This is a genomic window from Streptomyces sp. RB17 (assembly GCF_009604455.1).
Taxonomy (GTDB): Bacteria; Actinomycetota; Actinomycetes; order Streptomycetales; family Streptomycetaceae; genus Streptomyces.
The window spans coordinates 283,790-398,487 of record NZ_WEGL01000002.1 but is presented as its reverse complement, the minus strand read 5'-3'; the positions used below and the strand labels follow the sequence as shown (position 1 = coordinate 398,487).

92 protein-coding genes, 3 pseudogenes and 2 riboswitches (1 of these 97 cut by a window edge) are annotated in these 114,698 nt (G+C 72.8%); of the genes and pseudogenes, 37 read left to right on the top strand and 58 right to left on the bottom strand.

The features are described 5' to 3' along the window. The first annotated feature begins 24 nt into the window (after positions 1–24). Positions 25–699 carry a hypothetical protein gene (locus SRB17_RS08725; protein ID WP_153536470.1) on the top strand — a complete coding sequence of 225 codons (675 nt, stop codon included), beginning with the start codon at positions 25–27 and terminating at the stop codon, positions 697–699. Positions 700–1,023: 324 nt separating this feature from the next. Here SRB17_RS08725 and SRB17_RS08720 read toward each other — a convergent pair whose 3' ends face one another. Together SRB17_RS08720 and SRB17_RS08715 are read right to left on the bottom strand one after the other, a co-directional pair. Next, positions 1,024–1,758, bottom strand: a complete 735-nt coding sequence (locus SRB17_RS08720; protein ID WP_153536468.1) for an LmeA family phospholipid-binding protein — start codon at positions 1,756–1,758, stop codon at positions 1,024–1,026. A gap of 35 nt (positions 1,759–1,793) precedes the next feature. Beyond that, the gene (locus tag SRB17_RS08715) at positions 1,794–4,001 is read right to left on the bottom strand and encodes an MMPL family transporter (protein WP_153536466.1); all 2,208 of its coding nucleotides are present in this window, start codon (positions 3,999–4,001) and stop codon (positions 1,794–1,796) included. 156 nt (positions 4,002–4,157) lie between these two features. Between SRB17_RS08715 and SRB17_RS08710 the strand changes: the two genes are divergently transcribed. Beyond that, positions 4,158–4,781, top strand: a complete 624-nt coding sequence (locus SRB17_RS08710) for a TetR/AcrR family transcriptional regulator (protein WP_153536464.1) — start codon at positions 4,158–4,160, stop codon at positions 4,779–4,781. A gap of 106 nt (positions 4,782–4,887) precedes the next feature. On the opposite strand, the gene SRB17_RS08705 is transcribed toward SRB17_RS08710, so the two are convergent. After that, positions 4,888–5,808, bottom strand: a complete 921-nt coding sequence (locus SRB17_RS08705; RefSeq protein ID WP_228395927.1) for an MBL fold metallo-hydrolase — start codon at positions 5,806–5,808, stop codon at positions 4,888–4,890. A 233-nt stretch (positions 5,809–6,041) separates the two neighbouring features. On the opposite strand from SRB17_RS08705, the gene SRB17_RS08700 reads away from it, so the two are divergent. From SRB17_RS08700 to SRB17_RS08670, 7 genes are all read left to right on the top strand, one after another. Beyond that, a complete protein-coding gene (locus tag SRB17_RS08700) occupies positions 6,042–7,121 on the top strand; it encodes a GlxA family transcriptional regulator (RefSeq protein WP_323375201.1) in 1,080 nt (359 codons plus the stop codon). Continuing rightward, entirely contained in the window at positions 7,118–8,878 is a 1,761-nt protein-coding gene (locus SRB17_RS08695) for a thiamine pyrophosphate-binding protein (RefSeq protein WP_153536462.1), read from the top strand. The genes SRB17_RS08700 and SRB17_RS08695 overlap by 4 nt, the downstream gene beginning before the upstream one ends. Beyond that, a complete protein-coding gene (locus SRB17_RS08690; RefSeq protein WP_153536460.1) occupies positions 8,850–9,503 on the top strand; it encodes an SRPBCC family protein in 654 nt (217 codons plus the stop codon). The genes SRB17_RS08695 and SRB17_RS08690 overlap by 29 nt, the downstream gene beginning before the upstream one ends. Next, the gene (locus tag SRB17_RS08685; protein WP_323375200.1) at positions 9,500–10,519 is read left to right on the top strand and encodes a ketoacyl-ACP synthase III family protein; all 1,020 of its coding nucleotides are present in this window, start codon (positions 9,500–9,502) and stop codon (positions 10,517–10,519) included. Before SRB17_RS08690 ends, SRB17_RS08685 begins: the two co-directional genes overlap by 4 nt. Before the next feature lie 3 nt (positions 10,520–10,522). Beyond that, on the top strand, positions 10,523–11,542 hold the full coding sequence (locus tag SRB17_RS08680) for a histidinol-phosphate transaminase (protein WP_153536458.1): 1,020 nt from the start codon (positions 10,523–10,525) through the stop codon (positions 11,540–11,542). A 180-nt stretch (positions 11,543–11,722) separates the two neighbouring features. After that, entirely contained in the window at positions 11,723–12,742 is a 1,020-nt protein-coding gene (locus SRB17_RS08675) for a GlxA family transcriptional regulator (RefSeq protein ID WP_153536456.1), read from the top strand. Between the two features lie 349 nt (positions 12,743–13,091). Continuing rightward, the gene (locus tag SRB17_RS08670) at positions 13,092–15,827 is read left to right on the top strand and encodes a multifunctional oxoglutarate decarboxylase/oxoglutarate dehydrogenase thiamine pyrophosphate-binding subunit/dihydrolipoyllysine-residue succinyltransferase subunit (RefSeq protein ID WP_153536454.1); all 2,736 of its coding nucleotides are present in this window, start codon (positions 13,092–13,094) and stop codon (positions 15,825–15,827) included. Between the two features lie 1,222 nt (positions 15,828–17,049). On the opposite strand, the gene SRB17_RS08665 is transcribed toward SRB17_RS08670, so the two are convergent. After that, entirely contained in the window at positions 17,050–18,450 is a 1,401-nt protein-coding gene (locus tag SRB17_RS08665; protein WP_194293948.1) for a carboxypeptidase regulatory-like domain-containing protein, read from the bottom strand. 278 nt (positions 18,451–18,728) lie between these two features. Between SRB17_RS08665 and SRB17_RS08660 the strand changes: the two genes are divergently transcribed. Together SRB17_RS08660 and SRB17_RS08655 are read left to right on the top strand one after the other, a co-directional pair. Further along, positions 18,729–20,108, top strand: a complete 1,380-nt coding sequence (locus SRB17_RS08660; RefSeq protein ID WP_153536452.1) for an MFS transporter — start codon at positions 18,729–18,731, stop codon at positions 20,106–20,108. A gap of 471 nt (positions 20,109–20,579) precedes the next feature. Then, positions 20,580–22,532: a helix-turn-helix domain-containing protein gene (locus tag SRB17_RS08655; protein WP_153536450.1), complete on the top strand. Its 1,953-nt coding sequence runs from the start codon at positions 20,580–20,582 to the stop codon at positions 22,530–22,532. 86 nt (positions 22,533–22,618) lie between these two features. Here SRB17_RS08655 and SRB17_RS08650 read toward each other — a convergent pair whose 3' ends face one another. Genes SRB17_RS08650 through SRB17_RS08625 form a run of 6 tightly spaced genes read right to left on the bottom strand, consistent with a single transcriptional unit; the run spans position 22,619 to position 28,483 of the window. Further along, positions 22,619–23,587 carry an alpha/beta hydrolase gene (locus SRB17_RS08650; RefSeq protein WP_153536448.1) on the bottom strand — a complete coding sequence of 323 codons (969 nt, stop codon included), beginning with the start codon at positions 23,585–23,587 and terminating at the stop codon, positions 22,619–22,621. Beyond that, positions 23,584–24,717 (bottom strand): branched-chain amino acid ABC transporter permease, encoded by a 1,134-nt coding sequence (locus SRB17_RS08645; RefSeq protein ID WP_153536446.1) that lies wholly within the window; start codon positions 24,715–24,717, stop codon positions 23,584–23,586. The genes SRB17_RS08650 and SRB17_RS08645 overlap by 4 nt, the downstream gene beginning before the upstream one ends. Continuing rightward, complete coding sequence (locus tag SRB17_RS08640) at positions 24,714–25,601, bottom strand: branched-chain amino acid ABC transporter permease (protein ID WP_153536444.1); 888 nt, start codon at positions 25,599–25,601, stop codon at positions 24,714–24,716. The genes SRB17_RS08645 and SRB17_RS08640 overlap by 4 nt, the downstream gene beginning before the upstream one ends. Continuing rightward, entirely contained in the window at positions 25,601–26,434 is an 834-nt protein-coding gene (locus SRB17_RS08635; RefSeq protein ID WP_323375198.1) for an ABC transporter ATP-binding protein, read from the bottom strand. Before SRB17_RS08635 ends, SRB17_RS08640 begins: the two co-directional genes overlap by 1 nt. Then, positions 26,431–27,243, bottom strand: coding sequence for an ABC transporter ATP-binding protein (locus SRB17_RS08630; RefSeq protein ID WP_153536442.1), 813 nt, complete (start codon positions 27,241–27,243; stop codon positions 26,431–26,433). The genes SRB17_RS08635 and SRB17_RS08630 overlap by 4 nt, the downstream gene beginning before the upstream one ends. Positions 27,244–27,247: 4 nt before the next feature. Beyond that, positions 27,248–28,483, bottom strand: a complete 1,236-nt coding sequence (locus SRB17_RS08625; protein ID WP_153536440.1) for a substrate-binding domain-containing protein — start codon at positions 28,481–28,483, stop codon at positions 27,248–27,250. Between the two features lie 187 nt (positions 28,484–28,670). Between SRB17_RS08625 and SRB17_RS08620 the strand changes: the two genes are divergently transcribed. Next, complete coding sequence (locus SRB17_RS08620) at positions 28,671–29,471, top strand: CoA transferase subunit A (RefSeq protein ID WP_153536438.1); 801 nt, start codon at positions 28,671–28,673, stop codon at positions 29,469–29,471. A 2-nt stretch (positions 29,472–29,473) separates the two neighbouring features. Further along, positions 29,474–30,133 (top strand): CoA transferase subunit B, encoded by a 660-nt coding sequence (locus SRB17_RS08615; RefSeq protein WP_153536436.1) that lies wholly within the window; start codon positions 29,474–29,476, stop codon positions 30,131–30,133. A 309-nt stretch (positions 30,134–30,442) separates the two neighbouring features. On the opposite strand, the gene SRB17_RS08610 is transcribed toward SRB17_RS08615, so the two are convergent. Both SRB17_RS08610 and SRB17_RS08605 read right to left on the bottom strand, forming a co-directional pair. Beyond that, positions 30,443–32,512: a SpoIIE family protein phosphatase gene (locus SRB17_RS08610; protein ID WP_153536434.1), complete on the bottom strand. Its 2,070-nt coding sequence runs from the start codon at positions 32,510–32,512 to the stop codon at positions 30,443–30,445. 380 nt (positions 32,513–32,892) lie between these two features. Beyond that, the gene (locus SRB17_RS08605) at positions 32,893–33,228 is read right to left on the bottom strand and encodes a hypothetical protein (protein WP_153536432.1); all 336 of its coding nucleotides are present in this window, start codon (positions 33,226–33,228) and stop codon (positions 32,893–32,895) included. A 272-nt stretch (positions 33,229–33,500) separates the two neighbouring features. Between SRB17_RS08605 and SRB17_RS08600 the strand changes: the two genes are divergently transcribed. Further along, the gene (locus tag SRB17_RS08600; protein ID WP_153536430.1) at positions 33,501–35,339 is read left to right on the top strand and encodes a glycoside hydrolase family 15 protein; all 1,839 of its coding nucleotides are present in this window, start codon (positions 33,501–33,503) and stop codon (positions 35,337–35,339) included. A gap of 12 nt (positions 35,340–35,351) precedes the next feature. Here SRB17_RS08600 and SRB17_RS08595 read toward each other — a convergent pair whose 3' ends face one another. From SRB17_RS08595 to SRB17_RS08570, 6 genes and pseudogenes are all read right to left on the bottom strand, one after another. After that, entirely contained in the window at positions 35,352–37,115 is a 1,764-nt protein-coding gene (locus tag SRB17_RS08595; protein WP_323375197.1) for a cation:proton antiporter, read from the bottom strand. Between the two features lie 47 nt (positions 37,116–37,162). Then, on the bottom strand, positions 37,163–38,203 hold the full coding sequence (locus SRB17_RS08590; RefSeq protein ID WP_323375196.1) for a cytochrome d ubiquinol oxidase subunit II: 1,041 nt from the start codon (positions 38,201–38,203) through the stop codon (positions 37,163–37,165). Beyond that, positions 38,200–39,615: a cytochrome ubiquinol oxidase subunit I gene (locus SRB17_RS08585; RefSeq protein ID WP_228395926.1), complete on the bottom strand. Its 1,416-nt coding sequence runs from the start codon at positions 39,613–39,615 to the stop codon at positions 38,200–38,202. The genes SRB17_RS08590 and SRB17_RS08585 overlap by 4 nt, the downstream gene beginning before the upstream one ends. A gap of 48 nt (positions 39,616–39,663) precedes the next feature. After that, positions 39,664–40,503 carry an SDR family oxidoreductase gene (locus SRB17_RS08580; protein ID WP_323375195.1) on the bottom strand — a complete coding sequence of 280 codons (840 nt, stop codon included), beginning with the start codon at positions 40,501–40,503 and terminating at the stop codon, positions 39,664–39,666. Positions 40,504–40,668: 165 nt separating this feature from the next. Then, positions 40,669–42,257: pseudogene (locus tag SRB17_RS08575) on the bottom strand (GMC oxidoreductase). A gap of 91 nt (positions 42,258–42,348) precedes the next feature. Further along, a complete protein-coding gene (locus tag SRB17_RS08570) occupies positions 42,349–42,615 on the bottom strand; it encodes a hypothetical protein (RefSeq protein ID WP_194293947.1) in 267 nt (88 codons plus the stop codon). A gap of 9 nt (positions 42,616–42,624) precedes the next feature. On the opposite strand from SRB17_RS08570, the gene SRB17_RS08565 reads away from it, so the two are divergent. Then, the gene (locus tag SRB17_RS08565; RefSeq protein ID WP_153536424.1) at positions 42,625–43,641 is read left to right on the top strand and encodes a DUF4185 domain-containing protein; all 1,017 of its coding nucleotides are present in this window, start codon (positions 42,625–42,627) and stop codon (positions 43,639–43,641) included. A gap of 64 nt (positions 43,642–43,705) precedes the next feature. Further along, complete coding sequence (locus tag SRB17_RS08560; RefSeq protein ID WP_153538074.1) at positions 43,706–44,287, top strand: histidine phosphatase family protein; 582 nt, start codon at positions 43,706–43,708, stop codon at positions 44,285–44,287. Positions 44,288–44,350: 63 nt separating this feature from the next. Here SRB17_RS08560 and SRB17_RS08555 read toward each other — a convergent pair whose 3' ends face one another. From SRB17_RS08555 to SRB17_RS08500, 12 genes are all read right to left on the bottom strand, one after another. Beyond that, a complete protein-coding gene (locus tag SRB17_RS08555) occupies positions 44,351–45,103 on the bottom strand; it encodes a CbtA family protein (protein WP_153536422.1) in 753 nt (250 codons plus the stop codon). A gap of 21 nt (positions 45,104–45,124) precedes the next feature. Then, complete coding sequence (locus SRB17_RS08550) at positions 45,125–45,346, bottom strand: CbtB domain-containing protein (protein ID WP_153536420.1); 222 nt, start codon at positions 45,344–45,346, stop codon at positions 45,125–45,127. Between the two features lie 36 nt (positions 45,347–45,382). Next, a riboswitch (cobalamin riboswitch) is annotated at positions 45,383–45,523 on the bottom strand. 285 nt (positions 45,524–45,808) lie between these two features. After that, positions 45,809–46,993, bottom strand: a complete 1,185-nt coding sequence (locus SRB17_RS08545) for a sensor histidine kinase (RefSeq protein ID WP_153536418.1) — start codon at positions 46,991–46,993, stop codon at positions 45,809–45,811. A 717-nt stretch (positions 46,994–47,710) separates the two neighbouring features. Further along, positions 47,711–49,447, bottom strand: coding sequence for a cation acetate symporter (locus SRB17_RS08540; RefSeq protein WP_194293946.1), 1,737 nt, complete (start codon positions 49,445–49,447; stop codon positions 47,711–47,713). A gap of 31 nt (positions 49,448–49,478) precedes the next feature. Further along, on the bottom strand, positions 49,479–49,850 hold the full coding sequence (locus SRB17_RS08535) for a hypothetical protein (RefSeq protein ID WP_153536416.1): 372 nt from the start codon (positions 49,848–49,850) through the stop codon (positions 49,479–49,481). Between the two features lie 125 nt (positions 49,851–49,975). Further along, positions 49,976–50,791 carry a LytR/AlgR family response regulator transcription factor gene (locus tag SRB17_RS08530; protein ID WP_153536414.1) on the bottom strand — a complete coding sequence of 272 codons (816 nt, stop codon included), beginning with the start codon at positions 50,789–50,791 and terminating at the stop codon, positions 49,976–49,978. A 116-nt stretch (positions 50,792–50,907) separates the two neighbouring features. Next, a complete protein-coding gene (locus tag SRB17_RS08525) occupies positions 50,908–53,277 on the bottom strand; it encodes a glycoside hydrolase family 65 protein (protein WP_323375194.1) in 2,370 nt (789 codons plus the stop codon). Further along, on the bottom strand, positions 53,274–55,535 hold the full coding sequence (locus SRB17_RS08520) for a xanthine dehydrogenase family protein molybdopterin-binding subunit (protein ID WP_323375193.1): 2,262 nt from the start codon (positions 55,533–55,535) through the stop codon (positions 53,274–53,276). The genes SRB17_RS08525 and SRB17_RS08520 overlap by 4 nt, the downstream gene beginning before the upstream one ends. A 353-nt stretch (positions 55,536–55,888) precedes the next feature. After that, the gene (locus tag SRB17_RS08515; RefSeq protein WP_323375192.1) at positions 55,889–56,884 is read right to left on the bottom strand and encodes a xanthine dehydrogenase family protein subunit M; all 996 of its coding nucleotides are present in this window, start codon (positions 56,882–56,884) and stop codon (positions 55,889–55,891) included. Then, positions 56,881–57,420, bottom strand: a complete 540-nt coding sequence (locus SRB17_RS08510; RefSeq protein WP_153536412.1) for a (2Fe-2S)-binding protein — start codon at positions 57,418–57,420, stop codon at positions 56,881–56,883. Before SRB17_RS08510 ends, SRB17_RS08515 begins: the two co-directional genes overlap by 4 nt. A gap of 93 nt (positions 57,421–57,513) precedes the next feature. Beyond that, entirely contained in the window at positions 57,514–59,727 is a 2,214-nt protein-coding gene (locus SRB17_RS08505) for an RICIN domain-containing protein (RefSeq protein WP_323375191.1), read from the bottom strand. Between the two features lie 18 nt (positions 59,728–59,745). Next, positions 59,746–61,104, bottom strand: coding sequence for a lectin (locus SRB17_RS08500; protein WP_153536410.1), 1,359 nt, complete (start codon positions 61,102–61,104; stop codon positions 59,746–59,748). A 175-nt stretch (positions 61,105–61,279) separates the two neighbouring features. Between SRB17_RS08500 and SRB17_RS08495 the strand changes: the two are divergent. After that, positions 61,280–62,028: pseudogene (locus tag SRB17_RS08495) on the top strand (class I SAM-dependent methyltransferase). 584 nt (positions 62,029–62,612) lie between these two features. Here the strand turns inward: SRB17_RS08495 and SRB17_RS08490 are convergent. Further along, positions 62,613–64,529, bottom strand: coding sequence for an ABC transporter ATP-binding protein (locus SRB17_RS08490; protein WP_153538062.1), 1,917 nt, complete (start codon positions 64,527–64,529; stop codon positions 62,613–62,615). Between the two features lie 96 nt (positions 64,530–64,625). On the opposite strand from SRB17_RS08490, the gene SRB17_RS08485 reads away from it, so the two are divergent. Continuing rightward, entirely contained in the window at positions 64,626–65,600 is a 975-nt protein-coding gene (locus SRB17_RS08485) for a lysylphosphatidylglycerol synthase transmembrane domain-containing protein (protein WP_323375189.1), read from the top strand. A 39-nt stretch (positions 65,601–65,639) separates the two neighbouring features. After that, positions 65,640–66,404 carry a crotonase/enoyl-CoA hydratase family protein gene (locus tag SRB17_RS08480; protein ID WP_153536408.1) on the top strand — a complete coding sequence of 255 codons (765 nt, stop codon included), beginning with the start codon at positions 65,640–65,642 and terminating at the stop codon, positions 66,402–66,404. Between the two features lie 11 nt (positions 66,405–66,415). On the opposite strand, the gene SRB17_RS08475 is transcribed toward SRB17_RS08480, so the two are convergent. The 4 genes and pseudogenes from SRB17_RS08475 to SRB17_RS08460 all read right to left on the bottom strand — a co-directional run bounded on the left by SRB17_RS08475 (position 66,416) and on the right by SRB17_RS08460 (position 71,520). After that, positions 66,416–66,577 (bottom strand): hypothetical protein, encoded by a 162-nt coding sequence (locus SRB17_RS08475; RefSeq protein ID WP_153536406.1) that lies wholly within the window; start codon positions 66,575–66,577, stop codon positions 66,416–66,418. A gap of 273 nt (positions 66,578–66,850) precedes the next feature. Next, a complete protein-coding gene (locus SRB17_RS08470; protein WP_153538058.1) occupies positions 66,851–68,152 on the bottom strand; it encodes an NAD(P)/FAD-dependent oxidoreductase in 1,302 nt (433 codons plus the stop codon). A 552-nt stretch (positions 68,153–68,704) separates the two neighbouring features. Beyond that, positions 68,705–70,093: pseudogene (locus SRB17_RS08465) on the bottom strand (FAD-dependent oxidoreductase); the annotation flags it as partial. After that, entirely contained in the window at positions 70,090–71,520 is a 1,431-nt protein-coding gene (locus SRB17_RS08460; protein WP_153536404.1) for an FGGY family carbohydrate kinase, read from the bottom strand. The pseudogene SRB17_RS08465 and the gene SRB17_RS08460, both read right to left, overlap by 4 nt. Positions 71,521–71,771: 251 nt before the next feature. Here SRB17_RS08460 and SRB17_RS08455 point away from each other — a divergent pair, with 251 nt between their 5' ends. The 3 genes from SRB17_RS08455 to SRB17_RS08445 all read left to right on the top strand — a co-directional run bounded on the left by SRB17_RS08455 (position 71,772) and on the right by SRB17_RS08445 (position 75,610). Further along, positions 71,772–72,758 (top strand): hypothetical protein, encoded by a 987-nt coding sequence (locus SRB17_RS08455; RefSeq protein ID WP_153536402.1) that lies wholly within the window; start codon positions 71,772–71,774, stop codon positions 72,756–72,758. A gap of 44 nt (positions 72,759–72,802) precedes the next feature. Beyond that, the gene (locus SRB17_RS08450; RefSeq protein ID WP_153536400.1) at positions 72,803–74,335 is read left to right on the top strand and encodes an amino acid permease; all 1,533 of its coding nucleotides are present in this window, start codon (positions 72,803–72,805) and stop codon (positions 74,333–74,335) included. A 183-nt stretch (positions 74,336–74,518) separates the two neighbouring features. Continuing rightward, on the top strand, positions 74,519–75,610 hold the full coding sequence (locus SRB17_RS08445; RefSeq protein WP_323375188.1) for a mechanosensitive ion channel family protein: 1,092 nt from the start codon (positions 74,519–74,521) through the stop codon (positions 75,608–75,610). A gap of 85 nt (positions 75,611–75,695) precedes the next feature. On the opposite strand, the gene SRB17_RS08440 is transcribed toward SRB17_RS08445, so the two are convergent. The 8 genes from SRB17_RS08440 to SRB17_RS08405 all read right to left on the bottom strand — a co-directional run bounded on the left by SRB17_RS08440 (position 75,696) and on the right by SRB17_RS08405 (position 84,308). Continuing rightward, on the bottom strand, positions 75,696–76,127 hold the full coding sequence (locus SRB17_RS08440; RefSeq protein ID WP_153536398.1) for a hypothetical protein: 432 nt from the start codon (positions 76,125–76,127) through the stop codon (positions 75,696–75,698). A gap of 41 nt (positions 76,128–76,168) precedes the next feature. Then, positions 76,169–76,630 carry an SHOCT domain-containing protein gene (locus SRB17_RS08435; protein ID WP_153536396.1) on the bottom strand — a complete coding sequence of 154 codons (462 nt, stop codon included), beginning with the start codon at positions 76,628–76,630 and terminating at the stop codon, positions 76,169–76,171. Positions 76,631–76,749: 119 nt separating this feature from the next. Further along, the gene (locus SRB17_RS08430; protein WP_153536395.1) at positions 76,750–77,397 is read right to left on the bottom strand and encodes an HdeD family acid-resistance protein; all 648 of its coding nucleotides are present in this window, start codon (positions 77,395–77,397) and stop codon (positions 76,750–76,752) included. 406 nt (positions 77,398–77,803) lie between these two features. Continuing rightward, a complete protein-coding gene (locus SRB17_RS08425; RefSeq protein ID WP_153536393.1) occupies positions 77,804–78,001 on the bottom strand; it encodes a hypothetical protein in 198 nt (65 codons plus the stop codon). 269 nt (positions 78,002–78,270) lie between these two features. Beyond that, complete coding sequence (locus SRB17_RS08420; protein ID WP_153536391.1) at positions 78,271–78,426, bottom strand: hypothetical protein; 156 nt, start codon at positions 78,424–78,426, stop codon at positions 78,271–78,273. An 85-nt stretch (positions 78,427–78,511) separates the two neighbouring features. After that, on the bottom strand, positions 78,512–81,178 hold the full coding sequence (locus SRB17_RS08415) for a LuxR C-terminal-related transcriptional regulator (RefSeq protein ID WP_323375187.1): 2,667 nt from the start codon (positions 81,176–81,178) through the stop codon (positions 78,512–78,514). Between the two features lie 278 nt (positions 81,179–81,456). Continuing rightward, positions 81,457–82,761, bottom strand: coding sequence for a hypothetical protein (locus SRB17_RS08410; protein WP_323375186.1), 1,305 nt, complete (start codon positions 82,759–82,761; stop codon positions 81,457–81,459). 638 nt (positions 82,762–83,399) lie between these two features. Next, the gene (locus SRB17_RS08405; protein ID WP_323375185.1) at positions 83,400–84,308 is read right to left on the bottom strand and encodes a YhjD/YihY/BrkB family envelope integrity protein; all 909 of its coding nucleotides are present in this window, start codon (positions 84,306–84,308) and stop codon (positions 83,400–83,402) included. A 285-nt stretch (positions 84,309–84,593) separates the two neighbouring features. Between SRB17_RS08405 and SRB17_RS08400 the strand changes: the two genes are divergently transcribed. From SRB17_RS08400 to SRB17_RS08385, 4 genes are all read left to right on the top strand, one after another. After that, the gene (locus tag SRB17_RS08400; protein ID WP_228395925.1) at positions 84,594–85,052 is read left to right on the top strand and encodes a DUF6325 family protein; all 459 of its coding nucleotides are present in this window, start codon (positions 84,594–84,596) and stop codon (positions 85,050–85,052) included. A 51-nt stretch (positions 85,053–85,103) separates the two neighbouring features. After that, positions 85,104–85,445 carry an SHOCT domain-containing protein gene (locus SRB17_RS08395; RefSeq protein ID WP_153536389.1) on the top strand — a complete coding sequence of 114 codons (342 nt, stop codon included), beginning with the start codon at positions 85,104–85,106 and terminating at the stop codon, positions 85,443–85,445. A gap of 32 nt (positions 85,446–85,477) precedes the next feature. Next, the gene (locus SRB17_RS08390) at positions 85,478–85,882 is read left to right on the top strand and encodes a DUF4186 domain-containing protein (protein WP_153536387.1); all 405 of its coding nucleotides are present in this window, start codon (positions 85,478–85,480) and stop codon (positions 85,880–85,882) included. 147 nt (positions 85,883–86,029) lie between these two features. Further along, the gene (locus tag SRB17_RS08385) at positions 86,030–88,249 is read left to right on the top strand and encodes an NADP-dependent isocitrate dehydrogenase (protein ID WP_323375184.1); all 2,220 of its coding nucleotides are present in this window, start codon (positions 86,030–86,032) and stop codon (positions 88,247–88,249) included. A gap of 111 nt (positions 88,250–88,360) precedes the next feature. On the opposite strand, the gene SRB17_RS08380 is transcribed toward SRB17_RS08385, so the two are convergent. Then, on the bottom strand, positions 88,361–88,702 hold the full coding sequence (locus tag SRB17_RS08380) for a DUF5713 family protein (protein WP_153536385.1): 342 nt from the start codon (positions 88,700–88,702) through the stop codon (positions 88,361–88,363). A 42-nt stretch (positions 88,703–88,744) separates the two neighbouring features. Here SRB17_RS08380 and SRB17_RS08375 point away from each other — a divergent pair, with 42 nt between their 5' ends. Together SRB17_RS08375 and SRB17_RS08370 are read left to right on the top strand one after the other, a co-directional pair. After that, on the top strand, positions 88,745–89,563 hold the full coding sequence (locus tag SRB17_RS08375) for an N-formylglutamate amidohydrolase (protein ID WP_323375409.1): 819 nt from the start codon (positions 88,745–88,747) through the stop codon (positions 89,561–89,563). A 177-nt stretch (positions 89,564–89,740) separates the two neighbouring features. Next, positions 89,741–90,964 carry a cytochrome P450 gene (locus tag SRB17_RS08370; protein ID WP_153538041.1) on the top strand — a complete coding sequence of 408 codons (1,224 nt, stop codon included), beginning with the start codon at positions 89,741–89,743 and terminating at the stop codon, positions 90,962–90,964. A gap of 14 nt (positions 90,965–90,978) precedes the next feature. On the opposite strand, the gene SRB17_RS08365 is transcribed toward SRB17_RS08370, so the two are convergent. From SRB17_RS08365 to SRB17_RS08355, 3 genes are read right to left on the bottom strand one after another with little or no spacing between them, the layout of a single operon-like run. Then, entirely contained in the window at positions 90,979–91,458 is a 480-nt protein-coding gene (locus SRB17_RS08365) for a hypothetical protein (RefSeq protein ID WP_323375183.1), read from the bottom strand. Then, positions 91,455–92,093, bottom strand: a complete 639-nt coding sequence (locus SRB17_RS08360) for an RNA polymerase sigma factor (protein ID WP_153536383.1) — start codon at positions 92,091–92,093, stop codon at positions 91,455–91,457. Before SRB17_RS08360 ends, SRB17_RS08365 begins: the two co-directional genes overlap by 4 nt. Then, positions 92,090–93,526 (bottom strand): S8 family peptidase, encoded by a 1,437-nt coding sequence (locus SRB17_RS08355; RefSeq protein WP_153536381.1) that lies wholly within the window; start codon positions 93,524–93,526, stop codon positions 92,090–92,092. Before SRB17_RS08355 ends, SRB17_RS08360 begins: the two co-directional genes overlap by 4 nt. Before the next feature lie 85 nt (positions 93,527–93,611). On the opposite strand from SRB17_RS08355, the gene SRB17_RS08350 reads away from it, so the two are divergent. After that, positions 93,612–96,215 (top strand): CHAT domain-containing protein, encoded by a 2,604-nt coding sequence (locus SRB17_RS08350; RefSeq protein ID WP_323375182.1) that lies wholly within the window; start codon positions 93,612–93,614, stop codon positions 96,213–96,215. Between the two features lie 4 nt (positions 96,216–96,219). On the opposite strand, the gene SRB17_RS08345 is transcribed toward SRB17_RS08350, so the two are convergent. Continuing rightward, a complete protein-coding gene (locus SRB17_RS08345; RefSeq protein WP_323375181.1) occupies positions 96,220–97,932 on the bottom strand; it encodes a helix-turn-helix transcriptional regulator in 1,713 nt (570 codons plus the stop codon). A gap of 94 nt (positions 97,933–98,026) precedes the next feature. On the opposite strand from SRB17_RS08345, the gene SRB17_RS08340 reads away from it, so the two are divergent. Then, the gene (locus SRB17_RS08340; RefSeq protein ID WP_153536375.1) at positions 98,027–99,118 is read left to right on the top strand and encodes a M12 family metallopeptidase; all 1,092 of its coding nucleotides are present in this window, start codon (positions 98,027–98,029) and stop codon (positions 99,116–99,118) included. A 111-nt stretch (positions 99,119–99,229) separates the two neighbouring features. Here SRB17_RS08340 and SRB17_RS08335 read toward each other — a convergent pair whose 3' ends face one another. The 9 genes from SRB17_RS08335 to SRB17_RS47525 form a co-directional block, all read right to left on the bottom strand. Next, entirely contained in the window at positions 99,230–100,612 is a 1,383-nt protein-coding gene (locus SRB17_RS08335; RefSeq protein WP_153536373.1) for an NtaA/DmoA family FMN-dependent monooxygenase, read from the bottom strand. Positions 100,613–100,637: 25 nt separating this feature from the next. Then, complete coding sequence (locus tag SRB17_RS08330; protein ID WP_323375180.1) at positions 100,638–101,849, bottom strand: LLM class flavin-dependent oxidoreductase; 1,212 nt, start codon at positions 101,847–101,849, stop codon at positions 100,638–100,640. A 289-nt stretch (positions 101,850–102,138) separates the two neighbouring features. After that, positions 102,139–102,717: a hypothetical protein gene (locus SRB17_RS08325; RefSeq protein WP_194293945.1), complete on the bottom strand. Its 579-nt coding sequence runs from the start codon at positions 102,715–102,717 to the stop codon at positions 102,139–102,141. 28 nt (positions 102,718–102,745) lie between these two features. Beyond that, entirely contained in the window at positions 102,746–103,771 is a 1,026-nt protein-coding gene (locus tag SRB17_RS08320) for an ABC transporter substrate-binding protein (RefSeq protein WP_153536369.1), read from the bottom strand. Between the two features lie 51 nt (positions 103,772–103,822). Continuing rightward, positions 103,823–104,614: an amino acid ABC transporter ATP-binding protein gene (locus SRB17_RS08315; protein WP_153536367.1), complete on the bottom strand. Its 792-nt coding sequence runs from the start codon at positions 104,612–104,614 to the stop codon at positions 103,823–103,825. Further along, positions 104,611–105,591 (bottom strand): amino acid ABC transporter permease, encoded by a 981-nt coding sequence (locus tag SRB17_RS08310; RefSeq protein WP_153536365.1) that lies wholly within the window; start codon positions 105,589–105,591, stop codon positions 104,611–104,613. The genes SRB17_RS08315 and SRB17_RS08310 overlap by 4 nt, the downstream gene beginning before the upstream one ends. A gap of 192 nt (positions 105,592–105,783) precedes the next feature. Then, complete coding sequence (locus SRB17_RS08305; RefSeq protein ID WP_153536363.1) at positions 105,784–105,933, bottom strand: hypothetical protein; 150 nt, start codon at positions 105,931–105,933, stop codon at positions 105,784–105,786. Between the two features lie 33 nt (positions 105,934–105,966). Further along, positions 105,967–106,078: riboswitch (SAM riboswitch) on the bottom strand. Positions 106,079–106,156: 78 nt separating this feature from the next. Then, a complete protein-coding gene (locus SRB17_RS08300) occupies positions 106,157–107,044 on the bottom strand; it encodes a glutathione S-transferase C-terminal domain-containing protein (RefSeq protein ID WP_153536361.1) in 888 nt (295 codons plus the stop codon). Between the two features lie 59 nt (positions 107,045–107,103). Next, positions 107,104–107,226 carry a putative leader peptide gene (locus tag SRB17_RS47525; RefSeq protein ID WP_267133416.1) on the bottom strand — a complete coding sequence of 41 codons (123 nt, stop codon included), beginning with the start codon at positions 107,224–107,226 and terminating at the stop codon, positions 107,104–107,106. Between the two features lie 162 nt (positions 107,227–107,388). Here SRB17_RS47525 and SRB17_RS08295 point away from each other — a divergent pair, with 162 nt between their 5' ends. The 6 genes from SRB17_RS08295 to SRB17_RS08270 are packed head-to-tail and all read left to right on the top strand — an operon-like array spanning position 107,389 to position 112,944. Then, complete coding sequence (locus SRB17_RS08295; protein WP_323375179.1) at positions 107,389–108,558, top strand: FAD-binding oxidoreductase; 1,170 nt, start codon at positions 107,389–107,391, stop codon at positions 108,556–108,558. After that, positions 108,555–108,857, top strand: coding sequence for a (2Fe-2S)-binding protein (locus SRB17_RS08290; protein WP_153536359.1), 303 nt, complete (start codon positions 108,555–108,557; stop codon positions 108,855–108,857). Before SRB17_RS08295 ends, SRB17_RS08290 begins: the two co-directional genes overlap by 4 nt. Beyond that, complete coding sequence (locus tag SRB17_RS08285) at positions 108,850–110,259, top strand: FAD-dependent oxidoreductase (RefSeq protein ID WP_153536356.1); 1,410 nt, start codon at positions 108,850–108,852, stop codon at positions 110,257–110,259. Before SRB17_RS08290 ends, SRB17_RS08285 begins: the two co-directional genes overlap by 8 nt. A gap of 42 nt (positions 110,260–110,301) precedes the next feature. After that, a complete protein-coding gene (locus tag SRB17_RS08280; RefSeq protein WP_153536354.1) occupies positions 110,302–111,198 on the top strand; it encodes a dihydrodipicolinate synthase family protein in 897 nt (298 codons plus the stop codon). A 21-nt stretch (positions 111,199–111,219) separates the two neighbouring features. After that, positions 111,220–112,221 (top strand): proline racemase family protein, encoded by a 1,002-nt coding sequence (locus tag SRB17_RS08275; protein WP_153536352.1) that lies wholly within the window; start codon positions 111,220–111,222, stop codon positions 112,219–112,221. Positions 112,222–112,254: 33 nt separating this feature from the next. Next, positions 112,255–112,944 carry a GntR family transcriptional regulator gene (locus SRB17_RS08270; RefSeq protein ID WP_228395923.1) on the top strand — a complete coding sequence of 230 codons (690 nt, stop codon included), beginning with the start codon at positions 112,255–112,257 and terminating at the stop codon, positions 112,942–112,944. Here SRB17_RS08270 and SRB17_RS08265 read toward each other — a convergent pair. Then, positions 112,941–113,423, bottom strand: coding sequence for a hypothetical protein (locus SRB17_RS08265; RefSeq protein ID WP_153536348.1), 483 nt, complete (start codon positions 113,421–113,423; stop codon positions 112,941–112,943). The two genes, SRB17_RS08270 and SRB17_RS08265, sit on opposite strands and share 4 nt — an antisense overlap. A 217-nt stretch (positions 113,424–113,640) precedes the next feature. Between SRB17_RS08265 and SRB17_RS08260 the strand changes: the two genes are divergently transcribed. After that, positions 113,641–114,698: the 5' portion of an amino acid permease gene (locus SRB17_RS08260; protein WP_153536346.1), read on the top strand. The gene runs 364 nt beyond the window's last position; the window shows 1,058 of its 1,422 coding nt (coding positions 1–1,058); the start codon lies at positions 113,641–113,643; its stop codon lies off the right edge, out of view.

The following is a 114,698-nucleotide window of genomic DNA, read 5'->3' as shown; positions in this document are numbered from 1 at the left end:
TCATGCACAGCGAAAGGCACATGTATGGCGAACAACCGCAGGATGCGCTACGGCGGACGGATGCTGGCGCTCTCAGCGGCTGCCCTGGGCGCGGTCGCGTCGATGGCCCTTCCGGCCTCGGCCGATGACCAGCCCACCCGGGTACAGCTCATGACCGACTGCGACTCGGGCGAAGGGAAGTGCACCTTCAACGACCCGCAGTTGGGTCAGGCGTATCTCGGGGACTTCCACCGGGTCTCCGACTCGCTCTACAACTGCAGCACCTCGCCTGCCACCCAGTCGATGACCTGGTCCGACACGGTCGGTTCCACGGACTCGGCGGGCGTGTCCGTGACCGCCGGCGGCAAGATAGCCGGAATCATCGACCTCAGCGTGACAGCGACGTACAGCCACACCTGGTCGAGCACGCACTCGGAGTCCAGCTCCGTCAACATGACGGTGAAACCCGGTGAGGTCGGCTGGATCTCCCGTGCGCAGGTGATGCAGACCGTCGCCGGCACATGGCAGACCCATTACGACGACCGGAAGTGGGGCCACTACTTCTGGTTCGTCCCCGACGTCGTCACCGGCCCCGCCCCGAACGGGACGGACGGCCAGAGCAACGCGGTGGTCGTCAAGTCCAGGAAGATGACCGCCGAGGAGAAGCGGTCCTGCTCCGGCCGCTCCGGTAAGGCCACGACGTTCGTCGTCCACGGCTGATCCCCCGATCGCGCGCCTGGCTGCCTCGCGGTCCGTACACCCGCGAGGCAGCCGGGGACGGCTCAGCAGGGCCGTCGGCACGAGGAGGCTGTGCACCGCCGTCACGACGAGAGTGCCAGGTCCCGGCGAATGCCGGCTCGCTCGGCGATGACGAAGGCGTCCGCGCCCCTGCGGCTGGTCGCCGCCCGAGCAACCAGCGACGCCGAGGAACGCAGTGCAGGTGAAACCGGGAAACGCGCCGTGACCCCCGTACGCGCGGCCGCCTGCCCGGCACGTGCCGACGCCGGCTCCCGGGCACTGCCACCGGGGGCGCGGCCCGGACCGTCAGACGGCTCCCCCGGCCGCCGTCGGCGTCGGACCGGCCGCGATCGAGAAGGCGAGGACGAGGCCGTGGTCGGTGGCGTGTGCCGAGGTCAGCGTGACGCCGCGGGGCAGACCGGTGACGGCCAGGGTCCGGGGCGCGAGTTCGTCCCGCAGCCGGGAGGCCCCAGGACGGGCCGCGAGGTCGGGGACCGCCACCCTGCGGCCGAGAACGCTGACGGTCGTGGGCGTGATGGTGAGCGCGTCCGCGGTCGTGGACACCTCGGCCCGCACGACGACCGGCAGCCCGAGGCGGCCTGCGCTCCCGCTCAGGAGCAGGGCGCCGGCCTGACCGCCGGCTGTCAGGCCGTCGTCGCCCAGTGCCCGCAGGCGCCGGGTCACCTGGTCGTATCCGACGGTGGCGGTCCCGGTGCCGCCGGCGCTGTCGCCGCCCGTGGTGACGTCCCTCAGGCGGACGGACACGTCCATGACGGTGTGCTGACGGCGTACGCCCTCGGCGCTGACCGCGATGTCGCCGATGTCCCCGGCGAAGGTCCGAAGTCCCGCCAGCGGCGTGGTGAGATCGGCGTGCACGGGCCCGTCCGGTTTCAGCCGGCCGGCTGCCCGGGCGGCGATGCGCCCCTCGGTGCTGTGCTCGACGAGAAGATCGGCCGCACAGACGAGGGCGGCCGGTATCGCGGTGATCGCGACAAGGATGCGGATCCTGCTCCGACGGTTGCCGGTCACGTGGTCACTCACTCCGAAACGGTCGGCTGGGCGGGCGGATGAGGCGGTCACGCGGACAGCTTCGGGAGAATCCGGTCGAGTCGACGGGGGATCCACCAGTTCGCCTTGCCCATGAGGAACATGGCGGACGGCACCAGGACGAGGCGGACCACGGTGGCGTCGACGATCACGCTGATCGCCAGTCCCAGGGCGAGCATCTTCACGACCACGGTCGGCGAGGCGGTGAAGGAGAGGAACACCGCGGTCATGATGAAGGCCGCGGCGGAGATGACCCGCGCCGTCGCGGACAGCCCCTCGCCCACGGCAAGCCGGTTGTCACCGGTGCGCTGCCAGGTTTCGGCGATCCGGGACAGCAGGAAGATCTCGTAGTCCATGGACAGCCCGAAGACGATCGCGAACATCATCATCGGGACGTACGACTCGATGGGCACCGGCTCCGACACCCCCAGCAGCGAGTCGCCCCAGCCCCACTGGAAGACCGCGACGAGCACGCCGTAGGACGCGGCTGTGGTGAACAGATTGAGGACGACGGCCTTCAGGGGGATCACCACGCTGCGGAAGACGGTCATGAGCAGCAGGAAGGCGAGGACCAGGACGATGCCGATGACGATCGGCAGCCGCTCGCCGACCGTGTCGCGGAAGTCGGCCCGACCGGCCACGCTGCCGGTGAGCCAGGCCCGGGCGCCGGTGCCGTCGAGGGCCTGCGACAGCGTCTGCCCGGAGAGGGTGTCGAGAAGGGCGTCGGTCGCGGCGTCCTGCGGGCCCGTGGTCGGGGTGACCGTGGTGACGAGGACCTTCCCGTCGGCGCTCGCCTTGACGGGGGTGAAGGAAGCCACGCCGTGGGTGTCCCGGAGAGCGTCGGTGACGTCGCCGGAGATCCGGGTGACCGGGGTCTTCGCCCTGCGCACGTCGATGACGACGAGGATCGGGCCGTTCGCCCCGTTTCCGAAGCCCTGCCCGTCGGCGTTCGCTATCCAGTCGTAGGCGGTGCGGGTACTGCTGCCGGGCCGGTCGGCGCCGGCGTCGACGTGGCCCAGGCGCATCGACAGCAGCGGGACGGAGCACATGCCGAGGACGGCGAGGCCGACGGCCAGGAACGTCCAGGGGCGTCGCGAGACGAGCCCGGCGTAGCGGTGCCAGCCGTCGTGCGCCCCTGCGCTCTCGGCGACGGGGCGGCGCAGCCGGAGCCGGTCGATGCGCCTGCCGACCAGGCCCAGGGCCGCCGGAACCAGGGTGAGGGCGGCACCGGCGGTGACGACGACGGCCAGGGTGGCCGCCAGGCCGATCTTGCCGATGAAGCTCAGCCCGCACGCGTACAGGCTGAGCATGGCGACGGCGACCGTCAGGGCGGCGATGAGGACGGCGCGTCCGCTGGTGCGTGCCGTGCGGGCCGCGGCCTCGACCGGATCGCGACCGTCGATGAGGTCCTGGCGGAAGCGCGTGGTCAGGAACAGGGCGTAGTCGATGCCCACGCCCAGGCCGATCATGCCCGCGAGGGTCGTGGCGGACGTCGCGAAGGACACGGTGGCGGCGACGATGCCCACGATGCCGAGGCCGACTCCGACGCTGATCAGCGCCGTGACCAGCGGCAGCAGCGCGGCGAGGACGCTGCCGAAGGCCAGCAGCAGGATGACGAGGGCGGTGGCGACGCCCACGCCTTCGCTCAGCTTGTCGTCGGCGGGTTCCCTGACGACCTGTTCGAGGTCGCCGCCGTAGGCCACGCCGAGCCCGGCCGACCTGGCGGGCTCCGTCGCCGTGTCGAGACGCGCGGTGTAGTCGTGGCCGAGATTCTTCAGCTGCTCGTCGAAGGAGACGGTGGTGTACGCGGTACGCCCGTCGGCGCTGGTCACAAGCGTGGAGGCGGCGGTGACGTGCGGGAGGTCGCGCAGGTCGGCCAGCGTTCGGTCGAGTGCGGACCGCCGCTCGGCCACGGTGCCGGAGTCGACGTGGAAGACCACTTTGCCGCTGGGCCGGCCCGCTTGGGGCATGGAGGTGGCAAGGAGGCCGGCGCCGGTGTGGGAGGCGGTGCCGGGCAGGCTGACCTCGTCGCTGAAGGTGGGTGCGGCGATGTGCCGCCCGGCCAGGGCCGCCACGAGGACGAGCAGCCAGGCGGCGATGACCGCCGCCGGATGCCGGGCGCAGAAGCCGCCCAGGCGGCCGAGTCCACCGCGCGTCGGGGCGGGGTCCGCCGAAGGTGGGGCGTCGGCGTGCGCTTCGTCCTGCGCCAGGAGGTGCTGCGACGGTCGGGGCACCATGGCCTCCCAAGAAAAGTGTCACGAGTGACACGCACTCTAGAGAGAAGTGGCATGAATGACAATTGGCACTCATGCCAGTTTGCAGATGCGGCGCTCTCGTCGCGTGACATGCGTGCCAATTGACAGTCGCGACACCAAGGGCGGAGGCTTCGACACATGCCGAGTGAGATCGCCCCCGCCGGACTGCGCGAACGCAAGAAGGAGGAGACGCGGCGCCTGCTGCTGGAAGGGGCCGCGCGCCTGTTCAAGGAGCGCGGCTTCGAGGCCACCACCGTCGCGGACATCGCCGCATACGCGAACGTCTCCGTGCGCACCTTCTTCCGCTACTTCGACGGCAAGGAAGCGCTGCTGCTGCCGGACGGCGTCGAGGTCTTCGCCTACGTCGAGAACGCCCTGTCGCGGCGTCCGGCCGACGAGGAGCCCCTGGACGCGGTGTGCAACGCCCTGCTGGCCGCGGCCGAACCGTTCTCGGCCTCCACCCTGACCGCCCTCGGCCATCCGCTCGAGGACATCGAGAACGTCGTCACGGCCCGCCTCGTGCAGGCGTTCTCCGACTTCGAGGAGCGGCTGACCGCGCTGGTGCACCACAGGCTGCCCCCGGACACGCCCGACGCGGACCTCAAAGCGGCCGTGATCGCCTGCGCGGCCCTCTCCGCCGTGCGTGCCGTGCTGAGGACGCGCCGGGCGCGCCGGGCGTCCGGCATCACGGACACGGGCCCGGCGCCCCTGCTGCGGGCCTTCGGAATCCTGCGCGAGATCGGCTCCCCTCAACATCCATGACGGTGGCCGGTGTTGACGTGGACGTGTGCCCTGCGGGCGACTCCGCGGATGTGCCGCCCCCGCTCCGGGCGCGCACCGGCGCCTCGACGAGCACACCCGCGCGCCGTCACGCCAGGTCGGCGAGAGGGGCGCCCGGTTGCCACGCGACGGGGAGTACGACGTCGACAGCGTCGCGGCGGGCCAGGGGCAGCAGTCGGCTCATCGTGACGTCGATGTCGTCCAGGAAGTTGGGCATGGGCCTCAGGGGCCGGTGCAGACCGACGAAGAAGTCGTCCCAGTGCACCAGGACGACCCGGCGGGCCCCGGTCGCGGCCACGACCTCGTCCCAGTACGCGCGCAGGAACTCGGTCGGCTGCTTGCCCAGATTGCCGATGCCGAGATAGACGACGTCGGCGGACCGGCCGCGCAGGGCGCCGGGACGGAAGTTGGCGCTGGCGTGCAGCAGGATGCGGCCCGTCGGATGAGTGACGAGCACGCTGTAGGCGGTGCCGGTCTTCCACTCGCCGACCCGGGCGGGCGGCACCAGAGGCTCGTCCACGGTGCCGGGAAAGTGGTCACCGGGGCTGTGCACGGAGTCCAGGAAGGTGAGGTCGAAGCGGCCGTAGGACACGGTCTCCCCGTCCGCGACCACGCGCAAGGACGACTCCGGCACTCCCAGGCCACGGCCGATGTTTGCGGTGGAGGGTGATCCGACCAGCTCCGCGCCGGTCTCCAGTGCCCACACCGGCGCGTCGAGGGCGTGATCGTAATGGGAGTGGGCGCACACCACCGCGGCCAGACTCCTCACCCGCAGTCGCTCGATCGTGGCGCGCACAAGAGAGCGGTCGGGCGCGATCCTGCCCAGGGCGACACGAAACTTCCCCGGCCGGGTGACGAACCCGTCGCTGAGCACGGAGGTCTCCCCGTCCGACAGCAGAACGGAACTGGTGCCGAGGAAATGGGCGACCACCCCATGGTCGTTCGTCATCGGGCGCTGTCGGTACGGCAGATAGGGGCGCAGGCTCGGATGACCGAGAGGCATTCTCATGTCTGCATCCTCACTTGTTCAGCGGCTCCAGCCGGTCACTTGCGACACGCCCGGAGAGAGAGGTTCGAAGCGCCGGCGGCACCGGAAGGCCCGAAGCGGAGGTGGTCCGGAGGTGAGGGCGTCGGTGCGGCGCGCGGTCGTACCGACGGCCTGTGAGCTGCCTCACCCATCGCTGTCCGCCCCGTGCGCGAAGTGCCTGACCAGCTCCCTTCCCGACCGTCCGGTGCCGCGTGGTGGCCGGATACGTCAGTAATCTGTCATTGCAGCCAGTGCGACGTCCGATACAGGCTGTGACCGTGTTGGAGCGACGTGTTGTTGTGGTGGTGTACGCGGGCGCGATGGCCCTGGACATCACCGGACCGATTGAAGTGTTCGATACCGCGAACCGGCTCCTGGGTCCCTCGGGCACCCCCTACCGGACCGACTTCGTCTCCGTCGACGCGCCACTGGTGCGCATGAGTTCGGGGGTGGTGGTGGAGGCCTCGCCCCTGGAAGCAGGGCAGGGCCCGATCGACACACTCCTCGTGCCGGGCGGATGGAGTCTGGGCAACGCGCTCGAGAACCAGGCGCTCGTGTCCTGGATCGGCAGGGCGGCGGCCCGGTCGCGCAGAGTCGCCTCGGTATGCGGCGGATCCTTTCTGCTGGCCGAGGCGGGGCTCCTCGACGGCAGACGCGCCACCACGCACTGGGCGTACAGCGAGGCGATGGCGTGCCGCTATCCGGAGGTGACGGTGGACGCCGAGCCGATCTTCGTCTGGGACGGCCCCTTTGTGACCTCCGCGGGCGTGTCGACGGGTATCGACATGGCGCTGGCTCTGGTGGAGGCCGATCACGGGTCGGCGCTCGCGCTGGAGACGGCACGGTTTCTGGTGCTGTTCCTCAAGCGGCACGGCGGACAGTCCCAGTACAGCGCCGTCCTCGACGCCCAGTTGACCGATCATCCGCCGATCAGGGCAGCGCAGGAGTGGATCCTGGACAACCTGGACGGTCCGTTACCCGTGGCCGAGATCGCGCGGCAGGCCAACATGAGTCAGCGCAACTTCGCCCGGGTCTTCCGGCGCGAGCTGGGCACGACGCCCGGCCAGTACGTCGAGCGGACGCGCATCGCCCGCGCACGCGAACTGCTGGAGACCACGGACCTGTCGATCAGCCAGATAGCCGGCCGTTGCGGATTCGCCGCCACCGAGACGTTCTTCCGCTCCTTCGGACGAACCCTGGGCCTCACCCCCAGGGAGTACCGGCTTCGCTTCCAGGTGATCTCGCCGTGCGGCTTCATCGACCGGCACCACGAGAGGGAAGGGAGCCCCGCATGACGACCGAGACCTCGGGATCGCGCGAGGTGGAAACGGTACGGCTGGTCGACCATCTGGCCGGGGAACTCGCCAGGGCCGGCGTCACCCACGTGTTCGGTGTCGGCGGCGCGAACATCGAGGACCTGTATGACGCGGTGCACCGCCGTGGCGGCGTCCGCGGCGTCGTCGCCAAACACGAGTTCTCCGCCGTCACCATGGCCGACGGATACGCACGGACCACCAGGCGCCTCGGCGTCGTGGCGGCCACCTCGGGCGGCGGGGCGATGAATCTCGTACCGGGCCTCGCGGAGGCGTACGCCTCCCGGGTGCCCGTGCTGGCCCTGGTGGGCCAGCCACCGACCGGTCAGGAGGGGCACGGGGCGTTCCAGGACTCCAGCGGCAAGGCCGGTTCCTTCGACGCGCGGGAGGTGTTCGCACCCGTCTCCCGGTTCTGCGCCCGGGTCGAAGACGCGGACTCGCTCACGGAGTTGCTGCCCCGGGCCGTCGCGGCGGCGCAGGCCGATCCACGCGGTCCGGCCGTGCTGTTGCTCCCCAAGGACGTGCAGCAGGCGCGGATCCGGGTGCCCGCCCGCGACGCGGCTCCCGCACCGGGCGGCCCCGCGCCGGCGTCCGCGCAGCGGCCCGACACGGCCGCCGTCAGCGCCGTGTCGGACGCCCTTCGCGGGGCCCGTCGCGTCCTCGTCGTCGCCGGTGAGGATGTCGCCGCCGCAGACGCGCGGGGGGATCTGGCCGAACTGGCCCGGCGCCTCGGGGCGTGGGTGGCGGTCACTCCGGACGCCAAGGACGTCTTCGACAACCGTGATCCACGGTTCGCGGGTGTGGCCGGGGTGATGGGCCACGCCAACGTCGAGGACTGTCTGCGCCGGGCCGACCTGTGCGTGCTGGTCGGTACCCGGCTGCCGGTCCTGGCACGCGGCGGCCTCGACCGGGCCCTGGCCGGCACCGACGTCGTGTCCCTCGGCCCCGAACCGCCGTTCGTGGCAGGCACCGTACTGGGTGGGAGCCTGCGGGACGCGCTGCGAGCGGTGACCGCCCGACTGCCGTCGCACCCACGTCCCTGCCCGCCGCACGCCGGCCCCCTTCCCGCCCCGGTGCCGGGCCCGCGCTTTCCGGCCCGGGAGCGAACCGTCCCCCATGCCCAGGCGGTCGCCGCGGTGGAGGCGGCACTCCCCCAGGACGCTCACGTCTTCGTGGACGCCGGCAACGCGGGGGCCAGCGCGGTCCATCTCCTCCCGGCACCGCGCCACGGCCGCTTCGTGGTGGCGGTCGGCATGGGCGGCATGGGCTACACCTTCGGGGCCGGCATCGGTGCCGCACTCGCCACCGGCCGACGCACCTACGTCCTCGCCGGCGACGGGGCCTTCTTCATGCACGGGATGGAAGTGCACACCGCCGTGGAGTACGACGCACCCGTGACGTTCGTGATCTTCAACAACAACGCCCACGCCATGTGCGCGCTGCGGGAGGAGTTCCTCCAGGGCGGCGTCCGCAGCGACGACCTGTTCGCCCGGACCGACCTCGCCGCCGGAGTGGCCGCCGCCTTCCCGTCCCTGCCCGCCACGGGGGCCACGGACGCCGCGCACCTGCGCACGGCACTGCTGCGCAGCAACGCGCACGGCGGTCCGGCGTTCGTCGCCGTGGCCTGTGACCCACGGGAGATCCCCCCGTTCCTTCCCTTCCAGTCCTTCACCGAAGCCACCAACGACACCGAGAGCAAGGAGGGTTCAGATGAGCGAGGAGTCGTCCACGTTGGCTGACATCCCCGGTCTGGTCCGGATCGAGAACACCGGCAAGGAGGAACTGACCGCCCACTGCATGGAACTCACCCACGCGGTCTACCCCCACCATCAGGTCTACGGGCAGTACTGCACCATCCACGAGTACGTCGACTGCCCCCCGGAGCAGGCCTACGACTATCTGCGCCAGGGGCACCATCTGGAGGAGTGGACCTGCAGTCTGCGCGACTTCGCGCCCACCGGCACACCGGGACTGTGGGTCGGTCACGACCGGCTGGAGGAGGACACCAGGATCTACTGCAAGGTGCTCGCCAGCCCCGAGGCCATGACCGTGGACTACCACTGTTCCTGGGACCAGGGCGAGAAGCTGTGGATGATCTACCTGATGCGGGTCGTCCCGGCCCGGCTCGTACTCGACGAGCCCGGTTCGGTGATCACCTGGACCAACTGCAGGCACCGCTACTACGACGACAACCCGCACCCCGATCTGGCTCCGCGCCCGGACCGGCCGTGGGTGGGCGACTACTGGGACCTCTTCTACGCAGGGCACACCCTGGAGATGCGCAACCTCAAGGCCATCCTGGAACACCGTCACCGGGGCGGCCTGCCGGTCGTTTCGGCTCCGGCGAGGGCGGTGGCACAGTGACCACGGTCAGTCTCACCGACGTCGCGAGCTACCTGCCCGGCGAACCGGTCCCCGCGGAGTTCTACACGGACTTCCCCGGAGCCGAGGACAAGCTCCGCAACCACCCCATGTTCAAGGTCCCGCCGTTACGGCACCACGTGGCCAGGGACGAGACCAACGCGGACATGGTCGAGCGCGCCGTGCAGCCCCTGATCGAACGGCACGGCGCGGCGGAGATCCGAGGCGTCGACGTGCTGTTGGTGCACAGCCAGTTGCCGGACCTGCCGTTCGTGGGTGCCGGAACCGAGGTGGCCCGTCGGCTGGGCCTGAACCCGGAGTGGCTCGTCGACGTGGCCAACGCGGGCTGCGCGTCCTTCGTGTACATGCTGAAGCTGGCCCGGCAGATCCTCACCAGCACCGACGCGAGGACCGCGCTGATATGCAACGCGCAAAGCGCCGCTGGGCAGTGGTTCACCCAGTCCGAGGTGCGCAGACTCGCCCAGGCGGCGATCCCGGGCGACGGGTGCGGTGTGGGGTACGTGACGACGTCGGCACAGTCGCCGGTCCTCGACCTGGTGACCCGTCACATCGGCGAGTACGCGGGCGACATGACCGTGGCGGTCGACGACGGCCGCAAGTACTGGGAGCCGGGCGAGTCCCAGCTGCGGATCGGGTTCACCGACGCCAGTGTCGCCAAGGTCCTGGCACGCGGGAACCGCCTCGTCCCCGAGGTCGTCACGGACCTGTGCCGGCGGCTCGGCATGGCGAGCACCGACATCGACGTCCTCATCACCAACCAGCCCAACCGCACCTTCCTGCGGAACTGGCGAGAGGCGCTGCAACTGGCGGCCGAACGGCACCTGAACACCTTCGACGACTACGGGAATCTGTTCGGAGCGGCGATCCCGATCACCTTGGACCGCGCGATCCGCTCCCGCCAGGTGGAGGACGGCGACCTGTTGGTGCTCGGGGGATTCGCCCACGCGGGCGACTTCGCCGGTGCCGTCGCCGTCCGCTGGCACGGCGGGCGGGACTGAACCATGGACATCCCCGTCCTGCACCGACTTGCCCTGAACGAGAGCCCGTATCCCCCACTGCCCTCGGTACGCGAGGCGATGCGGCGGGCCGTGGAACAGGCCCACCGCTACCCGCAGTTCCACCCGGACGACCTCACCGAGCGGATCGCCGCGTGGTGCCGGGTGGCGCCCGACCGCGTCACGGTCGGCAGCGGATCGGTCGGCGTGGCCCTGCAGTTGCTCCGGGCGGTCGTCCAGCCCGGCGACACGATGGCCTACGCCTGGCGCACGTTCGACGCCTACCCCCTCCTGGCCGCCATGGTCGGCGCTCGGCCCGTCCCCGTGCCCCTGTCGCCGGACGGGCACCAGGATCTGGGCGCGCTGCTCGCGGCGCTCGACCACCGTACCCGCGTCGTGGTGCTGTGCAATCCCCACAACCCCACCGGAACCCTCGTCACGGCCGACGCGCTGTCGGCGTTCCTGCGTCAGGTCCCCCGGCATGTCACCGTGCTCCTCGACGAGGCGTACGTGGAGTTCGCCCGCGACACCGACCTGCCGGATACACCGGCGCTCCTCGACGCACACCCCAACCTGCTGGTCCTGCGCACCTTCTCCAAGGCCTACGGCCTCGCCGCGCTGCGCGTCGGCTACGGACTCGGCTCCTCCGACCTGGTGGGGCGGATCCGTCGGCAGCAGCTGCCCTTCGGGATCAACGCGGTGGCGACAGCCGCGGTGCAGGCCTCGCTGCGGGCCGAAAGCGAGCTGCGCCGACGCGTGGACACCGTCGTCGCCGAACGCGAACGGCTCCGGCGTGAACTCGCGTCCCTCGGCTGGCGTGTACGCCCCGGGCACGCCAATTCCATCTGGCTCGCCGCACCCGATCCGATCGACGACGGCGCCGCAGCACTCACCGAAGCCGGTGTCCAGGCGCGACACCACCCCGGGGAAGGACTCCGGCTCACCGTCGGCAATCGGCTTGCCAACGACACGGTGCTGTCCGCGCTGGCGGCAGCGCGCGCGCACCACAGTGCGTCGCGGATGTGAAGGCTCAGGCGGCCCGTCCAAGAGCGGACTGGGAGGCTTTGCCTACCAGCAGGGAGGAAACCGGTCGTGGTCGCGGTGCTGGTCGAGGGCGCACGATGGGTACAGGGGAATCCGAGGAACGGCGGCCCGGGGTCTGCTGTGATCGGCTCCCTGGCACCGCACACGGCCCGGAGGCATCCGATGAACCACGAGCGCCCCGGAAGGGGCCCGATCACCGTGACAGTGTTCGTCTTCCCCGGGGTGCGGCTGCTGGACGTGACCGGTCCCATCGAGGTCTTCGCTTCGGCGAACGAGTTCGGCGGTCGGTATCAGGTGCGGATTGCGTCCGCGGACGGTAAGGGCGTGATCACTTCCGCCGGAACCCGTCTCAGCGCGGATGTGCGGGTCGATGATGTGCGGGAGCCGTGCGACGTCCTGCTGATCCCGGGGGGTCCCGAATGGGAAGTGCTGATCAAGGACGACGATCTCCTGGATGTCGTCCGGCGACTGCATGAGAAGGCCCGCCGCACGGCATCGGTGTGCACGGGAGCGTTTCTGCTGGCGGCGGCCGGACTCCTGGACGGCCGCCGCGCCACGACGCACTGGCGGCACACGCGGCACCTGGCCCTGCGTTTCCCGTCCGTGCGGGTCGAACCGGACGCCATCTTCGTGCGGGACGGGAGCATGATGACGTCGGCGGGCGTCAGCGCCGGCATCGACCTGTCCCTGGCCCTCGTCGAAGAGCACTGCGGTGCGGGGGTTGCCCGAGCGGTCGCCAAGGACATGGTCGTCTTCATGCAACGACCGGGCGGCCAGTCCCAGTTCAGCGTCCGCTCCCAGGTCCCGCACTCCCGCCACGAGACACTCCGCCGGGTGCTGGACGAGGTCGCAGAGAACCCCGGGGCCAATCACACCGTGTCGGCCATATCACGGAGGTCGGGCATCAGCGCCCGTCACGTGACCCGGCTCTTCCACGAAGAGGTGGGAACCACTCCGGCCCGGTATGTGGAGCAGGTCCGGCTGGAAGCCGCCCGGGTGCTGCTGGAGACGGGCGACGACGCCATGGCGGTAGTGGCGCGGCGCACCGGGTTCGGCTCACCCGAGTCGATGCGCAGGGCCTTTGTTCGGCACCTGCGTGTGACACCCGGTGCCTACCGGACCAGCTTTCGCACGACCGGCACGGGCACGAGGGGTTCGGTGTCCGAAACACTCGCGTCGTAGTCGCGGCGCAACGGGCCGAGACAGTGGGTCGGCGGCCTGGACCTGCTGCAGAAGCCGTGTCTCCAAGCGCTCGGATCAGGACACGGCATCATTCGCCCGTGGCCCGGCCGCGCGGCGACGGCAGGAAGCGGGCGACTGCCCGGCCGATGTCCTGATGTGAGGCCGTTGTGGCCCGACCGGCCGTCCGTCTCCGCGTTCCCGGCGTCGTAGCGTCGTAGGCGACGCGGTCAAACGGGTTGGTCTCCGCAACGGATGCGAAGTCCGCGCACACGGGACACGCGGGCGGACGACCGCCCCGGGCGCGTCGGGCATCCGGGGGCTTCGGACAGGGAAGGAGGCGTTCTGCGCCATGGCGTCGCAATCAGACACCGCTCGAGCGGTGCGTCACGGGCTGGATTTCGGGCTCAACGAATGGGTCGTGGACGAGCAGCGGGAGCGTTACCTGCACGACCCCAGCTCAGTGGATCAGACGTGGAGGGACTTCTTCGCGGCGCCGGTGTCCCCGGCCGTCGTGGCCTCCTCCGCCGCCCCGGAGCGGAGCGAGCAGGCGGCGCTCAAGGCCGTCCGGGTCGCGGCGCTGATCCACGCGTATCGCGTGCGTGGCCATCTGATGGCCGGCACGGACCCGCTCATGTCGCGGCTCGCCGCCGCACACCCGGAACTCGACATCGCCGCGTTCGGACTCCACGACGCGGACCGGGCGGAGAACTTCGTCGTGGACGGGTTCGCGGGGCACGCCACGATGACCCTCGACGAAGTGCTCGGCGCCCTGCGGGAGTTCTACTGCGGCACCGCCGGGTTCGAGTACATGCACATCCAGGACTCCCACGAACGCCGCTGGATCCAGCAGCGCGTGGAGGGGCCGCGGCGCCGGCCGGACCGTGCGGAACAGCTGCGGATCCTCTACCGGCTGGGAGCCGCGGAGGCCTTCGAGACGTTCCTGCAGACCAAGTACGTGGGTCAGAAGCGGTACTCGCTCGAAGGCGGCGAGTCGGCCATCGTGCTGCTCGACGCGCTGCTGCTCCGCGCCATCGAAGACCGTGTCGGCGAAGCCGTCATCGGGATGGCACACCGCGGCCGGCTCAACGTCCTGGCCAACATCATCGGCAAGTCCTACGCCCAGATCTTCGACGAGTTCGAGGACGCGGTGGACATCCGGTCGGTCCAGGGCTCGGGTGATGTGAAGTACCACCTCGGCGCGGAGGGCACCTACCGTGCCCTGGACGGCGGCACGATCGCCGTCTCGGTCGTGGCGAACCCCTCGCACCTGGAGATCGTGGGGCCGGTGGCCCAGGGAGTGGTGCGCGCCAAGCAGGACCTGGCCGCGGACCGCGGCGAGCCCCGCGCCGTACTGCCGGTCCTCGTCCACGGCGACGCGGCCTTCGCCGGCCAGGGCGTGGTCGCCGAGACCCTGAACATGTCGCAGCTGGCGGGCTACCGCACGGACGGCACGGTCCATGTGGTCGTCAACAATCAGGTCGGCTTCACCACCCTGCCCGCCAACGGCCGTTCAAGCACGTACGCCACCGATGTGGCGCGGATGGTGGAGGCTCCGATCTTCCACGTCAACGGAGACGACCCCGAGGCCGTCGACCGCGTCGCGCGGCTGGCCTTCGACTACCGCCGGACGTTCCACAAGGACGTCGTGGTCGATCTGGTCTGTTACCGGCGCCACGGCCACAGCGAGGTCGACGACCCTTCCATCACGCAGCCGCTGATGTACGAACGCATCGCCGCCAAGGCTTCGGTGCGCACGCAGTACGCCGAGGCCCTGGTACACCGCGGGGACATCGACGAGCGGCAGGTGGCGGGGGCCCGCCGCAACTACCGGGATCACCTCGAACGGGCCTTCGCCGAGACCCGGACGCTACCCGCTCCCCGCCCCGCCGAAGACGTTCCTGACACCGACGCCGGACAGGGAGCTGCCCGGCTCGTGGCGACCGCGATCGACGAGGCGACCGCCCGCCAGGTCATCGCATCGCAGACCGACCTGCCGCGGGGCTTCACCGTGCACCCGCGCGTCCTGCCGCAGCTCCACCGGCGTACGGCGACGCTCGACACGGGCACGATCGACTGGGCCACCGCGGAGACACTGGCGATCGGTTCGCTGCTGCTGGAGGGCGTCCCGGTGCGGCTGGCCGGGCAGGACTCGCGGCGCGGCACCTTCGGCCAGCGCCACGCCGTACTGACCGACCGGCGCACCGGCGCGGAGCACACGCCGCTGAACTCCCTCGGCCCGCGGTCCGCGAGCTTCGCACCGTTCGACTCGATGCTGTCCGAACTGGCCGCGTTGGCCTTCGAATACGGCTACGCGCTGGCCCGGCCCGAGGCTCTGGTGCTGTGGGAGGCCCAGTTCGGGGACTTCGTCAACGGGGCGCAGACGGTCATCGACGAGTACATCGCGTCGTCCGAGCAGAAGTGGGGCCGGCGCTCCGCGGTGACGCTGCTGCTGCCCCACGGCCTGGAGGGGCAGGGTCCGGACCACTCCTCCGCCCGGATCGAGCGCTTCCTGCAACTGTGCGCGCAGGGCAACATGACCGTGGCGCTGCCCTCCCTGCCGGGCAACTACTTCCATCTGCTCAGGCAGCAGGCGCTGGACGGCCGCGGGCGGCCGCTGGTGGTCTTCACCCCGAAGTCGATGCTGCGGTCGAAGGCGGCCACCTCGGCCCTGGCCGAGTTCACCCGGGGCGGCTTCCGCCCGATCCTGCCGGATGACACGGTGGACCCCGTCCGGGTCGAGCGCGTACTGCTGTGCTCGGGCAAGGTCTTCCACGACCTCGACGCCCACCGACACGACTCGGGTTCGGCGGACACGGCGATCGTCCGCGTGGAGCGTCTCTACCCGTTCCCTGAAGGGGAGCTCGCGGCGGAACTCGCCCGCTTCCCCGCGGCCGCGGACGTGCGGTGGGTGCAGGAGGAGCCCGAGAACCAGGGTGCCTGGTCCTTCGTCGCGCCGCGTCTGTACCGGCTGGCAGGCCGCCCTGTGGCATGCGTCAGCCGACCCGAGGCGCCGGCCCCCGCGGTCGGCTCCGCCCGCCGGCACGCCCTGGAGCAGACGGCCCTCGTGACCTCGGCCTTCCAGTGAGCATGGGCTGCCGTTGCTCGTCCTCGACGCTGCGTCGAGGACGAGCAACGGCATGACCCTGCGGGCACCCGTCAACCGGCCCGCGGACCTGAGGAGTCTGAGCCATGCGCAGCTGGTCCGGCTCGCCGGGGGGATCCACGGCTTCCTGATCCGACGTGCCGCGGCACCGCGCCTTCGAGTCCCCGCACGACCGGCTGGTGGGGGACCTCGGGCTCCGCGTCGGCGGCTCTGTCGGATGCCGGCGGCCGGCCAAGGCCGGACAGCTCGCGGCGGAGACGAACCGGCGCGTCGTCCCCGTCGCCGGCGACGGAGCGCGCACCGGAGGGCCGGCCCGGTAGGCCCTCAACACCATCGCGGCGGCGCCCGACCTGCTCATGGTGATCGTCGTCAACGACAACAGACGTGCGGAGGCACCGCCCGTGAGCCGACTCGCGCAGCACTGGCCTGGCTGCGCCATACGCGTCGGCCACGGGCGTCCGGCCGACCGGCCGGGGCGAGCCGCCCTCGGCGGCGCCGGAACGCCGGGGCGGGTCCCGCCGCACCCTGCACGCGGCCGGGGAAGGATCAGGGAAGGCATCAAGGAGGGCCTGAGGGGGGGTATCGGGGAGGGCCACGCGGGAGCCTTCGTGCGGCAGCCGCTCTTCTCCGGTCTCGGCCCGAAGTACCCAGGTCCGTCGACGGCCCCGACATCCCAGCCCTGGAAGCGGCCCCGGAACAGGCCGGGACCCGCGGCGGACCGGTCGTCGTCCGCTGCGTCACGCGCAAGGGGCTCGGATCCGCGCATGCCGAACAGGACGAGGGGGATCATGCGCTGCGTCGGCATCGGCCCGCGGACGGGCCGCCCGCCGCGGTCCGCCGGTCTCCGGAGCCCGACGCCGATCCATACGGTGGGCACCACCGCACCGCTGGAGCGGGTCATGAGGCACGCGGCGGCCGTACACCATGGCAGGCGGCGGATGCCCGGGCGGTGCCCGCGGGACGAGTACCGCGCGGTCACGGCGGAGACCATCGGCGGCACCTCATGCCGGTCACGTCGTCGGCCGGGCCACTCCTGGTGGTCCACCCGGACCCGGCGTCGCGGAGCCCGACGGCATCGTGCTGTTGAGCCTGGTCGGCTTTGCTCACACGCCGCACACCGACCTGGACGCCGTGACCGCCCGATGCACCGCCGAGTGCGCCCCGGACGACGCAGGGCGCGGGCCCGTCGGCGACACGGAGTTGGTCAGCTCTCCTCGTGGGTCAGCGTCAGATCGAAGGCGTCGGGGCCGCTGCCGTCGAGGGTGAGGCGGGTCGACCGGGGCGGGTAGCCCGCGGCTACGACGGTGTACTGGTCGCGTTCGAGATCGGTGAAGGCGTAGGAGCCGTCCTCGGCGGTGAGTGTGTCGCCGACGACGACGCCCGCCGGGTCCAGGAGGGTGATCCGAGCCTGGGAGATCGGGCGGCCACCTGCAATGGTGCGGACGGTGCCCTTGAGCACGGCCCGACCGTCCGGCCGCCCCGTCGGCTCGACGGTCCGCCGGTGCGCGTGTCCGCGGTCGGACCGGCGCCGCATGTGCCCGGCGGCATGGCCCAGGGAGCGACCGGCCACCACCGCCCAGGCGATGCCGAGCACCCCGTACAACACCACGGCGGTCCAGGCGAACATGTCCGAACCGGTCCGCGCTGCAAGGGTGCCGGTGGCCGTCACGCAGGCGCCGAGCGGGAAGATGAAGGACCACCAGGTGGGTGCGAAAGGCAGCCCGGCCCGGATCGTCCGTACCGTCAGCCCCGTGGCCAGCACCAGCCACAGCATGGCGAAGCCCCACACCACGATCCCGCCCAGCAGCGCGAACACCTCGGTGCCCCGCGCGTAGGGCGCAGGCAGCACGCTCGGCGCTGCCGTGGCCAGCGCGCCGAGCGCCGTCACCGACTGGCCCAACGCCCCCGCTCCGATCCACACGGTGGGCACCACCGCGCCGGTGGGGGCCTCATGGTGCACCAGGCGGCCGTACATCATGGCCAGCACCAGCAGTGCCGCGACCAGGCCGAGCCCGAGCATCGCGTAGCAGCCCAGCAGCAGGGCGAGCCGCAACTGCCCCGCCGGGGTGTGAGGGACGAGCAGCGCACCCGTCGCAGCCGAGACCATCGGCGGCACCACCGGCATCAGCCAGCCCCCGAACGCGGCGTCCGGCGCGAAGCGGTGCCGGGTGATCATCAGATAGGGCACCACGCAGGCAGCGACGAGACCGAGCACCGTACCGAGCGACCACAGCACCCAGTCCACATCCAGCGCCGCCGCGCTTCCGATCAGCCGGCGGCCGAGCAGCAACGCCCCGGAGCCCACCGTGAGCAGCGCCATCGGCGGTGCGCCGAAGAACTGCGCCGTCACCGGATCACCGGCGTGCAGTCGCAGTGCCCGCTGCCGGAGGTAACCGACAGCCAGCAGGAGGAGCAGGAGTGCGGCGCCGAGCCAGACCACCGTGGCGGCGGTCCGCAGCCCCGGCATGCTCGATGGCAGGGTGACCGCCGCATTGGCGACGATGCCCGTGCCCATCACGGCCGCGAACCAACTGGGACCGAGGAGCGGACGCTTCTTTGTGTTTGCCGCAAGCGCCGATGAGGCGGCGTACGGGGAAGAGTTCATTCCCCGGAGCCTATGTTCGGGTTGAGTGGGCACTGTCGGTCATGTCCAGATGTAAGCGCGGCATGGCGCACATCGAGCGATCGCCACGGCGCGGCGCGCCCAGGACTCATTCGCAACAGCGAGGCCCTCGCGCACACCCGGCACACCACCTCCATGGTGGCCGCACGCACTCCCGCGCCCAAAACTATGGTGTCCCACCACATACGCCTCTGGCCTGCACGTTCCTACGGTGTGGCAGCACGCAAACGTCCCCCGTCGTACGCCAGGAAGTGGTGCCGATGTCGTCGCCAGCAAGCGCTCCACCAGCCCCGTCCCGCCTTACCCGCATCGTCGCCGCCAGCCTCATCGGCACCACCATCGAGTGGTACGACTACTTCCTCTACGGTTCGGCCGCCGCCCTGGTCTTCGGCCGTGTGTTCTTCCCCGAGTCGGATCCGCTCACCGGCACGCTGCTGTCCTTCCTCACCTATGCCATCGGCTTCGCCGCCCGCCCGATCGGCGCGGTGGTCTTCGGCCACTACGGCGACCGTCTCGGCCGCAAGAAGCTCCTGGTGATCAGCCTGCTGATGATGGGGCTTTCCACCGCCCTGATCGGCTGTGTCCCCGGCTACGACACGATCGGTGTCGCGGCTCCGCTGCTGCTGACCACGCTGCGCCTGATCCAGGGCTTCGCCCTCGGCGGCGAGTGGGGCGGGGCGGTGCTGCTGGTGTCCGAACACGGTGATGCGAGGCGACGCGGCTTCTGGGCGTCCTGGCCGCAGGGCGGAGCACCGGCCGGCAACCTGGTCGCCGTCGGCGTGCTCTCCCTGATGACCACCGTGCTCAGCGACGACGCGTTCAACTCCTGGGGCTGGCGGGTGCCGTTCCTGCTCTCCGCCGTGCTGGTCATGATCGGTCTGTGGATCCGGCTGTCCGTCGACGAGTCTCCGCTGTTCAAGGAGGCGCTGGCCAAGGCCGAGCGGCGCAAGGCCGAACAGCGGGCCGAGCAGCCGCCGTTCGTCGCGGTCGTGCGCAACCACTGGCGGGACATCCTGGTCGCGATGGGCGCGCGGATGGCCGAGAACATCTCGTACTACGTGATCACCGCTTTCGTCCTCACCTACTGCGTCGACCACCTGAAGATCGACAAGCAGACGTCACTGAACGCGGTGCTCATCGGCTCGGCGGTGCAGTTCTGCCTGATCCCGCTGTTCGGTGCGCTCTCCGACCGGATCGGACGCAAGCCCGTGTACCTGGTGGGCGCGGTCGGCGTGGGTCTGTGGTCGTGGGCCTTCTTCGCTCTGCTCGACACCAGGTCGTTCCCCGCGCTGGTCCTGGCCGTCACCGTCGGTCTGATCTTCCACAGCGCCATGTACGCTCCCCAGGCGGCGTTCTTCTCCGAGCTGTTCGCCACCCGGATGCGCTACACCGGCGCTTCCATCGGGGCCCAGCTCTCCTCGGTGGCGGCCGGCGCCCCCGCCCCGCTGATCGCCACCGCGCTGCTCGGCTCCTACGGCTCCTCCACCCCGATCTCGGTGTACGTCGGTCTGGCCGCCCTGATCACCGTGATCGCCGTCGTCGCCTCCCGTGAGACGCGCGGCAGGGACCTGACCGCGATCGAGCCGGACGGCTCCGCGCCGCAGCCGGCCCCGGACCAGCAGAAGGCCGCGTCCGCCTGACGGCCCGCCACCGCCACCCGGCCGAGGAGGGTCAGGGTCTTCCCGGCCGGGGAGGACCCTGGCCCTCCTCGACCGTGCCCCCTGGCCGTGGCCCCTCGGCCATGCCCCCCCCCTCGGCCGTCCCCCCTCGGCCATGCCCGCCCCTCGGCCGTCCCCCTGACCGTGCCCGCCCCTCGGCCATGCCCGTCCCTCGGCCGTCCCCCCCTCGGCCGTCCCCCTGACCGTGCCCGCCCCTCGGCCATGCCCGTCCCTCGGCCGTCCCCCCCCTCGGCCGTCCCCCCTAACCGTGCCCACCCCTCGGCCATGCCCGCCCCTCGGCCATGCCCCCCTCGGCCATGCCCCCCTCGGCCATGCCCCCCTCGGCCATGCCCCCCTCGGCCATGCCCCCCTCGGCCATGCCCCCCTCGGCCATGCCCTCCTCGGCCGTGCGCCGATTCCACCGTCCACCGACTTCGCAACGGTTGCCCGCCCATGTCGCACAAGCCCATGTCCGTCGCCCGTCACCTGCGCCGGCTGCTCGAACTCCTCGCCGCGGGCGCCCCCGCCGAGGACCTCGGTGCCGTCGCCGTCGAGGCCCGGCGCAGCGGTGCCCTCGCCCAGGACCTCGCGGAGGTCGAGCAGGCCACCGAAGCGGCGCTGCGCGTCCAGACCACGCTCAGGCAGCACCGGCGCCGGGAGGCGGAGCTGGCCGCGCTCTTCGACACCGCGGGCGACCTGGCGGCCCTGCGCGATCTCGACGCCGTGCTGCGCTCCATCGTCCGGCGGGCCAGGATGCTCCTGGGCACCGACACCGCCTACCTCACGCTGCCCGACGAGGACGCCGGGGACACCTACATGCGGGTCACCGACGGCTCGGTGTCGGAACTGTTCCAGAACCTGCGCCTGCAGCTGGGTGAGGGCCTCGGAGGTCTGGTCGCGCAGACCGCACGCCCCTACGCCTCCCCGGACTACCGCACCGACGACCGCTTCGTGCACACCGGCAGCATCGACGCCGGGGTCCTGGACGAGGGCCTGGTCGCGATCCTCGGTGTGCCGCTGCTGCTGGGGTCGGGAAGCGGCGGCCAGGTCATCGGGGCCCTGTTCGCCGCGGACCGTACGCCCCGCACGTTCGCCCCGGACGAGGTCGCCCTGCTGTGCTCCCTGGCCGACCACGCCGCCATCGCCATCGACACCGCCAAGGCCATGGCCGACGCCCGGGCCGCGCTGGCCGAACTGGCCGAGGCCAACGCCGTGATCCGGGAGCACTCCGCCGCCATGCAGCGCGCCGAGGAATCGCACGACCGGCTCACCGATCTGGTGCTGCGCGGCGGCGACGTCCCGGACGTGGCCGCCGCCGTGGCCGCACTTCTGCGGGGGGACGTCGCGGTGCACGACGGCGCCGGGTGGCCGCTCACCGCGGTCGGCGAGCACGGCGGCGCGTTCACCAGGGGCGGGGTGGACGGCGGTGGCGCGGAGGAGGCGGCGGCGCTGGTCGCGGTGGCGGAGAGGTCCCGTGCGGCCGCCCACGCGGTGTTCCACGACGGGCGCTGGGTCTGCGCGGTACTGGCCGGGCAGGAACTGCTGGGCTGTCTGGTTCTGTACGGGCGGCCGGATCTCGACGGCCCCGACCGGCGTCTGTTCGAGCGGAGCAGCGTCGTGACCTCGCTGCTGCTCCTGCTGAGGCGTTCGGTCGCCGAGACCGAGAACCGCGTACGCGGCGATCTGATCGCCGATCTGCTCACCGTGCCCGACCGCGACCCGGCCGGCCTGGTGGCCCGCGGCCGCCGCCTCGGCTTCGACCTCGACCGGCCCCACCTCCTGCTCGTCGCCCGGTCCGGCGAGGCGGCCCGGGAACGGCTCGCCGACGCCGCCGTGCAGTACCTGTTCGGGTGCGGCGGCGTGAGCGCGGAACACGAGGGCGCCGTGGTGCTGCTGCTCCCGTGCGACGGCACCGGTCCGGGCGAGGCGGCGCCCGTCGCGGCCGGGCAGCTCGGCCAACTGACCGGCGCACCGGTCACGGTGGCCGGCGCGGGGCCGGCTGCCGGGCCGCGGGCCATCGCGGACGCGCACGCCGAGGCCGTGCGCTGTCTACGGGCGCTGCAGGTGCTCGGCCGCGCAGGACAGGGGGCGAGCGTCGCCGAACTCGGCTTTTTCGGCGTGCTGTTGGGCGACGATCACGACGTGGACGGGTTCGTCGCCGCCGCGCTGGGACCGCTGCTGGAGTACGACGACCAGCGCGGCACCCAGCTGGTCCGCACGCTGCGCGCCTACTTCCACTGCGGCGGGAGCCTGACCCGGGCGAAGGAGGAACTGCACGTGCATGTGAACACGGTCGTGCAGCGCCTGGACCGCATCCAGGCGCTGCTCGGCCCCGACTGGAACACCCCCGAGCAGGCCCTGGAACTCCAGCTCGCCCTGCGTCTGCACCTGCTGTCGGACGCCTGACGCCCGAGCGGACAGGCGCGGGAACGGCCGCGGGACGGACGTGCCGCTCTTCCGGTCCTGCGCAGGTCCCGGCCGGAGTCGCGAGGTCACCGTGCCGGCGTACCGCCCGGCCCCTCGGGTCCCGCCACGCCGGCCGCGGCCAGCAGGTGCCGTGCCACCACCCGGGCGCCCTCGTCGCCGATGATGATCGTGTAGTGGTTGGTGCCGGGTACGAGCCGCGTGCGCACCAGGTGGGGGTCGAGGCCGGCGGCGGTGAGCCGCTGTTCGTCGTACAGGCCCTGCGGCTCGTCCATCAGGCCGCGTTCCGCCCAGAGCAGCACGGCCGGACCGGGCAACCGGTGCACCGCACCCGACACCTCCCCGCCGAGCTGGTCCACGCCGTCGGTGCGGACCGCCTCCAGGCTGCAGGAGGAGCGCAGTTCGGGCTCCTGACCCACGAGATCGCGCTGGATGTAGTCGTCCACCCACGGCGACCAGGGACCGGCGAAGGCCGGATGCCGCTGCCAGAACGCGCGGTAGGCCTCCCGGTCCGGGAACGTCATCGACAACCGCCGCATGGCCGGGCCGATCACCGAGGTGATCAGCTCGTCGGGATCCAGGCCGGCCGGGACGGGAAAGCCCACGCCGCCGTCCACCAGCAGCAGGGCCGTCAGCAGGTGCGGGTGGCGCACCGCGGTCAGGGCCGCGGTGAAGGCCCCCATGGAGTGGCCGGTCAGCACCACCCGCCCCACGCCCAGCGCGTCCACCACCGCGGCCATGTCGTCGGCGTGGGCCGCGATGCCGTACGGGCCGGGAAGTCGCCCGCTGCGGCCCCGGCCGCGCAGGTCGGGTGCGACCAGGGTGACCCGGCCGGCCAGGTGGTGGGCGACGCGCGCCCAGCTCAGGCCGTTGGCGGTGATGCCGTGCAGCGCCAGGACCACCGGTGCGCCCGGGTCGTCGGCCGGCCAGCGCGACACGGCCAGCCGCCCGCCGGGCACCGGCACCTGAAACTCCTCGCGCGCCGCTGCGGCCGCGTCCTGACGGGCCGTCGTGCCGTACCGCGGAGTGGGGCTCATGACGTGAGGACCTCCTCGCGGTCGGTGGCGGCGCGGGACGCACGGGCGGCGCGCAGCCGGGCCGGGAGCCGTGCCACGCCGCCGGGCAGCAGGTATATCACCGCGACGAACAGCGCGCCGAGCAGGAACAGCGGCTGCGAGAGCGGCACGCGGACCACGGCGGGCAGACCGGCGACCGCACCCGAGCCGGCCAGGTCGCCGAGCCGGTGGTCCGCCCACGTGTACAGGATGCCGCCGGCCATGGGGCCCCACCGGGTGCCCGAGCCACCCAGCACCACCATCACCAGCAGGGACAGGGTGAAGTCGGAGGTGGTCGTCTGCGGGGTGGCGCCGCCCGTCAGCAGCAGGTACACGATGCCGCCCAGCGCGGCGAGCGTGCCGGCCAGGACGAAGGCCACGAGCTTGAAGCCGTACGGGCGCAGCCCCAGCACCTCGACCCGGCGCTCGTTCTCCTTGATGCCCTCCCAGACCCGGCCGATGGGCGAGCGGACCGTCCACTGCACGACGGCCAGCACCACCACGAGGTAGGCCAGCGCGATCCAGTACAGGTTGGCGGTGTGCTCGATGCCCACGAGCGAGGCGGGCAGCCCGCCGGCGGGGGCGGCCCTGCCCTCCTCGCCGCCGGTGACGCCTCCGGGGTCGCGCTGCACGAGGATCGACGCGGCCTGCGCGAAGGCCAGGGTCACCATGGAGAACCCGATGCCGCCGGCCCTGAGGCTGACCGCGCCCAACAGCGCGGACAGCACCACGCCCGCCAGCAGGCCCAGCAGCGCGGACACCGCGAACGGCAGGCCCGCTTCGAGCATCACGGTGTTGGTGACGTAGGTGCCCGCGGCGAAGTACAGCGCGTGCCCGAAGGACAGCAGTCCGGTACGGCCGAGCAGCAGGTCGTATCCGGTGGCCAGGCCCCCGAAGAGCAGGCACAGGGCGAGCAGTTGCAGGTTGCCCGGGCCGCCGATCGGGCCGTCGAGCAGGCCCGGCAGCGGCAGCGCGCTGTAGGGAACGGTGCACAGCACCGCCAGCAGCAGGGCGGGCCACCAGCGGGTGGCGCGCCGCAGCCGCTCGGAGCGGGTGGCGAGGGGATGGTCCGCCGTGCGGGCCCGGCCGCGCGGCTGGGTGGCGGTGGTCATGCGAGCCTCCCGGTGAGCCCCCGCGGCCGGACGAGCAGCAGGGCGGCGAGCAGGACGACGACGGCGAGGTCGCCGAGCCCGGCGGTGGTGTAGTAGTTGGCGAACTGCTGGACGAGGCCCACGGCCACCGAGGCCAGCGCGGCGCCGGTGAGCGAGCCCATGCCGCCCGTCACGACGACCACGAAGGCGAAGATGAGCAGCGAGGTGCCCTGTTCGGGGTCCACGGAACCGAAGTAGAGGCCGCCGAGGGCGCCGCCGAGGGCCGCCGCCGCGCCGCCGATGGCGAAGACCAGGGTGAACGCCTTGCGCACGTCGATGCCGAGCGCGGTGACCATCGCCCGGTCCTCCACGCCCGCGCGGACGACCAGTCCGTGCCGGGTGCGGCCGAGGAACAGCGTGAGCCCGGTCAGCACCAGCAGGGCCGCGCCGATCAGCACCAGGCGGTTGAGCGGTACTTCGGCGCCCAGCAGGCCGAAGGTTCCGGACAGGGCCTTCGGCCCGGGGAAGGGCCGGGCGTCGGACCCCCAGATCGCGGACAGCAGGGCCGGGACGGCCAGGCCCACGCCCACCGTCGCGAGGATCTGCTCGCGGGGGCGGGTGTAGAGCGGGCGGATCACGGCGAGCTCGAGCAGCACGGCGGCGACGGTGCCCACCGCGGTGCCGAAGACGACGGCGAGCGCGAACCCGGCCCCGCCGGGTCCGGCACCGGGCAGGTGGCCGGAGGCGGCCCACCAGGTGCCGTAGGCGCCGACGGACAGCAGGGCGCCGTGGGCGAAGTTGAGCACGTCCATCAGCCCGAAGATCAGCGAGAGCCCGGAGGCGACCAGGAAGTACAGGGCGCCCAGGCCGAGCCCGGTGAGGGCGAGCAGTACGACGGTGGACATCAGGCGTCTGCCTCCGTGGTCCGGGCGGCGGTGCGCGCCGCGGTGCGAACGGACGGGTCGGCGGGCGCCATTCCGGCGCTGCCGTGGCCGGTGCCTCCGTGGCCGGTGCCGCCGTGGCCCGCGCTGGCGACGCCGAGCAGCCGGCGGGCCGCCTCCGCGTCGGCGAGCAGGTCGACGGCGAGGCCCCGGTGCGCGGTGCGGCCGTCGGCGAGGACGACGCAGTGGCGGGCGAGGCGGCGCACCACGGCGAGGTTCTGCTCCACGAGCAGCACCGGCACCGCCTCGGCGGCGCGTTCCAGCACCTGGGCGACCTCGGTGACCACCTTGGGCGCGAGCCCCTTGGTGGGCTCGTCGGCGATGATCAGCCGGTTGCCGTTGAGCTGGGTACGGGCGATCGCGACCATCTGCTGCTGACCGCCGGACAGCGTGCCGGCGGCCTGCCGGGCCCGGCGTCTCAGCTCCGGGAAGAGCTCGTACACAAGGTCGTAGGCCGGTTCACCGGCGCCGGGCCGCTCGGCGAGGCGCAGGTTCTCGGCCACGCTGAGGGCGGCGAAGACGCCGCGGTCCTCGGGGGCGTAGCCGATGCCCCGGCGGACCAGGGCGTGGGTGGCCAGGCGCACCGTCTCCGCGCCGGCCAGCAGGACGCTGCCGGTTCGCGGGACCAGGCCGAGGATGCCGCGTACGGTCGTCGTCTTGCCGGCTCCGTTGCGGCCCAGCAGGGCGGTGGTGCCCGAGGCGGCCACCTCCAGGTCGACGCCGTGCAGGATGTGCCGGCCGCCGATCACGACCCGCAGATCGCGCACGGTCAGCAGGGGCTCCGGGGCGGGAGTCACAGCTCCTCCCCGAGGTAGGCCTGCTGCACGGTGGGGTCGGCCATCACGGCCGGCGGGGTGTCCAGCGCGAGCAGCGTGCCGTGGTGCATCACGGCCAGCCGGTCGGCCAGGTCCAGCAGCACGTCCATGTGGTGCTCGACCATCAGCACGGTGCGCCCCTCCTCCTTGTGCAGCGACCGGATGAGTTCGGTCAGCGCGGGCACCTCCTCGGCGCTCACGCCCGCCATCGGCTCGTCCAGCAGGATCAGCCGGGGCTCGCCGACGAGCAGGACCGCGAGTTCGAGCTTGCGCTTCTCGCCGTGCGAGAGGGCGTCGGCGCAGGTGTCGGCGCGGTGCGCGAGCTGCGTGCGTGCCAGCACCCGGTCGACCCGCTCCGGGTGGGTGCCGGCACGACGCCAGATCCGGTACGAGCCGCCGTCGGCGGCCTGGGCCGCGAGCCCCACGTGGTCGGCGACCGTCATGCCCGGCCACAGGCTGGAGGTCTGGAAGGTGCGTCCGAGGCCGCGCCGGGCCCGGGCATGGGCGGCCTCCGCGGTGATGTCCCGGCCGTCCAGTTCGATCGCGCCGCGCGACACCGGGCTGAGCCCGCTGACCAGGTTGAACAGGGACGTCTTGCCCGCGCCGTTGGGGCCGATGAAGGCCAGGAACTCGCCTTCGCGGACGTCGAAGGAGACCGAGTCGACGATGGTCGCGCCGCCGACCGTCCAGCCGATGTCTCGCAGCCGGAGCACCGGCGCCGGGAAGGTACGGGCCTCCCCGGCGTCCGGAGCCCCCGGGGCGCTCGGTGACGTCGTGTCAGAGGAGGACATCGTCTCAGCCCGCCGTCCTCGCGGCCGGCGGTGCGACCTCGGTCATCGGGATGCCGGCGATCAGCGCGGGCCGGGCGGCGCTGCCGCCGCCCTTGAGCCGGGCCGTGAACATCGGCTGCAGCAGGGCGTGGTCCTTCGCGCGGATCTGCTCCTTGCCCTTGGGCCCGTCGAAGCTCCAGCCCTCCAGCGCCTTGACCATGGCCGTGGTGTCGGTGGCGCTGCCGGACTCGATCGCGTGCACGATCATCTGGGCGGCCGTGAAGCCGTCGGGGCTGAACAGGTCGGGGGTGCCGCCGGCCTTGGTGATGCCGTCGAGCATGGCCTGCTCCACCGGGTTGCCGCCCCCGGCGCCCGGGAAGTAGTGCGCGAGGAAGGAGACCTTGGAGCCGGCCGCGCCGAAGACCGGGTACGAGGCGGTGCCCGCGAGTCCGGTGACGACCTTGCTCGCGTCCAGCACGCCCTGCTGGTTCAGCGCGGTCCACAGGGCGGGGGCGGTGGCGCCCGCCCAGGCGACGAACACCAGATCCGGTTTGCCGGCCCTGGTCTGGCGGGCGAAGGGCGTGAGGTCGGTGGCGCTCGGCGGGGCCAGCACGGAGCCGACGTGCGCGCCCTTCGCGCCGAGGACCGCCTTCACCGCGGCCACGTTGGCCTGTCCGAATGCGGAGTTCTGGGCGAGCACGGTGACCTTCTTGCCCTTGGCGTCGCCGAGCAGGGTCCCCGCGGCGAGGATGTCCTGGTACGACTGCCGGCCCGAGCGGAAGGTGTAGGCGTTGACGCCGGTGACCGCGTCGGTGGCGGCGGGACCGCTGACGTACAGCACCTTGTTCTGCGCGGCCAGCGGCGCCATCTGCAGCGCCACACCGGAGTCGGTGGTGCCGGCGAGGACCTTGAAGCCCTTGCCGACGAGGGTCTTGGCCGCGGCGACGGCCTTCGCCGGGTCGCCCGCGTCGTCCTGTTCGGTGACCTCGATCGGGTGGCCGCCCGCCTTGTTCGTCCCGTGCGTGGCGTAGGCCAGGCCTGCCTTGAAGCCCTCCTCGTACTGCTTGCCGTAGGCGGCCAGGAGTCCGCTGCGGGAGTAGACCAGCCCCACCTTCACGGGGGCGGCCTTGCCGTCCGAGCCGGCGGACGCGGTGCCGGCGGTTCCGGCCGAGGAGCAGCCGGCGACCAGGGCGCCGAGGGCGATCAGGGTGAGCGCGCGAAGAGATCTGCTTCTGAAGGTGTCCGTGAGGCTGGAAGGCATGACGATCGGCTCCTGACAGTGGGCGCGGTGCGTGATTGCCGGAACGATAGGAGCGCCGTACGACGGGCGGCATGTGGTCAATCACCGCTCTTCTGGGCCCAGTCATGGCATCGGCACACATGGTCGGTGGCGGCCGGTGCCGCGAGGGTGAGATCCACGGATCAGACCAGGTGGGGAAGGAAACGGCATGGACAAAGTGATGGCCGCGGCCGCGCTGGCAGTGGCGGACATCCCTGACGGTGCGACACTCGCGGTCGGCGGGTTCGGCCTGTGCGGCATCCCGTCGACGCTGATCGCCGCGCTGGCCGGGACGAGCGCGTGCGGCCTGCGGGTCGTGTCCAACAACTGCGGGGTGGACGACTGGGGTCTGGGACTGCTGCTGGCGGCCGGGCGGATCGCCCGGATGACCTCTTCCTACGTGGGTGAGAACAAGGAGTTCGCCCGCCAGTACCTGACAGGGGAACTGGAGGTGGAGCTGACACCGCAAGGCACACTCGCCGAGCGGCTGCGGGCCGGCGGCACCGGCATCCCCGCGTTCTACACAACGGCGGGGGTGGGCACCCAGGTCGAGGAGGGCGGCCTGCCCTGGCGCCACACCGCCGACGGCGCTGTCGCGGTGGCCTCCCCGCCCAAGGAGACACGGGAGTTCGGCGGCCGCCGCTACCTGCTGGAGGAGGCCATCACCGCCGACTTCGCCCTCGTGCGGGCCGCGGTCGCCGACCGGCACGGCAACTGCGTCTTCCACGCGGCGGCGCGCAACTTCAACCCGCTGTGCGCGATGGCGGGGCGGATGACCGTCGTGGAGGCCGAACGCATCGTCGAGGCCGGCGAACTGCCGCCGGACGCCGTCCATCTGCCGGGCGTGTACGTGGACCGCGTGGTCGTCGCCGACGACTCACTGGACAAGCGCATCGAGCGCCGCACCGTGCGCCCGGCGCGCCCCGGCGTGGCAGCGGCCGTCTCACGCACCGCCTCCGAGGAGAAGTGACCATGCCGCTCGACCGCGACCAACTCGCCGCCCGCGCCGCCCGGGAACTGCGCGACGGCCAGTACGTCAACCTGGGCATCGGCCTGCCCACCCTGATCCCCAATCACCTGCCGGACGGGGTGCACGTGGTGCTGCACTCGGAGAACGGCATCCTGGGCGTGGGCCCCTACCCGTACGAGGGCGAGGAGCACCCCGATCTGATCAACGCCGGGAAGGAGACGGTGACCACTGTCCCCGGCACCGCCTACTTCGACTCGGCCTTCTCCTTCGGCATGATCCGGGCCGGCCGGATCGACGTATCCGTGCTCGGCGCCATGCAGGTGTCGGCCCATGGCGACCTGGCCAACTGGATGATCCCCGGCAAGGTGGTCAAGGGCATGGGCGGTGCGATGGACCTGGTCCATGGCGCCCGCCGGCTGCTGGTCGTGATGGAGCACGTCGCCAAGGACGGCAGCCCGAAGATCGTGGAGGAGTTGAGTCTTCCCGCCACGGGTCGCCGGGTCGTGGACCGGGTCATCACCGACCTGGCCGTCATCGACGTCACCTCCGAGGGGCTGCGACTGGTCGAAACCGCTCCTGGCGTCACCGTCGGGGAGGTCCTGGCCGCGACCGGCGCCCGGCTCCTCGTCGACGAGGGCCTGCCGGCGCTCGCACCCGGCTGATCCTTCCCGACTCCCCCAAGAGACGGTGCCATGCACCGAATTGCTGACCACGTGTGACGGCACTCGGGGTCCGGCTCACCTGCGGCACGTTCGCCGCCGAGGTCTGCCACGACCTGGGCCTGACCGATGCCGGCGGGGGTGCCGACCGGAACCGACCTGGACGCCATGGACGACGAGCCGACGTCCTTCCCCACGTGCCGCACGTCAGAAGCGGACGATGCCGTGTACGGGGCGTTCGGCGCGGGGGCGTGGCCTACCCCCGGTGGACGATGCCTGCCCGGCGTCCACCCGTTGCCGGCCTTTGGCCGCTCAGGACCGGGCCCGGGCGATGAGCAGCGCCACGTCGTCCTCGCCACCGGGCGAGCGCAGGATCTCCAGGAGGCGGTCGCATGTGTCTTCCAGATCGTGGCCCCGTGTCATGGTGAGGGCGTCGAGGAGGGTGTCCAGGCGAGCGTCGATGGGTTCGCTTCGGGTTTCGACCAAGCCGTCGGTGTAGAGGACCAGTGCGTCGCCGGGGCCGAAGGCGATGGTGGCGGCCTCGAAGGGCACCCCGCCGACGCCCAGCGGCGCGCCGGTGGGAAGGTCGAGCAGCTGGGCCGCGTGGCCGCGTCGTATCAGGGCCGGGGGCAGGTGGCCGGCGAGGCAGATCTCGCACGTGCCCCGGTGCGGGTCGTAGACGCAGTAGATGCAGGTGGTGATGGTCTGCTCGACCCCTTCGGTCAGGTGGTCCAGGTGTCGAAGGGCCTCGGCGGGGGCGAGGGCGAGCTCGGCGAAGGCGCGGGCGGCGCTGCGGAGTTGACCCATGGTGGCGGCGGCCTTCACGCCACTGCCCATGACGTCCCCGACGACCAGGGCGGTTCTGTCACCCTGGAGGGGCACGGCGTCGTACCAGTCGCCGCCGATCTCGCTCGTGGCGCCGGCGGGCTGGTAGCGGCAGGCGACCTCCAGTCCGGGCAGGTGCGACGGGCGCTCGGGAAGCAGACTGCGCTGGAGGGTGAGGGCCGCCTGGCGCTGGGCCTGGTATCCGCGGGCGTTGTCGATGCAGACCGCGGCTCGGGCGGCCAGCTCCCCGGCGAGGAGCACATCGTCGTCGTCGAAAGGCGCGGGGTTCCGGGTGCGGGCGAGGTCGAGGGCGCCCAGGACCTCGCCCCGGGCCAGGAGCGGTACGGCAAGGTAGGAGTGGACGCCGGCCGCCGCGAGGAGGGAGGCGGCCTCGGCGTGCCGGGCGATGCGCTCCAGATCCTGACGGGTGGTGTGGGGTACCAGTACCGGTCGGCGGGTGCGTACGCACTGGGTGATCAGGCGGTCACTGTCGTAGGTGGCGAGTCCCCCTGTCGGGTCGGCCGCGCGCACCGCCTCGGTGGCTTGGACCGCGCTGACGGCGAGGGCGCGGAAGAGGGCCGGGCCCTCGTGCGGCGGGCTCCGGCCGTCGAGGACGCTGTCGAGTACGTCCACGGCCGCCACATCGGCCAGGGCCGGCACGACGACGTCGGCGAGCTCGCGCGCTGTCGCCTTCAGATCGAGGGTGCTGCCCACGCAGGCGGAAGCCCTGGCGATCAGGGTCAGCCGCTGCCGGGCCTGTGCCGCCTCGGCGGCGGCCTGGTGACGCTCGGTGACGTCGATGACGGAGTAGGCCAGGCCGAGCACCCGCCCACGGGCGTCCTCCAGCCGGTAGTACGAGACGGACCAGGCGTGCTCGTGGTCCGGGTCGGCGGGGGGACGGCAGACGATGTGCCGGTCCACGACCGACTCGCCCGTCTCCAGGACGCGGCGCAGACGTGCCTCGGGGTCCGTGTCCAGGAAGGTGAGGATCTCGCCGACCGGCCGGCCGAGACGCTCGGAGGCGGCCTGACCGGTGATGCGTTCGAGAGCGGGATTCACGGCCAGGTAGCGCAGGTCCGGGTCCAGAATGGCCAGCCCGATCGGGGACTGGGACACCAGTCGCATGGCGAGGGCGGCATCTCGCTCGATCTGTTCCACAGCGCTCTGGTCCGCGGCGAGGCCCAGGGCGTAGACGTCGCCGAGGTCGTCCAGCAGCCGCATGTTGCGGAACTCCACCAGGCGGGTGCTGCCGTCCTTGTGCCGGATCGGGAAGGCGCCGGCCCAGTCGCTGCCGGATTCCATGACCTCGGCGAACAGCTTGATCACTTCGTCCCGGTGCTCCTCGTGGACCGTCAGCCGGGCCGCGTGCTGACCGAGTGCCTCCGCGGCGGTGTAGCCGAACAGGTCCTCGGCCTTCGGGCTCCAGAAGACCACCTCGCCTGCCGCGTTCACCACCACCGCGGCGACGCCGAGCAGGTCGAGCAGACCACTGGGCGGCGCGGCATGACCCGCCACCGACCGGCCGTGGCCTGCTCGGGAGGAGTCCGTCGTGCCCATGCCTCGTGTTCCTTCCCGCTCGGCGCCTCGGCTCTGCCGTACCGGCGGGAGCGTGCTGTCTCCCTCCATGGTCGTCCCAGACCCGGGAGCACACACCTGGACCGACCGCCGGCGCACCGGCGGAGGGGTGCCGGCCGCCCACACGCCCCAGATGATCTTGGCAGTCAAAGGGAATGCCGAGTGGGGAGAAGTCGCGCACGGTCGTTCGCTGCCGCCCCGATGTGGCCGCGGCGTGCGGATGACACCGTGGCTGCACGCCACGCCCGCGTGGCACCGGGACCGGCGCTCGATGGCATCATCGCCCGAGCACGTAGTGCACATCCACGTCCTGTTGACGGACCGGCAGCTGAGCACACGTCACCAGGGCTGAGCCCGCGCGGTCATCCGGGCGCGAAGGAGAAGCTGCGCCACAGGCCGGTGGTCCTGACGACCTGGTCCGACGCGCCGATGTCCAGGAAGTTGCTCTGTCCGCCCGGCGGCACGGTGCAGTCCGGTGTCGTGTACAGGAGCAGGCTGCTCTGCGTCTGATTGTCGACGTGGGTCACGCCCTCGGGGAAACGGTGACAGTCGTGGATCGGCGGGTTGGAGAGGGTCTCCACGATCCTGAAGCCGTTGCGCGCCACGATCTGACCGGACGCCTGGTCCTGGCACGCGGTGAGCGCGATACCGAGCAGCGTGATGCCGGTGAGCGCGGCCAACAACCGTGAAGGGGGCATCGCGCCTCCTGAGGTACGGGGAGCTGCCGGGAATCTCGTCCTTTCTTCACTATCCGCCAGATGCGACGGAGCCGCACAGTGAGGAAGGACGATCGCCGCGGCACGTGGACGGACCCGGGTTCGACACGTCCGGGCGGCCGGCGCGGGCGCCGGCGGCCGTGGTGCGGGCCGCGTCCGGGCCCGTAACGGCCCCGTGGCCGGAGCAGGATGCGCGGCTTACGCTGATCGAGGGGGCCCATCCGGGTGAATCGCACGCCGAAAGGGGCGCCCCGATGGACGACTACCCGCTGATCGAGAACCACGGGCTGATCGGAGATCTGCAGACCGCGGCGCTGGTGACCACCGAGGGGGTGGTCGACTGGTTCTGCTCCCCGCGTTTCGACTCTCCGAGTGTGTTCGGAGCGCTTCTCGACAAGGAGAAGGGCGGGCACTGCACGGTCCGGCCGGCCCACCCGACCCATGCGACCCGGCAGTTGTACCTGCCCGACACGGCGATTCTGGTGACCCGGTTCATGACCGGGGCGGGGGCCGGTGAGGTGCTCGACTTCATGCCCGTGACCGGTACGACGGCCACCTCCCGCCACCGGCTGGTCCGTGTGGTCCGCTGTGTGCGCGGCAGCATGACGTTCGACGTGGACATCGCCCCGCGGTTCGACTACGGGCGCACGCCCCACCGGTTGCACCTCACCGAGCACGGAGCGGTCTTCGCCGCGGACGACGGCACGACGCTGACCGTCCACCCCATCCGGGAACCGGACGACGACCGGCTCGCGGAGGTCCTCACGGACCAGAACGCCGACGTTCGTCTGTCCCTGACCCTGCAGGCCGGCCAGCAGCGCGGGCTGGTTCTGGAGATGGGCGCCGAGGGGCCGCCCGCCGAGGTGCGCCGTGACGCACACCAGCGGCTCTTCGACGAGACGGTCGCCTTCTGGCGCTCCTGGCTGGCACAGTCGCGGTACACCGGTCGCTGGCGTGAGGTGGTGGAGCGTTCCGCGATCACGCTGAAGCTGATGACCTTCGCCCCGAGTGGCGCCGTGGTGGCCGCCCCGACCGCGGCTCTCCCGGAGCAACTGGGCGGCGAACGCAACTGGGACTACCGCTTCACCTGGATCCGTGACGCCTCGTTCTCCGTGTACGCCCTGCTGGGCCTGGGCTTCACGGACGAGGCCCGCGCGTTCATCATCTGGCTGAGCGACCGGGTCAGGGAGCGGGTCGGGAGCCTGGGGAGCACGGGTCCGCTCAACATCATGTACAAGGTCGACGGCTCCTCCGACCTGGACGAGCAGATCCTCGGCCACTGGGAGGGCTACGAGGGTTCGGCGCCGGTACGGATCGGCAACGGCGCCGCGACGCAGCTCCAGCTGGACATCTACGGCGAGGCGCTGGACAGCATCTACTTCGCGCACCGGCACGGCTTCCAGGTCGGGCACGGAGGATGGAGCTCGCTACGGGCGAACCTGGACTGGCTGGCCGACCACTGGGACCAGGCGGAGGAGGGCATCTGGGAGACCCGCGGTGGTCGCCAGGACTTCACCTACGGCCGGGTCATGTCGTGGGTGGCGTTCGACCGGGCCCTGCGGCTCGCAGAGTCGAAGGGGTGGCCGTCGGCGTCGGACCGCTGGCACGCCGAGCGGGACGCCGTCTACGAGCAGGTCATGGCGAAGGGGTGGAGCGAGGAACGGCAGGCCTTCGTCCAGCACTACGCCAGCGGGGTACTGGACTCCTCGCTGCTGCGCATGGCGACGGTCGGGTTCCTCACCCCGGAGGATCCGATGTGGGCGTCGACCCTGGACGCCATGGAGCAGGAACTGGTCAGCGACAGCCTGGTCTACCGCTACAACCCCGACGCCTCGCCCGACGGACTGCGCGGCTCCGAGGGCACCTTCTCGCTGTGCACGTTCATGTACGTCGACGCCCTGGCCCGCGCGGGGCGGACCGACCGGGCGAGGCTGGTGTTCGAGAAGATGATGGGGTACGCCAACCATCTGGGCCTGTACTCCGAGGAGATCGACCCGACCGGCCGTCAACTCGGCAACTTCCCCCAGGCGTTCACCCATCTCGCCCTCATCGACTCGGCCCTCACCCTGAACGAGGCGCTCGGCCGGCGCTAGCGCCGGCCCGGTTCAGATCTCCGGTCGTGCGGGGCCGAGCAGTACCAGGGTGTCTCCCTGCCGCCCGGTGGGCGTCCGGTCGTCGGTGACCGGTTCCAGACGGCCGTCGCGCCGTACGACGAACAGGGCGTCGTACCCCGGTGGGCGGGGTTCCGGCGCGGGCAGCACCTGGAATCGGGCGCCCCGTTCGTGCCGGGCCGCCAGGGCGGGGCGGACGAGCTCCGGGCCGAAGAGGGTGCCACCGGCGGTGTAGGGGGCGACGACGCCCTCGCTGTCGGGTGGCGGGCCGATCCGGTGGACCGGGCCGTCGACACTGTCCTCCATGACGATCGCGGCGAGCGCGTTGAAGTCGTCGTCGTCCGTCAGCAGATAGAGCGAGGTGACCCCCTCCAGCGGCGCCTGGGGATCGGAGGCCGCGGCCATGAGTTCCCCGGCGGCCAGTTCGATGCCCGCCGCCTCGATCCGCTTCCTCTCCTGGGCCGCCCCCGCCCACATCAGCACGTCCAGTCCGGCGGTGCGCAGCGCTCGGGCGAGATCGAGGACCCAGGGAGCACCGCCGACGAGGAGCGGGCGCGTTCGGGCGGGGCGCACGATGCCCAGCCTGTGGGCCACCGGCCTCGCGGTCAGCCCGTAGACCAGGACGGTTCCCACGATCGCCAGGAAGGTGACGGGGAGCATCTTGTCGGCTCCGGGCAGTCCCGCCGACGTGAGGGAGGCGGAGAAGGTCGTCGCGGTGGACGCGGCCACGATGCCGCGCGGGGCCATCCAGCCGGTGAAGGCGCGTTCGCGGCGCGTGAGATCCGTCCGCAGCGTGGACAGCAGCGCCACCAGCGGTCTGACCACCGCCACGAGTACGCCGACGAGGGCGAGCGTGGGCAGCAGCACCGGGACGACGGACTTCGGTGTCACCGTGGCCGAGATGGAGATGAACAGCAGGCCGATGATCAGCTGGACGAGCGTCTCGAAGAACGGGCGGCGTGCGGGCATGTCGAATCCGGGCAGGTTCGCGACGGTCAGCCCGGCGACGATCGCGGCGATCAGTCCCGTGTCGTCGAACACCATGTCGCAGCCCGCGGCCACCGCCACGACGACGGCCAGCTGGGCGAGCGTACCGAGCGTCTCACCGAGGTGGAGCCGCCGGAGGGTGAGCCACAGCAGTGCGGCGCCGACGGCACCGCCGGCGAGTCCGACGGCGATACCGGCGACGAAGGCGCCGACGCGGAAATGGCCGCTCCGCAGCCCGCCGGAGACGATCGAGTGGAAGCTGACGGCGCCGAGGATGCCCCCGACGGGATCGATCAGGGAACCTTCCCACATCAGGATCCGCCGGACCGTGTCCGAGGGACCGACGTGCTCCAGCAGGGGACCGACGACGGTCGGGCCGGACACCACCAGGATCACACCGATCATGCTGGCCGCGGCGGCGGGCACACCGAGCAGCACCGGGGCCAGGCCCATGACGGCCCCCCACGTGCACAGCACGCCGAGCACCATGAGGCGAACGACGACACTGCGCGTCGCGTCCTTGAGATGACGCAGGTCCAGGCTCACACCGGCGTCGTAGAGGATGATCGCCACCGACACCGACACCAGGGGGGAGAAGGCGGGTCCCACGAGATTGCCGGGGTGGACGGCATCGGTCAGGGCGCCCGCGGCGAACCCGGCCGGCAGCAGCAGGATCAGGGCCGGGATCCGCAGCCGGCCGGCGAGAATCTGGCATCCGACGGCGAGGGCGACGGTCAGGCCGATGCCCAGCAGGATGTCCTCTGCGCTCACCGGGCTGTCACCGTGGGGAGCGGGCGCGCGGTCGGCCCGGCATCGGGTCAGACCTCGTCGGCGGCGGCATCGCCGCGCAGTTCGGCGTCGGTGAGGCCCTCCAGCTCGCCATGGGTGTCCAGCCAGTACAGCAGGGCGACCGCGGGGATGACGAGCACGACGGCGACGAGGGTGACGAACGCCAGCCAGCGCAGTGTGGTGTGGGCGCCCGCGCCGTCGGCGACGGTCAGCGAGGTCGGGACGAGGTAGGGGCGCTGCGCCATGCCCCAGGCGAGGACGGACGACGCGACCACCCCGACCGCTGTGCCCCGGGACCAGGCTGCGGAGGGACGGGTCAGCAGCCATGCGGTGGCGAGCGTGGCCAGCGCCGCCACGACGACGAGGACGAGGCCCACGCCGTGGGTGAGCCCGTGCCACACATGGGGCGCGTCCCCGTGGGTGACGACCAGGGTGACGACGGCGAGCACGGCGACGGCGACGAGGGCGGCGAGGGCGCGTCGGCGGAAGTACCGGTCCAGGTCCGGTGCGGCGAAGCGCCGGGCGTCCGCGGCGAGGAAGACGGCGCCGAGCGTCGCCGTGGCCGCGATGGCGAGCAGACCGAACAGCAGGGACGTCGGATTGGCCCAGGCATCGGTCGACGCCGTCGTCGTGGCCGTCACCCGGCCCGAGGCCACTCCCCCGGCCGCGGCACCGAGGAAGAACGGCGTCAGCAGCGAGGCGACGGCGAAGACCGCACCGTACAGGCGCCGCCCGGCCAGCCGCCGGACGGGCTTGCGCAGGGCGAAGCCCGCGCCGCGCAGCACGATGCCGACCGCGGCCAGCGCCAGGGGCAGCCACATCGTGGTGAACACCCGCTGGAAGAGCACGGGGAAGCCCGTCCACATGATGACCAGCACGAAGATCAGCCAGACGTTGTTGACCTCCCAGACGGGCTCCATCGCGTGGTCGATCAGCCGGCGCGGGCGCTCGCCGCGCTGCGCTCCGCCCGCGGTCAGGTCCCAGAAGCCGGCTCCGTAGTCGGTGCCTCCGCCGCAGGCATAGGCGGCGATCGCGAGCAGCAGGACGACGGCGATGACACCGGCGATCACAGCCGGCTCCCGGCCGAGCGCGGCCCGTACGGCGTGTCCGTCTCCGGTGTCTCCTCGGGCGGCCGGGGTCCGCCCGTCCGGTCGGCGAGCCGCCAGCGGGCCCGCATCTTCAGCAGCACCGCGAGGAACGACCCGAAGACGAAGACGTACACGACGACGACCAGACCGAACATGATCCACAGGCTGCTGGAACGCGTGGCCGTCACCGCTTCGGCGACCCGCATGTTCTGGTACACGATCCACGGCTGGCGGCCGACTTCGGTGGTGATCCAGCCGCACTCGACGGCGACGACGGAGGCGAGGCCGGCCACGGCCGCGCACCGGAAGAACCAGGGGGTCGCGGGCATCCGGCGGCGCAGCAGCCACATCGCCCCGTACCAGAGGGCGAGCAGCACCAGCAGGGAGCCGATCCCGACCATGATGTCGAAGGTCCAGTGGACGATCGTGGCCTGAGTGGGTGTGGGCCGGTCGCTCGCCGGCACGGAGGTCAGCCCGGTGACCTTGGTGTCCGGGCGGAAGCCGGCCAGGATGGAGTCGAGCTGCGGGATCTTGATACCGCCGGAGATGGTCCCGTTCGGATGCAGCCGGCCGAAGAGGTACTCCGGCACATGGGTGTCGGTCCTCCAGACGATCTCCATGGCGGCGAACTTCACCGGCTGCTTGTGGAACACCTGCCGGGCGATGGAGTCGCCGAGCACGAACTGCACGGGGGTGCACACGGCGGCGAGGGTGAAGGGGATCGTGAACCCCAGCCGATGGTAGCGGTCCCGGCGGCCGCGCAGCCGTCCGACGGCGTAGACGCCGGCCACGACATAGCCCGCCGTCACGAACATGGCGACGACGAAGTGCCAGTACTCCGGGCCGAACATGGGGGTGAAGACCGCCTTCCAGATCTTCACGTCGACCGGGTTGCCGGCGGCGTCGAGGGTGAAGCCCCGCGGGGTGTTCATCCACGAGTTGGCGGCCAGGATGCCGAAGGCGCCGAGCAGGGCCACGAGCGGCAGGGGGAGGCCGAGCAGGAAGTGGGCGCGGGAGGGGAGCCTGCGCCAGCCGTAGAGGTAGACGGCGATGAGGACGGCTTCCAGGAAGAACGCCCAGGCCTCGACACCGAACCCGATGCCGAAGACATCGCCCCACCGGCCCATCATGCCGGGCCACAGCAGCCCGAACTCGAAGGACAGCACGGTGCCGGTGACGACACCGATCGCGAACTGGACCGCCATGACGGCCGACCAGCGACGTGCCAGCAGCAGGGCGGTGGCGTCGCCGCGGCGCAGGCCGTAGCCGTGCATGATGAGCGTGATCAGCGGCAGCGCCACGCCGAGCGGCACCAGGATGATGTGGGAGGCCAGGGTGAAGGCCATCATCGATCGGGCGGGCAGTGTTTGCGGCGGTACGTCAGCCAACAGCATGACCGTGTGCATATGAGGCGTCTCCGGGGGCCGACACGGGCGGGTGGGTCAGCCGCCGGTGGCGAAGCCCGGGAAGAGCGTCATCCCGCCGTCGACGTACAGGGTGGTGCCGACGACGTAGTCCATCAGGTCGGACGCGAGGCCGACGACGGCGTGGGCGATGTCCTCGGGGTCGCCGACCCGCTTGTAGGGGATCAGCCGCATGAGGTCCTGCTCCGCCTCCGGCGTCTCCCAGGCGCTGCGGTTGATGGGGGTCTTGATGGCTCCGGGGGCGACCGCGTTCACCCGGATCCGCTTCGGGGCGAGTTCCTGGGCCAGGGTCGCCATCATCATCTGCACGCCGCCCTTGGACGCGGCGTAGTTGACGTGACCGCTCCACGGGATGATCTGGTGCACCGAACTCATGCAGATGATCTTCCCGGCCGCGCGCGACACCTCCGGGACGACCCCGCGGCGCAGGAACTCCTTGGCCGCCTCGCGCGCGCACAGGAACTGCCCGGTGAGATTGACGTCCAGGACCTTCTGCCACTGGGCGAGGGTCATCTCCGTGATCGGGGCGTCCCGTTGCAGCCCCGCGTTGGCGACCAGGACGTCGATCGTGCCGAACTCCTTGACCATCCGGTCCACCATGGCGACGACCTGCTGCTCGTCGGACACGTCCGCCTCGTGGGCGACGGCACGGACGCCGAACGCGGTGATCTCCTCGACCACCTTCTCGGCGTCCTCGCGGCCGGCCACGTAGTTCACCACGACATCGGCACCCGCCCGGCCCAGGGCGACGGCCGTCGCCTTGCCGATCCCGGAGTTCGCGCCGGTCACCAGCGCCTTCTGTCCCCGCAGCAGAGGGGCGGTGATCACGCCCTGGGGTGCGCCCTCGGTGGAAGTCACGATGTCCTGCTCCTCCGCTGCGTGCCCACATCCGCCGGGCGCGTCGCCCGGAGGTCCGGGCTTCACACAAGCACCGTCCGGGGTCGGCGGCATGCCGGGGCGGACCGCCTTGCGCTGCCCGGCTGAGATTCTTCGCCCGGTCGGAGTCCGGGGCACAGGCAGGCGTCAGCCCAGCCGCTCCAGCAGGTGGTCGCCCACGCGGAGGGCGTTCGCCATGGCCGTCAGGGACGGATTGACCGCTCCGATGCTCGGGAAGAAGCTGGTGTCGACGACGTAGAGATTGTCCAGGTCGTGGGCCTTGCAGTGGACGTCCAGGGCCGAGGCGCCGGGTCGGTGCCGAAACGCACGGTGCCCGCCTGGTGTGCGGTGGCGCCGATCGGCATGCCCTTGTGCAGGTAGATGCTGCGGGACAGCAGACGGTGCTCGTGCATGCCCAGATGGCCGAGCATGTGCTGCAGTTCGTGCCGCAGGCGCGTGAGACCGGAGATGTTGTTGACCTCGTCGAGGGTGAGCCGGATCCGGCCGTCGTCTTCCAGGGTCACCCGGTTGTCCGGCTGCGGCAGGTCCTCTCCGCAGAGCCAGAAGTCGACGGCGTGATGGGCCAGGACCTCGAAGGGCATGTCCGGCGCCACCGCTCCGGCCCAGCGCGGCGCCTCGCCGTGGATCTGCTCGGCGTCCGACTTGCCGAGCATCTGGATCCCGCCGAGCGGGTAGTCCCAGTCGTCCGCGCCCAGGTACCAGTCGTGCAGGGCGAGGGTCTTCTGGAACTGGGTGTCGTTGGGCTCCTTCGAAATGGCCGTCAGCGCGAGGTTGTTGTGGCGCATGTAGTACCGGCCGACGACGTCCGAGCTGTTGGCCAGCCCGTTCGGATGCCGGTCGTTCGCCGAAGCGAGCAGCAGGGCGGCCGAGTTGACGGCTCCGCAGGCCACGACCACGACATCGGCCGAGAAGCGGGCCTCCTGCTCGTCCGGGAGCTGGGCGACGACGGTGGTGACGCTGCGCCCGGAGGGGTCGGTCTCGAGCTTCGTCACCCGGGCGCCCGTGAGCATCTCCACGTTGGGGTGTTCCAGCGCCGGCTCCACACAGATCACCTGCGCGTCGGACTTGCCGCGGACCAGACAGGGGAAGCCGTCCACCCGGTTGCAGCGGATGCAGACACTGGAGTGGGTGGCCCGGCCGAGCGCGTCCTGTGTCAGGTTGACGCCGATCGGCAGATGGAAGGGGTGCAGTCCGCGCTTCTCCAGGTCGTGGCTCAACTGCTCGATGCGCGGCTCGTGTTCGACCGGCGGATAGGCGAACTGTGCGCTGCACGGCCCTTCCCAGGGGTCCTCGCCGTGCCGGCCGTGCACCAGGTAGAGGTGCTCCGCCTCGGTGTAGAACGGCTCCAGGTCGTCGTAACCGAGGGGCCAGGCGGGCGAGATGCCGTCGTGGTGGCGGAGTTCACCGAAGTCCTCGGGGCGCAGCCGGAACAGTGCCGCGCCGTAGAACTTGGTGTTGCCGCCGACGTAGTAGTTCACCTCGGGCGGGAACTCGTTGCCGTGGCGGTCCAGCCAGAACTCCGGGGCCCGGTACTTGGCCTTGACGAACACGGCGGTGGAGTCCCAGTTGTCGCGTTCGCGCCGCAGGTAGTCACCGCGTTCGAGGATGAGGACGCGCTTGCCGGACGGGGCGAGGCGGTGGGCCAGCGTGCCGCCGCCGGCACCCGTACCGATCACGATGACGTCGTACGAGGGCAGGGCGTCCACGGCAACCACCGTCCTTGCTCGCGGTCTGCGGCCGGTGCCTCTTCGAACGTACGCGCCCCGTGGCGGGGCGGCACCCGGAACGGGCCGCGCACCGGCACGGTCACAGAACGGCGATCGGGTTGACCGGGGAGCCGGTGGCCGCCGGCAGCCGCAGCGGGGCGACCACGCACAGGAAGTGCCGACGGCCCAGCTGTTCGCACAGCTCCGCGAGGTGGTCGAGGTCCAGGTAGTCCAGCAGATGCAGGCCCATGGCGTTGACGGCCAGCACATGCACGGGAAAGGCGACCTCGGCGACCGCACTCGGCGCGGCGTCGCTGTTGCCGTCCGACCCCAGGACGGACACGCGCCGCTCGGCCGGGAAGCGCATCGCCGTCGGATGCAGACCCGCCCAGCGGGCGCGGCACCGGCGGCCGCCGCCACCGCTCGGGCCGCCGCCATCACCGGCACGAAGATCAGAAACCTCACCGGTCCGGACGAGACGGGCCGGTTCGCCGCGCCCTGGACGGATCTCGGCATCCCCGTCACCTGCCCCGACGGCACGATGCTGTTCGTCTGCGGCGACACCTTCGACGGTGCCGGCGTCGGCGCCTCCGACTGGCGGGCCCCGGTCGGCCTGCGCGCCCGCCACCCCGACCCGGATTACCTGGTCATCGACGACAGCGTGGGCGGTACCCACGCCGTGGGCCTGGTCCCGGAGAGCCACCGGAACAACACGACCGCCATCCCCTCGGACGGCTTCACCATCGGCGACACGATGTACATGCACCTGATGCGGGGCGTCCTCTACCAGACCGACCACTCGGACTTCTGGCGCTCCACGGACAACGGCGAGACCTGGGAGTACCTGTGCCTGTGGCCGGGCGACCAGTACGGCGGGCAGTTCCAGCAGAAGACGTACGCGGTCGCGGACGACGGCTGCTGCTATGTCCTGTCGAGCGTGTTCAACCGTGACGTCGACTCCGACCTCCTGCTGCACCGCGTGCGCCAGGACCGGCTGGGCGACCCGGCGGCCTATGAGCCGTGGGGCTGTGCGAACGGCGCCTGGGCCTGGGGGAACTACCCGACGCCGATCACCGCGCGCCGCCGCTGGGGCGAGATCTGCTTCCGCGCCATGGGCGGTCAGTACGCCCTGACCTGGCTGAACATGGACCCGCTGGGCATCCGCGCGCAGGTCTTCGCGCTGCCGACCAGCAACCTGTTCACCACGCCGGAACAGACGATCATCGTCCCCACCACCCCCGGCAACGAGTCCGGCAACGCGGTGGCCGGCCCCTACGGCGGCTTCATCGTGCCCGGTTCGACCTTCGGCGACTTCACCATCAACGTCAGCCAGTGGTACGACGACCAGGACTACCGGGTGATGCAGTACCGGATCAGCGGTCTGGCCGTCTGAGCGCGTCGCACACCGAGGGTCCGCGGATTGTGCGAAGGATGGGATGCTGGTACCCCTGGACCACATGACCAGCCGCGTCCTTCTCGTCTCCCCCGCCATGAGCACGTCCCTGCGGCAGGCCCGCTTCGACGACGGCGGCTCGATCGACGAGAGCGGCGCGGCACGTGCCCGTTCCGCGGCCGGAGCGCTGCCCTCCGCGGGCCGGGTCCTCACCTCCCCCACGGTGCGCTGCCGGGAGACGGCCGCCGCGCTGGGCCTCGACGGTGTGCCGGTACCGGAGTTGGCGGGTCTGGACGTGGGTCGCTGGCGCGGGCGCACCCTGGAAGAGGTGGGCGCCGCCGAACCGGAGGCGGTGGGCCGCTGGCTCACCGACCCCGACTGCGCACCGCATGGGGGTGAGTCCGTGCGGGACCTGTGCGAACGGGTCGCGGGCGGGCTGGCCGACGCGCAGCAGCTGGAGGGTCGCACGATCGCGGTGGTCGAGCCGGAGGTGGTGCGGGCGGCGGTCGCCGGCGCTCTGGGCATGCCCGCGGCGGTCTTCTGGCGCCTCGACGTGCCGCCGCTGACCGTGACCGAACTCAGCGGCCGCGCGGGGCGCTGGAATCTGCGACTCGGGTGTCCGCTCGCCGCGCCCGAGGCCGCATAGCAGAGGCGTACGGCAGAGGGCCCGACGGACGGTTCCGACGGGCCCTGTGCCGTACGCGGGGAGTCAGTGCGCGGCCGGAACCGTTCGCCGGTTCGCGGCCGTCGCCGGCTTGGGGTTCAGCAGCCGCTCTGCCAACTCGCCGAAGACGAGACCGAATCCGGCCCACAGGGTGGTCTGGATCGCCAGTGCCGAGAGCCGGAACCGCCACAGCAGGGTGGCCGGGAAGTTCCTGGGCACCTCGTTGACGACGGGCAGGAACTGGAAGGCCAGGCCGATCACGACGGCGAACGCGACGACCGCGGCCACCGTGGCCCACCAGGTGCCCAGGCGTGGCGCGAGCCGTCTGCCCAGGAGGGTGGCGGCGATCGCCAGCAGGACGCTGAGCAGCATCATCAGGAAGTACAGGGCGGTCCGCTTGCCGATGGTGTCGGGGCTGCCGACCGACGGCGGGTTGGCCGGGTACTTCAGGAACGGCACGACGTACACGGCGAGCAGCGCACAGCCCGACAGCAGCAGTGCCGTGGCCCGGGGGCCGAAACGGCCCACGCGGCCGAGGGCGAAGCAGAAGGCGAGCGCGGCGATGCCGCCGAAGGCGACCCCGTAGACGAGGACACCGGTGGCGAGACCGGCGGTCGACTGCAGGGAGCGGGAGACGACCGCCATCTCGTGCTCGTGGGAGTGGGCCTCCTCGAAGCTGATGGCCTTGTCGACGTTCGGCTCACCGAGAACGTACGCCACGACCAGGGCGAGCACGCCGGCTGCGAGACCGGCGAGCATGCCCCGTACGAGAAGGTTCCGTACGGTTGCGGAGTTCATGGGCGGGCTACGACCCTCGTGTCAGTGGCAGGGGAAGCCCAGCAGGTGGCGGGCGTCGTGCACCCACGCGTGGACGTCCGTGCCGTTGACCACGGAGGTGGCGCCCTGCTCGGCGCCGACGAAGTAGAGCAGGACCAGCATGAGGACGCCGAAGAAGACCGCCCAGGGAGCAATCGCCTTCAGTGGCAGCTTGAGGGGAACGGCGGGGGTGGTGGCTGTCGGCTGGGCGACGGTCTGCGCCATGGCAGGACCTCCTCTGGGAGTTCGCGTCCCATCTCGGTGGTGCACAGGACGACGGCCACGGGTCTGACTCACGAGCCCCTGAGGGGTCCCGCATACAGTGGCGCGACCGTGCCGGATTCCCACCGGCTTCCGTTTCGCCGTCGTCGATATCGGACAGACCGTACCGCGTGACGCGCACATGGCCAAGACCGCCTCCCTCCCAAGTGATCTTCCTCTCCCACTGGCCGGGACGCTACGAGACCGGCGGGTCGGCGGGGGCGCACGGGTCGGCGGGAGGACGCGCGGCTAGGCCCTGTCGTCAAACTCCAGCCGTCCGCCCGAAGGGCGGGCCCTGCGGCGTCAGGTGCGTGCTCTCGGCGTGCCGGACCCTGGCCCTCGTACTGGATGTACTTGGGCCTGGGTCCGGTGCGGCGAGAGTGCGTGCATGGCGTCGCGGGGCAGGAGGGAGTTTGACGACAGGGCCTAGGGCTGGGCGCGGATGCCGGGGCGGAACTTGGGGACGCGGAGGGTGATTTTGGTGCCCGCTCCGACGCCGGTCTCGATGACGAGGCCGTGGTCGTCGCCGTAGACCTGGCGCAGCCGGCGGTCGACGTTGTTCAGCCCGATGCCGGTGGCGGGGCCGGCCGTGCCGCGCAGGATCGCGCGGAGGCGTTCCGGTTCCATGCCGATGCCGTCGTCCTCGATGACGACCCGGGCCTCGGTGCCCTCGTCCTCGGCGGTGATCGTGACGCCGATGCGCTCCACGGTTCCCTCCAGGCCGTGCTTGAGGGCGTTCTCGACGAGGGGCTGCAGGCACAGGAAGGGCAGCGTCACGGGCAGCACTTCGGGGGCGATGCGCAGGGTGACCTTCAGGCGGCGGCCGAAGCGGGCGCGGGCGAGTTCCAGGTACTGCTCGATGGAGCGCAACTCCTCGGCGAGGGTGGTGAAGTCGCCGTCGCGGCGGAAGGAGTAGCGGGTGAAGTCGGCGAATTCCTGGAGGAGTTCGCGGGCGCGCTCGGGGTCGGTGCGGACGAAGGAGGCGATGCTCGCGAGGGAGTTGTAGATGAAGTGCGGGGAGATCTGGGCGCGCAGAGCCCGGACCTCGGCCTCGTGGGCACGAGTGCGGGCCCGGTCGAGGCCGGCGAGCTCGAGTTCCAGGGAGAGCCGGCGGGCCGCTTCCTCGCCGGCCCGGACGGCTGCGGTGGATTCGCCGGCGGCGAGCACGACGAGGGCGCCGGGGGCGCTGCCGTCCACGGGGAGCGGCACCAGGGCGCCCCAGCGGACGGGGCAGTCGGCGTCGTCGCAGGACAGCGGGAAGGTGCGGGCGCGGGGTGGGTGGGCGAGCTGTGCCGCCACCTCCGCGCGGTGGTGCTCGCCGGTGCCGTCCCAGGCGAGCACGGAGGTGTCGTCGGTGAGGGCGAGGGCGGGGGTGCCGAGCAGCGGGCGCAGCCTGCGGAGCGTCTTGCGGGCGGTGTCCGGGGTGAGCCCGGCGCGCAGGGGTGCCGCGGCGAGCGCGGCGGAGTGCAGGCCCTGGGCCAGGGCTCGCGGCCCGTCGCTGTCGGCTGAGTGCTCCTGCTGCCGGCGCGCCGCCCCGTGCCCGAGGCCAGCACCGAGCACGAACAGCGCGAGCCCCACGAGAACGAGCGCCGCGGTACCGAGGACGGTCATGACCGACGCGCGTTCGGGCCGACGGCCGAGCAAACGACGGAGTGCCTGGAGACGCCGCCGACCACGTGCCTGCTCCACCGGGAGCCTCCTCGATGCCGTCGAGCGTCGGGGGCCTGGCGGTGGAGGCGAGCAGCGCGGCCTCCCCGGGGCCGACGAGCATCGTGGCCCTCCGGGCGACGCCCAGCGTCAGGAGCCTGGCAGTGAAGACGAGCAGCGCGGCCTCCCCGGGGCCGACGAGCATCGCGGCCCTCCGGGCGACGCCCAGCGTCAGGAGCCTGGCGGTGGAGGCGAACGGCGTGGTCTCTCCGGGGCCCGCGAACGTCGTGGCCCTCCGGGCGACGCCCGGCGTCGGGGGCCTGGCGGTGAGAGCGAGCAGGGCGGCCTCCCCGGGGCCGACGAGCATCGCGGCCCTCCGGGCGACGCCCAGCGTCAGGAGCCTGGCGGTGGAGGCGAACGGCGTGGTCTCTCCGGGGCCGGCGAACGTCGTGGCCTGGCGGGTGATGCCCGGCGTCGGGGGCCCGGTGGTGCCGAGTGGTGTCGAGGTTCTGCCCCTGACAGTGAGTCCTGCGCTGTTGCCGGTGGCGCGGAGTGTCGGGGTGCTGTCGGTTCGGTCGGCACTCGTACGCGCCGGTGCCCCGGTCGGCCTGTGCGGCCGCGCCGCCGTCGGGTGGCACGGCTGGTCCGGCTGTGTCGGTGGTCTGCACAACGGCTCCTCGGTCAGGTCGTCGCCGGTCCCGGGCGGGTGGGGGGCGGGGGTTCGGGGAGGTGGAGGCGGGCCATCGTGGCGGCGGTGCCGGGTGGGACGCGGCTGCGGGTGGCGAGGGAGATCAGGACCATCGCGGCGAAGCCCACGGGAACGGACCACACCGCGGGCCAGGCCAGCAGCGTGTGCAGCCAGCCGGAGCGGGCGCCGCCGGCGATGGTGGCCGTCACCGCGGTCAGCGCCGATCCGCCGCCGAGGACGAGCCCGGCGATCGCGCCCGGCGGAGTCAGGCCGCGCCACCAGATGCCGAGGACGAGCAGCGGGCAGAAGGAGGACGCCGAGACGGCGAAGGCCAGGCCGACCGCGTCGGCCACGGGCAGATCGCTGACCACGGCCGCCGCCGCGGTCGGCACCGCGATCGCGGGCAGCGTGGCGAGCCGGAAGTGACGGACGCCGAGCGTGGGCAGCACGTCCTGGGCGAGGACGCCCGCTACGGACATGGTGAGCCCGGACGCCGTGGAAAGGAACGCCGCGCAGGCGCCGCCGGCCACGAGGGCGCCGAGCAGGTCCCCGGCGGTCCCGCCGAGCAGCCGCTGCGGCAGGACGAGGACCGCGGCGTCGGTGTCGCCGGTCAGGAGCAGGTCGGGGGCGTACAGACGGCCGAGCATGCCGTACAGGGGGATGAGCAGATAGAACGCGCCGAGCAGGCCGAGCACGCTCACCGTGGTGCGGCGGGCGGCGCGGCCGTCGGGGTTGGTGTAGAAGCGGACGACGACGTGCGGCAGGCCCATGGTGCCGAGGAAGGTGGCGAGGATCAGCCCGTAGGTGGCGTACAGGCTGTGCTGGTCGCGGTCGGAAGACAGTGACTCGGCCCAGCTGGAGGGCGCGGCACGGCCGGGTGCCGGGTCCGGCAGGGGGACGCGTGCGCCGGCCGGGAAGCGCAGGGCGGTCTGTGCGCCGATCCGGTGCCGGCCCTCGCCGAGCCGCAGCGGGACCCCCTGCACCGCGCGGCCGTCGACCGTGCCGGACGCGGTCACCCGGACCGGCTCGCGCACGGTGAGGGTGAGTGGCCGGTCGACGTTCACCTCGGTGGAGCGGTGGAAGACGGGCCGGTCGTCCCAGGCGGGTGCCGGGGCGTGGTCGCCGCGCCAGGCGAGCAGCAGGAACACCACGGGCACCAGCAGGGCGGTGAGTTTCAACCAGTACTGGAAGGCCTGGACGAAGGTGATGCTGCGCATGCCGCCGGCGGCGACGGCCGCGGTCACCACGGCGGCGACGACCAGCCCGCCGAGCCAGCCGGGCGCGCCGGTGAGCAGCCGCAGGGTGAGGCCGGCGCCGCGCAGCTGGGGCAGCAGATACAGCCAGCCGATGCCGACGACCAGCACACCGGCGATCCGCCGCACCGCCCGGGACTCCAGCCGGGCCTCGGCGAAGTCGGGCAGGGTGTAGGCGCCGGAGCGGCGCAGCGGGGCGGCGACGAAGGCCAGCAGGACCAGGAACCCGGCGGTGTAGCCGATGGGGAACCACAGCATGTCGACGCCCTGGGCGAGGACGAGTCCGGCGACGCCGAGGAAGGAGGCGGCGGACAGGTACTCGCCGCTGACCGCGCAGGCGTTGAGCCGGGGGGCGACGGTGCGTGAGGCGACGTAGAAGTCGGAGGTGGTGCGGGAGATGCGCAGGCCGAGCGCGCCGACGAGGACCGTGGCGAGGATCACGGCCGTCACGCCCACGATGCCGTACGTCTGGTTCACCGGCCGGTCCCGGCGGGAAGTCGGCGCATGGTCAGGAGCGTTCCGCGGGAGTGCCGGCGGCCGGGGCGGTCTCGTTGCGCTCGGCTCGGCGGACGTACCAGGCACCGATGGCGAGCAGGGCGGGGTACGGCGCCACGCCCAGGAGGAGCCAGACAGCGAGGGGGACGCGGGGTGCGGCGTCGGCGAACGGCAGGATCCGCAGCAGGACCGGGAGCAGTCCGAGCGGGAGGGCGAGGAGGGCCGTGGTGATGAGCGCGGCCCGCAGCTGACGGTGCATCAACTGCCGTACTCGTGGCTCGGAACCGTGGTGGGGCGAGGGCACCGGGCGGGGTGCGGTCGTACCGCCGACGGGGCGTGGCCGTCCGGTGACCACCTCTCTGCGAGGGACGGATTCCGCACCCATGTCGCACTCCCCGGCGCAGCGGTGATCACCTTGTGCTGCGGCGAGTGTACGCAGCGGCCCCCCACCGAGACAGCGGGTGGACGAGAATCGCCACAGGTCCGTCACCCGGCACCCGCTTCCGTCGCTCAACGGGCCCTGCCCGCAGCGTGTTTGGCCAGCAGGTCTCGCAGTTCCCGGGCATTGCGCCGGCTCACGGCGAGGACGCGGTCGCCGATCCGTACGGTCACGTTGCCGCCGTCCAGGCGGAGTTCCTCGATGCGGCCGAGTGCGACGAGCCGGCTGCGGTGGATGCGCACGAACCCGCGTGCGCGCCACTGTTCCTCCAGGGTGGACAGCGCGACGCGCACCAGATGACTGCCGTGCGGGGTGTGCAGCCGTACATAGTCTCCCTGGGCCTCGACGTACGTGATGTCGGCGATGGGCACGAACCGGGTCACGCCGCCCAGTTCGACGGGGACGTGGTCGCCGAAGGCGGGCGCCTGCTCGGGCGCGGTCACTTCGGGGGCGGCGGCCGGCCGGGGGCCCTGCCCGGCCCGGACCAGTTCGGCGACCCGGCGTACGGCCTCGGCGAAGCGCTCCTTGCGCAGGGGCTTGAGCAGGTAGTCGACGGCCTTGAGGTCGAAGGCGCGGACCGCGAAGTCGTCGTGGGCGGTGACGAAGACGATCAGCGGTGGGGTCGCGAACCCGCCCAGCAGACGGGCGAGTTCGAGGCCGTCGAGTCCCGGCATGTTGATGTCGAGGAAGACGACGTCGACGGTTTCCTCGCCGTCCGGGCCGCCCGCCATGGCCCGGCCGAGCCGACGCAGCGCCTCGGTGGGTCCCGCAGCGGGCACCACGGTGCCGACCCGGGGATCGCGCTCCAGGAGGTACAGCAACTCCCCGAGCGCGGGCTCCTCGTCGTCCACGGCCAGCACCCGCAGGAGAGCGTCGCTCGCGCTCATCTCCGCTATCTCCTTTCCGCTTCAACCACTTACCGGTGCATGGTGGTCCTCCCGGCCGCTCGCGTCGAGATCGCGGAGGCGCACACCGGCCACCGGTGACGGGCGGCTGCGCGGGGTCAGTCCGGGACCACGAGTCGTGCTGCCTCGCCCGGGCCGACCGGTACCACCCGGTCGCGCAGGCAGACGTCGATGGGGGCGCGGTCGGAGTCCGGTACGGCGATCTCCAGGAGGCCGCTGCGCAGGCGGAGATGGACGCCCCAGTGGCCGTGGTAGCGGATGGCGAAGCCGTAGGAGGAGAGTTCGGGCAGCGGGACCGGGTCGAGGCACAGGGCGCCGTCGCGGGTCTCCAGGCCGGTCAGTCCGCGCTGGACGAGGTCGAGGGTGCCGGCCATGGCGCCGAGGTGGATGCCCTCGCCGGTGGTGCCGCCCTGCAGGTCGGCGATGTCGCCGCGCAGCGCCTCCTGGACGAAGGCCCAGGCGTCGGCGCGGCGGGCGCGGGTGAGGATCCAGCCGAGGACCAGGCCGCTGAGGGTGGAGCCGTGGCTGGTGCGGTGCAGGTAGTGGTCGACGGTCGCGGTCCAGGTCCGTTCGTCCAGGCGGTGGCCCAGCCGGTGGAAGAGGGAGCGGAGTTCGGCCGTCGAGAAGAGGTAGCCGAGCATGAGGACGTCGGCCTGCTTGGACGCCTTGTAGCGGTTGACGGTGTCGCCCTCGGCCTCCAGGATCCGGTCGAGGCGGCGGATGTCGTCGTACCGCTTGCGGTAGTCGTCCCAGTCCAGCTCGGTGAGGTCGCCGTAGCCCTCGAACTGGCTGATCACCCCGTCGTGGAAGGGGACGTGGAGGGTGCGGGAGATCTCCTCCCAGTGGGCGGGCTCGTCCTCGTCCAGGCCGATGCTCTCGGCGAGTTCGCGGCGGCGCGGCTCCGGCAGGGTGTCCAGCAGGTCCAGGGTGCGGGCGAGCACCCAGGCGGCGGTGACGTTGGTGTACGCGTTGTCGTCCAGGCCCGGCCGGGTGGCGTCGGGGTAGGCGTCGTGGTACTCGTCGGGCCCCATCACACCCCGGATGCGATACCGGCCGAGGTGGTCGTCGTAGCCGGCCGAGTCCGCCCAGAAGCGGGCGATCTGCAGCAGCATCTCGGCGCCCTCGCCGTGCAGGAAGTCGGTGTCCCTGGTGGCCTCGCAGTACTGCCAGATGTTGTACGCCACCGCCGAGCCGACGTGGTGCTGGAGCCGGGAGTGATCCTGCACCCAGCGGCCGGAGCGGGGATTGAGATGGACTTCCTGGGCCTCCTCGCGGCCGTCGCTGCCGCTCTGCCACGGGTAGAGCGCGCCGCGCCGGCCGAGTTCCCCGGCCGCGTGGCAGGCGGCGTCGAGACGCCGGTGCCGGTAGTGGAGCAGGGCGCGGGAGACCTCGGGCAGGTGCAGGTTGAGATAGGGCAGGACGAAGAGCTCGTCCCAGAAGACATGGCCACGGTAGGCCTCGCCGTGCAGTCCGCGGGCGGGGACGCCGACGTCCAGGTCGGCCGTGTGCGGCGACAGGGTCTGCAGCACGTGGAACAGGTGCAGGCGCAGGATGCTGCCCGCCTCCCCGGGCACCTCCAGCGCGGTGCGCCGCCACAGCTGATCCCAGGCCGTGGCGTGCGTCTCCAGCAGGGCGTCGAAGCCGGAGGCGGCGCCGACGCGTTCGACGGCCGCGTCCAGCGGGTCGCCGATGGCGGGGTCGTGCGAGGTGTGCAGCGCGACCGTCTTGTCGACGGTGACGGTACGGCCGGGTGCCAGGCGCAGCCTCACGTGCTGGACGGCGCGCAGGGCTTCGTGTGCCGTGGCCACGGGCGCGTCGGCTGCCAGCCGGGCGGCCAGGGCGCATTCGATGCGGGAGGTGCGGGTGTGGCAGCGCAGCCACATCGCGCCGTGTGCGGCGAGGCCGGTCCGGATCTGGGTGAGGTGCCGGCCGTCCAGGTCCCGGTAGCGGGCCACGCCGGCGTTGGTGACGCGCCCGTCGAGCGCGGCCTCGACGTCCAGCTCGGACCCGCCGCCCTCGATGGTGAACTCCGTGCGCAGTGCGGCGATATGACGGTCCACCAGATGCACCAGGCGCAGCTGGCGCACGTGCAGCATGGCCCCGCCGTCAAGGCCGTAGCTGGTCCGGCGTTCCAGCAGGCCGGGGCCGAGATGGAGGATCAGCAGGTGTTCGGTGACGGGGTCGGAGTCCGGGGTGAGCCAGGCGCCGCCCACCGGACGGAAGCGGAGCGGCAGCCAGTTGGGGAGGTTGACCATGTCCTCGTTCTCGACCCGGCGTCCGGCGATCTCGGAGGTGAGGCGGTCGTAGCAGCCGGCCACGTAGGTGCCCGGGTAGTGGACGTCGTCCGCGGTGCACTCGGGCAGTGCCCCGCGGGTGGCGAAGTACCCGTTGCCCAGGGTGCACAGCGACTCCCGCAGGCGTTCCTCCTCGGGCCGGTAGCCCTCGTACTCCCACGTCGGTTCCGTCACGGTGGTCCCTCGGACAGCAGGCCGGTGAGGACCCGGTCGGGCGTGAGGGGCAGTTCGCGCAAGCGGACGCCGGTGGCGTGGTGGACGGCGTTGCCGATGGCGGCGGCGGTGCCGACGATGCCGATCTCGCCGATGCCCTTGCTGCCCATGGGGTTGAGGTGCGGGTCGTTCTCGTCGATCCAGTCGGCCTCGACGGCAGGCACGTCCGCGTGCGCGGGCACGTGGTAGGAGGCGAGGTCGGCCTCGGTGAAGTCGCCGAACGCGCGGTCCAGGGTGCTGTGTTCGGTGAGTGCCATGCCGAGACCCATGGTCATGCCGCCGGTGAACTGGGAGCGCGCGGTGCGGGAGTTGAGGATCCGCCCGGCGGCGAAGATCCCGAGCAGCCGCCGTACCCGGGTCTCGCCGGTGACGGTGTCGACGGCGACCTCGGCGAAGTGGGCACCGAAGGCGTGCCGGGCGTAGGAGCTGTCGGCGTCGGCCTGTCCGGCGGTGTCGGCGTGCGTCTCGATGCCGTCGGCGGGCAGCGGGCCGGTGTGTGCGGCGAGCCGGGAGGCGAGCGCGGCGCACGCGTCGTGCACGGCCCAGCCCCAGGAGGCGGTACCCATGGAGCCGCCGGCCAGCCAGGCCGACGGCAGGTCGCTGTGCCCGATCTCGGTGCGGACCCGGTCGAGGGGCACGCCGAGGGCGTCGGCGGCGATCTGGGCGAGGACCGTACGGGCCCCGGTGCCGATGTCGGTCGCGTTGATCCGGACGACGAAGGTGCCGTCGGGCAGGGCGCGGGCGCTCGCGGTGGCTGGGACGGCGGCGGCCGGGTAGGTGGCCGCGGCCACGCCGGTGCCGAGGAGCAGCGGACCCTCGCGGCGCACGCCCGGACGTGGATCACGCCCGTCCCAGCCGAAGCGGCGGGCGCCGTCGCGCAGGCACTCCACGAGGTGCCGGCTGCTGAACGGTTTGCCGCTGTCCGGCTCCCGTTCGGGTTCGTTGCGGACGCGCAGCTCCACCGGGTCCATGCCGAGGGCGTCGGCGAGTTCGTCCATGGCGGACTCCAGGGCGTACATGCCGGGCGCCTCGCCGGGGGCGCGCATCCAGGACGGGCTGGGCACGTCGAGCGGGACCACCCGGTGGGAGCTGAGCAGGGCCGGGGCGGCGTACATGATGCGGGACGGCACCGCGGCCTGCTCGACGAACTCCTTCACCCGGGAGGTGTGGGTGGTCACCTCGTGCAGTACGGCGGTGAGCCGGCCGTCCGCGTGCGCGCCGAGGCGCAGGCGCTGCGCGGTGGGGGCGCGGTGGCCGACGGTGGTGGGCAGGTAGCGGCGGGGGTAGGCGAGGGTGACGGGACGGCCGGTGTGCAGGGCGGCCATGGCGGCGAGGACGACGTCGGGGCGCGGGGTGCCCTTGGAGCCGAAGCCGCCGCCGACGTGCTCGGTGACGACGGTGATCCGGTCCTCGGGCAGCGCGAACAACTGGGCGAGAACCTCCCGCACGGTCGTACCGCCCTGGCTGGAGGTGTACACGGTGAGCCGGTCCCCGTCCCAGTGGGCCGTGCTGGTGTGCGGCTCCATGGGGTGATTGTGCAGCGGCGGCACGCGGTAGGTGGCGTCGACGCGGACCTCGGCCGCGGCGTAGGCGGCCTCCGGGTCGCCGTGCTCCACGCGGCCCGGAAAGCCGGCGTTGGTCTGTTCCGGCTCGTAGGCGTCCGGGTGCCCGGGGTCCAGATCGGCGTCGTGGGGTTCGGCCGTGTAGGTGACGCGTACCGCCCGGGCGGCGGCGCGGGCGGTCTCCAGGGTGTCGGCGACGGCCAGGGCCACGCACCAGCCCCGGTGCGGCACCTGCGGGCCCTGCAGGACGGCGAGCGTGGCGTCCTCGGGCGTGGCGAGGTGCGGGGCGTCGTCGGGGGTGAGGACGGCGAGGACGCCGGGCAGGGCGAGGGCGGCCGAGGTGTCGACGGCGGTGACCCGACCGCGCGCGACCGCGGCCGGCACGGGCCATGCGTGGGCCCGGCCGGTCAGGCCGTACTCGGCGGCGTAACGGGCGGCACCGGTGACCTTCTGCCGCCCTTCCCGCCGCTCGACGGGCGCGCCGAGAGCGCCGCCGGGGTGCCCGTCCGGCCGACGCCCGCGAGAAGTCCCGGTGGGGGTGGCGGCGGCCGTGTCGCGTGCAGCGCGGCGCTCTTCGGGAACGCTCAGGGCACTCCCGGGCGCCGACGAACCTCCCCGCCCGCGTCCGCCGGACGTCCCGGTGACGGTGCCGGACACCGCGCTCCCCGCGTCACAGCGCTCTCCACGAGTGCCCAAGCCACTCACGGGCGCCGACGAACCTCCTCGCCCACGCCCACCGGACGTCCCGGTCACGGTGCCGGACACCGCGCTCCCCGCGTCACAGCGCTCTTCACGAGTGCCCAAGCCACTCACGGGCGCCGACGAACCTCCTCGCCCACGCCCACCGGACGTTCCGGTGACGGTGCCGGAGACCGTGCTCCGTGCATCACAGCGCTCTTCACCGGTGCCCAAGGCGCTACCGGTGGCCGGCGGCCCTTGTTCTGCCGGAGTGCCCGGGGAGTTGCCGGTCATGGGTTCCTCCTGCTCTGCTCGCTCCTCCTGTTGCCGGCTCAGGCGACGGCCGGGGCCGGGGCGAGACGGTTCAGGACGTCGAGGGCGAGGTTGTGGGCGAGGGGCACCTTGTAGGCGTTGTCCCGCAGCGGTTCGGCATGCGCGAGTTCCAGCGCCACGGCCTCCTCGAAGGCGGCGGGGGTCGTGGGGCCGCCCAGCAGGGCCAGCTCGGTGTGCCGGGCCCGCCAGGGCCGGTGGGCGAGCCCGCCGAAGGCGATCCCCGCCTGGTTCACGACGCCGTCCGCGACCCGCAGCACGACGGCCACGGAGGCGAGGGCGAAGGCGTACGACGCCCGGTCCCGGGCCTTGCGGTACGCGGACGGGACGCCGGCGGTGACCGGCGGGAGCAGCACACCGGTGATCAGTTCACCGGGGCAGATCCAGCTGTCCCGGTCGGGATGCTCACCCGGCAGCCGGTGGAACTCGGCCGCCGGAAGCCGCCGGGCGCCCTCGGTGCCGTACAGCTCGACCTGGGCGTCCAGCGCGGCGAGGGCGACGGCCATGTCGGACGGGTTGGTGGCGATGCAGTGTTCCGAGTATCCGAGGACGGCGTGGTCGCGGTGGACGCCCTCCCGGGCGCCGCAGCCGCTGCCGGGCTCGCGTTTGTTGCAGGGTTTGTCCACATCCTGGAAGTAGGGGCAGCGGGTGCGCTGGAGCAGGTTGCCGCCGGTGGTGGCGGCGTTGCGCAACTGCCCGGAGGCGCCCGAGAGGAGCGCCTGGGACAGCGCCGGCCAGCGGTCGCGGACGCGGGGGTCGGCGGCCAGGTCGCTGTTGCGCACGGTCGCGCCGACGCGCAGGGAGCCGTCGGGCAGCTCCTCGACGGTGTCCAGCGGGAGCCGGCCGACGTCGATGAGCACGGCGGGGCGCTCCACGCCGAGTTTCATCAGGTCGACCAGGTTGGTGCCGCCGGCCAGATAGCGGGCGCCGGGGTGGGCGGCGTACGCCTCGACGGCCTCCTGGACGCTGCCGGGCCTGAGGTATCCGAAGCCGTTCACCGGATCACGTCCTCCACCGCCTCGATGATGCGCGGATAGGCGCCGCAGCGGCACAGGTTGCCGCTCAGCCGCTCGCGGATCTCGGACCGGTCCAGCGGTACGGGCCGGCCGGAGGGGGCCGCGGGGTCGGTGACGTGGGAGGGGTGGCCGGCGGCGGCCTCGGCGAGCATGCCGACGGCGGAGCAGATCTGCCCCGGGGTGCAGTACCCGCACTGGTAGGCGTCGCGGTCGAGGAAGGCCCGCTGCAGCGGGTGCGGCTCCTCGCCGTCCCCGCCCAGGCCCTCGATGGTGGTGATCTCGCTGCCGTCGAGGGCGACCGCGAGCAGCAGGCAGCTGTTGACGCGGCGGCCGTCGGCCAGCACGGTGCAGGCACCGCACTGGCCGTGGTCGCAGCCCTTCTTCGACCCGGTGAGGCCCAGATCCTCGCGGAGCAGGTCCAGCAGGACACGCCGGTGGTCGACGTGCAGGGTGTGGGGCTTGCCGTTGACACGGAGAGTGATCTCCGATGCGGCAGGGAGCTGGTTTTCGCTGGTCATGGCAGGGGTGGCCTTCCGGACGGGCCCTGAGTCCGTCCAGACCGCGTATCCACGCTGCGGCGCCTCACACGTCCGTGGGGCCACACCCTTCGCTCACGGGTAGCGGACCAGGTCCGCGACGTTGGCCGAGGAGTTCGAGGGCCCTCCGGTGTTGTCGATGACGTGACTGATGGTGCCGGTGCCGCCGAGGGAGACGGTGACCATGCTGGTGAAGCGGACGTTCGGGTTGTCCGGCACCTCGATGGCGCGGTCGGCGGTGACGCTCGGGTCGGCGTTGAAGTAGCAGTAGCTGCCGAGTCCGTACGCCTGGTGGCTGGTGACCGAGTCCGCGACCTTGTAGGCGGCGTAGCCCTTCGTGGAGCCGTTCATCCAGGCGGACTGGCTGGGCGGGTCGTACGGCATCTCGTTCTGGAAGAAGTAGGTGCGGCCGCCGTTGCCGTTCCAGAGCACCTGGTACTTCTGGAAGTGCTCCACGAACAGGCCGTACATGGTCACGTCGTCGCCGTTGACGACGAGTCCGGTGTCGGCGGTGTTGCTGGTCCAGCCGACGCCGCTGCCGTGGTCGGCGCGCCAGATCCACATGTGGTCGCCGATGACGTTCTTGCTGTTGACGACGAGGCTGGTGACCGCCTTGCCGACGCCCGCGCCGCCGATGCGGAAGTAGACGTCGTGCAGGGAGGTCGGGTCGGCCGCGTGGGAGGCGGTCGAGCCGGCCGGCCCGACCTCGACCAGCGTCTTCGAGCTGGTGGTGCCGGCGTCGAAGAGCAGACCCGCGATGTTGACGCCGTCGACGTCGGCGACGCTCATCGCGGTGATGCCGTTGTCCGGGACGAAGGTGGCGAGCCCGAGGCCGAGGACGACCGTGTCGGGGCGGGTCACCTTCAGGGTCTGGTCGAGGTGGTAGACGCCGGGCGTGACGAGCAGGTTCTGCCCTGCCGCGAGGGCCGCGTTGATCTGTGCGGCGGTCGCACCGGGCTTGACGACGTAGAACTGGCTGAGCGGCAGCGAGGTGCCGGACGGGCTGCCGCTCCCCCAGCTGGTTGCCGTCGCACTGGTGCGTGTGGACGGCACGAACACCTGGTAGTTCCCGGAATCGTCGACGTACAGGAACGGCTTCTCCCGGGTGACCGGGCTCTGGGCGACCGTGGTGTACGGCGGGTTGGGGAAGCTGGTGTTGGGCACGCCCTGGCTGCCGACGAACACCATGTTCCAATTGGACCCGGTCCAGCCGCCGAGCTGGGAGTTGCGGGTCAGCCACTGCTGCTGCGTGCCGGAGTTGACCTGGCCGTCGACCTTGCTGTCGGCGAGATAGCCGCCGGAGGACCAGCCGCCGTCGTCGAGGGCGAGGTTGCCGCGCAGATGCATCCGGCGGTACGGCGCGGCCTGCGACACGGCCCAACGATCGCTGCCGCTCGTGGGGTTGACGGAGAGGTTCTCGGCGCCGCGCCAGAAGTTCTGGGTGGCGTTGCCCTGGAACCAGTCGGCCTCGGCGTGCACGGCTCCGTCGATCGACACCGCGTCCGGGGTCAGGCCGAGCCCGAGCACCTGGGTGTAGAACCCGACGTTGACGTCCGCGCTGTAGGCACCGGGCTTGAAGAGGACGGCGTAGCGCTGGGCGCCGAACTGGTTGGTCTCCTGCTGCTTGAAGACGGCGTCCAGTCTGCTCTGGATGGTGGTGGACGACATGGACGGGTCGAAGACGACGACGTTCGGTCCGAGGTCCGGGTCGCTGCTCGACTGGGTCACCGGGACCACCTGGAAGCGCTGGGCGGCGGTGCCGTTGCAGGTGTACTGCTGGAACTGCACGCTGTCGGCGGTGGAGGCGCCCGGGTCGTCCAGGCACTTGCCGCTGTTCCTGTCGACGAAGTGGAAGGCGCCGCCGCCGCCGTCCACGGCCTGCCACTGCTGGTTGGCGCCGCCGCCGTAACTCCACAGCTGGATGGGCGCGTTGTCGGCGGTGGAGACGTCGGTGACGTCCAGAACCTGGCTGGTGTTGTTGCGGTTGTCGATGTGGACGTAGCCGTTGCCGGCGTCGGTGAAGTTCCATTGCTGGGCCGTGGTGCCGTTGCAGGCGTACTGCTGGACGGCGGTGCCGTTGGCGGTGGCGGCGGCCTTGGCGTCCAGGCACTTGCCGCTCGCGGCGTTGATGACGGTCGCGAAGCCGGTGGGCAGGGCGGCGGTCTGCGCCGCGGCGGCGTGTGCGGACGCGGTGGTGCCGAGGGGTGTCGGCGCGGCGGTGAGCAGAGCGGCGGCGGCCGCGGCGACAAGGGCAACGGCTGTCGGTCTGCGACGTGGATGAGGAAGCACGGGTTCTCCTGCGGGGGCTCAGCCCGTGTAGGCGGCGAAGACGCGGGTGTAGTCCCAGTCGGACTGGGCGACGCCGGAGCAGCTGTCGGCGGGGCCGCCGGAGCACGGCCGGTCACGGTTGGCGGACCAGAAGGTGAGCCGGGCGAGGTGGTGCGCCTGGGCGTAGGCCAGGATGGTCCGGAAGTCGTTCACCGTGACGGTCTCGTTGTTGTCGGTGATGCCGTTCATGGACGAGATGCCCATGTCCCGGTAGGCCTGGTCGTCGCTGTAGTGGTAGGCGTTCTTCAACGCGTTCTTCAGGCCCTCGGCGGCCTGCGTGGTGAGGTTGCCCATGTTCTGTCCGGCGCCGCCGAAGTCGAACGGCATGATGGCCCAGGCGTCCACGGTCAGCCCGGAGGACGCGGCCCGGTCGATGAGGCTGGTGTCGGGCCCGCTCTGCCCGGTGCCCTGGGTGATGTACACCTTCAGTCCCGGGTTGTTCGCCTTCACGGTCTTCAGCGCGTCCACGGTGCGCTGCTGCACGGTCGCGCTGCTGTAGGCGTCGGCCTCGATGTCGATGTCGATCGCCTTCAGGCCGTAGGCATCGATGACTTTCTGGTAGGCCGCCGCCAGCTCGCTCGGGCTGGAGCAGGAGCTCTCCAGCTTGTTGCCGCTGTAGCCGCCGAAGGACGGGATGACGTCACCGCCGTTCGCCCGCACGGTGTTGACCGTCTGCTGGTCGACCCCGCCGGTCAGCGGGCGGCTGCCGTCCCACTGCGGGTTGCAGGAGCCGTTGCTGAGCACGAAGGCGAGGGTGAACCACTTCACGCCGGTGGCCTGGGTGATGGTGGCCGGATTCGGCGGGCTGCCCCAGCCGTTGTAGAGGTACGGCGCGACGGCCATCGGCGCGGAGGGGGTGCCGTCGCCCCCGCTCGCGGGCGCGTTCCACTTCTGGTTGGCGCCGCCGCTGCAGCTCCAGATCTGTGTCCGGGTGCCGTTGGCGGAGTTGTTGTCGGTGACGTCCAGGCACTTGTCGGCCTGCGGGTTGACGATGTCGTGGGCGGCGGTGACGGTCCACTTCTGGTTCGCGCCGCCGGTGCAGGACCACAGCTGCACCTTGGCGCCGTCGGCGGTCGAATTGCCGGTCACGTCAAGGCACTTGCCGAGTGCGCGGATCGTGCCGTCGCTGCCGACCGTCCACTGCTGGGCGTTCGTGCCGTTGCAGTCGTAGAGCTGGACGGGCGTGCCGTCGGCCGAGTTGGCCCCGGCGACGTCGAGACACTTGCCGGCGAGCCCGGTGATGGCGCCGGTGGCGGCCTGGGCGGGGGAAGCGGTGAGCAGTCCGGCGGAGAGCGCCAGGACGCCGACAGAGACTGCGGCGGGGAGGTGTCTGGCCATGTGCGGGGGCGGCCTTTCGCGTGGGGGGTGCAGCCCAACGCCTTGGAGCAGATTGGGCGTTGGGATGCTCTGCAGGCTTTGTTTAAGGCGTGAAGCTAAAGGTCCGGACCAGTGGAGTCAAGGGGTCCGGCAGCAACTCGCCCCGCACGCGGTGATGTACGGCGACGACGGACCGGTGATCGACTACGACGAGGAAGCCCGGGAGTACGACGTGTCCCGGGGCGGGAATCCCGGGCACACGCGGCTGCGGACGCGCTGGAGTCGCTGCTGCCGCCGCGGCCCGGCACCGTGCTGGACGTCGCGTGCGGGACCGGCATCGTCACCAGGAGGCTGCGGCGGGCGGGGCGGACGGTGCCGGGCGTGGACCGTTGGGAGGGGATGCTGGGGCCGGCGGCCCGGCGCATGCCCGGCGCTGTCGTGCTGGGCGACGCGGCCCGGCTGCCGCTGCCGAGGGGCAGCGTGGACGCGGTGGTGATCGTCTGGCTGCTCCGTCTGCTGCCCGAGCCCACGGCCGTACTCGCCGAGGCGGCCCGGGTGCTCGAACCCGGCGGCGTGCTCGTCACCGCGGTCGACAAGGACAAGGGGTACTTCGTGCCGGACAGCGACATCGCCCGGGTCACGGCCGCCTTGCGGGAACGGCACCGGCCCCGGGTCCCCGACGGCCGCGCCCGCGTGCTGGCCCGTGCGGCCGGGCTGGGGCTACGGCCCGCCGGGGAGACCGTGTTCGCCGGTGCCGGCCAGGGCCGCAGTCCGCGCCGCTGGCGGGAGGTCTTCGCATGGGGCCGGACACCGTGGTGCGCGCACGCCGAGCCGGCGCGGGTGGCCGAGGTGTGCGAACGCCTCACGGCCCTGCCGGAGCAGGACAGACCCCGCCCGGATCCGCTGTACCGGCTCGTAACCCTGCGCAAGAAGGGGGCGCCATGACCGCTCGGGGAGCCGCCCCGCCCGGCCCAGCACGCCCGGAAGCGGCGCGGGCCGCCGTGAACAAGCGGCCGACGAACTCCCACAACGAGCCCCCGGCGAGCGACGACCCGCAACCCACCACGAGCTTCCACGCGGGCGGCGTGCCAGCACCTCACGGCCCTGCCGGAGCAGGACAGACCCCGCCCGGATCCGCTGTACCGGCTCGTGGCTCTACGCAGGGAGAGGGCGCCATGACCGCTCGGGAAGTCGCCCCGCCCGGCTCAGCACGCCCGGACGGGGCGCGGGCCGCCGTGAACAAACGGCCCGCGGGCACCCGCAACGAGCCCACGGCGAGCTTCCGCCAGGGCGGCGTGCCAGCACCTCGCAGCCCTGCCGGAGCAGGACAGACCCTGCCCGGATCCGCTGTACCGGCTCGTGGCTCTACGCAAGGAGGGGGCGCCATGACCGCTCGGGGAGCCGCCCCGCCCGGCCCAGCACGCCCGGAAGCGGCGCGGGCCGGTGTGAACAAGCGGCCGACGAACACCCACAACGAGCCCCGGCGAGCGACGACCCGCAGCCCACCACGAGCTTCCGCGTGGGCCTCCTCAGGACGACGGCACCCCGGCAGGCTCGGCCGGCTCTCCCACCGCTTCCGCCGCGGCAGCGCCCCGCTGGGCGAACTGCGTCCGATACAGCTCGGCATACCGGCCGTCCTCCGCCAACAGCTCCTCGTGCGTGCCCCGTTCCACGATCCGCCCCGCCTCCACGACCAGGATCTGGTCGGCCGCCCTGACCGTGGACAGCCGGTGGGCGATCACCACGGCCGTACGGCCCTCCAGGGCCTCGGTGAGGGCCTCCTGGACGGCCGCCTCGGAGGTGTTGTCCAGGTGGGCGGTGGCCTCGTCCAGGATGACCACGCGCTGGCGGGCCAGCAGCAGCCGGGCGATGGTCATGCGCTGGCGTTCGCCGCCGGAGAGCCGGTAGCCGCGCTCGCCGACCACCGTGTCCAGACCGTCGGGCAGGGACCGTACGACGTCGGCCAGGCGGGCGCGGCCGAGGGCGTCCCAGAGGTCCTCGGCCGGGGCGTCCGGGCGGGCCAGCAGCAGGTTGGCGCGGACGGTGTCGTGGAAGAGGTGGCCGTCCTGGGTGACCATGCCGAGCGTGCCGCGCAGCGAGGCGGCGGTCAGGTCGCGGACGTCGACCCCGCCGATGCGGACGGCGCCCGCGTCGACGTCGTACAGGCGCGGCAGCAGCTGGGCGATGGTGGACTTGCCGGCGCCCGAGGAGCCGACGAGGGCCACGGTCTGGCCGGGTTCGGCGCGGAAGGAGACGCCGTGCAGGACCTCGGAGCCGCCGCGGGTGTCCAGGGCGGCGACCTCCTCCAGGGAGGCGAGGGAGACCTGGTCGGCGGAGGGGTAGGAGAAGCGGACGTTCTCGAACTCGACGGCGACGGGGCCATCGGGGACCTCACGCGCGTCCGGCTTCTCCACGATCAGGGGCTTCAGGTCCAGCACCTCGAAGACCCGCTCGAAGCTGACGAGCGCGCTCATCACCTCCACCCGGGCTCCGGCGAGCGCGGTCAGCGGGGCGTACAGGCGGGTCAGCAGCAGGGCGAGGGAGACGACCGCGCCGGCCTGCAGGGTGCCGTGCAGAGCGAACCAGCCGCCGAGGCCGTAGACGAGGGCCAGCGCGAGGGCGGAGACCAGGGTGAGGGAGGTGATGAAGACGGACTGGGCCGTGGCCGTGCGGACGCCGATGTCGCGGACCCGGGCGGCGCGGGCCGCGAACTCCGCCGACTCCTCCTCGGGGCGGCCGAACAGCTTGACCAGGGTGGCGCCGGGAGCGGAGAAGCGTTCGGTCATCCGGGTGCCCATGGCCGCGTTCAGCGCCGCCGCCTCCCGTTGCATGCGGGCCATCCGGGTGCCCATGCGGCGGGCCGGCAGCACGAACAGCGGCAGCAGCACCAGCGCGAGCAGGGTGATCTGCCAGGACAGGGTGAGCATCACCGCGAGGGTGAGCAGCAGGGTGACCAGATTGCTGACCACGCCCGACAGGGTGTTGGCGAACGCCCGCTGGGCGCCGATCACGTCGTTGTTGAGACGGCTGACGAGCGCTCCCGTACGAGTCCGTGTGAAGAACGCCACGGGCATGCGCAGCACATGATCGAACACAGCCGTTCTGAGGTCGAGGATGAGTCCCTCCCCGAGCGTCGCCGACAGGCGCCGGCCGAGGATGCCGAGCCCCGCCTCCGCGAGGGCCACGAGCGCGATGAGCAGGGAGAGCCTGACCACCGTGCCGGAGTCGTGCCCCGCCACGATCGCGTCGACGACGCGGCCGGCGAGCACGGGGGTCGCCACGGCGAGCAGCGCGGTCACCACCCCGAGCACCACGAACCGGACGATGCCCGCGCGGTGCGGGCGGGCGAAGGTAGCGATACGGCGCAGCGTGGCGCGGGCGAACGGCCGGCGCTCGTCCTGCGCGTTCATGACACTATGCAGCTGCATCCATGCGGTGGTCTCCATGCTCATGGAAGAGAACGTAGAACCTCGAGCTTCGTTGAGGTCAATGTTCCCGCCTTTTCACCCGCCGTTGGCACGGCCCGGAGAACCTCTGCGGATGTGACTGCCGTCCCGCTTCCCCCACCGCCCCGGGGACGACTCCCCCGTCGCGTCCCCGTCCGCCAGGTGCTGTGCCTGGTGCCGCTCGCGCTCGTGGCCGTCGTCGCCGTACGGAACCGCTCCCTGCTCGCCGCGGGCTTCGGCCAGCTGCGCACCGCGTCCTGGCCGTGGCTGCTCGCGGCGGCCGGGGCCACCTGTCTGACCTGGGTGGCGGCCGCGTTCACCCGGCAGGGCGCGGTGGTGCAGCCGCTGCCGAAGGCGCGGCTGCTGGCCACCCAGTTCGCGGCGGCCTCGGCCAACCATCTGCTGCCCACCGGGCTGGGTGCGGGCGCGGTGAACCTGCGATTCATGACCGTGTGCGGGGTGCCCCTGGCCCGCTCCTCGGCCGCGCTCGCCCTGTATCTGCTGGCCGAGTCCGTGGGCCGGCTCGGTCTGCTGTCCGTGCTGCTGCTCGCCTTCCCCGACGCGCTTCGGCTCGGCCCGCTGCTGCCGGACGGCTCGGCCCTGCCGCTGCTGCTGGGCGCGGCCGGCCTGCTGGTCGTGGCGGCGGCCGTCGTGGCCCTCGTACGACCGCTGCGCACCCGCGTGTACGCGTTCGTCCGGGACGCCCTCGGCGAGGCACGGTCGGTGCACACCCGGCCGGCCCGCGCCCTGGCCCTGTGGGGCGGCTCGCTGGCCTTCCCCGCCCTGCAGGCGGCCGGTCTGGCGGCGGTCGGCCAGGCACTGCGGCTTCCGGTGCCGGTGGCGCACATGGTGCTCGCCTATCTCGCGGCGACCGTCGCGGTGGCGCTGGTGCCCACCCCGGGCGGGCTCGGCTCGGTCGAGGCGGCCCTGATCGTGGCCCTGGTCGCCGTGGGCGGCCCGGCCGCGGTGGCCACGGCGGTGGTCCTCGCCTACCGCATCATCACCGTGTGGATGCCGTTGCTGCCGGGGGCGCTGACTCTGGGGGCGCTGGTCCGGTTCAAGGTCATCTGAGGCAGAGTGGCCTCCCCGACCAGAACAAGGAGGCTTCCCATGCCGGTCCGCGTGGAGCGCACGGAGTACGTCACCACGGTCGTCCTGTCCCGACCGGAGGCCCGTAACGCGGTGGACGGTCCCACGGCCGCAGAGCTGGCCGACGCCTTCCGGGAGTTCGAGGCGGACGACCGTGCCCGGGTCGCGGTGCTGTGGGGTGAGGGCGGCACGTTCTGCGCCGGGGCGGACCTGAAGGCGATCGGGACGGAACGCGGCAACCGGGTGGCCGAGGACGGTGACGGCCCGATGGGGCCGACCCGGATGCGGCTGTCGAAGCCGGTGATCGCCGCCGTCGCCGGGCACGCGGTGGCGGGCGGCCTGGAGCTGGCCCTGTGGTGCGATCTGCGGGTCGCGGAGGAGGACGCCGTGTTCGGGGTGTTCTGCCGCCGCTGGGGCGTGCCGCTGATCGACGGCGGCACGGTACGGCTGCCCCGGCTCATCGGCACCGGCCGGGCCATGGACATGATCCTCACCGGCCGCCCGGTACCTGCCCGCGAGGCGTATGAGATGGGGCTCGCCAACCGCGTGGTGCCGACAGGACGGGCCCGCGCCGAGGCCGAGGCGCTGGCCGCGGACATCGCCCGCTTCCCGCAGGCCTGTCTGCGCAGCGACCGCGCGTCGGTCCTCGGCCAGGAGGGGCTGGACGAGGAGACGGCGCTGCGTGGCGAACTCCGGTACGGAATAGGAGTGCTGGTGCAGAGCACGGAGGGCGCCGCACGGTTCGCCTCCGGATCCGGGCGGCACGGGTCGTTCACGGATCTGTGAACCGCCCCGCCTCATTCCTCGGGCAGCCCGGCGTAGACGCGCAGAGGGTTGCGCGGTGTGGGCAGGCCAAAGGCGCGTACGGTGCTCCAGAGGTTCATCCACTGCCAGGTCTCGGTGTCGAGTTCGGCGAGCACCCGCACCAGGCGCCGCTGCCGCTCGCCCAGCTCGCCCAAGGTCGGCCCCGCCGGCCCCGCTCGCCGAACGCCGGCCCCCGCCGGCCCCGCTCGCCGAACGCCGGCCACAGCGCGGCGCCGGCGACCGGGAAGGACGCCGGGCCCGAGGTGGCGGTCAGGGCGTCCGTGACCGCGTCCAGGGCCTCGCCGGGGAACCGGTAGGCGAGCAGGACGAGTGAGGCCGCGGCGTAGCCCCGCAGGTCGCCCTCGTGGAAGAGGACGCGCAGGGAACCGGTCTGCGGCGGCTCCTCGCGGCACTGAAACCGGGCCCGTTCAGCCGACGCTCACCACCACCTCGCCGCCCTTCGGGTCGACCTGTCCGGTCCAGCGTGCGGTGAGGGTCAGGGTGCGGTTCGGCAGCGCGGTCCCGAGGCAGGGCCGCTCCCGGTGCAGGAGGCGGCCGTCCTGGTGGACCTGGAGGACCGGGCGGGTCAGCGGGGCGCTGGTGCGCAGGAGGTAACGGGCGGGCGGGTCGACGGGGGCGACGCGGTTCGGGGCGATCCAGCGCAGCGGAGCGTCGACGGCGAGCGGGACTCCCGGCTCCGGCCAGGGGGCGCCCGCCAGGAAGCCGAGGGCGGCACCGGCCACCAGGGCGCCCTCGGCGGCCGCCGTGCCGGCGCGCTCGACGGCGTGCAGGACGTTCCCGGCGGCGAACACCCCGGGGCGCGAGGTGTGCAGGGCGCCGTCGACGGCGGGGCCGCGGGTGCCGGGGTCCAGGACGAGGGCGCCGCGGCGGGCGAGCTCGTGGTCGGGGACGAAGTCGCCGGTGAACACGACGGTGTCACAGGCCAGTACGGCGGTTCGGCCGTCGCGCCGGCGGACGCGGACTCCGGACAGGCGGCCGTGGCCGAGGAGTTCGGCGACCGTGGTGCGCGTCAGCAGCGGAACGCGGTCGCGCAGCCGGGTCGACCGGGCACGGGCCCGGCCGGTCTGGGCCCGCGGGTGTTCCGTGACCAGGGCGACGACCTCGGCGCCGGCCGCGCGCACGGTGGCGGCCGCCGCGTACGAGACGTCCTCGGCGCCGACCACGACCGCACGGGTGCCGATGCGCTGCCCGAACAGGTGGACCGCCTGCTGGAGTTCGCCGGCGGTGTAGACACCGGCCGGGCGGGTGCCGGGCACCAGCCGGGCGGTGCGCGGCCGTTCGCGCGCACCGGTGGCCAGAACAACGGCCCGCGCCTCGATGATCTCGGCCCCGCCGGGACCGACGGCGCTGAGCACGGCACCGGCTCCCGTGCCGCCCCCGGCCGCGCTCGCCGCCGCCGCGTGCCCGCCGTCCGCCGTCGTCGGTGACCCCGCGGGCCGCCAGTCCAGGACCGTCACCCCGGTCCGGATCACCGCGCCCGCCCGCACCGCGGCCTCTGTCAGCAGGTGGGCGTACGCGGGGCCGGTCAGCGGACGCGTCCACGTGCCGAAGCCGCCGTGTGCGCAGTGCCGTGGGACTCCGCCGGCCTCGGCCTCCCGCTCCAGAACCTCCACGCGCCCCACTCCGGCTGCGGCCAGCCGTGCGGCGGCCGTGAGCCCGGCGGGGCCGGCGCCGACGAGGAGGACGTCGACCCGACGTACGTGCGTCATGGCCACCTCCTCCCGAACCGCCCCCGGCGCCACACCACTTCCCCGTCGGACGACTCCGGTCGCACCGTTTCCCCTGCTGACCGCTCCCGGCGCACCACCTCCCCGCCGCGTCGCCTCCCCGCCGGACCCCTCCCGCCCCACCGCCTCCCCGGCGGACGACTCCGATCGCACCCGCTCCCCGCCGGACCCCTCTCGCCGCACCGCCTCCCCGCCAGACCCCTCCAGCCCCACCGCCTCCCCAGCGGACGACTCCGATCGCACCCGCTCCCCGCCGGACGCCTTCCGCGCCACAGCCTCCCCGCCGGACCCCTCCCGCCCCACCGCCTCCCCAGCGAACGGCCCCGATCGCACCCGCTCCCCGCCCGACCCCTCTCGCCGCACCGCCTCCCCGCCAGACCCCTCCAGCCCCACCGCCTCCCCAGCGGACGACTCCGATCGCACCCGCTCCCCGCTGAACCCTTCTCGCCGCACCGCCTCCCCGCCCACCGGCTGCCGCACCGCCTCCCCGCCCGTCGGCCGGCCTGTCGCCGACTCGGCCTCGGGGAAGCCCCGTTCGAGCAGCTCCCGCACGGTCGCCCCGCAGGAGAACCCCTGGCAGCGGCCCGCGCGAGCCCGGGTGCGGCGGCGCAGGCCCTCCAGGGTGCGGGGCGGGATCGTACTCGCGAGGGCGTCCCGGATCTCGCCTCGGGAGACGCGCTCGCAGTGGCACACGAGGGTGCCGTACTCGGAGTCGGCGGCGACGAGTTCGGGCCGCTGGTAGGGGCGCCGGAAGGCCTCGCCGAGGTTGGGCATGGTCACCGGCTCCGGCTCGCGCACCGGGCCGAGGTCGAGACCGCTGTCGGCCAGCAGCCGGGTGACATGGGCGGCGATGGCCATCGACGCGGTCAGGCCGGTGGAGCGGATGCCGCCGACGGTGACGTACGCCTGCCCGGGGTGGGCGGCGATGCGGTAGTCCTCCTGCCCGGTGGCCGCGCGCAGCCCGGCGTAGACGGCGGTGACCTCCTCGTCCAGGAGGGCGGGCAGGACGCGGCGGCCCATGGCCCGGAGGCCGGCCAGGCCGTCGGCGGTGGAACCGGTGGCCCGCTTGTCGTCCAGGTCCTCGGCGGTGGGGCCGAGCAGCACGTTGCCGTAGACGGTCGGCGCGACCAGGACGCCCTTGCCGAGCGCGGTCGGGACCGGCAGCAGGATGTGCCGCACGAGCGGGCGGGCGAACTTGTCGTACACCAGGAGCTGGCCGCGGCGTGGGGTGACGGTGAAGTCCTCGTGGCCGAGCAGCCGGTCGAGGGTGTCGGCGTGCAGGCCGGCCGCGTTGACCAGGTGGCGGGCGTGCACGGTGCCGCGGGGGGTGGTCAGTCGGTGGCCGTCCGGTGCGTGACTCGCCTGCTGGACCGCCGCGTTCAGGTGCAGGTCCACTCCGGCGCGGACCGCCTGGGTGGCGTAGGCCAGGGTCGTCGTCCAGGGGCAGATGATGCTCTCGCCGGGCACGTGCAGCGCGCCGAGCGCTCCGGGGCCGAGGTGGGGCTCCAGGGCGTAGAGCTCGTCAGGTCCGAGCAGGCTCGTCTCGTGGTAGCCGTTGCGTCCCGCCTTTTCGGCGAGCCGGGGCAGGGCGGCGAGCTGCTCCTCGTCCCAGGCGACCAGCAGGGCGCCGACGCGTTCGACGGGGATGCCGGAGCCGGCCGCGTAGGCACCGAGCCGGTCGTGGCCCTCGCGGACCAGCCGGGCCTCCAGGGTGCCGGGGGCCGCGTCGAAACCGGTGTGCAGGATGGCCGTGTTGGCCTTGGACGTGCCCTGCCCGACATCGTCCTGGGCCTCGACCAGCGCCACGTCCAGGCGGGGATGGCGGGCGAGTTCCCGGGCGATGGCGCAGCCGACGACCCCGGCACCGACGATCGCGACGTCGTACGTCCGTGCGGGCAGCGGGCCGTCCCCGGTGACGGTCATGAGCCGGGCAGGGCCGCGACGGCGGCGCGGAAGCCGGCGCGGCGTTCCGCTGCCTCGTCGGCGCTGATGCGGGGTTCGTACACGGCGGCGGGCTTCCCGTCGGGCAGGACCTGTTCGACGCCCAGGGTACGGTCCGCGCCGAGGCGGGCGAGGGCGGCCGCGCCGAGTGCGGTCGCGTCGGGCAGCGCGGACACCTCGACGGGGCGTTGCAGCAGGTCGGCCTGGGTCTGCATGAGCAGGGCCGAGCGGGTCAGGCCGCCGTCGACGCGGAGCGTGTCCAGGGGGGCGCCGAGGTCGGCGGCGGCCGCGTCGGCGAGTTCGGCGACCTGGGCGGCGATGCCCTCGCACAGGGCCCGCACCAGATGGCCGGGTCCGGTGTCGAGGCCGAGGCCGGTGAGGGAGCCGCGCAGGTCGCCGCGCCACCAGGGGGCGGCGAGTCCCGCGAGGGCGGGCACGAAGGTGACGCCGCCGCTGTCGGGGACGGCACTGCCGACGGGATCGAGGTCGGCGGCGGAGGAGAGGACGCCGAGGTCGCAGAGCCAGCGGACGGCGGAGGCCGCGGTGTAGACCTGCCCGTCCAGACAGTAGCTGGTGGTTCCGGCGAGCCGCCAGGCCACGCAGCTGACCAGGCCGGAGGTGGCGCGCCGGGGGCGGTCGCCGGTGTGCGCGAGCAGGAACGCGCCGGTTCCGTAGGTGCACTTGGCGGCGCCGGGTGCGGTGACGCGCTGGGCGAGCAGGGCGGCCTGCTGGTCCACGATCAGTCCGGTGAGCGGGATCTCGCGGCCGAACGCCGTGGTGGTGCCGATGGGCTGGGCGTTGTCGGCCGGCTGGGGGAGCCGTTCGTCGGCCAGGCCGTACATCTCCAGCGCCCTCGGCGACCACTGCGCGCGGTCCAGGTCGAGCAGCTGGGTACGGCCGGCGGTGGCGGCGTCGGTGGCGAAGGCGCCGGTGAGGCGGTGGACCAGCCAGGCGTCGGAGGTGGTGACGACGCCCTCGCGGGTGAGGTGGCGGCGGATCCAGGCCATCTTCGGCGCGGCGAAGTACGGGTCGAGGGGCAGCCCCGTCAAGTGACGCAACTCCTCGGCGTGCCCGGCGAGTTCGGCGCACACGGTCTCGGCGCGCCGGTCCTGCCACACCAGGGCGTCGGTGAGGGGGCGGCCGTCGGCCGGGTCCCAGGCGAGGACGGTCTCGCCCTGGTTGGCCAGCCCCAGCGCCACGACGTCCTCGCCGGCCTCGGCGAGCGCCTGCCGGCCGGCGTCGACCACGGAGCCGTACAGCTCGGCCGGGTCCGTCTCGACCAGTCCGCCGGGCAGATACCGGGGGCGGACCTCGGCGAACCCGGAGCCGAGGACGCCGCGTTCCGGACAGACCACGAGGGCCTTGGTGCCGGACGTGCCCTGGTCGACGGCGAGCACCGGACCCGTCATCGCGCCTTACCCCACTCCGCACCGAAGATCACCGCGCCAGCCTGCCGCCGTGGCGGGACGGCGTCAAGCACTCTTGGTCTTCCAACTGGCCTGAATTGATCGTTGAGTTGGCAACAATGGCACGGCGGAACCCACCCCTCTATAGTGACCGCCGATCAGCACCCCACACCTCGATCGCCGCCCACAGGAGGGCTGTTGTCACGCCACCCCGCCAGCTCGCCCGCGCGCCAGTGGCCCGGGGCAGACGGCTGATGGCCAGAGAAGGACCCCGTCCCTCCTACGACCCCGCCGGCCCCGACCACACGCTGCGCGCCGCCCTCCAGGACCTGCGCACCGGCCGCTGGATGGCCATGCGCACGCTGCTCGCGGACACCCCGCCCGGCAGGCAGTGGACCCAGCGCACCCAGGTCCTCGCGGCGGCCGCCGCGGGCACCGACGTGGTGCGCGCCTGGCTCACGGAGGAGCCGGGCAGCGTCCACGCCGCGGTGATGCAGGCGCGGGTCGGGGTGGAGCGGGCCCTGCGCGCCCAGCGCGAACGGCACCGCCGTACCCACGAGTTGTGGATCGAGGCCTGGGACGCCGCCCAGTCCGCCACCGGGATCGCCCCGAAGGACCCGGTGCCCTGGGTGTGCCTGCTGGCGCTGGCCCAGCTGGATCCTGAGCAGCGCTGGGAGGAGCACCGGGTGCCCGCGCCCGAGCCGATGCTGCCGCCGGGCCCCTGGGGGCTGCTCGCCGAGGCCGGCAACAGGGACCCCGACAACCGCGAGGCCCACCACCGGATGCTGCAGTTCCTGTACGCGCGAGGCGGCTCGGGCCGGATCGCGGAGGCCGCCGGCTACGCCCAGTGGGCCGCCCGTCAGGCCCCGCCGGGCTCGGCGCTGCACCTGCTGCCGCTGTACGTGCGCGTCGAGCGCTACCGGCGCGACAGCGGGCACGACGCCGCACTGGATCTGCACTGGGTGGCGGAGGACGCGGCCCGCGAGGCGCGGCGCGCCCTGCACTCCTGGTTCGAGCACACCGACCGCGCCGAACGCTCCCTGCCGGACCTCAACCACCTGGCCCACGCCCTGTGGGGCTCGCTGCAATTCCCCGACGCGGCACGGGTGTTCGACGCCATCGGACCGTACTTCACGCCCCCGCCCTGGATGTACCGCACGCCCGACCGCGACCGCGCCGTGGAGGTCTTCGTCCAGGCCCGGGACCGCTGCCGGGCGGCCGCGGACGGCTCCCGCACCTGAACCGGCCGCTGCTCCCCGACCCTCTCGACCCGGAGGTCCCCCGCATGTCCCCCACCCCCGAGCCCGCACCCTCGCGTGGCCTGCCCCAGCAGGACGAGGAGAAGCGGCTGCGCGAACTCGGTTACCGGCCGGTGCTGGCCCGCCGCATGGGCGGCTTCGGCAACTTCGCGATCAGCTTCTCGGTGATCTCGATCCTGTCCGGCTGCATGACCCTGTACGGCTTCGGCCTGAACACCGGCGGTCCCGCCGTGATGCTGTGGGGCTGGGCGGGCGTCGGCCTGTTCGTGCTGTGCGTCGGCCTCGCGCTCGCCGAGGTCACCAGCGCCTATCCCACCTCGGGTGCCCTGTACTACATGGCCGACCGGCTCGGCGGCCGGCGCTGGGGCTGGTACACCGGCTGGCTGAATCTGCTCGGTCTGCTCGGCGCGATCGCCGGCATCGACTACGGCGCCGCCCTGTTCACCGGCGCGTTCGCCAACCTCCAGTGGGGCTTCCAGCCGACGCCGGGCAAGACGATGCTGGTCTTCTGCGCCATCCTGCTGCTGCACGCGGTGCTCAACCTCTTCGGCGTCCGCCTGGTCAGCCTGCTGAACTCGGTGAGCGTGTGGTGGCATCTGGCGGGTGTCGCGCTCATCGTCGGCGCCCTCGCGATCGTCCCCGACCACCACCAGTCCCCGTCGTTCGTGTTCACCAAGTTCGTCAACGAGACCGGCTGGCACAACCCGCTCTATGTGGCGGCGATCGGCCTGCTGCTCGCGCAGTACACCTTCTCCGGCTACGACGCCTCCGCCCATCTGTCCGAGGAGACCTCGCAGGCCTCGGTGTCCGCCGCGCGCGGCATCGTACGGTCCATCTGGGCGTCCTGGATCGCCGGATTCGTGCTGCTGGCCGGTCTGACCTTCGCCATCCAGGACTACGACGCCACGCGCACCACCGCCACCGGTGTGCCGCCGGCGCAGATCCTGCTCGACGGCCTGGGCACCGGTGGCGCGAGCGCGCTGCTCCTGGTGGTGATCGTCGCCCAGTTGTTCTGCGGCAACGCCGAGGTCGCGGCCGCCAGCCGGATGGTGTTCGCGTTCAGCCGCGACGGTGCGCTGCCCGGTTCGCACCTGTGGCGCAAGGTGAGCACCCGCACGCAGACTCCGGTCGCCGCGGTCTGGCTGTCCGTCGTCGTGGCCGGTGTCCTCGCCCTGCCGTCGCTGTACTCGGCGACGGCGTACAACGCGGTGACCGCCATCAACGTCATCGGTATCACCCCCGCCTACGCCATCCCCGTGCTGCTGCGGCTGCGCGCGGGCGACCGTTTCCAGCCGGGGCCGTGGCAGCTGGGCCGCTGGAGCCGGCCGATCGGCTGGATCGCGGTGATCTGGGTGGCCTGTGTGACCGTGCTGTTCTGCCTGCCGCAGGCCTCTCCGGTCACCGTCGACACGATGAACTACGCGTCGGTGGCGCTCGCCGTCGTCCTGGTCCTCGCGACCGTCTGGTGGTACGTCGCCCGCCGTTCGTACGGCACGCCGACCGCCGCCGCCTACGGCAGCGACCGCGACCAGGCGGAACTCGCGGAGGGCATCATCTGAGCCATCTGCCCGAAGAGCGCCCCTCCGGGTGCGAACTGGCGTTCCGGATACGGCAGGATGAACGATCGCGCCGGTCGACGGGGTTCCCGCGGCCGGCGCGATCGCACATCCCGCACTTCGAGCAGGTGACAACGTGACGAGACTTCACACCTCCGCAGCAGCCGCACGCCCCGGGGGTGACCGGTGAACCGCGCGCTGACCCTGGACGACCTCGTCCTCGCCGGAATCGCGGTGGCGGCGGGCCTGTTGCTCGCCTTCATGTCCCGCACCCTGCTGCGCTGGCTCGCGAAGCACGCCAAGCGGACTCGCTGGAGCGGCGACGACGTCATCGTGGACGCCCTGCGCTCGGTCGTGCCGTGGGCGGCGATCGCGGGCGGTGCGGCGGCGGCCGCGGTGGTGCTGCCGCTGACCCGGACCGTCCAGCACCACGTCAACCAGATCCTTGAGGTCTGGCTGATCTTCGTGGTGACCCTGTCCGCGGCCCGGGTGATCGCGGGACTGGTCCGCACGGTCACCCAGTCCCGCTCCGGCGTGGCGGGCTCGGCGACCATCTTCGTCAACATCACCCGGGTCCTGGTCCTCGCCATCGGCTTCCTGGTGGTCCTGCAGACCCTCGGCATCTCGATCGCGCCCCTGCTGACCGCCCTGGGCGTCGGCGGTCTCGCGGTCGCCCTCGCCCTGCAGGACACCCTCGCCAACCTCTTCGCGGGCATCCACATCCTGGCCTCCAAGACGGTCCAGCCGGGCGACTACATCCGGCTGGGCAGCGGCGAGGAGGGCTATGTCGTCGACATCAACTGGCGTCAGACGACGGTCCGCCAGCTCTCCAACAACCTGGTGGTCATCCCCAACGGCCAGCTCGCCAAGGCCAACATGACCAACTACACGCATCCCGAGCAGCGGTTGACGGTGCCGGTGCAGGTCGGGGTGGGCTACGACGCCGACCTGGAGCACGTGGAGCGGGTCACGGCGGAGGTCGTCGCCGAGACCATGCGCGAGGTGGAGGGCGCCGTACCGGAGCACGAGCCCGCCATCCGCTTCCACACCTTCGGCGACTCCCGCATCGGCTTCACGGTGATCCTCGGCGTCGGCGAGTTCAGCGACCAGTACCGCATCAAGCACGAGTTCATCAAGCGCCTCCACCGCCGCTACCGCGCGGAGGGCATCAGCATCCCGGCCCCGACCCGGACGGTGGCGCTGCAGCAGGGTGCGGTGATGATTCCGCAGCAGCGCAGCGCGGAGGAAATGGCGCCGGGGCCCGCCCGGGGCGACTAGCCGACCAGGCCGCGTCCGAACAGGCCGGCCCGCACGGCCCGGTCACGCTGACCATGCGCGGCCGGCCGTGCGGGCCGGGACCCTGCTACGGGCTCTCGGCGGATTCCCTGCCCTGGACCACGCACAGGGCCCAGATGATGAACCCGGACAGCGCGATCATCACGACGGACCACACCGGGTAGTACGGCAGGGACAGGAAGTTGGCGATGATCACCAGCCCGGCGATGCCCACGCCGGCGACGCGTGCCCACATCGACGGCGTGAACAGGCCGAAGCTGACGATCACGGCGAGCGCGCCCAGGACCAGATGGATCCAGCCCCAGCTGGTGAGGTTGAACTTGAAGACGTAGTTGGGCGTCGTCACGAAGACGTTGTCCTGGGCGATCGCCATGATGCCCCGGAACACGCCGAGCAGCCCGGCGAGCAGCAGCATGACGCCCGCGAAGGAGGTCAGACCGCCCGCCCACGCCTGCCTGGCGGTGCGGGTGTGGGCCTGGCTGCGGGGTGTCGTGGTCATAGGGGGCCTCGATTCGTTCGTGTCGTTCTCGTGGGCGCGGGTCAGCGCCCGGAGGAGGCGTGAGCGTTCTCGGAGCGCCGGGCCTGGCCGGCGTCGCTGAGGACCAGCTCCTTGGCCCTGCGGAACTCGTCCTCGGAGATGTCACCGCGCGAGCGCATCTCGGAGAGCTTGGCGAGTTCGTCGGCCCTGCTGGTGCCGGCCTGCGCGGTCTGGCGGACGTAGGAGTCGAAGGCCTTCTGCTGGGCGCGCGCCTGCGCCACCTCCCGCTCCCCCATGCCCTTGCCGCGGGCGATCAGGTAGACCAGGACTCCCAGGAAGGGCACCACGATCACGAAGAGGGTCCAGGCGGCCTTGGCCCAGCCGCCCATGCCGTCGTCGCGGAAGATGTCGACGACCACCCGGAACAGCAGGACGAACCACATGATCCACAGGAAGAACACCAGCATGGACCAGAAGACACCCAGCACCGGATAGTCGTACGCGAGGTAGGTCTGCGCGCTCATGTCTTTCCTCCATCCAGGGCACCGGCTCGCGGGGTTCGCCGAGCCGGTCTCTGCCGTTCCCAGCGTGCACACGGGTGGAACGGCCCGTCCTCACCCGAGGCGGGTGATCGTGCGCCCGGTCAGTCCATGGGGCCGGGTGCGCCCGGCAGGGCCCCGCTCCTGCGCAGCGCGGCCCGCCACGCGAAGGCGACCGCCAGTTCGACCAGGCCCAGCAGAACGAGCCACAGGCCGAGCAGCCGGGTCAGCGCCCGCGCCGACTCGGCGGGCAGCGCCAGCACCGCGACCCCGGCCACGATGCCGAGCAGCGCGGCACCCAGGACGACACCCCGGTGCGGCAGGTCCTTCGCGGCGATCGCCGTGTAGAGGGTGAGCACGCCGGACACCAGCCACACGAGTCCGACGACCAGCCCCAGCGCGGTGATGGTCTGCAGCGGATGGCGCAGGCAGAGCACGCCGGCCAGGACGTACAGCACGGCGACCAGCAGGCCGGGCAGCCGGTCTCCGTGCTCCTCCCGCGCGAACGCCGTCACGAACCGGATCGCGCCGCCGAGCAGCAGGTAGAGGCCGAGGACGACGGCGAGGACGTGCAGCGTCTCGTCGGGCCAGACGAGGATCAGCACACCCGGTACGAGCGTCACGATCGCCGACGCCAGGATCCAGGTCCAGGAGCGGGCGATCACCGTCATGGCCGGTGCGGGGCCGGTGGCCGCCTCGCCGGGCGGATACGACGGCCCGGCCCGCGACTCCTGTCCACGCGGTTCGGTCATCGCTCCTCCTCGCGCACTCGGCACGGGCCGCGCACGGGCTGACGCCGACGCGTCCCACGGCCCTCCGGCGAACAGCGTCCCCGGGGCGCCCGGTGCACCGGATCACCCGCCGCGGGTGATCCCTCCGCCCGGACCGGGTGGTGGCGCGGGGCGACGTTCCCGGGCCCGTTCGAGTGGGACGTCAAGCGGCTGACGGCCGGTTGCGGCGTCGCGGGGGGACGACGGCCTCACGGAGAATGAGCAGGACGACGCGGTGCGCGCGTGCGTGCGGGCCTGCCGGGACAGGCTGCGGGAGTTCGCCTCGGGGTGCACCCGGCGCTGGATCCTGCTGCTGCACTCCGCTCGCGGCCGGATCGTGGGGGCCGATCGGTGAGGTACGGCCGCTGGGGCGGTCGGCCAGGGGCGGTCACTCCGGCAGCTGCCGCATCTCCACGACCCGAAGTCCCAGCGACTGGCAGCGGTTCAGCAGCCCGTAGAGGTGCGCCTCGTCGATGACGGGTCCGAACAGCACGGTCTGACCGGACATCATCACGTGATCCAGCTCCGGGAAGGCCTTGGTGAGGGTCTCCGACATGTGTCCGTCGACGCGGATCTCGTAGCGCATGGGCCGTACTCCCGCCGCGGGCTGCTGCGGTCTTGCCTGCGATCGTGCTCCGCCCGGCCGCACCCGGCCTCACCCGGCACAGGTGATCCGGGTGCCCGGCTTCCGCGCATCGGAGCGATCTTGAACGCGTTGATCGCCGGGCCGAGCAGCGGATTGACCGCGGCCGCGCCCGCCACCGGGCGCCAGGGCTGCGCCGACCGGCCAGGTGGGCTGGTCCGCTGCCGGCGCACGGCAGCGGAGGAACTTCCCCAGCCCGCCGGCTTTGATCATCACCGACGCCGCGAGCATCGATGTTCGATGCCGGCGAGCAGCCGGACGATGGACACGGCCGGCGGCAGCAGGCCCGGCCGGACGACCCGGGGCGGCCCCGTGGTGCGGCCGAGCCGGGCGGCGCCGAGGGAGGTGACGAGCGTCGTGGCGGACACCGTCAGCAGCCGCAGCCCGGCCTGGATGGCGTCGAAATCTCTGCTGCGCGCCTCACCCGTCGCGGGCGAGACGTCCGGCGCCCGGTCAGATCAGCCCGTGCTCGCGCGCCCGGCGCACCGCCTCGGCGCGGCCGTTCACGCCCAGCTTCCGGTAGGCGCTCTTGAGGTGGGTCTTCACCGTGTTGACCGAGACGTACAGGTCGGCGGCGATCTCCTCCGTGGACATCAGGTCGGCCAGCCTGCCGACGACCTCGCGTTCGCGTCCGCTCAGCTCCTCGACGACCGGGGACGAGGGGTCCTCGGCCGCGCCCGGACCGCCAGGCGAGGCCGGCTCGCCCGGCGTGAGCCAGCCCGCGGCCAGGCCTTGCAGCGGCGGTGTGTCCAGCAGGTGCCGGATCCGCGGTCCGGCTTCGAGGAAGGGGCGCCGCAACCGCTCGCGCCGGGCCTCCCGCAGGGCTTGGGCGAGGAGTCTGCGCGCGGTGGCGACGTCGTACTCCGGAGCGGCCTCGGCGCGCACCAGCGCGGCCCGGACAGTCGCTCTCGGCCCGGTGCGGCCCTGCGTCCGCATGTGGTCGAGCAGGTCCATCGCCGCCTCGTGGTCGCCCGCAGCGAACCGGGCCCAGGCCAGCTCCGCCGCGCACACCGGCTCACCGTCGCAGGAGACGTCGTCGAGCACCTTCAAGGCGCTGTCCGGGCGGCCCTCGGCCAGATGGGCCGCGGAGGCGACCAGCGCCGTCTGCGCCTGTGCCCAGGGGGAGGTCACCAGGGCCGGCACGTCGAGGTCGGCCGCCGCCGCGGCGGCCCGTGGCTCACCCCGCGCCAGCAGCAGCCGTGCCGTCGCGAGCGACCGGCCGACGGCCGTGACCGGATCGCCCGGGGCTCCCGAGTCCGCCACCTCGTCCAACAGGGCCTGGGCCTGGCCCAGTTCGCCGCGATCGACGGCCACGGCCGCAAGTACCAGCTGCCCGAGGCCCGAGCCGCAGGACCGGGGGCAGCCGAGGCCGTACTTCTCCGCCTCCCGCAGGGCCGCCCGTGCCCTGCGCTCCGCCCGGCACAGCCGGCCTTCGAGGTAGTCGATCAGCGCCAGCTGTCCGAGGGAGTCCTCGCGGGGCAGCGCCGTGGAGACGCCGCTGGGGCATCCGGCCACCTCGGACAGGGCGGCGCGCGCGTCGTCGAAGCGCCCGGCCCACAGCCGGGCCGAACCCAGGTGGGTCAGCAGCAGGGCGGTGAGCTCGGGGTGCTTCTCCAGCAGCCGGGCGGAGACCTCGCCCCGCAGGTTCTCGGCCGTCGCCACGGCCTGCTCGGCCATGCCGGGCGAGCCGGTCAGCCGGGCCGCCAGGGACTGCAGCAGCGCACAGCTCAGCCGGCCCGCGGGGTCCGGCTCCGAGGCGAGGCGCTCCTCGGCGCGGCGCAGATGGACCAGGCCGTGTTCCACGTCGTACCCGGACAGGTCGCACGCGGCGCGCACGAGGTCCGCCGCCGCGGTCGTCGCCTCGGGTCCCATACGGGAGAACAGCTCGGCGAGGTCGCTGGCGCGCAGGCCGGTGAAGAGCCGGCCGATCGCCAGGTCGTCGACGAGGGCCTGGGCGGTGAAGTCCCAGTCGCCGGCGGCGGCGCCGTGCGCCAGTGCCTCGGGCAGGGCGCCGGAGCCGCGCAGCCACTGCGCGGCGCGCCGGTGGAGTTCGGTCTCCAGCCCCGGCGAGCGGACCCTGAGATGGACCCGGAGGATCTCACCGAACAGCGGGTGCAGGCGGTACCACGAGTGCCCGAGGTCCTCCACGAACGCGTTCTGGCCGTGCAGTGCGGTGAGGGCCTGCTCGGCGCCGCCGCGCCCGGTCAGCTCCGTCACCAGTGCCGGGGTGAACCGCTCCACGACGCTGACGCGCAGCAGGAGGTCCTGCGTGCGGGCCGGCTGCCGTTTCAGCACCTCCGCCAGCAGGAAGTCGGCGATCGAGCTGCGGCCCGCCTCGAAGTCCTTCAGATACGTCTCAGGGTCCGGGCTCTGCCGGGCGGCCAGGGCGCACAGGCGCAGCCCGGCGGCCCAGCCTCCGGTGCGCTCCACCAGGGCTCGGGTGGCCGCCGCGGGAAGCCGCAGCCCGTGCAGGGCCAGGAGCGCGGCGGCCTCGTCGACGGTGAAGGCCAGTTCGGCGTTCCGGATCTCGGTCATGGCCCCGGCCGCCCGGTAGCGGTGCAGCGGCAGCAGCGGCTCGGTGCGGGTGACGAGGACCAGGCGCAGCCCCTGCCCGGCATGGTGCAGCACGAACTCCAGCTGTTCCGCGATCCGTGCGGAGGTCACCCGGTCGAACTCGTCCAGTACGAGGACGACGGGCCGCTCCCGCCCGCTCAGTTCGTCGGCGAGCCGGGCCAGCAGCTTGTGCTCCACGCGATGCGCCTCGCCGGGGCAGCCGAGGCCGGCCGGGAGCGGCACCCCGGCTGCCCGCAGGGCCTGGAGCACATAGGCCCAGAAGACTCCGCAGCCCTGGTCCCCCGCCTCGTCCGTGAACCAGGCGACCGGTTGTCCGAGCTGGGCGGCCCAGTCCGCGACCAGCAGCGTCTTTCCCGCGCCGGCCGAGCCGTTGACCATCGTCAGAGGGGTCTCGAAGGCCTGGTCGAGGTGTGCGGCGAGCCGCGGGCGGCGCAGGAACGTGGCCGGCGTGGCCGGCAGGGCGAACCGGGTCTGCAGAAACGGCTCTCCCAGGGGATCGACGTGCGGGACGGCCGATCGCCTCGTCTGCTTCTGCCGCGTGGTCACAGGGTCACCGCCCTGTCGTCGGGCTTGCGGAGCGGGCTCCACTGGGTCAGGATCCCAGCTTTTCCGCACTCCCGCAGATCGCAGGGGCGGGTCGGTGGGGTCCTGACCGACCTGTCCGCGCTTCACCGGGCCGCACCATGAAGGCCGGGGTTCCTGACCGCGCCGGAGGGCCCGGGGCCGTGACCGCGCCGGAGGGGCCCGGGGCCATGACCGCTCAGGAAGGTCCCGGGGCCGTGAGACGGGGCGTGGTCGTCGGCCGGCTACGGTGAGCGCCGCCGTCAGCGCGCGTTCCGCGCCGTACTCGGCCTGGCGCGTGCCGCTTCCAGCTGCACCCTGCCCGCGGCCGCCAGCAGGGCGAGCAGCGCCAGGACGGCCAGCAGGACGAGGACCAGCAACAGGACGGTGAGAACCGTCGGATGGTTCCAGAGCGCGAAGACGAGCGCGATGATCAGCAGAGCGAGGAGCGAGACGGCCCGGCGGTAGGCCAGCGCGTACGCGCCGACGCGTCCGGCGCTGATGTGATGGGCGGCCGCCCAGCGCGCCGCGGAGTCCGCCGTGTGGTCGGAGTAGCCGCGGACGGCCACGGGCAGCCGTCCGGGGCCGACGAGATAGGCGCCCAGCGCGATGATCACACCCAGGACGACGGCCGTACGCAGGCTGACCCGCAGAAAGCGCAGCAGGGTGTCGAAGACGGCGGCCGCGGCGGCCTGCGACTGCACCTGGGGCGGAAGGTGGTCGAGGTAGTAGGCGCGCGCCACGACCAGGCCGATCGCCACCACCAGGCAGGCGAAGGCGGCGCCCAGCGCGGTGCGTGCCAGGGCCCGGCGCCGGTGGCGGGCCAGGAACACCCCGGCCGCACCGAAGAGGACGACGAGCACCGGGAACCAGTTCCCGACCACGTCGAGGAGGTGGGCGCCGGTGCGGAGCTTGGCGAGCTGGTCGGAGTGGAACAGGACGAACTGCTTGTTCACCTGCGGGATCTTGTCGGCGGGTTTCAGGCCGGCGTCGACGAGTTCGTTCTTCACCCGGTCGACGGCCCTGCCCACGTCCAGGGTGACGGTGCCGTCGCTGACCCCGACCGCCCCGCGTCCCTTGCCGGTCAGGGCGTGCACGACCGCGTTGTGGGCGGCGCGGTTGGCGTCGCGCCACACTGTCGCGAAGTCGTCGCTGTGGACGACACGGGTGGCGATCCTGGTCACGGCCGAGTCCACGGCGGAGTCGATCTCCGGTCCGAGCCGGCTGACCGCGTCGGCGGCGAGCGGCGGCAGGCCCTGGGACTGCAGCCAGGACGCGATGTCGCCGGCGACCCGCTTGCCGTCGACGTGGGCGCCCACTGCCTCGGTGATCCGGTGGACCGCCGCGTCCTGGACGGCGGGGTCGGTGGCCAGGGGCGCGACCGTGGACACATAGCGGTCGGTGTCGAGCGCGATGTCGTGGACCCAGGTGGCGAGCAGCGCGACCGGGACGAGGATGCAGGTCAGCACGATGAGGACGGCCGAGGCGGTGGTGCGCGCGACGCGGCCCGCGGCGGAGCCGGCGGGGCGGCCCGCCGGTAGCTCCTCACGGTCCGACGGAGGCGGCACCGGGTACGGCCGCTGCGGGTCCTGGCCCGCCCGGCCCGCCTCCCCACCGGCCCGATCCGAGCCCGGATCCGGCCGGCCCGATCCCCGATCCGGCCGATGCGCGGCCGCGTCCGACCCCTGCGCGTCCCCCGGCCCTCGCGCGTCCTCCGGCCGATGCGCGTCCTCCGGCCGATGCTTGGCCCCGTCCCGTCCCTCCGCGTCCCCCGACCCATGCGTGCCCCCCTCACCTCCCTGCGCGTTCCCCGGCCCGTGTACGTTCCCCTCGCCTCCCCGCGCATCCCCCTGCCGGCCCGCGTCCCCCGGCCGATGCGCCGCTCCGTCCCGCCCCTGCACGTCCCCCGGCCCTCGCGCGTCCTCCGGCCGTTGCTTGGCCCCGTCCCGTCCCTCCGCGTCCCCGTCCCGTCCCTGCGCGCCCCCCTCACGTCCCTCCGCGTCCCCCGACCCGTGCGCGCCCCCCTCGCGTCCCCGCGCGTTCCCCGGCCGGTGTGGGTCCGGCTGTGGTGGCTGCGGGTCGGGCGGCTTGGTCACGGGACCTCCGGGGCGGTGGTTGCCTGAACACCCCTATTGGGTCAGCCTCGTGGGCGGAGCGCGCGCCGGGGTGGACCGGACGGGCGACACAGCACCGCACGACGCGGGCTTCACGAATCCCGGGCCGCCCGGTCGCGCCGCGGAGCCGGACTGCCGAGGTGGCCCGCCAGGAAGGGCTCCTGCGCCAGTACGGCGCCCACGCTGACGGCGACGGCCGCGGCCACGCACACCACGATCAGCCAGGACAGGAGCACGAACACGGACCCCACGGGACCGTAGTCGGCGAGCGCGTGGCCGAGGGCCCGCGGCATGTACAGACGCGCGGTCATCGCCAGCACGGTGAGGACGGTCGCCGTGATCAGGGCACCCGGCAGCAGTGGCTTCCAGCCGACCAGCCCGCCCAGCAGCAGATGCTGGGTCCACCACCACAGGCCCACCTGACTGGCCCAGGTGAGCGGGATGCCGAGCCAGATGCCGACTCCGAAACCGTCGCGCAAGGGGCCCTGGAGCACCAGGACGCCGAGCCACAGGGCCAGCCATGCCAGCCACCGCCAGGGGGCGATCCGGGTTCCGGTGCGCGGGATCTCCCAGGCTCGCTTGCACAGGCGCTGCATCGCCCGGCTGACGGCGGTGGCCGACAGCAGCACCATCAGTGCGCCCACCACGCCGGTGGTCTGCTTCAGGTCGCCCGACGTGGGCTGGAGTGCCTGATCCAGTTGGGCTCGCGCCGCGCCCGTCAGCCCGAAGACCGCTGTCACGGACGCGATCAGCTGATGGCGCACCGCCTCCGGTGCGCACGCCGCGATGACGAACAGCAGGGGGACCGCGGTCAGGAAGCTCTGCGCCGCGAGGCGCGTGGCGGAATCGAAGATGTTCACGGACACCATGCGGTCGGCGAGATGCGTGACCACGGGAAGGCGGCTTTCCGTCCGCCGGTGCACCGACTTCGCCCAGGCGGTCAGCTTCCGAGCGCGCCCTTCCGTCGTCATCAGGGTCCCGGAGGCAAGCTGTGCGGGCACGCCCGGCACCCGCCCGCTGACGGCGCCCCGACGGTCGGCATGGCATCGCTCCTTTCGCTCCCTTCGCTCCTTTCTCTGGGACCAGCGTGGGGGGCCGAGCCCCCGGCGGCACTCCGGAGGGCCTCCGGTGTGCCGCCGCCCGCCGCCCGCCGAATATGCGGGCCCTCGCCCCCCGTGGTGGACTGGATGGGCAACGGGGGGAGGCGAGCGTCGGCCGCAAACCGCTGCCGGGGGCGACGGACGGGCCAGCGGTACCGGCTCCCCAGCGCCTCATGAGGAGAAGTCATGGACAACGTCGAAGAGATGGGGCCCGTCGACTACCTGGTCATCGAGTTCCCCGGCAACCGTATGACGGGAGAGGCGTTCCCGTTGCTGGTCGATCTCGTCGACCGCGGGATCGTCCGGATCATCGACCTCGCCTTCGTGCGCAAGGAGACGGACGGCTCGGTCGTCGCACTCGAGCTGCAGGACCTCGGCGACGAGACCGAACTCTCCGTCTTCGAGGGAGCCTCGGCCCGGGTGCTCGATCAGAGCGACCTCGACGAGGCGGCCAACGCGCTGGAGCCGGGCAGCTCGGCGGCGGTGCTGGTCTACGAGAACCTGTGGGCGGCTCCCCTGGCCGCCGCGCTCAGGCGCAGCGGAGCGCAGTTCGTCGCCGGCGGCCGTATCCCGGTGCAGGCTCTGGTGGCGGCGTTGGACGCCACGGAGGAGACGGTGCCGCCCGGCGGCTCCGCGGCCGCCTGAACCGGAGTATCCCGTACCGCGCCGCACCCGACCCATGGGAGATGACCGAACATGCCCGGACTGCTTCGCGGTGTCGCACGCACGGCCGTCGTCGCCGGTACCGCCACCGCCGTGTCCAACCGCGTCTCACGGCGGCAGGCCGGCCGGTGGGCGCAACAGGACTACGAACGGCAGCAACAGTACGAGCAGCCGTACGCACAGCCGCAGTACGAGCAGCCCCAGTACTCCCAGCCGCAGCAGGCGGCGCCGGCCCCTCCCGCCGTACCGCCGCCCGCGGCTCCCGACGAGATGACCGAGAAGATCATCCAGCTCAAGCAGCTGGCGGACCTGAAGGCCCAGGGAGTCCTGACGGACGAGGAGTTCGCGAACCAGAAGCGCCTGCTCCTGGGCTGAGCGGCGTCGACACGACGTACGCTCGGCACAGCATGACCACCTCGCCCGACCCGCGTCCCCTGGACCGGACGCTGGACGCGATCGCACGCCAGCCGTTCCGGGCCGGGTTCCGGCTGCGCGGCCGGGACCGGGCGACCGCGGAACTGAAGGGCCCGGCGACGATCCGGTGGCATGCCTACGACCTGGTCGCCAAGCGGCTCGCGCCGGCCGAGCCGTACAAGGACGGCAGGCAGACGCCGTACCGCGGTCACCCGGTCTTCGTCGCCCAGCACGCGACGGCCACCTGCTGCCGGGGCTGCCTGGAGCGCTGGCACGGGATTCCCGAGGGGCGGGAGCTGACCCGTGCCGAACATGTGTACGTGGTCGATGTGATCTGCCGGTGGATCGAACGGGAGATGACGGGCGGGACCACGGCCGGTCCCGCTCGCCGGCGCTGAGCAGCGTCAGCCGAGATCGGGGCGGGGTCGCGTTGCGCCGATGCGGCACGTTTTCCGGGCGGGACGGCCGGGACCCCTGTCGAGCGGACACCGGTCACGAGATATCTTGATGTCGAGCAATGTTGCAGACGTGGAGCGGAGCACCCGGTGACTGACTCGACCATCATCTACACCTACACAGACGAGGCCCCGGCCCTGGCGACGCATTCGTTCCTGCCGGTGATCCAGGCGTACGCCTCGCAGGCCGGTGTGCCCGTGACGACCCGGGACATCTCGCTGGCCGGGCGCATCATCGCCCACTTCCCGGAGTACCTGAACGAGGACCAGCGCATCCCGGACGCGCTGGCCGAGCTGGGTGACCTGGCCAAGACCCCCGCGGCCAACATCGTCAAGCTGCCGAACATCTCGGCGTCCATCCCGCAGCTGCGCGCCGCCGTCGCCGAGCTGCAGGGCAAGGGCTACGCGCTGCCGGACTACCCGGACGACCCGAAGACCGACGAGGAGCGCGAGATCCGCGCCCGCTACGACAAGGTCAAGGGCTCCGCCGTCAACCCGGTGCTGCGTGAGGGCAACTCCGACCGCCGTGCCCCGGCCTCGGTGAAGAACTACGCCAAGACCCACCCGCACCGCATGGGCGCCTGGACCCCCGAGTCCAGGACGAACGTGGCGACCATGGGCGAGAACGACTTCGCCTCCACCGAGAAGTCCACGGTCATCGCCGAGGACGGCGCGCTCCGCATCGAGCTGCTGGGCGCGGACGGCACCACCACCGTGCTGCGCGAGTCCGTACCGGTCCTGAAGGACGAGGTCGTCGACGCGTCCGTCATGCACGTCGCCGAGCTGGAGCAGTTCCTCGCCGCGCAGGTCGCCCGCGCCAAGCAGGAGGGCGTCCTGTTCTCCGTGCACCTGAAGGCCACCATGATGAAGGTCTCCGACCCGATCATCTTCGGTCATGTGGTGCGCGCCTTCTTCCCGAAGACCTTCGCGAAGTACGGCGAGACCCTGAAGGCGGCCGGCCTCACCCCGAACGACGGCCTCGGCGGCATCCTGAAGGGCCTGGACAACCTGCCCGAGGGCGCCGAGATCAAGGCCTCCTTCGACGCCGAGATCGCCGAGGGCCCGGCCCTCGCCATGGTCGACTCCGACAAGGGCATCACCAACCTGCACGTGCCGTCGGACGTCATCGTGGACGCCTCCATGCCGGCCATGATCCGCACCTCCGGCCACATGTGGGGCCCGGACGGCCAGGAGGCCGACACCCTCGCGGTCATCCCGGACTCCTCCTACGCCGGTGTCTACCAGGCCGTCATCGAGGACTGCCGGGCCAATGGCGCCTACGACCCGTCCACCATGGGATCGGTCCCGAACGTGGGACTGATGGCGCAGAAGGCCGAGGAGTACGGCTCGCACGACAAGACCTTCGAGGTCCCGGCCGCCGGCACGGTCCGTGTGGTCGACCAGGCCGGCAACGTGCTCATCGAGCAGCCCGTCGCGGCCGGCGACATCTTCCGCGCCTGCCAGACCAAGGACGACTCGATCCGCGACTGGGTCAAGCTGGCCGTCACCCGCGCCCGCGCCACCGGCGACCCGGCGGTGTTCTGGCTGGACGAGAACCGCGCCCACGACGCGCAGCTGATCGCCAAGGTTCAGCAGTACCTGCCCGAGCACGACACCGAGGGACTGGACATCAAGATCCTCTCCCCGGTCGAGGCCACCAAGCTGTCGGTGGAGCGCATCCGCCGCGGCGAGAACACCATCTCGGTGACCGGCAACGTGCTGCGTGACTACCTGACCGACCTCTTCCCCATCCTGGAGCTGGGCACCAGCGCCAAGATGCTGTCGGTCGTCCCGCTGATGGCGGGCGGCGGTCTGTTCGAGACGGGCGCCGGCGGCTCCGCGCCGAAGCACGTCCAGCAGCTGGTCAAGGAGAACTACCTGCGCTGGGACTCCCTCGGTGAGTTCTTCGCGCTCGTGCCCGCCTTCGAGCAGTACGCGGCGGCCACCGGCAACACCCGCGCCAAGGTCCTCGCCGACACCCTCGACCGCGCCACGGCGACCTTCCTCAACGAGGACAAGTCCCCGACCCGTCGCGTCGGCGGCATCGACAACCGCGGCAGCCACTTCTACCTGTCCCTGTACTGGGCGCAGGAGCTGGCCCGGCAGACCGAGGACGCCGACCTGGCGAAGGCCTTCGCGCCGCTCGCCGACACCCTCGCCGCGAACGAGCAGAAGATCGTGGACGAGCTGATCGCCGTCCAGGGCAAGCCGGCCGACATCGGCGGCTACTACAAGGTCGACCAGGCCAAGGCGGACGCGGTCATGCGCCCGTCGGCCACCTGGAACGAGACGCTGGCGTCCCTGAGCTGATGCCTGCGGCGCCCGAGCCGCTGACCTGAGTGTCCTCCGCCCCGGCCGGTACGTCCGCCGGGGCGGAGGCATGTCCGGGTACCGCCCCCGTCCGGGAGAGCGGACCGAAGGTCACCACTCCCGGGTGGCGATCAACTCCTCCGCGTCGGCGTCCTCGAAGCCGTAGGCCCGCGCGACGAACCAGAAGTCGCCGCCTATCTCCTCGCGGGCCACCGTCTCGATCTCGCTGCCGGCCGCCTCGAACTCCGCCTCCAGTGCGTTGAACTCCTCGGTGGCGGCCTGCGTCAGCCGGTACAGGGCGACCAGGTCGGCGGGCCGCTCGGCCTCGATCCGCGCGCACAGGGCGAGCAGGATCTCCCGGCCCTTGTCCACGACGTGGTCCGGGAAATACCCGTCCCGGTACAGCCCGTCCAGGAAAGCGTGCCCCGCCACCCGGGGATTGCTGATCGGCATGCTCCGGCCCCGCCCCTCGCTCGGCCTCGATGTGACACCTTGATCCTGCACCAGACCACTGACAACGCCCCGGAGCCGCCCGTGTCCTCCTACGAACTCCTGCCCGGTGCCCCCGACTCGCCCGTGCTGCTGCACGTGCCGCACTCCGCGCGGGCGATCCCCGAGGACGTGCGCGGCGGGATCGTGCTGGACGACGCCGCGCTGGAACGGGAACTGGACCACATCACGGACGCGCACACCGCCGAACTCGCCGAGCAGGCCGCCGCCCTGGCCGACGTCACGCCGTGGCGGTTCGTGAACCGGCTGTCCCGGCTGGTCGTGGACCCGGAGCGGTTCCCCGACGAGCGGGAGGAGATGGCGGCCGTCGGCATGGGCGCCGTGTACACGCGGACCACGCACCGGGCCGAGCTACGGCCCGCTGACACCGATCCGGAGCCGCTGCTGGCGCGGTACTTCCGGCCGTACGCGCGCGCCATGACCGAGGCGGTGGCGGACCGGCTGGCGGCCACCGGCCGGGCCGTCGTGATCGACGTGCACTCCTATCCGACCGAGCCGCTGCCCTACGAGCTGCACGGCACCGGGCCGCGTCCGCCGGTGTGCCTGGGGACGGATGCCTTCCACACCCCGGAGGGGCTCATGGAAGCGGCCCGTAAGGCGTTCGCGGCCGTCGGGGAGACGGGACTGGACAGCCCGTTCGCCGGAACGTACGTGCCGCTGGAGTTCTACGGCCGCGACACCCGGGTCACCGCCCTGATGGTGGAGATCCGCCGGGACACCTATATGGTCGAGCCGGCCGGCGCGGCCGGGCCGGGGCTGGAACGGCCGGCGAACGCGCTGGCCGATGTCATCAACGCGGCCTGAAGCGCCCCGAAGGGGCGCGGGGCCGTGCTCGACATGCGGCTGCGCCGCGCGGGCGCGATCAACCACGGCGACCCGCGGTCGCCCGACGGCACAAGGTGGCACCCCGTGTAGCGCGCCGCCCCCCACCTGGCGCACTCCCGCAGGACAACGCCCCGCATGCGTACCAATGTGGTGCGCATGACCGAGGAGACCACGCTCACCGGCCACGCCCCGCCGCCCGTACGGGACTGGCCCACACCCGACCTGGACGGAACGGACTTCGACCCGGTCCTCGACGGCCTGATGCGCGAGGGTCCGCTGACCCGGATCCGGTTGCCGTTCGGCGAGGGCTGGGCGTGGCTGGCGACCCGCCACGACGACGTGAAGCTGATCACCAACGACCCGCGGTTCAGCCGCGCCGAGGTGACCGGCCGTCAGGTGACCCGGATGGCGCCGAACTTCGCGCCCCGCCCGGGCTCGCTCGCCTGGGCCGACCAGCCCGACCACAACCGGCTGCGCAAGCCGGTCGCCGGCGCCTTCACGGTGAGCGCCATGAAGCGGCTGCGGCCCCGCGCGCAGGCGATCCTGGACGAGCTGGTGGGCGGTGTCGTACGGGACGGACCGCCGGCCGATCTGATCGAGCGGGTGCTGGAGCCGTTCCCGCTCACCGTCGTCAGCGAGGTGATGGGCGTGCCCGCCGCCGACCGGGCGCAGGTGCACGCCTGGACCCGGGAGATCATCTCCACCAACGGGGCCGAGGCGGCCGGCCGCGCCAAGGAGGGCCTGTACGGCTGGATCACCACGACCGTCCGGGCCCGCGCCCACAGCCCCGGCGAGGACGTCTACTCGATGCTGGGCGCAGCCGTGGCGCGCGGGGAGATCAGCGAGGAGGAGGCCGTCGGACTGGCCGGCCCGCTGCAGATCGGCGGCGAGGCCGTCACGCACAACTGCGGGCAGATGCTGTATCTGATGCTGACCCGGCCGGAGTTGATCGAGCGGATGCGGGCCAGGCCCGACGCGCGCGGCCCCGTGCTGGACGAGCTGTTCCGCTGGATCCCGCACCGCAGCTCGGTCGGGCTCGCCCGGATCGCGCTGGAGGACGTGGAGATCGCCGGCCACCGGATCACCGCGGGCGAGCCGGTGTACGTCTCCTACCTCGCCGCCAACCGCGACCCGGCCGTCTTCCCGGACCCGGACCGCATCGACCCCGACCGCGATCCGAACCCGCACGTGGCGTTCGGCAACGGCCCGCACTTCTGCACCGGCACGCTGCTGGCCCGGCTGCAGACCGAGCTGCTCGTCGACACCCTGCTGGACCGGCTGCCCGGGCTGCGGCTCGCGGTGCCGGCCGAGGAGGTGCGGTGGCGGCACCGGACGATGATCCGCGGGCCGCGGACGCTGCCCGTGACCTGGTCCGTATGACGTCCTGAGCAGGGTCAGGCCCGCAGCCACTCCGTGACGATCACCTCCGCGCCGGTCCGCAGCCTGAGGGCGAACGGGCCGGCCGGTGGTGTGTCGCTGGTGAAGCGGCCCAGGGTGTCGACCGTGACCGGGCGGGCGGTCCGCGGGCCGCCGAGCACCTCGATGCGCGCGGACTGCGGCGGCAGCACCTGGCCGATCAGCCCGTCCTCGGTGACCTCGACGTCGACGGTGACCTCGCCCGCGCTGAACGTCAGCATCCGCGGGGCGTCCGGCACGCCCCTGACCGGCAGCGCGTCCACCAGCGAGTCGAAGGTCAGCTCGGCGATCCTCGCGTCCAGGTCGTGCAACGCGTAGGCGTCGAGCGCCAGTTGGCGCAGGGCGTCCGGGACCGGGTCGAGGACCGCGGCCGCCTGACGCAGCTCCTCCTCCAGCAGCGCGTCCGCCAACTCCTCGTCCGCCGAGGCCGGTTCCGGAAGCTCATGGTCCTCGTTCACACCGCACCCCGTGCGTCCATCCGGGCCCGCAGCCGGCGCAGACAGCGCTGGCGCAGCGGTCCGATGCTGCCGACCGCGATACCGAGCGCGGCCGAGATCTCACCGTAGCTGGGCGGCGGGGAGGTCACCAGCACGCGCAGCAGCTGCCGGCAGCGCTCCCCCAGTCCGTCCAGCTCCTGCCACAGGCGGCGCACCCGCTCGGCCCGGTCCGCCTCGTCCTCCGAGTCGATCAGCGACTCCTCCGGGGTCCGCTCGTCGCTGGCCCGGTCCAGCACCCGAGGATCGTCCGTCAGGGTCAGCCGGGTCAGGCTCTTGAGCACTTTCAGGCACTCGTGGCGGGCCGTACTGGCCAGCCAGGATCCCGCCTTGTCGGGTTCGCGGATGCGGCCCAGGTGCTGGGCGAAGCGGAACCACACGGTCTGGTAGACCTCGTGCCCGTCGGCCTCGGAGAGCCGGTGTGCGCGCACGACCGACCACACCAGCGGGCTCATCCCTTCCACCAGCGCTTTCCAGGCCGCTGCGTCCCCGTCGACGGCGGACCGGACGAGCGCGCCGACCTCTGTTCGGTCCACGGCTCCACCCCTCGTGTACGGCACGTCATCGTACGCCGTGGAGCGGAGTGTTCCGGACCTCATGCGGACACGGCCGGGGCGGCCGGGGCCACGACGGGGACCGGGCGCCAGGTGGCCGGCCGGAGCGCCAGAACGTGCGCCCCGCGCACCTCGGCGGTGTCGGTGGTGGCCGCGAGCAGCCGGGCGAGGGCGGTGCGCGGGTCGCGCTCCCCCTGCGCCGCCATGAGCGCGGCGACGAGACCGGCGGCGACCGGGGTGGCGAAGGAGGTGCCGCTCCACTGTGCGAGGCCGTCGAACATCACCTGGTCCGGCTTGGCCCCGGTGCTCTCCCGGCCCTCGCTCAGCACGCCGGTGTGGCGCGGGTACTGACAGGTGCACGGATACTCGAAGCCGAACCGGCAGGCGTCGTAGGTGGAGTGCTGGTAGATGTACGGCACCGGCGTGTCGAAGCCGGTGAGGGCGCTGGTGAGGCGCTCGCCGGGGGCGAAGACCCGTACCCAGGGGCCGTGGTTGCTGAAGCAGGCCTCGCCGTCGCCGTCCGCGCGCAGCGCGCCGACCGACAGCACGCTGTCCGCGTACTCGGGCAGGGCGGCGTAGGCGGCGGGCCAGAACGGCGTGTCACTGGCGTTGTTGCCGGCGGCGGCGATCAACAGGGTGCGCTGCTCGCGCAGTTCGCGCAGGAACGCGTCCAGGCCGAGCAGGCCCTCGCCGCTCTCGGTGGGGGTGCCGGCGGAGAGGCTGATGATGTCGGGCCAGCCGCCCTGGTCGACCGCCTCGAAGAGCCGGGCGCCGAACTCGGACTCCAGGATCGCCCCGGCGTCGTTCAGGGTGCCGCGGACGGTGATGTCGGTGTCGGGGGCGACGGCCGCGAGGATCCCCGCGATGAACGTGCCGTGGCCGACGTACTGACGGAGCACCCCGTCGGCGTCTGTCTCGGCCGCCTGGAGGTCGCCCGTGGTGTGGGCGAGCAGCGGGTAGGACCCGTGGTCGTGCACCAGACCGGTGTCGATCACGAGGACGCCGACGGCGCTGTCCGCGTCGTGACCGCCCTCGGCGGCGGCCGGGTTGGCCGGCTGGGTGCGGGCGACCGGCACCGGCTCGTCGCCGGGGCAGGCGTTGACCGCGATGTGCACCACGTGGTTACGGCTCACCAGCCGGCTGCCCCGGCGGTCCTCGGCCTCCCGCAGGGCGCCCAGCGCGTGCGGGACGGTGTCCTCGCCGGCGCTCGGGTCGCCGGTGCGGATGCGGGTGACGCCGGTGCGGTTGGTCTCCGGACCGTCCCGCCGGACGTGATCGGGGTCCAGGCCGTCGGTCGTGGTGAAGTGGGCGCGCACGGCGTCCTCGACGACCCGGGCCTCCTCGCCGTCCCGGGCCAGGACGACGCCCTTCTCGTAGAGGAAGTGGGCGGCGCCGTCGTCCGGCCCCATGGCCAGGGACACGTCCGGCATGGAGCGCTGGATGTGCTCGAACTGCTCGTGGAACCGCTGTGGTGCCATGACCTGTCCTCCCCCTGATGACGGTGTTCGACAGTGAGAGTCTCGGGGCCACCGTCTGATACAGGTGGCCACTACCATGCGAGACGTGACGGCGGGAAGCGAGTCGGTTCTCGAACTGCTGCCCCTGGTGTTCGCCGACCCGGGCGAGGCCCGGGCGCGCGCGGAACAGGTGCTGGGGGCCTCTCCGCCGCCGCTGCACGCCAGCGTGGCCCATCAGGTGCTCGGCATCTGGCAGCGGGACTTCGGGGATCTGCGGATCGCGCTGACGCATCTTCGCCGGGCCCGGGACCTGGCCGCGCGCGCCGAGTCGGCCGACCGCGAGGCGGATGTGCTCGCGACGCTCGGGGTCGCACTGGTGCACGCGGGGCGCACGCGACAGGGGCTCACCTCCTTCGAGCGCGGGGTCGCCCGGGGCAACGGTCACACCCGGGCCCGGGTGCTGTACCGGCGGGCGTACGTGTGGTGGGTGCTGGGGCATCACCGGGAGGCGCTGGAGGACGTACGGCGGGCGCTGCCGGTGCTTCGGCAACTCGGCGACGACATCTGGACCGCGCGGGCGCTGACCCTGCGGGCGACCGTGCATCTGGCGCTCGGGGCGGTGGACCGGGCGGTCGCGGACTTCACGGCGGCGGAGCGGCTGTGGGACACCACCGGCCAGGAGCACGACAAGGCGGACGCGGTGGAGAGCCGGGGCCTTGCCGCGTTCCGGTCCGGGGACATCCCGGCGGCGCTGCGGCTGCTGGACGAGGCCGAGGAGCGGTACGCGAAGCTCGGCACGCCCACCTACATGCTGTCGCTGCGCCGTTGCGAGGTGCTGATGGCGGCCGGTCTCGCCCCGGAGGCGCTGGCCGAGGCGGACGCGACGATCGCGCTGCTGGACCGCATCGGCGGGCAGTCCACCCGCAAGGCCGAACTGCTGCTGGCCGCCGCGCGGGCGGCCCGTTCGGCCGGGGACGCGCACACCGCGGTGGCTCGCGCCGCCGTCGCCGTACGGCTGTTCGCGGCACAGCGGCGGATGTGGTGGGAGCAGCACGCCCGGCTGGTGCTGATCGAGGCGCGGGTGGCGGCCGGGCGCCGCTCGGGGCGGCTGGTCGCGGACGCGGCGGCGGTCGCCGGGAAGCTGGCCTCCTTCGGCTCGCCGGCCGCGCCGGAGGCCTCGCTGCTCGCGGGCCGGATCGCGCTCGCGCTGGGCTGGACGGCCGACGCCGAACGGCACTTGGCGGTGGCCGCGCGCAGCCGGTACGGCGGTCCGCCGCCGGCCCGGGTGACGGGCTGGGCGGCACAGGCGCTGCGGGCCCGCGCGGCGGGGTCCCGGCGGGGTGTGCTGGAGGCCTGCCGGCGCGGCCTGGACGTGCTGGACGACCACCGGATGACGCTCGGCGCCTCGGAGCTGCGCGCCCACGCCACCGCCCAGGGCGCCGAACTGGCCGCGCTGGCCCAGGAGGTGAGCCTCACCCACGGCACACCGCGCCGGCTGCTTCAGTGGAGCGAGCGCTGGCGGGCCACCGTGCTGTCCGCGCCGCCCACCCGGCCGCCCGCCGACCCGGCGCTGCTGAGCGGTCTGACCGCCTACCGGGAGATAGCGGCCCGCGCCGAGGAGGCCCGCATGGAGGGCCGTCCGGTGCCCGCGCTGGAGCGCGAACAGCGGCGCCTGGAACGGGAGATCCGCTCCCGCACCCACCACATACGGGGCTCCGCCCCGCACGAGGGCGACCGCTTCGACACCGCCCGGCTGCTGGACCGGCTCGGCGAGGCACGCCTGGTCGAACTGGCCGTGGTCGACGGCCGGGTGCACATCCTGCTGTGCGGGCAGGGCCGGGTACGGCGGTTCACCGGCGGCCCGTTGGCGGAAGCGGTGGCGGAGGCCGAGCACGTCCAGGCCGGGCTGCGGCGCCTCGCCCACCCCGGCGCCGAGGCCCGGCTGCCGCTGGTGGAGGCCGCGGGCCTGCGCCTGCAGGAACTGCTGCTGGGCGGCGCCGCGGCCCAGCTGGGCTCCGGGCCTGTGGTGATCGTGCCGCCGGGTGCGCTGCACCGGGTGCCCTGGGCCCTGCTGCCCGCGCTGCGGGACCGGATGCTCAGCGTGTCCCCGTCGGCGGGCAGCTGGCTGCGCGCCCGCGAGACCGCGCCGCCGCCGGACGGCCGGCATGTGCTGGTGCGCGGGCCCGGCCTCGCGACCGGCGGCGCCGAAGTACCGGAACTGGCCGCCCGCTACGGCAGGGCCACGGTCCTGGAGGGCGACGACGCCCAGGTACCGCGCGTCCTGGACCACCTCGACGGCGCGGCGCTCGCGCACCTCGCGGCCCACGGCACGTTCCGCGCCGACAGCCCGCTGTTCTCCGCCCTGCGCATGGCCGACGGCCCGCTCATCGTGCACGACTTCGACCGGCTCACCCGCAGTCCGTACCGGATCATCCTCTCCAGCTGCGACACCGCGCGCCTCGCCTCCGTCGGCGCCGACGAACTCCTCGGCCTGGTCACCGCGCTGCTGCCGCTCGGCACGGCCGGGGTGGTGGCGAGCAGCGCACCGGTCAACGACGCGGCCGTGGTTCCCCTGATGCTGGCCCTGCACAAGGGTCTGGACGCGGGACTGTCGTTGGCGGAGGCGCTGCGGGACGCCCGCACCACCCTGCCGGGCGACGCGGTGCACCAGGCGACGGGCTGGGCCTTCGCGGCGTTCGGGGCGGCATAGGGCCCTACGCGGACTCGCACAGCCACGGCAACGAGCCCCGGTCCCCGGTGCCGAGCCGTGTATAGGCGCTGTACAGATGGTTGCCCACCGTCCGCACGGACAGGGTCAGCCGCTCGGCGATCTCCCGATTGCTGAGCCCCGCCGCGGCAAGCGTCACGATCTGCCGCTGCCGAGCGGTCAGTTCACCGAGGACCAGCCCGGCCAGCGCGGGCGTCCGCGCCCCCTGGCACCGCCGCGCGAGCGCGACCGCCCGGGTACGGGACATCCGCGCCGCACGCGGATCCCGGTGGACCCGTACGGCCTGCGCGTACGCCTCGGCCGCGAACAACCGGAACCCACGCTCCGCCAGGCCCTCGGCGGCCCGGTCCAGTCCGGCCCCGTCCTCCCGTGCCAGCGCTTCTGCGTGCCGTGCGAACACACTGCCTGCAGGCAGCCGTCCGGTGGCCCGCTCGGGTTCACCGAGGCGTACGGCGGTGTAGCGTGCGTACACATCCGCACCGCCCGACGACTCCACGTCACCCTCGACGCAATGGAGTTCGGCAAGGCAGTCCGCGTCCTCCGGTGCGCCTCCCAGCCCCGCCCGCGCCCAGGCGGCGGCGTCCCGCACGTCGCCGCGCAGCCGCGCGAACCGGGCGCGGACGGCGGCGTACCCGGCGGGCAGCGAGGCGCCCTCAGCGACCAGCCATTCCCCCACCGGCGTCGGCAGCGGCCGGACGTCCAGCTGCTCGATCCGCCTTACCAGGGCCCGCCGTTCGGCCTCCAGGGCCGGACCGTGGTCGCGAGGAGCGCCGGCGAGCCGACGAGCGCGCAGCCTGCCCGCCGTGGCACGCAGCGCCGCCCCGTGCAGGGGATGGGCGAGTGTGACGCCGCCCCGGTCGTCGACGTGGACCAGACCGTCCGTCTCCAGGCGCTCCAGGGCCTCCACATCGAGCTCGGCCGGCGACAGCGGCACGGGCAGCGGCTCGGCGAACGCCAGCCGCTCCAGCGTGTCCCGCTCGCCGGGGCCGGAGCGCTCCAGCACCGGGGCGAGACGCTCGCGTACGGCCGCGGTGACCGGCAGCGCACCCCGCCAGGCGCGCTCGTCGGTGCCGGGGACGGGGGTCAGACGACCGGCCGTCCCCAACGCGACGACCAGGTCGCGCAGCAGACGCAGATCGCCCCCGCACATCCGGTGCAGACGGCGCACGGTGAGCGGATCGAGGCCGGCGGCGGCGAGCAGCTGGGCGACGTCCTCGAACGGCAGCGGTGCGAGGGCCAGCCGGGGCAGCAGCTCCCCGGTCCACAGCCGGGACACCGCGCCGGGCGCGGGCACGCCGTCCACCGCGGCCACGACGAGCCGGGTACGGCCGTGCACGGCGAGCTGGTGGACGAGGGCGGCGGAGGCCTCGTCCAGCAGCTGGGCGTCGTCCACGACGAGGAGCCGTACGCCGGACAGGATGCGCACCGCGCGGTGCAGCGAGACGGCGTCGGGCAGCAGGTGGGCGAACGCCGCGAAGGGCAGGCCCTGGGCCTGGGGAGTGCCGGTGACCAGGGTGTGCTCCGTGCCCCGGACCGCCTCCGTGATCAGCCGGGTCTTGCCGTGGCCGGCCGGACCGGTCACCACGATGCCGGGCCGGCCGCCGGCCGACGCCCCGCGCACCAGCTCCAGTTCGTCCTCCCGGCCGGTGAACGGCCAGGGCAGCTCCAGCGTCTTCGCGTCCTGTTCGTAAGTCCTCACATCATGCAGAGCGCGCGTACTCAGGTTTGATACAGGGCGACTTGAGTAGCCCCCGACTCAGGCGCCCGGCTGCGCGGACGGGCAGGCTGGCCGCATGACCCGACGCCTGTGCTCGCTCCCGCGGCAGCCGGCCCCGTGCTTCGCACCGGGGCTGCCCGCCGAGCGGCTGTGCGCGCTGCTCGCGGGGCGGCGGATGTGGGTCGACGGCACGGTCCTGCACTACTACCTCTACGACGGCTCGGACAGCTCCGACGCCTCGGTGATCCCGGTCCCCGGAACCGGTGAGCCGCGCCGCGTGCCGTGGGCCGGCGGCGCGGAGCAGCGGGACGTGGTCCGCGATGCGTTCCGCGAGTGGCAGGGGCTCGGCATCGGCGTCACGTTCGCCGAGGTCGGTGACCCGCGCGAGGCGGAGCTGCGGATCGGGTTCCAGGCGGGCGGCGGTTCCTGGTCGGCGGTGGGCCGGGAGGCGCTGTCGGTCGGCCGGGGCGAGCGCACCATGAACCTGGGCTGGGACGTGACCGGGCCCGGGGAGCGCGGAACGGTGCTGCACGAGATCGGGCACGCGCTCGGCATGGTGCACGAGCACCAGAGCCCGTACGCCGGGCTCCACTGGGACGAGGAGGCCGTGTACGCCGAGCTGGCGGGCCCGCCGAACTTCTGGAGCCGGGAGACGACGTACACGAACGTCCTGCGCGAGCTGGACGCCGGTGAGGCGAGCGGCTCGGTGTGGGATCCGCAGTCGGTGATGACCTTCCCGTTCGGGCCGGGGCTGGTGCTGGAGCCGGAGCAGTACCGCGGGGGGCTGGCTCCGTCCGGGGGCCCGTCCCCGGCCGACAAGGAGTTCGTGCTGCGCTGGTATCCGCCCGCCGGTCCGGGAGGGCCGGCCGCGCTGGTGCCGTTCCGGTCGGCGCCGCTCGGTCTGACACCGGACGAGCGGGCCGACTTCACGGTCGAGCCGCCGGAGACCCGCGACTACACCGTGGGCACCTTCGGCGACGCCGACACGGTGCTCGTGGTCTTCGAGGAGCGCGACGGGGTGCCGCGCTTCCTCGAGGGCCACGACGACGGCGGCACGCCGGACAACGCCGCCGTCCGGGTCCGGCTCGTCAAGGGCCGCCGGTATGTCGTCCGCGTCCGTCCGTACTCCACATGGGGGTCGGGGGATACGGCGGTCATGTGCTGGTGAGCACACGCTGACGACACACGCCACAGTCCGGCGCCGGGGGGAGCGGCCGTGGACGTCACCCACGGGGGAGGTGACGTCCACGGCCACACCGCGTTGTGTGTGGACGCCTGTTCACGACGCGGCGCGCTCGGCCGAGGCGGGCGCGTCGGCGTCGGGGTGGGCGAGGCCGAGGTGGTCGCGCAGGGTCGTGCCCGTGTAGTCGGCGCGGAACACGCCCTGTTCCTGAAGCAGCGGGACGACCTTGTCGGCAAAGGGGTCGAGGCCGCCGGGCGTGATGTGCGGGACCAGGATGAAGCCGTCGGAGGCGTCCGCCTGCACGAAGTCGTTGATGGTCCGGGCGACCGTGGCCGGGGAGCCGACGAAGGTCTGGCGGTTGCCGGTGTTGATGACGAGGTCGCGGATGGACCACTTGTTGGCCTCGGCGAGCTGCCGCCACTCGCGGGCGATGGCGATCGGGTCCCGGTACATCCGGACCTGGGCGCGGCCCCGGGAGATGTGCTCCTCGCTCACCACGGGATCGACGTCGGGCAGCGGGCCCTCCGGGTCGTACGCCGACAGGTCCCGGTTCCAGACGAACTCCAGGTGTTTGAGGGCGGTCGCGCCGCTGACCTGTTGCCGGCGCACTTCGCGGGCGAGTTCGGCGGCCTCCTGGTCGGTGTCGCCGAGGACGAAGGTGGCAGCCGGCAGGATGAGGAGCTGGTCGGGGCGGCGGCCGTACTTGGCGAGGCGGGACTTGACGTCCGTGTAGAAGGCCTGGCCCTCCTGCAGCGTGGAGTAGCGGCTGAAGATCGCGTCCGCGTCGGACGCGGCGAACTCCCGGCCCTCGTCGGAGTCGCCGGCCTGGAAGATCACCGGGCGGCCCTGTGGGGAGCGCGGGACGTCGAACCGACCGTGGATGTCGAAGTGCCGGCCCTGGTGCACGAAGGAACCGGCCTTCGCATCGCGCAGGAAGACGCCTGCCGCCTGGTCGGCGAGGATCTCGTCGCCGCGCCAGGAGTCGAAGAGTTCGTGCGCGGTGGCGAGGAACTCCTTGGCGCGGGAGTAGCGCTCCTCCTGCGGCAGGAAGCCGCCGCGGCGGAAGTTCTCGCCGGTGAAGGCGTCCCAGGAGGTGACCACGTTCCACGCGGAGCGGCCGCCGGAGAGGTGGTCGAGGCTGGCGAACTGGCGGGCCACCTCGTACGGCTCGTTGAAGGTGGAGTTGATGGTGCCGGTCAGGCCGAGCCGGTCGGTGACGGCGGCCAGCGCGGCCAGCACGGTGAAGGTGTCGGGGCGGCCGACGACGTCCAGGTCGTAGATCTTGCCGCCCTGCTCGCGCAGCCTGAGTCCCTCGGCCAGGAACAGGAAGTCGAACTTGGCGCGTTCGGCGGTTCGCGCGAAGTGCGCGAAGGAACTGAACTCGATGTGGCTGCCCGCTGCCGGGTCGCTCCACACGGTGGTGTTGTTGACGCCAGGGAAGTGGGCGGCCAGGTGGATCTGCTTCAGTGGCTTGCTCATGGGTGCTGTCGTCCTCTCCGGCTGCTCAGGCGATGGCTGCGGCGGCGTAGCGGTTGGCGGGTCGGGCGAGGCCGAGCAGGCCGCGCAGGGTGTCGGCCTCGTAGGCTGTCCGGAAGCGGCCCCGGCGCTGCAGTTCGGGCACCAGGTCACGGCTGATGCGGGGCAGATCGTGCCCGGCGACGGCGGGCCGCAGCCGGAACCCGGTCAGCCCCTCGGCCGCCAGCTCCTCAAGAACATCGGCGAGTTGCTCGGCCGTGCCGGTGAATATCCGGGCGTCGCCGGTGTACGGCTCACCCGCGAGCGCGTCCAGCCGTTCCCGCCGGTCCCGCGCCTTCGCCGGGCTGTCGTCGAGGAACACGGCGAGGTCACCGAAGACGTGCAGGGTGTCCCCGGCGCGGCCCGCCGCCCGCTGCTCGGCGCGGATCTCGGCGACGATCGCGCGGGCCTGCTCCGCGTCGTGCGGCGTGACGTAGCCGATGTCGGCCTGGCGGGCGACCAGCCGGTACGGCACGGTCTGGTGGGCGAGGGCGGTGACCGGCGGCTGACCCTGGGGCGGGCGGGGCGTGATCGAGGGTCCCTTGACGCTGAAGTGGCGGCCCTCGAAGTCGATGTAGTGCAGCTTGTCCCGGTCGATGAAGCGGCCCGTCGCCGCTTCCCGGATCTCGGCCTCGTCCTCCCAGCTGTCCCAGAGCCGGCGCACCACTTCCACGTAGTCGGCGGCCTCGTCGAACAGTTCGGTGACGATCTCCTGGGCGGCCGGGCTGTCGTAGGCCTCGATCCGACCGATCGTACGGCGGCCGAAGTGGGCGGCCTCGTTCGGCCGGGCGCTGATCCGCACCCGCAGGCCCGCGCGGCCGGCGCTGACGTAGTCGAGGGTGGCGATCGCCTTGGAGATGTGGAACGGCTCGGTGTGTGTGACCACCACGGTCGGCACCAGGCCTATGTGCCGGGTGAGCGGAGCGACGCGGGAGGCGATGAGGACCGCGTCGAGCCGGCCGCGCACCTGGTCGGTGCGCTCGTCCGGGTCGAGGAAGTGCGCCGACTGGAGGCCGAGGCCGTCCTCGATGGTGACGAAGTCGACGAGGCCGCGTTCGGCCTCGGCCACCAGATCGGCCCAGTAGCCGGCGGTGAACAGGTCCCCGGGGCGGGCGACCGGCTCGCGCCAGGACGCGGGGTGCCACCCGGTGCCGTCCAGGGCGACGGCAAGGTGCAGAGGAGTGGGGCGGGTTGAGGACACGGCGGTGCCTTCCTTGATGTCCGTGACGAGAACACCGGCTCGCGAGGGCAGGTGTCGGCACGGGCGAGCGGCAGGGGCGGACCCGGGCCTTGAAGCTGGGCAGGCCTGGGGGAAAGGTCAGTGGCGACAGAGCGCGGCGGACACGCGCTTGAGGTCTATGTGCGGCCGGGATATCAGGCGGAGGGACCGGTACGGGCGCGGAGCACACAGCGGGAGAACCCGTGTCACGGCCGTCACCTCCGTCCGTCGGGCGGGGCGGGCCAGGTGAGCGGCCGCCTCGCGGATCTCGTCATGATTCACAACGCGCGGCCGACGCCGGTTGTTCCCGCGCCGCGAACCTGCTCGCGTCTTTCCGCACCCCGGACCTGGACGATGCGCGAGCGGCGGCGCCGAGAGGGGTGCCCATTTCGACGGTCCGCTTCAGGAACGGACCGGGCCGGGTCCGGGCGACGAGGCCGAGCATCTCGGGGACGTCGGCGGGCCCGAGCCGTACCGCGTCCGGGGCGGGTTCGGCGCACAGCGCGGTGTCGGCCAACTGCGCCCCCTCGCCGCCGCCTTCGGCCCGCCGGCCCCCGGGCACCCGGTCGACGGGCTTGACCCGTACGGTGGTTCCGGGACCGACCAGGGCGCGCAGGTCGTCCGGGGCGACCGGGTCCGCCGGGTGGGCCAGAGCAGCGAAGGCGTGGATGCCGTCCTGGCAGCGGGCGGCACGGCCGAGGCTCTCCCAGCCTTCGGCCGGGGGGACCCCCGTCTCGCCTCGCTCGGCGAGGTGGGCGTGCGGGCCGGTCAGGGCGGCCCGGACCGCGTTGTCGAGCACATGGGTGTCGGTGCCGGCTCCGCCTTCGCGGCGGTCGGTCTGCTGGGACACGGAGGCGGAGTCCTCTCGGCTCGGTCGGTCAGGAGTTGGTCAGCGGCAGGCCGGGCGGGTTGATCTCGGCCTTGGCGACGGCCTCGTTGGAGAGGTGGTAGGCATTGAGCCACTGGGCGTACTGACCGTGCTTGATCAGATGGTTGATGGCGTCGGCGAGCGGCTTGGCGAGGCCGCTGTCCTTCTTCGCCGTCGCCGCGATCAGGCCCTGGAGGCTCTCGCCCGCGCCGGAGAACTCGCCCGCGTTGCGGGTGGCGTTGGGTGTGTTCGCGACCTGGGTGATGTGGTAGGCGATGCCGGGGTTCGGGCCGAAGTAGGCGTCGATCTTTCCGCTGGCCAGGGCCAGGTAGGTGCTGTTGCGGTCCTGGAAGTACTTGATGGTGACCTTCTTGCCCTCCTTGGCCAGCTTGGCCTTCCACTCCAGGAGGATCTTCTCCTGGTTGGTGCCCGAGCTGACGGAGACGGTCCTGCCCGCGAGGTTCTCGTAGGTGCCGTCGAAGTTCCAGGTGCTCTTCTTCGGCACCTCCCAGGCGAGGTTGTCCTGGCGGTAGGAGGCGAACTCGTACTTCTTCTTGCGTTCCTCGGTGTCGGTGACGTTGGAGAAGGCGACGTCGACCTTGCCGCTGTCGATCCCGACGAAGAGGTTCTCCCAGGTGAAGTTCCTCAGCTCGGGCTTCAGGCCGAACACCGCGGCGACCAGGCGGCCGAGGTCGGGTTCGGAACCGGTGAGCGTCTTCTGGTCGCTGCCCACGTACGCCAGCGGCGGGAACCCGGCCGGCAGGGCGCCCTCCCCGATGACGAGCTTGCCGCTCCTGCGGACGGCGGCGGGCAGTTCGGCGCTGATGGACTTCACTTCGGACACCTTGACGGTGGTCTGCTTCGCGGCGCCGTTGGAGACCTGTCCGACCACGACCTCGCCGGACTTGGCGGTGTCCGTGGCGGTGGCCGCGTCGCTGTCGCCACCGCAGGCGGCGAGCCCGGTGGCGAGGGTGGCGACGGCGGTCGCCGCGGTGATGCCGCGCATCAGACTGCGTCGGGAGAGGTGGCTGCGCATGGCTGTCCTTGTCGTTCGGCACTGATCGGGGGAGAAGGAAGAAAAGGGCGGTCAGAGGACCTTGGCGAGGAAGTCGCGCGTCCGTTCGTGGCGGGGCCGGTCCAACACCTCTTCCGGCGGCCCCTGTTCGACGATCCGGCCGCCGTCGATGAAGACGATCCGGTCGGCGACCTCACGCGCGAAGCCGATCTCGTGGGTGACGATGACCAGAGTGGTGCCGCTGGTGGCGAGGTCCTTGATGACGGAGAGCACCTCGCCGACCGTCTCGGGATCGAGCGCGGAGGTCGGCTCGTCGAAGAGAATGATGCCGGGCCGCAGCGCGAGTGCGCGGGCGATGGCGACGCGCTGCTGCTGTCCGCCGGACAGCCGGCGCGGGTAGGCGCCGGTACGGTCGCCGAGACCGACCCGGGTGAGCAGTTCACGGGCCAGGTCCAGCGCTTCGGGCCTGGTCAGCTTCCCGGTGGCGACGGGCGCGGCGGCGACGTTGTCGAGGACGGTCAGGTGCGGGAAGAGGTTGAAGTTCTGGAAGACGAACCCGATCCGGCCGCGCTGGGCCAGGATGGCGCGCTCGCTGAGCTCCTTCAGCCGGCCGCCGCTGCCGCGCTTCACGCCGATCGGCTCACCGGCGACGCTGACGTGGCCGACGTCGGGTTTCTCCAGGTGGTTGATGACCCGCAGCAGGGTGGACTTGCCGGAGCCGGACGGGCCGATGACGACGGTGACCTCGCCGGGGCGCACGGTCAGGTCGATGCCGTCGAGCACGCGATGGGTGCCGTACCACTTGTGGACGCCGTGGACCTCCAGCGCGGCCGGAGTCGTCTCCAGGGTGTCGGTGACGGTCATACGGCGGCCTCCCTGCGCAGCCGGGCCCGGAACTCGGCGAGGCCCGCGCGCGCCTTCTGCAGCGGCGTCGGCGGCAGGGCGCGGGTGGCGCCCCGTGCGAAGTACCGCTCGACGTAGAACTGGACGACGGACACGGCGCTGGTGAGGATCAGGTACCAGACGGTGGCGACGAGCAGCAGCGGCACGATGTCGCCGGGGTAGGTGCTGCCCATGGTCTGCACGGAGCCGAAGAGGTCGAGCAGCGAGACGTAGAACACCAGCGAGGTGCTCTTGATCAGGCCGATCAGCTGGTTGACGTAGTTCGGTGTGATGGACCTCAGGGCCTGCGGGAAGACGATCCGGGTGAACTGGTAGCCCCTGGGCAGGCCGAGTGCGGCCGCCGCCTCGTGCTGGCCCTGGTCGACGGAGAGGATGCCGCCGCGTACGACCTCCGCGGCGTAGGCCGCCTCGTTGAGGCTGAGCCCGACCACGGCGACCGTCATGTCGGTGGCGAGGTGCGACTCGTCGAAGCGGACGAGGGCGGGGCCGAAGGGGATGCCGAGGCTCACCGTCTTGTACAGGGCGCTGAGGTTGTAGAGGAAGATCAGGACGACGATCAGCGGCACCGAGCGGAACAGCCAGGTGTAGGTCCAGCTCACGGCGCGCAGCACGGGGCTGCCGGACTGCCGGCCGAGGGCCAGCAGGATGCCGCCGAGGAGGCCGAAGACGGCACTGAGCGCGGCGACTTCGAGGGTGACGACCAGCCCGTCGAGGACGGTGGGACGCAGGAACCAGTAGCCGAAGCGGTCCCATTGGTAGAACGGGTTCGTGGCCAGTCCGTGCAAGAACTGCGCGACGAGCACCAGGACGACGGCGGTGGCGATCCACCGGCCGGGGCGGCGCAGCGGTTGAACTCGCTGTGCTTCGAGCGATTTTGACGGTGTGACGACGGATGGCGCCTCGACGAGGGAGACGGCGGCGCCTGACGGTTCACTCATGGCGGGCTCCGGCGGAGTCGGACACCCCCGGGTCGCGGCGCGCGGGTGCGGGCACCGCTGTGCCACTACGGCACGCGGCGGCGCACGGCAGCGGGCGGGAACCGGGGGCTGGGCGGGCAACGGCACACCGCGGGGGCGGTGTGCGTCAGGAACGCGAGGAGGAGCTGGAGAAGACAGGGCTGGAAAGGGTCGTCAGCCCCGGCAGCGGGCAGAGCCCGGTGCGGTACACAGTGCGCTGTTGACGCGGAGCAGATCGACGGCGCGGTCGGCGACGAGGAGCCCGGCGTACGACCGTACGCAGCCCTGGGGGCGGCTCACGGCCGTCCTGGGAGCTGCGTACATGGCGTCACCTGTCACTGTTCCGGCCCCGCGGGACCCTCGCGCTTACCGAAAACGTCATTCCGGTCCGGTCGTCACCTGGGGCACCCCACCGCGGTGCGAGGGTTGCCGGTCAGCGAGCCAGGGCTTGGCGCTGACGCTCATGACCGTTCTGAGCCGTAAGTAAGGCAGTTGTCCGTGCGAATGTCAACGGACGTCCGCGTGGTGGACGCCGCTCGACCGTTCCTCACCTGCGGGAAGCGTCCCCGGCATCCGCGGCGTGGCCCGCCCAGTCCAGGATCTGGACGGCGGCCCCCGCGGCCTCCAGGCCCCGGCAACGGCCGTGGTGGCGGCGGGAGATGCCGTCGAGGTCGAGATGGCGGCCGAAGGCGGGGTGGGCGGCCAGGCGGCGGGCGTAGGCCCACAGGGCGCGGTGGCCGGCGATGCGGTGGACGGCGGAGGCGTCGAGGTGGCAGCGGTGCACGGTGTCCAACTGCACCAGGGTGACCCACAGTTCGACGTCGGCCGCGGTGAGCCGGTCGTCGATCAGGTACTCCTCTCCGGCCAGCCGGTTCTCCAGCCGGCCCAGGGTGTCCAGGAGCACGTCCAGCGCGGCGGCCCGCTCGGCGGGGCCGGCGCCGGCCTGCCCGGCGCGCTGCGCGGCCTCCTCGATCCCCTCGGCGCACATCCGCTCGACGGCCTCGACGACCGACTCCAGGTCGCACGGGTACAGCGCGGCGCGACCCTCGTGCGGGAAGCGGTCGAGGTCGCGCAGGATGTCGCCGGCATGGGTGCTGACGATGCGTCCGGACCAGTCGTCGCTGAGCACGGGCGCGAGGGCCGGGCCGGTGTAGCGGTGGGCGCTCGCCTCGTACAGCGGGCGCAGCGCGGAGTGACCGCCGCCGGGACAGTCCGGTACGGCGGGCAGGAGCGTGACCGGACAACCGCCCTCCAGGCCGAGGAGGCTGTGTCCGACGGCGAGGCGCAGCCCGGCGGGGCACGCGGTCGACAGATGGAGCCGGTAGCGGTGCGGCACGGCGTAGTGGCCGCTGCGCGCGTCCCGGCCGATCCGGCCCCGGAAGAGGGGGGCGGTGCGGTGGGCCGGCGGGAGGGTGGCGAGCGGAGTGGTGGACATGCGTCTCCCCGGGTGGTGGGCGTGCGGATGTGCGCGGCGAGGGCGCGGGGGGCTCCGGCTCAGCGCTGAAGGCTGATCGCGCTGCAGACACGCAGCAGGTCGATGTGCCGACGGGAGGTGAGCAGGGGCGCGCACAACGGCGTACGACCCGCGAGGCCGGTACGCGTTCCGAGGCGCATCATGATTCCCTACCTGTTCACTAGGATTCCCACCTGGAGTGTCGATCGGGCATCCGACGACGTCAAGGGGGCGTCCACGCCTGGGACGGGGGCGGGGCGGAAAGGTGTCGCACCGAAGGCGTCCGGGGTCTCCTCAGGAGCAGAACAATGTGACATAGTACTGCCGTGGCAAAGCGACTGACCTGCGACGTCGTGGTCGTCGGAGCCGGCATGGTGGGCGCGGCCTGCGCCCTGTACGCCGCACGGGCCGGCCTCGACGTACGGGTGGTGGACCGGGGCCCGGTGGCCGGCGGCACCACCGGCGCCGGCGAGGGCAACCTGCTCGTCTCCGACAAGGAACCGGGCCCCGAACTCGACCTCGCCCTGCTGTCCGCCCGGCTGTGGGCACACCTGGGCGACGAGCTGGGAGCAGCCGTCGAGTACGAGCCCAAGGGCGGCCTGGTGGTCGCCTCCACCCCCGAGACGCTCGCCGCGCTGCACGTGTTCGCGAAGGGCCAGCGGTCCGCGGGAGTCGTGGCCGACCCGGTGAGCGCAGACCGACTTCCCTCTCTCGAGCCGCACTTGGCGCCCGGCCTGGCGGGCGGGATGCACTATCCGCAGGACGCCCAGGTCATGCCCGCCCTCGCCGCCGCCCATCTACTCCGTGCCTCCGGCGCCCGCCTGCACACGGGGCGGACGGTGACGGGGGTGCTGCGCACGGCCGACGGTACCGTGGCCGGCGTCCGCACCGACCGGGGCGACCTGCACGCACGGGCGGTGGTGAACGCGGCCGGCACCTGGGGCGGCGACCTCGCGGCGCTCGCCGGCGTCCGGTTGCCGGTGCTCCCCCGGCGCGGCTTCGTCCTGGTCACCGAGCCCCTGCCGCGGATGGTGCGGCACAAGGTGTACGCGGCGGACTACGTGGCCGACGTCGCGAGCGACTCGGCCGCACTGCGCACCTCGCCGGTGGTGGAGGGCACGGCCGCCGGCCCGGTGCTGATCGGCGCGAGCCGGGAGCGGGTCGGCTTCGACCGCTCGCTGTCGCTTGCGGCCGTACGGGCGCTCGCGGCCGGGGCGATCGGGCTGTTCCCGTTCCTGCAGCGGGTGCGCGCGCTGCGGTCGTACGCGGGCTTCCGGCCGTACCTGCCCGACCACCTCCCGGCGATCGGCCCCGACCTCCGCGTGCCGGGGCTGTTCCACGCCTGCGGACACGAGGGCGCCGGTATCGGACTGGCCGTCGGCACCGGGCAGTTGATCGCACAGGCGCTCACCGGGAAGACGCCGGAACTGGATCTCACGCCGTTCCGGCCGGAGCGGTTCGAGCAGGCAGGCACCGACGGAGGCGACACGGCATGAATCCCCTGGAACTGGCCCGGGCCCGCCCCGGCGAGGCCTTCACCGTCACCTTCGACGGGCGGCCCCTCGCGGCCCTGCCCGGGCAGACGGTCGCGGCGGCGCTGTGGGCGGCGGGGGTGACCTCCTGGCGCAGCACCCGCGGGGCGGGCCGGCCGCGCGGGGTGTTCTGCGGGATCGGGGTGTGCTTCGACTGCCTGGTGACCGTCAACGGGCGGGCGAACCAACGGGCTTGTCTGGTGCCGGTTCAGCCGGGCGATGTGCTGCGCACCCAGGAGGGGACTGGACGGGGCGATGACTGAGCGCGCGCATCTCGCCGTCGTCGGGGCCGGCCCGGCGGGGCTCGCCGGGGCACTGGCGGCGGCCGGCCGTGGCGTACGGGTCACCCTCGTCGACGCGGCCGAGCAGGCGGGCGGCCAGTTCCACCGGCAGCCCGCCCGCGCCCTCGGCGCCCACCGTCCCGAGGCCCTGCACCACCAGTGGCGCACCTGGGAGCGGCTGCGCGACGGCCTCGACCGGCACATCACCGCCGGGCGCATCACGCACCTGACGGATCATCATGTCTGGTGCGTGCAGCGCGAGTCCGGCGGGTTCACCGTGCACGCCCTGCGCGGCCCCGCGCAGGAGGAGGGGGTCGCCGTCCACGCCGACGCCGTGCTGCTCGCCACCGGCGGGTACGAGCGCGTGCTGCCCTTCCCCGGCTGGACGCTGCCCGGTGTCGTCACGGCGGGCGGCGCGCAGGCCATGCTCAAGGGCGGGCTGGTGCTGCCCGGCCGTACGGTCGTGGTCGCCGGTACCGGACCGCTGCTGCTGCCGGTGGCCACGGGGCTCGCCGCGGCGGGGGCGCGGGTGGCCGCGCTGGTCGAGTCCGCCGGTCCAGGCGCCGTACTGCGCCGCACTCCGGCCCTGGTGGCGGCAGGACCCGGCAAGCTCGCCGAAGGCGCCTGGTACGCGGGGCGGTTGCTGCGGCACAGGGTACGCACGCTGCCCCGGCACACCGTGCTGGAGGCGCACGGCACCGACCGGCTGGAGGCGGTCACCGTCGCCGCGCTGGAGCGGGACGGGCGGACCAGGCCCGGCAGCGCGCGCCGTATCCCCTGTGCCGCCCTCGCCGTCGGCCACGGCATGCTGCCGCACACCGACCTCGCCGAGACGCTCGGCTGCACGCTGGCCGGCACGGACGTACGAGTCGACGACGAGCAGCGCACCGATGTGCCCGGGGTCTGGGCCGCCGGGGAGACCACCGGGATCGGCGGCGCGGACCTCGCGCTCGCCGAGGGACACATCGCGGGCCGCTCCATCGCCGCCCGCCTGCGCGGCCACGCGCCCGACCCGCGTTCCTGGGCGGCGGCCGCCCGGGCCAGGACCCGGCAGCGCTCCTTCTTCGCGGCCCTGGAGACGGTGTACGCGTCGCCCCCGGGCTGGGCGGGCCGGATCACGGACGACACGGTGGTGTGCCGGTGCGAGGAGGTCACCGCCGGTCAGGTCCGTACGGCCGCCGGCGCACTCGGCGCGGGCGATCTGCGCACCGCCAAGCTGCTCACCCGGGCCGGGATGGGCTGGTGCCAGGGCCGGATGTGCGCGCCCGCGGTGGCCGGCCTGACCGGATGCCCGCTCTCTCCGGGCCGCCGTCCCTTCGCCCGGCCGGTGCCGCTCGGTGTCCTGGCGGACCTGCCCGACGACCCATCAGCCGAAGCACAGTGACATGTCACATCCCATGAACGCCCTATCGATGGGGGACCCTTCATGACCGACCCGCAGAACCGTCCCTGGCGCGGCGTCCTCGTCGCCACCGCGCTGCCCCTTCGCGCGGACCTCTCGATCGACTACGCCCGCTATGCCGAGCACTGCGCCTGGCTGGTGGCCAACGGATGTGACGGCGTCGTACCGAACGGCTCGCTCGGCGAGTACCAGGTGCTCACCGCCGAGGAGCGCGCCCGGGTGGTGGAGACGGCCGTGGCGGCGATCGGCGGCGAGCGGGTGATGCCGGGCGTCGCCGCGTACGGCTCGGCGGAGGCGCGGAGCTGGGCCGAGCGGGCGGGCGAGGCCGGCTGCGCGTCGGTGATGCTGCTGCCGCCCAACGCCTACCGCGCCGACGAGCGTTCCGTGCTCGCCCACTACACCGAGGTCGCGCGCGCGGGCCTGCCGGTGGTGGCGTACAACAACCCGATCGACACCAAGGTCGACCTGGTGCCCGAACTCCTCGCCCGGCTGCACGGCGAGGGCCACATCCATGGCGTCAAGGAGTTCTCCGGTGACGTCCGCCGGGCCTACCGCATCGCCGAACTCGCCCCGGACCTGGACCTGTTGATCGGCGCCGACGACGTCCTGCTGGAGCTGGCGGTGGCGGGCGCCAAGGGCTGGGTGGCCGGATATCCGAACGCCCTCCCCCGGGCCTCGGTGGAGCTGTACCGCGCCGCGCTGGCCGGCGACCTCACCACCGCGCTCCCCCTGTACCGGCAGCTCCACCCGCTGCTTCGCTGGGACTCCCGGGTGGAGTTCGTCCAGGCGATCAAGCTGTCGATGGACGTCGTCGGCCGGTACGGCGGCCCGGTGCGCCCGCCGCGCGTCCCGCTGCTCCCCGAGCAGGAGGCGGCGGTCCGCGCGGCCACCGAGAAGGCCGTCGCCGCGGGCCTCGGATAAGCCGGAGAAGGGAGTCGGACCATGCGCAGCAAGCTCGTCCTGCACGCCGTCGACTCGCACACCGAGGGCATGCCGACCCGGGTGATCACCGGCGGGATCGGCACCGTGCCGGGTGCGACGATGAACGAGCGGCGGCTGTACTTCCGTGAACACCGCGACCCCATCAAGCAGTTGCTGATGAACGAGCCGCGGGGCCACTCCGCGATGAGCGGCGCGATCCTGCAGCCGCCGAGCCGGCCCGACTGCGACTGGGGCGTCCTCTACATCGAGGTCTCCGGCCATCTGCCGATGTGCGGGCACGGCACCATCGGGGTGGCGACCGTCCTGGTCGAGACGGGCATGGTGGAGGTGGTGGAGCCGGTGACCACCATCCGGCTCGACACCCCGGCGGGTCCGGTGATCGCCGAGGTGGCGGTGGAGGACGGGGCCGCGCGGAACGTGACCCTGCGGAACGTGCCGTCGTTCGCCGTCGCCCTGGACCGCAAGATCACCCTGCCCGACGGGCGCACGGTCACCTACGACCTCGCCTACGGCGGCAACTTCTACGCGATCCTCCCGCTCGACGCCTTCGGGCTGCCCTTCGAGCGCGCCCGCAAGGACGACATCCTCGCGGCCGGTCTGACGCTCATGGACGCGATCAACTCCGAGGCGGAACCGGTGCATCCGGAGGACCCCTCCATCCGGGGCTGCCACCATGTCCACCTCTACGCGCCCGGCGCCACGGCACGCCACTCGCGCCACGCGATGGTCATCCACCCTGGCTGGTTCGACCGCTCCCCCTGCGGTACGGGCACCAGCGCGCGCATGGCGCAGCTGCACGCGCGCGGCGAACTGCCGTTGCACACCGAGTTCGTGAACGAGTCCTTCATCGGCACCCGCTTCACCGGACGGCTGCTCGGCACGACGGACGTCGCGGGCGTCCCCGCGGTCCTGCCCAGCTTCACCGGCCGCGCCTGGATCACCGGCACCGCCCAGTACCTCCTGGACCCCACCGACCCCTTCCCGGAGGGCTTCGTCCTCTAGACCGTCCTCTAGACTCACCCGGTGATGCGTGACATGGCACAGGACACGCGCGGCACGGAGATGCCCGCACTCCCCCAGCTCGGCGGCCGGCGCAGCAGCTACCGCGAGCGGGTCGCCGACGCGCTGCGCGCCGCGCTGATCGCCGGCGAACTGCGGCCGGGCGAGGTCTACTCCGCGCCCTCGCTCGCCGCCCGCTTCGGGGTCTCGGCGACGCCGGTGCGGGAAGCGATGCTGGACCTGGCCAAGGAGGGCCTGGTCGACACCGTGCCGAACAAGGGCTTCCGGGTGACGGCCGTCTCCGACAAGCAGCTCGACGAATTCACGCACATCCGCGCCCTCATCGAGATCCCGACCGTGGTCGCACTGGCCCGCACCGCCGACCGTGTCTCGCTGGAGGCGCTGCGCCCGGCGGCCCGCGAGATCGTCACGGCGGCGGTGGCGGGCGACCTGATCGCCTATGTCGAGGCCGACACCCGCTTCCACCTCGGCCTGCTCGCCCTCGCGGGCAACACCCACCTGGTCGAGGTGGTCGCAGACCTGCGCAAACGCTCCCGCCTCTACGGACTGACGGCCCTGGTCGAGGCCGGCCGACTGCTCGCCTCGGCCGAGGAGCACCTGGAGCTCCTCGACGCCCTTCTCGAACGGGACGAGAAGGCCGTACACGCGATCATGACCCGGCACCTGGGGCATGTGCGCAGCCTGTGGGCCGGCGGCGAGGACTAGGACGCCTGCGCACCGGCGATCTCGATCACCTGGCGCAACTGGCCGTCGGTGAGCCACCACACCTCGGAGAGCAGCTCGCCGGGCCCCGCGGCCGTCGTCCGCGTCCCGGCCACCGGGGCGCCGGTCAGCGCGGCCAGGTCCGGCGGCATGGAGGTGACCGCCGGCGCGAACGCCTTCGCCGTGGCCACGAGCCCCAGGTTCCGGTTGTGCACCAGAAGCATCAGCAGCGCGCCGGGACCGGTCGCCCCGGCGTACGACGGGGTCACCGGCGCGGAAGTCTCGCGGTTCTCCTCCGTCCGAACCACGGGCTTGTGCTGTGGCAGGGACGCCACGAACTCGCGCAGGGCACGGATGCCGTCCGGCGACCGCTCCACGGCGTGCCGCACGAGGTCCGGGACCAGGTTGCCGGCCCAGGGGTTCCACGGGCCGAGCCGCCGCAGCAGCGTGGGTGAGGCCGGGTGAGCACGCCCCGCAGCCACTCCTCGGGCACGCCGGCCCGCCGGGACAGGGAGCCTCCCGCGTGGGTCCTGGCGCCGGACATCTCGCGGTGCGAAGGCCATGTCATTGCACTTTTTCCGCTTTCCACCGGCCCGGACGGCACAAGAAACGGTGATTTTGCGGCGGGCGGGGGCATCCCGGACCATGGCCGGGTCCCGGCGATCCTGGGACACCTGTTCGATGAGAGGCGCACCACCCATGCACGTCACCGGAACCGCCCCCCAGCCGGCTCCGGCCTCCTCCGAGGACCTCAAGGCCACCGTCGCAGACCTTCACGAGACCACCGACGTCATCGACGGCCACGGTGCCCCCGGCAAGCACGCCCGCCGCTTCGGCCTGCCGGTCGCCACCGCGCTGGTCATGGGCAACATCATCGGCGGCGGCATCTTCCTGCTCCCCGCCTCCATCGCCCCGTACGGCTGGGTCAGCCTGGTCGCCTTCGGAGTGCTGACCGTGGGTGCCATCGCGCTCGCGCTGGTCTTCGGCCGGCTCGCCGCGCGCGACCCGCGTACCGGCGGGCCCTATGTCTACGCCCGCGAGGCCTTCGGTGACTTCGCCGGGTTCCTCGCCGCCTGGGCGTACTGGATCACCACCTGGGTGTCGAACGCGGCACTCGCCGTCGCCGCCGTCGGCTACCTGGACGTGCTGATCCCGGTCAACGACCACAAATGGACGGCGTGTCTGGCCGCCCTGCTGCTCCAGTGGCTGCCCGCCCTCGCCAACTTCGCCGGAACCCGGTACGTGGGCGCGGTCCAGCTGGTTTCGACGGTGCTGAAGTTCGTGCCGCTGCTGCTCGTCGCGGTCGGCGGTCTGTTCTTCTTCGACCCGTCCCGGCTCGGGCCCTTCAACGCCAGTGGTCACAGCGCCGTGGGTGCCGTCTCCGCCTCCGCCGCGCTGCTGCTCTTCTCCTACCTCGGGGTGGAGTCCGCCGCCGTGAGCGCCGGGGAGGTCAGGAACGCGCGCCGCAACGTGGGGCGCGCCACCGTGATCGGCACCGCGGGCGCCGCACTGGTCTATCTGCTGGGCACGCTGTCCGTCTTCGGCACGGTCGCGCACAACCGGCTGGTGACCTCCACGGCCCCCTTCTCCGACGCCGTGAACACGATGTTCGGGGGCGGCTGGGGCGGTACGGCGGTGGCGCTGGCGGCGCTGGTGTCGATGACCGGCTGCCTCAACGGCTGGACGCTGCTGAGCGCGCAGACTCCCTACGCCGCGGCCGAGGACGGTCTGTTCCCGGCCGCCTTCGCGCGCCGCCG

What these genes read in the sequence shown, in the direction of transcription:
- SRB17_RS08725 (WP_153536470.1), top strand. Translation starts at nt 25, where the DNA reads ATGGCGAACAACCGCAGGATGCGCTACGGCGGACGGATGCTGGCGCTC.
- SRB17_RS08715 (WP_153536466.1), bottom strand. Translation starts at nt 4,001, where the DNA reads ATGGTGCCCCGACCGTCGCAGCACCTCCTGGCGCAGGACGAAGCGCAC.
- SRB17_RS08710 (WP_153536464.1), top strand. Translation starts at nt 4,158, where the DNA reads ATGCCGAGTGAGATCGCCCCCGCCGGACTGCGCGAACGCAAGAAGGAG.
- SRB17_RS08705 (WP_228395927.1), bottom strand. Translation starts at nt 5,808, where the DNA reads ATGAGAATGCCTCTCGGTCATCCGAGCCTGCGCCCCTATCTGCCGTAC.
- SRB17_RS08695 (WP_153536462.1), top strand. Translation starts at nt 7,118, where the DNA reads ATGACGACCGAGACCTCGGGATCGCGCGAGGTGGAAACGGTACGGCTG.
- SRB17_RS08690 (WP_153536460.1), top strand. Translation starts at nt 8,850, where the DNA reads ATGAGCGAGGAGTCGTCCACGTTGGCTGACATCCCCGGTCTGGTCCGG.
- SRB17_RS08680 (WP_153536458.1), top strand. Translation starts at nt 10,523, where the DNA reads ATGGACATCCCCGTCCTGCACCGACTTGCCCTGAACGAGAGCCCGTAT.
- SRB17_RS08675 (WP_153536456.1), top strand. Translation starts at nt 11,723, where the DNA reads ATGAACCACGAGCGCCCCGGAAGGGGCCCGATCACCGTGACAGTGTTC.
- SRB17_RS08670 (WP_153536454.1), top strand. Translation starts at nt 13,092, where the DNA reads ATGGCGTCGCAATCAGACACCGCTCGAGCGGTGCGTCACGGGCTGGAT.
- SRB17_RS08665 (WP_194293948.1), bottom strand. Translation starts at nt 18,450, where the DNA reads ATGAACTCTTCCCCGTACGCCGCCTCATCGGCGCTTGCGGCAAACACA.
- SRB17_RS08660 (WP_153536452.1), top strand. Translation starts at nt 18,729, where the DNA reads ATGTCGTCGCCAGCAAGCGCTCCACCAGCCCCGTCCCGCCTTACCCGC.
- SRB17_RS08655 (WP_153536450.1), top strand. Translation starts at nt 20,580, where the DNA reads ATGTCGCACAAGCCCATGTCCGTCGCCCGTCACCTGCGCCGGCTGCTC.
- SRB17_RS08650 (WP_153536448.1), bottom strand. Translation starts at nt 23,587, where the DNA reads ATGAGCCCCACTCCGCGGTACGGCACGACGGCCCGTCAGGACGCGGCC.
- SRB17_RS08645 (WP_153536446.1), bottom strand. Translation starts at nt 24,717, where the DNA reads ATGACCACCGCCACCCAGCCGCGCGGCCGGGCCCGCACGGCGGACCAT.
- SRB17_RS08640 (WP_153536444.1), bottom strand. Translation starts at nt 25,601, where the DNA reads ATGTCCACCGTCGTACTGCTCGCCCTCACCGGGCTCGGCCTGGGCGCC.
- SRB17_RS08630 (WP_153536442.1), bottom strand. Translation starts at nt 27,243, where the DNA reads ATGTCCTCCTCTGACACGACGTCACCGAGCGCCCCGGGGGCTCCGGAC.
- SRB17_RS08625 (WP_153536440.1), bottom strand. Translation starts at nt 28,483, where the DNA reads ATGCCTTCCAGCCTCACGGACACCTTCAGAAGCAGATCTCTTCGCGCG.
- SRB17_RS08620 (WP_153536438.1), top strand. Translation starts at nt 28,671, where the DNA reads ATGGACAAAGTGATGGCCGCGGCCGCGCTGGCAGTGGCGGACATCCCT.
- SRB17_RS08615 (WP_153536436.1), top strand. Translation starts at nt 29,474, where the DNA reads ATGCCGCTCGACCGCGACCAACTCGCCGCCCGCGCCGCCCGGGAACTG.
- SRB17_RS08610 (WP_153536434.1), bottom strand. Translation starts at nt 32,512, where the DNA reads ATGGGCACGACGGACTCCTCCCGAGCAGGCCACGGCCGGTCGGTGGCG.
- SRB17_RS08605 (WP_153536432.1), bottom strand. Translation starts at nt 33,228, where the DNA reads ATGCCCCCTTCACGGTTGTTGGCCGCGCTCACCGGCATCACGCTGCTC.
- SRB17_RS08600 (WP_153536430.1), top strand. Translation starts at nt 33,501, where the DNA reads ATGGACGACTACCCGCTGATCGAGAACCACGGGCTGATCGGAGATCTG.
- SRB17_RS08585 (WP_228395926.1), bottom strand. Translation starts at nt 39,615, where the DNA reads ATGCTGTTGGCTGACGTACCGCCGCAAACACTGCCCGCCCGATCGATG.
- SRB17_RS08570 (WP_194293947.1), bottom strand. Translation starts at nt 42,615, where the DNA reads ATGCGCTTCCCGGCCGAGCGGCGCGTGTCCGTCCTGGGGTCGGACGGC.
- SRB17_RS08565 (WP_153536424.1), top strand. Translation starts at nt 42,625, where the DNA reads ATGCAGACCCGCCCAGCGGGCGCGGCACCGGCGGCCGCCGCCACCGCT.
- SRB17_RS08560 (WP_153538074.1), top strand. Translation starts at nt 43,706, where the DNA reads ATGACCAGCCGCGTCCTTCTCGTCTCCCCCGCCATGAGCACGTCCCTG.
- SRB17_RS08555 (WP_153536422.1), bottom strand. Translation starts at nt 45,103, where the DNA reads ATGAACTCCGCAACCGTACGGAACCTTCTCGTACGGGGCATGCTCGCC.
- SRB17_RS08550 (WP_153536420.1), bottom strand. Translation starts at nt 45,346, where the DNA reads ATGGCGCAGACCGTCGCCCAGCCGACAGCCACCACCCCCGCCGTTCCC.
- SRB17_RS08545 (WP_153536418.1), bottom strand. Translation starts at nt 46,993, where the DNA reads ATGACCGTCCTCGGTACCGCGGCGCTCGTTCTCGTGGGGCTCGCGCTG.
- SRB17_RS08535 (WP_153536416.1), bottom strand. Translation starts at nt 49,850, where the DNA reads ATGGGTGCGGAATCCGTCCCTCGCAGAGAGGTGGTCACCGGACGGCCA.
- SRB17_RS08530 (WP_153536414.1), bottom strand. Translation starts at nt 50,791, where the DNA reads ATGAGCGCGAGCGACGCTCTCCTGCGGGTGCTGGCCGTGGACGACGAG.
- SRB17_RS08510 (WP_153536412.1), bottom strand. Translation starts at nt 57,420, where the DNA reads ATGACCAGCGAAAACCAGCTCCCTGCCGCATCGGAGATCACTCTCCGT.
- SRB17_RS08500 (WP_153536410.1), bottom strand. Translation starts at nt 61,104, where the DNA reads ATGGCCAGACACCTCCCCGCCGCAGTCTCTGTCGGCGTCCTGGCGCTC.
- SRB17_RS08490 (WP_153538062.1), bottom strand. Translation starts at nt 64,529, where the DNA reads ATGGAGACCACCGCATGGATGCAGCTGCATAGTGTCATGAACGCGCAG.
- SRB17_RS08480 (WP_153536408.1), top strand. Translation starts at nt 65,640, where the DNA reads ATGCCGGTCCGCGTGGAGCGCACGGAGTACGTCACCACGGTCGTCCTG.
- SRB17_RS08470 (WP_153538058.1), bottom strand. Translation starts at nt 68,152, where the DNA reads ATGACGCACGTACGTCGGGTCGACGTCCTCCTCGTCGGCGCCGGCCCC.
- SRB17_RS08460 (WP_153536404.1), bottom strand. Translation starts at nt 71,520, where the DNA reads ATGACGGGTCCGGTGCTCGCCGTCGACCAGGGCACGTCCGGCACCAAG.
- SRB17_RS08455 (WP_153536402.1), top strand. Translation starts at nt 71,772, where the DNA reads ATGGCCAGAGAAGGACCCCGTCCCTCCTACGACCCCGCCGGCCCCGAC.
- SRB17_RS08450 (WP_153536400.1), top strand. Translation starts at nt 72,803, where the DNA reads ATGTCCCCCACCCCCGAGCCCGCACCCTCGCGTGGCCTGCCCCAGCAG.
- SRB17_RS08440 (WP_153536398.1), bottom strand. Translation starts at nt 76,127, where the DNA reads ATGACCACGACACCCCGCAGCCAGGCCCACACCCGCACCGCCAGGCAG.
- SRB17_RS08435 (WP_153536396.1), bottom strand. Translation starts at nt 76,630, where the DNA reads ATGAGCGCGCAGACCTACCTCGCGTACGACTATCCGGTGCTGGGTGTC.
- SRB17_RS08430 (WP_153536395.1), bottom strand. Translation starts at nt 77,397, where the DNA reads ATGACCGAACCGCGTGGACAGGAGTCGCGGGCCGGGCCGTCGTATCCG.
- SRB17_RS08425 (WP_153536393.1), bottom strand. Translation starts at nt 78,001, where the DNA reads ATGCGCTACGAGATCCGCGTCGACGGACACATGTCGGAGACCCTCACC.
- SRB17_RS08400 (WP_228395925.1), top strand. Translation starts at nt 84,594, where the DNA reads ATGGACAACGTCGAAGAGATGGGGCCCGTCGACTACCTGGTCATCGAG.
- SRB17_RS08395 (WP_153536389.1), top strand. Translation starts at nt 85,104, where the DNA reads ATGCCCGGACTGCTTCGCGGTGTCGCACGCACGGCCGTCGTCGCCGGT.
- SRB17_RS08390 (WP_153536387.1), top strand. Translation starts at nt 85,478, where the DNA reads ATGACCACCTCGCCCGACCCGCGTCCCCTGGACCGGACGCTGGACGCG.
- SRB17_RS08380 (WP_153536385.1), bottom strand. Translation starts at nt 88,702, where the DNA reads ATGCCGATCAGCAATCCCCGGGTGGCGGGGCACGCTTTCCTGGACGGG.
- SRB17_RS08370 (WP_153538041.1), top strand. Translation starts at nt 89,741, where the DNA reads ATGACCGAGGAGACCACGCTCACCGGCCACGCCCCGCCGCCCGTACGG.
- SRB17_RS08360 (WP_153536383.1), bottom strand. Translation starts at nt 92,093, where the DNA reads ATGAGGTCCGGAACACTCCGCTCCACGGCGTACGATGACGTGCCGTAC.
- SRB17_RS08355 (WP_153536381.1), bottom strand. Translation starts at nt 93,526, where the DNA reads ATGGCACCACAGCGGTTCCACGAGCAGTTCGAGCACATCCAGCGCTCC.
- SRB17_RS08340 (WP_153536375.1), top strand. Translation starts at nt 98,027, where the DNA reads ATGACCCGACGCCTGTGCTCGCTCCCGCGGCAGCCGGCCCCGTGCTTC.
- SRB17_RS08335 (WP_153536373.1), bottom strand. Translation starts at nt 100,612, where the DNA reads ATGAGCAAGCCACTGAAGCAGATCCACCTGGCCGCCCACTTCCCTGGC.
- SRB17_RS08320 (WP_153536369.1), bottom strand. Translation starts at nt 103,771, where the DNA reads ATGCGCAGCCACCTCTCCCGACGCAGTCTGATGCGCGGCATCACCGCG.
- SRB17_RS08315 (WP_153536367.1), bottom strand. Translation starts at nt 104,614, where the DNA reads ATGACCGTCACCGACACCCTGGAGACGACTCCGGCCGCGCTGGAGGTC.
- SRB17_RS08310 (WP_153536365.1), bottom strand. Translation starts at nt 105,591, where the DNA reads ATGAGTGAACCGTCAGGCGCCGCCGTCTCCCTCGTCGAGGCGCCATCC.
- SRB17_RS08305 (WP_153536363.1), bottom strand. Translation starts at nt 105,933, where the DNA reads ATGTACGCAGCTCCCAGGACGGCCGTGAGCCGCCCCCAGGGCTGCGTA.
- SRB17_RS08300 (WP_153536361.1), bottom strand. Translation starts at nt 107,044, where the DNA reads ATGTCCACCACTCCGCTCGCCACCCTCCCGCCGGCCCACCGCACCGCC.
- SRB17_RS47525 (WP_267133416.1), bottom strand. Translation starts at nt 107,226, where the DNA reads ATGATGCGCCTCGGAACGCGTACCGGCCTCGCGGGTCGTACGCCGTTG.
- SRB17_RS08290 (WP_153536359.1), top strand. Translation starts at nt 108,555, where the DNA reads ATGAATCCCCTGGAACTGGCCCGGGCCCGCCCCGGCGAGGCCTTCACC.
- SRB17_RS08285 (WP_153536356.1), top strand. Translation starts at nt 108,850, where the DNA reads ATGACTGAGCGCGCGCATCTCGCCGTCGTCGGGGCCGGCCCGGCGGGG.
- SRB17_RS08280 (WP_153536354.1), top strand. Translation starts at nt 110,302, where the DNA reads ATGACCGACCCGCAGAACCGTCCCTGGCGCGGCGTCCTCGTCGCCACC.
- SRB17_RS08275 (WP_153536352.1), top strand. Translation starts at nt 111,220, where the DNA reads ATGCGCAGCAAGCTCGTCCTGCACGCCGTCGACTCGCACACCGAGGGC.
- SRB17_RS08270 (WP_228395923.1), top strand. Translation starts at nt 112,255, where the DNA reads ATGGCACAGGACACGCGCGGCACGGAGATGCCCGCACTCCCCCAGCTC.